Source organism: Dorea sp. AM58-8, assembly GCF_003464045.1.
Classification (GTDB): Bacteria; Bacillota; Clostridia; order Lachnospirales; family Lachnospiraceae; genus Claveliimonas; species Claveliimonas ammoniilytica.
Genome location: NZ_QSDM01000003.1, coordinates 1 through 115,343, shown reverse-complemented (window position 1 = coordinate 115,343; position 115,343 = coordinate 1). Strand labels below are relative to the sequence as shown.

Annotated in this window: 104 protein-coding genes, 7 pseudogenes and 1 riboswitch (1 of these 112 running past the window's edge); of the genes and pseudogenes, 94 read left to right on the top strand and 17 right to left on the bottom strand. The window is 44.7% G+C overall.

The window, feature by feature from the left end:
- From era to DXA18_RS03780, 8 genes are all read left to right on the top strand, one after another.
- Positions 1 to 623, top strand: the 3' portion of a protein-coding gene (gene era / locus DXA18_RS03810; protein ID WP_118382752.1) for a GTPase Era. It extends 274 nt beyond the left edge of the window; only the last 623 of its 897 coding nucleotides appear in the window; its start codon lies beyond the left edge, outside the window; its stop codon occupies positions 621 to 623.
- 53 nt (positions 624 to 676) lie between these two features.
- Positions 677 to 874: a hypothetical protein gene (locus DXA18_RS15510; RefSeq protein WP_147345566.1), complete on the top strand. Its 198-nt coding sequence runs from the start codon at positions 677 to 679 to the stop codon at positions 872 to 874.
- Positions 816 to 1,556, top strand: coding sequence for a DNA repair protein RecO (gene recO / locus DXA18_RS03805; RefSeq protein WP_118382751.1), 741 nt, complete (start codon positions 816 to 818; stop codon positions 1,554 to 1,556). The genes DXA18_RS15510 and recO overlap by 59 nt, the downstream gene beginning before the upstream one ends.
- A gap of 78 nt (positions 1,557 to 1,634) precedes the next feature.
- Complete coding sequence (locus DXA18_RS03800; protein ID WP_118382750.1) at positions 1,635 to 3,035, top strand: glycine--tRNA ligase; 1,401 nt, start codon at positions 1,635 to 1,637, stop codon at positions 3,033 to 3,035.
- Positions 3,036 to 3,091: 56 nt separating this feature from the next.
- On the top strand, positions 3,092 to 4,243 hold the full coding sequence (locus tag DXA18_RS03795) for an aminotransferase class V-fold PLP-dependent enzyme (RefSeq protein ID WP_118382749.1): 1,152 nt from the start codon (positions 3,092 to 3,094) through the stop codon (positions 4,241 to 4,243).
- 107 nt (positions 4,244 to 4,350) lie between these two features.
- Complete coding sequence (locus DXA18_RS03790) at positions 4,351 to 5,625, top strand: double-cubane-cluster-containing anaerobic reductase (RefSeq protein WP_118382748.1); 1,275 nt, start codon at positions 4,351 to 4,353, stop codon at positions 5,623 to 5,625.
- Between the two features lie 15 nt (positions 5,626 to 5,640).
- Positions 5,641 to 5,901 carry a DUF3343 domain-containing protein gene (locus DXA18_RS03785; protein ID WP_118382747.1) on the top strand — a complete coding sequence of 87 codons (261 nt, stop codon included), beginning with the start codon at positions 5,641 to 5,643 and terminating at the stop codon, positions 5,899 to 5,901.
- A 41-nt stretch (positions 5,902 to 5,942) separates the two neighbouring features.
- On the top strand, positions 5,943 to 6,713 hold the full coding sequence (locus tag DXA18_RS03780; protein ID WP_118382746.1) for an acyl-CoA dehydratase activase: 771 nt from the start codon (positions 5,943 to 5,945) through the stop codon (positions 6,711 to 6,713).
- A gap of 65 nt (positions 6,714 to 6,778) precedes the next feature.
- Here DXA18_RS03780 and DXA18_RS03775 read toward each other — a convergent pair whose 3' ends face one another.
- Complete coding sequence (locus tag DXA18_RS03775; protein WP_118382745.1) at positions 6,779 to 7,012, bottom strand: polya polymerase; 234 nt, start codon at positions 7,010 to 7,012, stop codon at positions 6,779 to 6,781.
- A 330-nt stretch (positions 7,013 to 7,342) separates the two neighbouring features.
- Between DXA18_RS03775 and DXA18_RS03770 the strand changes: the two genes are divergently transcribed.
- The 59 genes and pseudogenes from DXA18_RS03770 to sdaAA all read left to right on the top strand — a co-directional run bounded on the left by DXA18_RS03770 (position 7,343) and on the right by sdaAA (position 71,543).
- Positions 7,343 to 8,260 carry a beta-ketoacyl-ACP synthase III gene (locus DXA18_RS03770; RefSeq protein WP_118382833.1) on the top strand — a complete coding sequence of 306 codons (918 nt, stop codon included), beginning with the start codon at positions 7,343 to 7,345 and terminating at the stop codon, positions 8,258 to 8,260.
- Positions 8,261 to 8,350: 90 nt separating this feature from the next.
- Positions 8,351 to 8,569: an acyl carrier protein gene (gene acpP / locus DXA18_RS03765; protein WP_118382744.1), complete on the top strand. Its 219-nt coding sequence runs from the start codon at positions 8,351 to 8,353 to the stop codon at positions 8,567 to 8,569.
- A gap of 12 nt (positions 8,570 to 8,581) precedes the next feature.
- Complete coding sequence (gene fabK / locus DXA18_RS03760; protein WP_118382743.1) at positions 8,582 to 9,520, top strand: enoyl-[acyl-carrier-protein] reductase FabK; 939 nt, start codon at positions 8,582 to 8,584, stop codon at positions 9,518 to 9,520.
- Positions 9,513 to 10,442: an ACP S-malonyltransferase gene (gene fabD, locus DXA18_RS03755; RefSeq protein ID WP_118382742.1), complete on the top strand. Its 930-nt coding sequence runs from the start codon at positions 9,513 to 9,515 to the stop codon at positions 10,440 to 10,442. Before fabK ends, fabD begins: the two co-directional genes overlap by 8 nt.
- A complete protein-coding gene (fabG, locus tag DXA18_RS03750) occupies positions 10,427 to 11,164 on the top strand; it encodes a 3-oxoacyl-[acyl-carrier-protein] reductase (protein ID WP_118382741.1) in 738 nt (245 codons plus the stop codon). Before fabD ends, fabG begins: the two co-directional genes overlap by 16 nt.
- Before the next feature lie 14 nt (positions 11,165 to 11,178).
- A pseudogene (gene fabF, locus DXA18_RS03745) lies at positions 11,179 to 12,416 on the top strand (beta-ketoacyl-ACP synthase II).
- Positions 12,417 to 12,427: 11 nt separating this feature from the next.
- A complete protein-coding gene (gene accB / locus DXA18_RS03740) occupies positions 12,428 to 12,865 on the top strand; it encodes an acetyl-CoA carboxylase biotin carboxyl carrier protein (protein WP_118382740.1) in 438 nt (145 codons plus the stop codon).
- A 16-nt stretch (positions 12,866 to 12,881) separates the two neighbouring features.
- Positions 12,882 to 13,322, top strand: coding sequence for a 3-hydroxyacyl-ACP dehydratase FabZ (fabZ, locus tag DXA18_RS03735; protein ID WP_118382739.1), 441 nt, complete (start codon positions 12,882 to 12,884; stop codon positions 13,320 to 13,322).
- Positions 13,315 to 14,664, top strand: coding sequence for an acetyl-CoA carboxylase biotin carboxylase subunit (locus tag DXA18_RS03730; RefSeq protein WP_118382738.1), 1,350 nt, complete (start codon positions 13,315 to 13,317; stop codon positions 14,662 to 14,664). The genes fabZ and DXA18_RS03730 overlap by 8 nt, the downstream gene beginning before the upstream one ends.
- Positions 14,661 to 16,358 (top strand): acetyl-CoA carboxylase carboxyltransferase subunit alpha, encoded by a 1,698-nt coding sequence (locus tag DXA18_RS03725; protein WP_118382737.1) that lies wholly within the window; start codon positions 14,661 to 14,663, stop codon positions 16,356 to 16,358. The genes DXA18_RS03730 and DXA18_RS03725 overlap by 4 nt, the downstream gene beginning before the upstream one ends.
- Before the next feature lie 72 nt (positions 16,359 to 16,430).
- Positions 16,431 to 16,868 (top strand): MarR family winged helix-turn-helix transcriptional regulator, encoded by a 438-nt coding sequence (locus DXA18_RS03720; protein WP_118382736.1) that lies wholly within the window; start codon positions 16,431 to 16,433, stop codon positions 16,866 to 16,868.
- A gap of 162 nt (positions 16,869 to 17,030) precedes the next feature.
- On the top strand, positions 17,031 to 17,513 hold the full coding sequence (locus DXA18_RS03715; RefSeq protein WP_118382735.1) for a hypothetical protein: 483 nt from the start codon (positions 17,031 to 17,033) through the stop codon (positions 17,511 to 17,513).
- Positions 17,514 to 17,614: 101 nt separating this feature from the next.
- A complete protein-coding gene (locus DXA18_RS03710) occupies positions 17,615 to 18,679 on the top strand; it encodes a cobalt-precorrin 5A hydrolase (protein ID WP_118382734.1) in 1,065 nt (354 codons plus the stop codon).
- Between the two features lie 481 nt (positions 18,680 to 19,160).
- On the top strand, positions 19,161 to 19,955 hold the full coding sequence (gene cobK / locus DXA18_RS03705) for a precorrin-6A reductase (protein ID WP_118382733.1): 795 nt from the start codon (positions 19,161 to 19,163) through the stop codon (positions 19,953 to 19,955).
- Positions 19,956 to 19,957: 2 nt separating this feature from the next.
- A complete protein-coding gene (gene cbiD / locus DXA18_RS03700; RefSeq protein WP_118382732.1) occupies positions 19,958 to 21,118 on the top strand; it encodes a cobalt-precorrin-5B (C(1))-methyltransferase CbiD in 1,161 nt (386 codons plus the stop codon).
- Positions 21,118 to 21,822, top strand: coding sequence for a precorrin-2 C(20)-methyltransferase (gene cobI / locus DXA18_RS03695; protein WP_118382731.1), 705 nt, complete (start codon positions 21,118 to 21,120; stop codon positions 21,820 to 21,822). Before cbiD ends, cobI begins: the two co-directional genes overlap by 1 nt.
- Positions 21,819 to 23,321 (top strand): precorrin-4 C(11)-methyltransferase, encoded by a 1,503-nt coding sequence (gene cobM, locus DXA18_RS03690; protein WP_118382730.1) that lies wholly within the window; start codon positions 21,819 to 21,821, stop codon positions 23,319 to 23,321. The genes cobI and cobM overlap by 4 nt, the downstream gene beginning before the upstream one ends.
- On the top strand, positions 23,314 to 24,549 hold the full coding sequence (cbiT, locus tag DXA18_RS03685) for a precorrin-6Y C5,15-methyltransferase (decarboxylating) subunit CbiT (RefSeq protein ID WP_118382729.1): 1,236 nt from the start codon (positions 23,314 to 23,316) through the stop codon (positions 24,547 to 24,549). Before cobM ends, cbiT begins: the two co-directional genes overlap by 8 nt.
- Positions 24,546 to 25,946: a cobyrinate a,c-diamide synthase gene (locus DXA18_RS16010; RefSeq protein WP_243007017.1), complete on the top strand. Its 1,401-nt coding sequence runs from the start codon at positions 24,546 to 24,548 to the stop codon at positions 25,944 to 25,946. Before cbiT ends, DXA18_RS16010 begins: the two co-directional genes overlap by 4 nt.
- A gap of 12 nt (positions 25,947 to 25,958) precedes the next feature.
- Positions 25,959 to 27,014, top strand: coding sequence for a nicotinate-nucleotide--dimethylbenzimidazole phosphoribosyltransferase (gene cobT, locus DXA18_RS16005; protein WP_243007016.1), 1,056 nt, complete (start codon positions 25,959 to 25,961; stop codon positions 27,012 to 27,014).
- A gap of 14 nt (positions 27,015 to 27,028) precedes the next feature.
- Complete coding sequence (locus DXA18_RS03675) at positions 27,029 to 27,790, top strand: adenosylcobinamide-GDP ribazoletransferase (RefSeq protein WP_118382728.1); 762 nt, start codon at positions 27,029 to 27,031, stop codon at positions 27,788 to 27,790.
- A gap of 3 nt (positions 27,791 to 27,793) precedes the next feature.
- Entirely contained in the window at positions 27,794 to 28,414 is a 621-nt protein-coding gene (locus DXA18_RS03670) for a histidine phosphatase family protein (RefSeq protein ID WP_118382727.1), read from the top strand.
- The gene (gene cbiB, locus DXA18_RS03665) at positions 28,411 to 29,373 is read left to right on the top strand and encodes an adenosylcobinamide-phosphate synthase CbiB (protein ID WP_118382726.1); all 963 of its coding nucleotides are present in this window, start codon (positions 28,411 to 28,413) and stop codon (positions 29,371 to 29,373) included. Before DXA18_RS03670 ends, cbiB begins: the two co-directional genes overlap by 4 nt.
- 27 nt (positions 29,374 to 29,400) lie before the next feature.
- Positions 29,401 to 30,465: a pyridoxal phosphate-dependent aminotransferase gene (locus DXA18_RS03660; protein WP_118382725.1), complete on the top strand. Its 1,065-nt coding sequence runs from the start codon at positions 29,401 to 29,403 to the stop codon at positions 30,463 to 30,465.
- An 11-nt stretch (positions 30,466 to 30,476) separates the two neighbouring features.
- A complete protein-coding gene (locus DXA18_RS03655; protein ID WP_118382724.1) occupies positions 30,477 to 31,979 on the top strand; it encodes a cobyric acid synthase in 1,503 nt (500 codons plus the stop codon).
- Positions 31,979 to 32,509: a bifunctional adenosylcobinamide kinase/adenosylcobinamide-phosphate guanylyltransferase gene (locus DXA18_RS03650; RefSeq protein ID WP_118382723.1), complete on the top strand. Its 531-nt coding sequence runs from the start codon at positions 31,979 to 31,981 to the stop codon at positions 32,507 to 32,509. The genes DXA18_RS03655 and DXA18_RS03650 overlap by 1 nt, the downstream gene beginning before the upstream one ends.
- The gene (locus DXA18_RS03645) at positions 32,506 to 32,886 is read left to right on the top strand and encodes a bifunctional adenosylcobinamide kinase/adenosylcobinamide-phosphate guanylyltransferase (protein ID WP_118382722.1); all 381 of its coding nucleotides are present in this window, start codon (positions 32,506 to 32,508) and stop codon (positions 32,884 to 32,886) included. The genes DXA18_RS03650 and DXA18_RS03645 overlap by 4 nt, the downstream gene beginning before the upstream one ends.
- Before the next feature lie 5 nt (positions 32,887 to 32,891).
- Positions 32,892 to 33,545 (top strand): precorrin-8X methylmutase, encoded by a 654-nt coding sequence (locus tag DXA18_RS03640; RefSeq protein ID WP_330424390.1) that lies wholly within the window; start codon positions 32,892 to 32,894, stop codon positions 33,543 to 33,545.
- Positions 33,546 to 33,547: 2 nt separating this feature from the next.
- Entirely contained in the window at positions 33,548 to 34,168 is a 621-nt protein-coding gene (locus DXA18_RS03635) for a TetR/AcrR family transcriptional regulator (protein ID WP_118382721.1), read from the top strand.
- Between the two features lie 177 nt (positions 34,169 to 34,345).
- A complete protein-coding gene (locus DXA18_RS03630) occupies positions 34,346 to 36,103 on the top strand; it encodes an ABC transporter ATP-binding protein (protein WP_118382720.1) in 1,758 nt (585 codons plus the stop codon).
- 1 nt (position 36,104) lies between these two features.
- Positions 36,105 to 37,837: pseudogene (locus DXA18_RS03625) on the top strand (ABC transporter ATP-binding protein).
- A 236-nt stretch (positions 37,838 to 38,073) separates the two neighbouring features.
- On the top strand, positions 38,074 to 39,117 hold the full coding sequence (locus DXA18_RS03620; RefSeq protein ID WP_158567083.1) for a helix-turn-helix domain-containing protein: 1,044 nt from the start codon (positions 38,074 to 38,076) through the stop codon (positions 39,115 to 39,117).
- Between the two features lie 310 nt (positions 39,118 to 39,427).
- A complete protein-coding gene (locus DXA18_RS03615; RefSeq protein WP_118382718.1) occupies positions 39,428 to 40,816 on the top strand; it encodes an aminopeptidase in 1,389 nt (462 codons plus the stop codon).
- A 168-nt stretch (positions 40,817 to 40,984) separates the two neighbouring features.
- On the top strand, positions 40,985 to 41,677 hold the full coding sequence (locus DXA18_RS03610) for an HAD family hydrolase (RefSeq protein WP_118382717.1): 693 nt from the start codon (positions 40,985 to 40,987) through the stop codon (positions 41,675 to 41,677).
- Between the two features lie 291 nt (positions 41,678 to 41,968).
- A complete protein-coding gene (locus DXA18_RS03605) occupies positions 41,969 to 42,787 on the top strand; it encodes a hypothetical protein (RefSeq protein WP_330424388.1) in 819 nt (272 codons plus the stop codon).
- 109 nt (positions 42,788 to 42,896) lie between these two features.
- Positions 42,897 to 43,113, top strand: a riboswitch (cobalamin riboswitch).
- 165 nt (positions 43,114 to 43,278) lie between these two features.
- Positions 43,279 to 46,149, top strand: coding sequence for a hypothetical protein (locus tag DXA18_RS03600; protein WP_118382715.1), 2,871 nt, complete (start codon positions 43,279 to 43,281; stop codon positions 46,147 to 46,149).
- Positions 46,150 to 47,349 (top strand): ABC transporter substrate-binding protein, encoded by a 1,200-nt coding sequence (locus DXA18_RS03595; protein WP_118382714.1) that lies wholly within the window; start codon positions 46,150 to 46,152, stop codon positions 47,347 to 47,349.
- 10 nt (positions 47,350 to 47,359) lie between these two features.
- A complete protein-coding gene (locus tag DXA18_RS03590) occupies positions 47,360 to 48,421 on the top strand; it encodes a FecCD family ABC transporter permease (protein ID WP_118382713.1) in 1,062 nt (353 codons plus the stop codon).
- 4 nt (positions 48,422 to 48,425) lie between these two features.
- Positions 48,426 to 49,532 carry an ABC transporter ATP-binding protein gene (locus DXA18_RS03585; protein ID WP_118382712.1) on the top strand — a complete coding sequence of 369 codons (1,107 nt, stop codon included), beginning with the start codon at positions 48,426 to 48,428 and terminating at the stop codon, positions 49,530 to 49,532.
- A 107-nt stretch (positions 49,533 to 49,639) separates the two neighbouring features.
- Positions 49,640 to 52,273, top strand: coding sequence for a pyruvate, phosphate dikinase (gene ppdK, locus DXA18_RS03580; RefSeq protein WP_118382711.1), 2,634 nt, complete (start codon positions 49,640 to 49,642; stop codon positions 52,271 to 52,273).
- A gap of 110 nt (positions 52,274 to 52,383) precedes the next feature.
- A complete protein-coding gene (locus DXA18_RS16305) occupies positions 52,384 to 52,509 on the top strand; it encodes a hypothetical protein (protein WP_278337057.1) in 126 nt (41 codons plus the stop codon).
- Between the two features lie 257 nt (positions 52,510 to 52,766).
- Positions 52,767 to 53,528, top strand: coding sequence for a nucleotide-binding protein (locus DXA18_RS03575; protein ID WP_118382710.1), 762 nt, complete (start codon positions 52,767 to 52,769; stop codon positions 53,526 to 53,528).
- Positions 53,525 to 54,805, top strand: a complete 1,281-nt coding sequence (locus DXA18_RS03570; protein ID WP_118382709.1) for a nitrogenase component 1 — start codon at positions 53,525 to 53,527, stop codon at positions 54,803 to 54,805. Before DXA18_RS03575 ends, DXA18_RS03570 begins: the two co-directional genes overlap by 4 nt.
- A 4-nt stretch (positions 54,806 to 54,809) precedes the next feature.
- A complete protein-coding gene (locus DXA18_RS03565) occupies positions 54,810 to 55,847 on the top strand; it encodes a nitrogenase component 1 (protein ID WP_118382708.1) in 1,038 nt (345 codons plus the stop codon).
- A 19-nt stretch (positions 55,848 to 55,866) separates the two neighbouring features.
- Positions 55,867 to 58,206: a carbamoyltransferase HypF gene (gene hypF / locus DXA18_RS03560; RefSeq protein ID WP_118382707.1), complete on the top strand. Its 2,340-nt coding sequence runs from the start codon at positions 55,867 to 55,869 to the stop codon at positions 58,204 to 58,206.
- Between the two features lie 39 nt (positions 58,207 to 58,245).
- Entirely contained in the window at positions 58,246 to 58,455 is a 210-nt protein-coding gene (locus tag DXA18_RS03555) for a HypC/HybG/HupF family hydrogenase formation chaperone (RefSeq protein WP_118382706.1), read from the top strand.
- Entirely contained in the window at positions 58,455 to 59,510 is a 1,056-nt protein-coding gene (gene hypD, locus DXA18_RS03550; RefSeq protein WP_118382705.1) for a hydrogenase formation protein HypD, read from the top strand. The genes DXA18_RS03555 and hypD overlap by 1 nt, the downstream gene beginning before the upstream one ends.
- 17 nt (positions 59,511 to 59,527) lie before the next feature.
- Positions 59,528 to 60,535, top strand: coding sequence for a hydrogenase expression/formation protein HypE (gene hypE, locus DXA18_RS03545; RefSeq protein WP_118382704.1), 1,008 nt, complete (start codon positions 59,528 to 59,530; stop codon positions 60,533 to 60,535).
- 168 nt (positions 60,536 to 60,703) lie between these two features.
- Positions 60,704 to 60,979 (top strand): TM1266 family iron-only hydrogenase system putative regulator, encoded by a 276-nt coding sequence (locus DXA18_RS03540; protein ID WP_118382703.1) that lies wholly within the window; start codon positions 60,704 to 60,706, stop codon positions 60,977 to 60,979.
- Positions 60,976 to 61,737, top strand: coding sequence for a nitrogenase iron protein NifH (locus DXA18_RS03535; protein ID WP_118382702.1), 762 nt, complete (start codon positions 60,976 to 60,978; stop codon positions 61,735 to 61,737). The genes DXA18_RS03540 and DXA18_RS03535 overlap by 4 nt, the downstream gene beginning before the upstream one ends.
- Entirely contained in the window at positions 61,738 to 63,075 is a 1,338-nt protein-coding gene (locus tag DXA18_RS03530; protein WP_118382701.1) for a nitrogenase component 1, read from the top strand.
- Entirely contained in the window at positions 63,072 to 64,178 is a 1,107-nt protein-coding gene (locus DXA18_RS03525; RefSeq protein WP_118382700.1) for a nitrogenase component 1, read from the top strand. Before DXA18_RS03530 ends, DXA18_RS03525 begins: the two co-directional genes overlap by 4 nt.
- Before the next feature lie 329 nt (positions 64,179 to 64,507).
- Positions 64,508 to 65,884: a Na+/H+ antiporter NhaC family protein gene (locus DXA18_RS03520; RefSeq protein ID WP_158567082.1), complete on the top strand. Its 1,377-nt coding sequence runs from the start codon at positions 64,508 to 64,510 to the stop codon at positions 65,882 to 65,884.
- Between the two features lie 2 nt (positions 65,885 to 65,886).
- Positions 65,887 to 67,053 (top strand): annotated as a pseudogene (locus DXA18_RS03515) (MalY/PatB family protein).
- A 112-nt stretch (positions 67,054 to 67,165) separates the two neighbouring features.
- Positions 67,166 to 67,294, top strand: a pseudogene (locus DXA18_RS17290) (type II toxin-antitoxin system HicB family antitoxin); the annotation flags it as partial.
- A 139-nt stretch (positions 67,295 to 67,433) separates the two neighbouring features.
- The gene (locus tag DXA18_RS03510; RefSeq protein ID WP_118382698.1) at positions 67,434 to 68,504 is read left to right on the top strand and encodes a coiled-coil domain-containing protein; all 1,071 of its coding nucleotides are present in this window, start codon (positions 67,434 to 67,436) and stop codon (positions 68,502 to 68,504) included.
- 139 nt (positions 68,505 to 68,643) lie between these two features.
- A complete protein-coding gene (locus tag DXA18_RS03505; protein WP_118382831.1) occupies positions 68,644 to 69,978 on the top strand; it encodes an MATE family efflux transporter in 1,335 nt (444 codons plus the stop codon).
- A gap of 14 nt (positions 69,979 to 69,992) precedes the next feature.
- Complete coding sequence (gene sdaAB, locus DXA18_RS03500) at positions 69,993 to 70,661, top strand: L-serine ammonia-lyase, iron-sulfur-dependent subunit beta (protein WP_118382697.1); 669 nt, start codon at positions 69,993 to 69,995, stop codon at positions 70,659 to 70,661.
- A complete protein-coding gene (sdaAA, locus tag DXA18_RS03495) occupies positions 70,662 to 71,543 on the top strand; it encodes an L-serine ammonia-lyase, iron-sulfur-dependent, subunit alpha (protein ID WP_118382696.1) in 882 nt (293 codons plus the stop codon).
- Between the two features lie 38 nt (positions 71,544 to 71,581).
- Here sdaAA and DXA18_RS03490 read toward each other — a convergent pair whose 3' ends face one another.
- Positions 71,582 to 71,950 (bottom strand): metal-dependent transcriptional regulator, encoded by a 369-nt coding sequence (locus DXA18_RS03490; RefSeq protein ID WP_118382695.1) that lies wholly within the window; start codon positions 71,948 to 71,950, stop codon positions 71,582 to 71,584.
- Positions 71,951 to 72,179: 229 nt separating this feature from the next.
- Between DXA18_RS03490 and DXA18_RS03485 the strand changes: the two genes are divergently transcribed.
- The 5 genes from DXA18_RS03485 to DXA18_RS03465 all read left to right on the top strand — a co-directional run bounded on the left by DXA18_RS03485 (position 72,180) and on the right by DXA18_RS03465 (position 75,356).
- Entirely contained in the window at positions 72,180 to 72,392 is a 213-nt protein-coding gene (locus DXA18_RS03485; RefSeq protein WP_118382694.1) for a FeoA family protein, read from the top strand.
- 23 nt (positions 72,393 to 72,415) lie between these two features.
- Positions 72,416 to 72,637 (top strand): FeoA family protein, encoded by a 222-nt coding sequence (locus tag DXA18_RS03480; RefSeq protein ID WP_118382693.1) that lies wholly within the window; start codon positions 72,416 to 72,418, stop codon positions 72,635 to 72,637.
- Positions 72,638 to 72,709: 72 nt separating this feature from the next.
- Positions 72,710 to 74,890, top strand: coding sequence for a ferrous iron transport protein B (feoB, locus tag DXA18_RS03475; protein WP_118382692.1), 2,181 nt, complete (start codon positions 72,710 to 72,712; stop codon positions 74,888 to 74,890).
- Positions 74,891 to 74,919: 29 nt separating this feature from the next.
- A complete protein-coding gene (locus DXA18_RS03470) occupies positions 74,920 to 75,096 on the top strand; it encodes a FeoB-associated Cys-rich membrane protein (protein ID WP_199665535.1) in 177 nt (58 codons plus the stop codon).
- Between the two features lie 11 nt (positions 75,097 to 75,107).
- Positions 75,108 to 75,356, top strand: a complete 249-nt coding sequence (locus tag DXA18_RS03465; RefSeq protein ID WP_118382690.1) for a transcriptional repressor — start codon at positions 75,108 to 75,110, stop codon at positions 75,354 to 75,356.
- A gap of 112 nt (positions 75,357 to 75,468) precedes the next feature.
- Here the strand turns inward: DXA18_RS03465 and DXA18_RS03460 are convergent, their stop codons facing one another.
- The 3 genes from DXA18_RS03460 to DXA18_RS03450 are packed head-to-tail and all read right to left on the bottom strand — an operon-like array spanning position 75,469 to position 78,083.
- Positions 75,469 to 75,984, bottom strand: a complete 516-nt coding sequence (locus tag DXA18_RS03460) for a DUF4364 family protein (RefSeq protein ID WP_118382689.1) — start codon at positions 75,982 to 75,984, stop codon at positions 75,469 to 75,471.
- Entirely contained in the window at positions 75,959 to 76,933 is a 975-nt protein-coding gene (locus DXA18_RS03455; RefSeq protein ID WP_118382688.1) for a TIGR01212 family radical SAM protein, read from the bottom strand. The genes DXA18_RS03460 and DXA18_RS03455 overlap by 26 nt, the downstream gene beginning before the upstream one ends.
- A 1-nt stretch (position 76,934) precedes the next feature.
- Positions 76,935 to 78,083: an NAD(P)-dependent malic enzyme gene (locus tag DXA18_RS03450; protein WP_118382687.1), complete on the bottom strand. Its 1,149-nt coding sequence runs from the start codon at positions 78,081 to 78,083 to the stop codon at positions 76,935 to 76,937.
- A 305-nt stretch (positions 78,084 to 78,388) separates the two neighbouring features.
- Between DXA18_RS03450 and rho the strand changes: the two genes are divergently transcribed.
- The 17 genes and pseudogenes from rho to DXA18_RS03380 all read left to right on the top strand — a co-directional run bounded on the left by rho (position 78,389) and on the right by DXA18_RS03380 (position 93,429).
- Positions 78,389 to 79,714 (top strand): transcription termination factor Rho, encoded by a 1,326-nt coding sequence (gene rho, locus DXA18_RS03445; RefSeq protein ID WP_118382686.1) that lies wholly within the window; start codon positions 78,389 to 78,391, stop codon positions 79,712 to 79,714.
- Between the two features lie 95 nt (positions 79,715 to 79,809).
- Complete coding sequence (rpmE, locus tag DXA18_RS03440) at positions 79,810 to 80,010, top strand: 50S ribosomal protein L31 (RefSeq protein ID WP_118382685.1); 201 nt, start codon at positions 79,810 to 79,812, stop codon at positions 80,008 to 80,010.
- Between the two features lie 66 nt (positions 80,011 to 80,076).
- Positions 80,077 to 81,015 carry a DUF1385 domain-containing protein gene (locus tag DXA18_RS03435; RefSeq protein WP_118382684.1) on the top strand — a complete coding sequence of 313 codons (939 nt, stop codon included), beginning with the start codon at positions 80,077 to 80,079 and terminating at the stop codon, positions 81,013 to 81,015.
- The gene (gene prmC / locus DXA18_RS03430; RefSeq protein WP_118382683.1) at positions 80,978 to 81,847 is read left to right on the top strand and encodes a peptide chain release factor N(5)-glutamine methyltransferase; all 870 of its coding nucleotides are present in this window, start codon (positions 80,978 to 80,980) and stop codon (positions 81,845 to 81,847) included. Before DXA18_RS03435 ends, prmC begins: the two co-directional genes overlap by 38 nt.
- Positions 81,848 to 81,890: 43 nt before the next feature.
- Positions 81,891 to 82,964: a peptide chain release factor 1 gene (prfA, locus tag DXA18_RS03425; RefSeq protein WP_118382682.1), complete on the top strand. Its 1,074-nt coding sequence runs from the start codon at positions 81,891 to 81,893 to the stop codon at positions 82,962 to 82,964.
- Positions 82,965 to 83,223: 259 nt separating this feature from the next.
- Entirely contained in the window at positions 83,224 to 84,561 is a 1,338-nt protein-coding gene (locus DXA18_RS03420; protein WP_243007015.1) for an MBOAT family O-acyltransferase, read from the top strand.
- A gap of 15 nt (positions 84,562 to 84,576) precedes the next feature.
- Entirely contained in the window at positions 84,577 to 85,923 is a 1,347-nt protein-coding gene (locus DXA18_RS03415) for a DHHW family protein (protein ID WP_118382680.1), read from the top strand.
- 39 nt (positions 85,924 to 85,962) lie between these two features.
- The gene (locus tag DXA18_RS15995) at positions 85,963 to 86,193 is read left to right on the top strand and encodes a hypothetical protein (RefSeq protein WP_243007014.1); all 231 of its coding nucleotides are present in this window, start codon (positions 85,963 to 85,965) and stop codon (positions 86,191 to 86,193) included.
- 47 nt (positions 86,194 to 86,240) lie between these two features.
- Positions 86,241 to 87,953: a bifunctional metallophosphatase/5'-nucleotidase gene (locus DXA18_RS03410; protein ID WP_243007013.1), complete on the top strand. Its 1,713-nt coding sequence runs from the start codon at positions 86,241 to 86,243 to the stop codon at positions 87,951 to 87,953.
- Positions 87,954 to 87,986: 33 nt separating this feature from the next.
- A complete protein-coding gene (locus DXA18_RS03405) occupies positions 87,987 to 88,922 on the top strand; it encodes a DUF2156 domain-containing protein (RefSeq protein ID WP_118382679.1) in 936 nt (311 codons plus the stop codon).
- Positions 88,919 to 90,106: a pyridoxal phosphate-dependent aminotransferase gene (locus tag DXA18_RS03400; protein WP_118382678.1), complete on the top strand. Its 1,188-nt coding sequence runs from the start codon at positions 88,919 to 88,921 to the stop codon at positions 90,104 to 90,106. Before DXA18_RS03405 ends, DXA18_RS03400 begins: the two co-directional genes overlap by 4 nt.
- A 3-nt stretch (positions 90,107 to 90,109) precedes the next feature.
- Positions 90,110 to 91,168: a histidinol-phosphate transaminase gene (hisC, locus tag DXA18_RS03395; RefSeq protein WP_118382677.1), complete on the top strand. Its 1,059-nt coding sequence runs from the start codon at positions 90,110 to 90,112 to the stop codon at positions 91,166 to 91,168.
- Positions 91,169 to 91,170: 2 nt separating this feature from the next.
- Positions 91,171 to 91,683 carry a COG2426 family protein gene (locus DXA18_RS03390; RefSeq protein ID WP_118382676.1) on the top strand — a complete coding sequence of 171 codons (513 nt, stop codon included), beginning with the start codon at positions 91,171 to 91,173 and terminating at the stop codon, positions 91,681 to 91,683.
- 4 nt (positions 91,684 to 91,687) lie between these two features.
- Entirely contained in the window at positions 91,688 to 91,816 is a 129-nt protein-coding gene (locus tag DXA18_RS16615) for a hypothetical protein (RefSeq protein ID WP_330424386.1), read from the top strand.
- A gap of 53 nt (positions 91,817 to 91,869) precedes the next feature.
- Positions 91,870 to 92,760 (top strand): annotated as a pseudogene (locus tag DXA18_RS03385) (MATE family efflux transporter); the annotation flags it as partial.
- Complete coding sequence (locus DXA18_RS16610; protein WP_330424385.1) at positions 92,709 to 93,044, top strand: hypothetical protein; 336 nt, start codon at positions 92,709 to 92,711, stop codon at positions 93,042 to 93,044. The pseudogene DXA18_RS03385 and the gene DXA18_RS16610, both read left to right, overlap by 52 nt.
- Before the next feature lie 133 nt (positions 93,045 to 93,177).
- Complete coding sequence (locus DXA18_RS03380) at positions 93,178 to 93,429, top strand: hypothetical protein (protein WP_118382675.1); 252 nt, start codon at positions 93,178 to 93,180, stop codon at positions 93,427 to 93,429.
- Between the two features lie 72 nt (positions 93,430 to 93,501).
- Here DXA18_RS03380 and DXA18_RS03375 read toward each other — a convergent pair whose 3' ends face one another.
- The 9 genes and pseudogenes from DXA18_RS03375 to DXA18_RS15505 form a co-directional block, all read right to left on the bottom strand.
- Positions 93,502 to 93,777 (bottom strand): HPr family phosphocarrier protein, encoded by a 276-nt coding sequence (locus DXA18_RS03375; protein WP_118382674.1) that lies wholly within the window; start codon positions 93,775 to 93,777, stop codon positions 93,502 to 93,504.
- A gap of 22 nt (positions 93,778 to 93,799) precedes the next feature.
- Positions 93,800 to 94,750 (bottom strand): sugar-binding transcriptional regulator, encoded by a 951-nt coding sequence (locus DXA18_RS03370; RefSeq protein ID WP_118382673.1) that lies wholly within the window; start codon positions 94,748 to 94,750, stop codon positions 93,800 to 93,802.
- A 12-nt stretch (positions 94,751 to 94,762) separates the two neighbouring features.
- Positions 94,763 to 95,826, bottom strand: a pseudogene (gene ispG, locus DXA18_RS03365) (flavodoxin-dependent (E)-4-hydroxy-3-methylbut-2-enyl-diphosphate synthase).
- Between the two features lie 259 nt (positions 95,827 to 96,085).
- Positions 96,086 to 96,775, bottom strand: a complete 690-nt coding sequence (locus tag DXA18_RS03360) for an MgtC/SapB family protein (RefSeq protein WP_118382672.1) — start codon at positions 96,773 to 96,775, stop codon at positions 96,086 to 96,088.
- A gap of 14 nt (positions 96,776 to 96,789) precedes the next feature.
- Positions 96,790 to 97,551: an MBL fold metallo-hydrolase gene (locus tag DXA18_RS03355; protein WP_118382671.1), complete on the bottom strand. Its 762-nt coding sequence runs from the start codon at positions 97,549 to 97,551 to the stop codon at positions 96,790 to 96,792.
- A complete protein-coding gene (locus DXA18_RS03350; RefSeq protein ID WP_118382670.1) occupies positions 97,544 to 98,614 on the bottom strand; it encodes an ABC transporter ATP-binding protein in 1,071 nt (356 codons plus the stop codon). Before DXA18_RS03350 ends, DXA18_RS03355 begins: the two co-directional genes overlap by 8 nt.
- Positions 98,615 to 98,636: 22 nt before the next feature.
- The gene (locus DXA18_RS03345; RefSeq protein ID WP_118382669.1) at positions 98,637 to 100,337 is read right to left on the bottom strand and encodes an ABC transporter permease; all 1,701 of its coding nucleotides are present in this window, start codon (positions 100,335 to 100,337) and stop codon (positions 98,637 to 98,639) included.
- A 162-nt stretch (positions 100,338 to 100,499) separates the two neighbouring features.
- Entirely contained in the window at positions 100,500 to 101,234 is a 735-nt protein-coding gene (locus DXA18_RS03340) for an extracellular solute-binding protein (RefSeq protein WP_158567081.1), read from the bottom strand.
- Positions 101,207 to 101,566 (bottom strand): hypothetical protein, encoded by a 360-nt coding sequence (locus DXA18_RS15505; protein ID WP_147345565.1) that lies wholly within the window; start codon positions 101,564 to 101,566, stop codon positions 101,207 to 101,209. The genes DXA18_RS03340 and DXA18_RS15505 overlap by 28 nt, the downstream gene beginning before the upstream one ends.
- A 217-nt stretch (positions 101,567 to 101,783) precedes the next feature.
- Between DXA18_RS15505 and DXA18_RS03335 the strand changes: the two genes are divergently transcribed.
- The 4 genes and pseudogenes from DXA18_RS03335 to DXA18_RS17285 all read left to right on the top strand — a co-directional run.
- Entirely contained in the window at positions 101,784 to 102,683 is a 900-nt protein-coding gene (locus DXA18_RS03335; protein ID WP_118382667.1) for a PHP domain-containing protein, read from the top strand.
- A gap of 210 nt (positions 102,684 to 102,893) precedes the next feature.
- Positions 102,894 to 107,417: a glutamate synthase large subunit gene (gltB, locus tag DXA18_RS03330; protein ID WP_118382666.1), complete on the top strand. Its 4,524-nt coding sequence runs from the start codon at positions 102,894 to 102,896 to the stop codon at positions 107,415 to 107,417.
- A 12-nt stretch (positions 107,418 to 107,429) separates the two neighbouring features.
- On the top strand, positions 107,430 to 108,935 hold the full coding sequence (locus DXA18_RS03325; protein ID WP_118382665.1) for a glutamate synthase subunit beta: 1,506 nt from the start codon (positions 107,430 to 107,432) through the stop codon (positions 108,933 to 108,935).
- 12 nt (positions 108,936 to 108,947) lie between these two features.
- A pseudogene (locus DXA18_RS17285) lies at positions 108,948 to 110,414 on the top strand (ammonium transporter); the annotation flags it as partial.
- Positions 110,415 to 110,505: 91 nt separating this feature from the next.
- On the opposite strand, the gene DXA18_RS03315 reads toward DXA18_RS17285, so the two are convergent.
- The 3 genes from DXA18_RS03315 to DXA18_RS03305 form a co-directional block, all read right to left on the bottom strand.
- A complete protein-coding gene (locus DXA18_RS03315; RefSeq protein WP_118382664.1) occupies positions 110,506 to 112,764 on the bottom strand; it encodes an ATP-binding cassette domain-containing protein in 2,259 nt (752 codons plus the stop codon).
- Positions 112,765 to 112,891: 127 nt separating this feature from the next.
- Positions 112,892 to 113,422 carry an ECF transporter S component gene (locus DXA18_RS03310; protein ID WP_118382663.1) on the bottom strand — a complete coding sequence of 177 codons (531 nt, stop codon included), beginning with the start codon at positions 113,420 to 113,422 and terminating at the stop codon, positions 112,892 to 112,894.
- Positions 113,423 to 113,526: 104 nt separating this feature from the next.
- Positions 113,527 to 114,621 (bottom strand): DUF2974 domain-containing protein, encoded by a 1,095-nt coding sequence (locus tag DXA18_RS03305; protein WP_118382662.1) that lies wholly within the window; start codon positions 114,619 to 114,621, stop codon positions 113,527 to 113,529.
- Positions 114,622 to 115,151: 530 nt separating this feature from the next.
- On the opposite strand from DXA18_RS03305, the gene DXA18_RS15770 reads away from it, so the two are divergent.
- Positions 115,152 to 115,343: transposase (locus DXA18_RS15770; RefSeq protein ID WP_199665539.1), on the top strand; the 192-nt coding region annotated here is incomplete at its 3' end.

The following is a 115,343-nucleotide window of genomic DNA, read 5'->3' as shown; positions in this document are numbered from 1 at the left end:
GGTTAGTTGAGCCGACAACGTTTATCGGAGCCGGTGAAAAGCATATTGCAGATCAGCTGAAAAAAGTAACAACACCTGTCATTCTTGTTATTAATAAGGTAGATTCTGTGAAGAAAGAGGAAGTGCTGGCTTCTATTGCAGCATATCAGGACATTTATGATTTCGCGGCAATCGTGCCGGTATCGGCCAGAAGTGGGGAGAATACCAAAGAACTTCTGAAGGTAGTATATCAGTATCTGCCGTATGGACCTCAGTTTTACGATGAGGATACGATTACTGATCAGCCGGAGCGTCAGATCGTGGCAGAGCTGATCCGTGAGAAGGCATTACACTGCCTGAATGAAGAGATCCCTCATGGTATCGCAGTTGTGATCGACAGCATGAAGAAAAAAGGTAAAGTGATGCATATTGATGCCACGATCATCTGTGAACGTGATTCACATAAGGGTATCATTATTGGAAAACAAGGAAGTATGTTGAAAAAGATCGGAAGTACTGCGCGGTATGAGATTGAGAAAATGCTGGATATGCAGGCAAATCTGAAGCTTTGGGTCAAGGTAAAGAAGGACTGGAGAGACAGTGATTTCCTTGTGAAAAATTTTGGATACCGGGAAGATGAATAAAACGCCCCTTCCATAGGAGAACCTAATCCTATAACACAGGATGAGGTGATTGCATGGAAGAAACATACTGGAATAAATTTATGGCATCGGGTAAGGTTGATGATTATCTGGAATATAAGGGAATCCAAATCTGTCATTCGGTCATGGAGCATTATGGCAGATCATCAGATGCCGGGACAGAGGTAAGGCGAAGTGAATCAGATAACGGTTATGGGAATGGTGCTATCTGCTGTTCCGATCGGCGAGTATGATAAGCGGGTTGTCATACTCACCAGAGAAAGAGGCAAGATCAGCGCGTTTGCCAGAGGGGCGAGGAAGCCTGGCAATGCACTGAGTGGAGTGATCAACCCGTTTTCATTTGGTGAATTTACAGTCTATGAGGGGCGGACATCATATACACTGGTGTCGGCCTCTATTTCCAATTATTTTGCAGAGTTACGAGAAGATATCGAGGGTGCTTATTATGGCTTTTATTTTGTAGAGATTGCATCCTATTACTGCCGAGAAGCTAATGATGAGAGAGAAATGTTAAAGCTTCTGTATCAGACAATGCGGGCACTTATCAATGAGAAGATTCCAAAACGTCTGATCCGGTATATCTACGAGTTGAAGGCAATCTGCATTAACGGCGAGGCACCGCAGGTATTCCAATGTGTGGTGTGCGGAGATAAAGAGCGTCCAGGGAAGTTCAGTACGCTGAAGGGCGGCAAAGTATGTACCCACTGCATCCGGGATGTTTATGACGGTCTGGAACTTGACCCATCTACCTGGTATACGCTGCAGTACATAGAGAGTGCAAAGGTAGAACATCTGTATAATTTTACTGTATCGGATCTGGTGCTCAGAGAACTTGCGATGGTCATGGGAAGATACATGGATGTGTATGTAGACCATCAGTTTAAATCACTGGAAATATTAAAGCTGATGACTTGAAAACTCTGTATACAGACGGTATAATATGCGATAAGGGTGCATTTTGGCATCGAATAACAAAAGGAAAGAGGATTAATAATGGCAGAGAAGACAATGGATAAGATTGTGGCACTGGCGAAGTCAAGAGGATTCGTATATCCGGGTTCTGAGATCTACGGCGGCCTTGCCAATACATGGGACTATGGTAATCTTGGAGTAGAGCTTAAGAATAATGTAAAGAAAGCCTGGTGGCAGAAGTTTGTACAGGAGTCTCCATATAATGTAGGCGTAGATTGTGCGATTCTGATGAACCCGCAGACATGGATTGCCAGCGGACATCTGGGGGGATTCAGTGACCCATTGATGGACTGTAAAGAATGTCACGAGCGTTTCCGTGCAGATAAAATCATCGAGGATTATGCGCATGAGAACGGCATCGACATTGGAGACAGTATTGATGGATGGAGCCATGAGAAGATGCAGGAGTTCATCGCAGAGAACAATATTCCATGTCCGACCTGCGGTAAGCATAATTTTACAGAAATCCGTGAGTTTAACCTGATGTTCAAGACATTCCAGGGTGTAACAGAGGATGCTAAAAACGTGGTATACCTTCGTCCGGAGACCGCACAGGGCATTTTCGTTAACTTTAAGAATGTACAGCGTACATCCAGAAAGAAGATTCCGTTTGGTATCTGCCAGATCGGTAAGTCTTTCCGTAACGAGATCACACCGGGTAACTTTACATTCCGTACCAGAGAGTTCGAACAGATGGAGATGGAATTCTTCTGTGAGCCGGATACGGATCTGGAATGGTTTGCATACTGGAAGCAGTATTGTCTGGACTGGCTGAGCAAGCTGGGACTTAAGGATGACGAAGTACGTTACCGTGACCATGATCAGGAAGAGCTGTCATTCTACAGTAAGGCAACTACCGATATCGAGTTCCTGTTCCCATTTGGATGGGGCGAGCTGTGGGGTATTGCTGACCGTACAGATTATGACCTTTCCCGTCATATGGAGGTATCTAAGCAGGATCTGACATACTTCGATGACGAGAAGAAAGAAAAATATATTCCATACGTTATCGAGCCGTCGCTGGGAGCTGACCGTATGGTACTTGCATTCCTGTGCAGTGCATACGATGAGGAGAACATTGGTACAGAGGAAAAACCGGATGTCAGAACTGTGCTTCATTTCCATCCGGCACTTGCACCGGTTAAGATCGGTGTCCTTCCACTGTCTAAGAAGTTGTCTGAGGGTGCACAGAAGGTGTATGCTCAGTTAGCTAAGAAGTATAACTGTGAGTACGATGAGCGTGGTAACATTGGTAAGAGATACCGCCGTCAGGATGAGATCGGTACACCATTCTGCGTAACATACGATTTCGATTCTGAGGAAGACGGAGCAGTAACTGTAAGAGACAGAGATACCATGGAGCAGGAAAGAGTGAAGATCGAAGATCTGATTGCATATTTCGAGAAGAAGTTTGAGTGGTAAGTCGAGCTGGGCGTTCGACGTACGTCTGCAAGCATGTAAGTGATTCAGGAGAGTATATGAATCAAATTTATTTTGACAATGGCAGTACGTCATGGCCAAAGGCACCTGGTGTGCCGGAAGCCATGGCGGATTTGTTAGCTCACGGTGCATTTAATATTAACCGTGGCAATTATGAAGGCGCATACGAGATCGAAGGCGTCGTGCTGGATACAAGAGAACAGCTGACGCGTCTTTTTCATGTGAAGAATTCTAAGGGAGTAGTGTTTACACCGAGTGTGACCTATTCCCTCAATCTGTTTATAAAAGGCTTTTTGAAGCCCGGAGATCATGTGATCGTGACGGGGCTGGAGCATAATGCAGTGATGCGCCCGCTGGAACAGATGAAGGCTGTGGGTGTGGACTATGACATTGCACAGACGGACAGAGACGGCAATCTGGATCTTGAACATTTAAAATCACTGATTGGAGACAGCACCAGAGCGGTATTGGTAACCCATGCGTCCAATGTGTGTGGAACCGTAGTTCCGATTGAAGAAATTGGTAAGATCTGTCAGGAACATGATCTGATCTTTGCAGTGGATACTGCACAGACTGCAGGAACGCTGGATATCGATATGGAGAATTGCGGGATTGATTTCCTGGCGTTTACCGGTCACAAGGGACTGCTTGGGCCACAGGGAATCGGTGGATTTCTGATATCAGAGAGACTGGATCGAGATATGAAGCCGTTGATTGCAGGAGGTACCGGAAGCCAGTCAGATTCTCTGCTGATGCCGGAGAATCTGCCGGATAAGTATGAGAGCGGTACGATGAACCTTCCGGGGATCATAGGATTGCATACGGCGCTGTCTTATTTAGAAGAACAGGGAATCGAACGCATACATGACCGTAAGATGTCGCTAACCGGATATTTTCTCGAGCGAGTGTCGGAGAATTCTAAGATACGGATTGTAGGTCGAAAAGATCTGGAACACAGAGTGGCAGTAGTGTCATTGGATTTTCAGACGGTGGATAATGCAGTAGCTGCCTTTGAACTGGAGCAGGCAGCAGGGATTATGACCAGAGTAGGACTGCACTGTGCGCCTGTGGCACACCGGTCGCTTGGCACTTTTCCGCAGGGAACCGTACGGTTTGCATTCAGTGCATCGAATACAGAAGAAGAGATAGATATTTGTATAGAAGAAATAAATAAAATTGCCTACATATAGATGAAAACTATAACAAAAAGCCTTGTTATTATTGTGAATAATTGATAAAAATGTTACGATAAAAACAGATTAATTGTTCAAATGCGATAACAAGGAGGAAAAGAATTATGGCAGATAATCAGAAAATGTGGGAAGAACTGGGGATGAATCTGGAGCTGCATGATCAGTTGTGTCAGGTGCTTCCACAGGCGGTTGGAGATGTATTTCTCTCTCAGGAGAACCGTCCGGACGGAATGGACTATTATGATATGGTAGTTGCAGATATTCACGGTATCCGCCCATCAGAGCTGATTGAACATCAGAAAAAAGGCGGCAAGGTATTTGGCACATTCTGTGTATACGTACCGGATGAAGTGATCTTCGCAGCAGATGCAATTGCGACCGGACTCTGCGGCGGCTCTCAGTTCTGGGTACCGGGAGGCGAGAAGGTGCTTCCGAATAATACCTGTCCGCTGATCAAAGCATCTGTAGGAGCAAGACTTGACCGTACCTGTCCATTTTTCCGGATCGCGGATATGTATATCGGAGAGACTACCTGTGATGGTAAAAAGAAGGCATGGGAGATTTTGTCTGAGGACGTACCGGTACATGTAATGGATCTTCCGCAGATGAAACGTGCCAAGGATGTAAAGGCATGGGCAGAAGAGATTAAAGAGCTGATGCATGTGGTAGAAGAATTTACCGGTAACAAAGTGACAGCAGAGAAGTTAGCAGAAAGTATCAAACTGATTAATAATAAGAGAAAAGCGTTGGACAGACTGTATGCCTGTCGTAAGAATGAGAAGCTTCCAATCAGCGGTACGGATGCATTGGTTATTTCTCAGATTGCATTTTATGATGATCCGGCAAGATTTGCACAGATGACGAATAAACTGTGTGATGAGTTGGAGCAGCGAATCAAAGACGGTGTCAGTGTAGTGCCGGAAGGAACCAAGAGAATCATGCTGACAGGAACACCGCTTGCAATTCCGAACTGGAAGCTTCATAATATTGTTGAGACCAGCGGAGCAGTGGTTGTCTGTGAAGAGATGTGCACAGGTACCCGTTACTTTGAGCGTTTTGTAGACGAGAGTGGTACTACGATCGACGAGCAGATCAATGCAATTGCAGAGCGGTATATGGGCATTAACTGTGCATGCTTTACACCAAATCATGGAAGAATTGATGATATCCTCCGTCTGGCAAAAGAATACAAAGTAGACGGAATCATTGATGTGAATCTGAAGTTCTGTAACCTTTACGACACCGAAGGATATTTCGTAGAGCGTGCGATGAAGGAAGCAGGTATTCCGGTACTGGGAATCGAGACCGATTACACGGACAGCGATGCTCAGCAGCTTCGTACCAGAATCAGTGCATTTGTGGAGATGCTTAATAACTAAGGAGATATGGGATAGATGTCAGAGATTCAGCATTATATTCTGTTTCCTAATCATGACAATGCAATGCGGTTATACCGCGAATTAAAAAAGCTGGGGGTTCGGGCAGTGATTGCTCCTACCCCCAGAAGTGCGAGTAAATGCTGCGGCGTGTCGTTGATGGTGGAAAAGGACGATCTGGATACGATATGGGAGACTGCAGAACAGAAGGAGATTGAGATTCTGAAAGTGGCAGAGGTGAAAAAGGACTTTAATCCACACCGCGACCGTTACTGTTAAAGATCGTAAAACGAAATAAAAGAAATCAGAGGGAAGACAAGATGTATTATGTAGGAATTGATATTGGATCTACTGCGTCCAAGACAGCAGTACGAGGAGATAAGGAATTAATGTTTGTGCTGCCGACAGGATGGAGCAGTAAGGAGACAACCGGAGTGATCCGTGAGAGGCTTCTGGAGGAAGGAATCGATGTGGAATCTGACGATGTGAAAGTTGTGGCAACAGGATATGGAAGAGTTGCAGTAGACTTTGCAGATTATGTGATCACAGAGATTACCTGTCATGCCAGAGGCGGCAGAGAGATGGCAGGAGATGACTGCTCGATCATCGATGTCGGTGGACAGGATACAAAGGTGATACTGGTATCAGGCGGCATGGTACAGGATTTTCTGATGAATGATAAATGCTCGGCAGGAACCGGTAAATTCCTGGAGATTATGGCGAATCGCCTGGGTGTAACTCTGCAGGAGTTGTTTGATATGGCAGATACTGGAGATGTGTTATCGATCAGTTCACTCTGCACTGTATTTGCAGAATCAGAAGTGATCAATTATATCGGTGAAGGTAAGAAACGGGAAGATATCGCAGCCGGTGTGGTAGATTCTGTAGCAGCGAAGGTATCACAGCTTGCAGGCAGAAAGAATCTGGCAGATAAGGTGATCCTTACCGGAGGTTTGAGCAACAGCGAATACTTTACCAGGATCTTATCAGAGAAGCTTGGTAAGAAAGTAGAGATGACCGAGAACGGACGGTATGCCGGAGCAATCGGAGCAGCGTTGCTGGCAGAAGAGAAAAGTAAGAGAAGAAGATAGCAATATAAAAAGGCGGTCGAAGATTCGAGGGTACTCGAACTTCGACCGCCTTTTTATATATGAGTTTAGGCAATGTACTTGGTATCTATTGCGTAAGCTAACAGTTTTGAGATATCTTCGCGATTATGGAGGGCTAACTGAAGCTCTGAGAAATGGCCATCAATAGAAAGGATATTTTGTGTGAGTTTGGATTTTAAGTCAATACGTGAGCCATCTTTCTTTACTAATTCTACTTTGTCTTTGCATTCATTTACTACGTTAAAAAATTCTTCTGAGTTATCGATATTAAAAAGTTTCATACTTTTCAAACTCCTTCCTTTGTTAAACATTTATCATCTTTTCTTTTGCTGATTTTATTTTAACTGAAATACAGAAAATATCAATGCATTTAATGTATGAATTATACAAAACCAAATGAAAAAAATTGTGCAATATTACAAATACGATTAAGGATGTCAAAGCTATAGATAAAAAAGACGATTCTTTGTGTAAAAAATAACAATAGAATAGCATTTCTGCCTTTCAAAAAAAGTACTTGCCAAATCTTTTTTATTATGATATTGTTTGAAGGTCAAAATATTTTAAAACAAAATAATATGAAAACAAAGGTAAATAAAGAGGCGGATATGATGATAGGAAAGATATGTGGCACAGGATCCGGTATTCCAGTAAAAATCATGGATAATGATGATCTGTCGAATATGGTGGATACGAATGATGCGTGGATCCGTGAGCGTACCGGCGTAGAGAAACGCCATATCGCAGAGTCAGAATCCACAGTGTCTATGGCAGTGGAAGCAGGCAGACAGGCGCTTGCACAGACAGGAATACGACCGGAAGAGTTGGATATGATAGTGGTGTCAACGATGTCACCGGATGCAGTGCTTCCTTGTACAGCCTGCGAAGTGCAAAAGGCTATCGGCGCAGAGGGTGCGGTCTGTTTTGATTTGCAGGCAGCATGTACAGGATTTATATTTGCGTATAATACAGCGCAGGCGTACATTCAGAGTAATATGTGCAGAACAGTATTATTGATCGGGAGTGAGAGATTGTCCAGGCTGGTAGACTGGACCGACAGAGGAACCTGTATTTTATTTGGTGACGGTGCCGGAGCAGCAGTTTTGAAGGCAGCAGAAGGAAGAGCTTATCTTCCGGTTTCTCATTCTGATGGAAAAAAGGGAGAGGCTCTGACATGTGACAGATACATTCATATGGATGGAAGAGCAGTGTTTCAGTTTGCGGTAACCAGAGTGCCGGAGGTGATTCGTGAAGTACTCACAAAAAATGAGCTGCTCATGGATGATATTGATTATTTTGTTCTGCATCAGGCAAATCGGAGAATTGTGGAAGCAGTGGCAAAAAGATTGAGGCAGCCAATTGAGAAATTTCCGATGAATCTTCAAGAATATGGAAATACATCTTCTGCAAGTATTCCGATTCTTCTGGATGAAATGAATCGGTCAGGAAAGCTGAAAAAAGGTCAGAAGCTTGTAGTGGCAGGATTTGGGGCAGGTCTTTCATGGGGCGCATCCATTGTAGAATGGTAAAAATGATTGAAAGGTAATTACCGGTAAGGAGCCGGATTACATAGATACAGAAAACTTAGAAATGAACAAATATGAAGGAGAATAAGAATTATGTTAGAAAGAGTAAAAGAAATCGTAGCAGATACACTGGGAACAGAAGCAGAGAAGTTGACTGAGGCGACTTCATTCAAGGCTGATCTGGATGCAGATTCACTGGATTTATTTGAAATGGTAATGGCACTGGAAGAGGAATTTGGTAAGGAAATCCCAACGGAGGATCTGGAGAAGATTGCAACGATTGGAGATGTAGTTGCTTATCTTGAGAAATAGGAGCTGGGTGATATGAAGACAGAGATTACAGAACTTTTAGGAATTCGTTATCCGATTATCCAGGGAGGCATGGCCTGGGTGGCAGATTATCATCTGGCGGCTGCCGTGTCTAATGCAGGAGGTCTTGGATTGATCGGAAGCGGAGGCGCACCGGCAGAATGGGTCAGAGAGCAGGTGCGAGAAGCAAAGAAACTGACAGATCAGCCATTTGGTGTCAATCTGATGCTGATGAATCCGGAAGCCGATCAGATCGCGAAAGTACTGGTAGAAGAAGGCGTGGCAGTTGTAACGACAGGTGCCGGAAGTCCGGAAAAATATATGAGCATGTGGAAAGAAGCCGGTATGAAGGTAATTCCGGTAGTGGCAAGCGTGGCGTTGGCAAAGAGAATGGAACGCTGTGGTGCGGATGCTCTTGTAGCAGAAGGAACGGAAGCCGGGGGACATATTGGAGAACTGACTACGATGGTACTGGTTCCGCAAATTGTTGATGCAGTATCTGTACCGGTAATCGCAGCTGGTGGAATTGCGGATGGCAGAGGAATTGCAGCAGCCTTTATGCTGGGAGCAAGAGGAGTGCAGATGGGCACACAGTTTGTGGTAACAAAAGAATGTAATGTTCATGAGAATTATAAACAGGCATTGATTAAGGCAAGAGATATTGATTCTCGTGTGACGGGGAGAACCACCGGGCATCCGGTCCGTGTCCTTCGCAATGCAATGGTAAAAGAGTACCTGAAGAAGGAACAGGCTGGAGTTCCATTTGAAGAACTGGAACAGCTGACACTCGGCGCACTGCGCAAGGCAGTAGTGGATGGAGATGTAACTAATGGAAGTGTTATGGCAGGTCAGTGTGCGTCGATGGCTCATGAGATAATGACTTGTAAAGAATTGATCACAAAGCTGACTTGCGAGACAGATAAGTTGATCGGAGGCTCAGGGTTCTATGAGTAAGATTGCATTTATCTATCCGGGACAGGGAGCGCAGAAAGCTGGCATGGGAAAGGATTTCTATGAAAACAGTCCGCTTGCCAGAGATGTCTATGACCGGGCATCGGAATGTCTCAAACTGGATATGAGGGCATTATGTTTTGAGGAAAATGACTTGCTGGATCAGACGGAATATACGCAGGCAGCTATGGTGACAACCTGTCTTGCAATGACTGCGGTATTGAATGAACAGGGAGCAGAAGCGGACGTGACAGCAGGATTGAGTCTGGGAGAATACTGTGCCATTGCAGAGGCAGGTGCAATGGATCTGTTGGATGCGATCCGCCTGGTCCGAGTACGCGGACAACTGATGCAGCATACAGTTCCGACAGGAGAAGGCGCGATGGCAGCAGTGCTTGGAATGGATGCAGATCAGATTGATGCCGTGATTGAACCAATTGCGAATGTAACGGTAGCTAATTATAATTGCCCGGGGCAGATTGTAATCACAGGAGGAACAGCAGGCATCGAACAGGCATCCAAGGCATTGAAAGAGGCCGGTGCAAAGCGGGTAGTTCCACTGAATGTCAGTGGACCGTTTCATTCACCGATGCTTCGGAGTGCAGGGGAAAAGCTTGGCAAAGAGCTGTTGACAGTACAGCTTGGTGAGTTGAAGATCCCATATGTAACGAATGTGACGGCAGAGTATGTGACAGACAGCAGCAAGATCCGGGAGCTTCTTACCAGACAGGTATATTCGCCGGTGCGCTGGGAGCAGAGCATCCGGAAAATGATCGCACAGGGCGTGGATACGTTTGTGGAAATCGGACCAGGCAGAACCTTAACCGGATTTTTACGTAAAATCGATCGGAATGTGACGGTATATCAGGTAAATACCTGGGAAGATTCAAAGCAAATTATGGAGGAGTTATGGAAGAAAAAGTAGCGGTGGTAACAGGTGCATCCAGAGGAATCGGAAGAGCAATTGCAATGGAACTTGCAGAAAAAGGATACAAGGTGATTTTAAATTACTGTGGCTCTAAGGTTCGTGCAGAGCAGGCGGCAGAAGAAATCTGTGCAGCAGGCGGACAGGCAAAAGCCGTACAGTGTGATGTATCAGATTACATAGCATGCGAGACATTTATCAGCAATATTATCAAAGAAGAAGGACGGATAGATGTATTGGTTAATAATGCCGGAATCACCAGAGATGGACTTCTTATGAAGATGTCGGAGGAAGATTTCGATGCGGTGATCAATACGAATCTGAAGGGATGCTTTCACTGTATGCGATTTGTTTCCAGACAGATGTTAAAGCAGAGAAGCGGGAGAATCATTAATTTGTCTTCTGTATCCGGAGTGGCAGGTAATGCAGGGCAGGCAAATTATGCAGCATCTAAAGCCGGTGTGATCGGGCTTACCAAAACCGCTGCAAAAGAGCTGGCAAGCCGTGGAATCACAGTGAATGCGATCGCACCGGGATTCATCAATACAGAGATGACAGAGGTATTATCAGATGCAGTAAAAGAAGGAGCCAGAGGGCAGATTCCATTGGGACATTTTGGAAGACCGGAAGATGTGGCAAAGGCAGCAGCATTTCTGGCATCGGAAGATGCGGCCTATATCACAGGCCAGGTGATTCATGTTGATGGCGGCATGGTCATGTAGAGAAGGAGAAGAGTATGAAAAGACGGGTAGTTGTAACAGGACTGGGGGCAGTCACCCCGATCGGAAATACAGTGGATGAATTCTGGACAGGAGTTCGTACTGGTAAGACAGGAATCGGTCCAATTACCAGATTTGATGCGGAAGGATATAAAGCACAGCTTGCAGCAGAAGTAAAAGATTTTAATGCCAGGGAGCGTATGGATGTAAAAGCAGCCAGAAGAATGGAATTGTTTTCGCAGTATGCAGTGGCAGCTGCATTAGAAGCAAAAGAAGATGCAGCAATTGATATGGAACAGGAAGATGTGTTCCGTGTAGGTGTGATGATCGGATCAGGAGTTGGCAGTCTTGCAACAGTGGAACTGGCCCATGAGAAAATTGTGGAAAAAGGTCCGGGAAGAGTCTCTCCAATGATGATTCCATTGATGATATCCAATATGGCAGCAGGAAATGTATCCATTCAGCTTGGTGCCAGAGGAAAATGTACGAATGTAGTAACAGCCTGCGCATCAGGTACACATTGTATCGGAGACGCTTTTCGGGCAATTCAGTATGGAGATGCGGATGTGATATTTGCAGGCGGTACGGAAAGCGCAATCTGTCCGACCGGAGTGGCTGGATTCTCAGCATTGACGGCGCTCAGCACCAGTACAGATCCTATGCGCGCATCGATTCCGTTTGATAAAGACAGGGATGGATTTGTGCTTGGAGAAGGTGCTGGAGTGGTAGTTTTGGAAGAATTGGAGCACGCGAAAAAGCGTGGCGCAAGAATCTATGCAGAGCTTGGCGGATATGGAGCGACTGGGGATGCCTATCATATCACTTCTCCGATTCCGGATGGAGCGGCGCAGCAAAGGCTATGCTTCTGGCAATGGAAGAAGCAGGTGTGACACCGGAACAGGTGGATTATATCAATGCACATGGCACCAGTACCCATCACAATGATCTGTTTGAGACAAAGGCGATTCATGAGGCGTTTGGAAGTGCGGCTGCGCATGTGGCTGTGAACTCAACGAAATCAATGATCGGTCATCTGTTAGGTGCAGCCGGCGGTGTAGAGTTTATTGTCTGTGTGAAATCAATTCAGGAAGGATTTATCCATCAGACGGTAGGAACAAAAGAGACAGATGAGGAATGTGATCTGAATTATGTACTGGGTTCACCGTTGGAGCAGGAAGTTAATGTTGCAATGTCCAATTCTCTTGGATTTGGAGGACATAATGCAACTGTACTGGTAAGAAAATACAAGGGATAGAGGTGACAGTAATGGAACTGAAACAGATACTACAGCTGATCGATGCAGTATCCGGATCCAGCCTGGACAAATTTGAATATGAAGAAAACGGTTCGAAGTTGTCTTTGGAAAAAGGAAAAGAGCCGGTCATTATGACGCAGGTGGCAGAAAATGAGGAAATGTCACAGGTGTTGAAACCGTCGGCTGAAATACAGAAAGAAGAGAAAGAGTCAACCGGACAGATTGTGAAATCACCACTGGTAGGAACCTTTTATGCAGCACCGGCAGAAGATGCAGATCCGTTTGTGAAAACCGGGGATAAGATAAAACAGGGACAGGTACTTGCTATTGTAGAAGCTATGAAATTGATGAATGACATCGAAAGTGAGTACGAAGGTGAAATTGCAGAGATCTATGTTGAAAATGGACAGAGCGTAGAGTATGGTCAGCCATTATTTCGGATTATATAGATACAGGAGGACTGAGATGAGACATCTGGGAATCAAGGAAATTGAAAAAATTATTCCACACAGACATCCATTTCTGTTGGTGGATTATATTGAAGATTATGAGCCGGGAGAATATGCGGTTGGATATAAATGTGTATCCTTCAGAGAAGAATTCTTTCAGGGACATTTTCCACAGGAACCGGTAATGCCGGGCGTGCTGACCGTGGAGGCATTAGCGCAGACCGGAGCAGTAGCTATTCTTTCAAAAGAGGAAAATAAAGGAAAAATTGCCTATTTTGGCGGGATTCAGAAATGTCGCTTTAAAGGAAAAGTCGTACCGGGGGATAAAGTGCGTCTGGAGACCAGGATTATCAGACAGAAAGGACCATTGGGAGTCGGTGAAGCGGTGGCAAGTGTAGACGGCAAAGTTGTTGTCAGTGCAGAACTTACTTTTGTGGTTGGCCAGAATAATGATTAAGAAGGTATTGATTGCCAATCGCGGCGAAATTGCGGTACGGATTATTCGCGCATGCAGAGAGATGGGAATTGAAACCGTAGCGGTGTATTCAGAAGCAGATCGGGAAGCGTTACATACACAGCTTGCGGATGAGGCAGTCTGTATCGGTCCGGCATCATCCGCAGAGAGTTATCTGAATATGGAGCGGATTATCAGCGCAACAATCATTTCCGGGGCAGATGCAGTGCATCCCGGTTTTGGATTTCTGTCAGAGAACAGTCAGTTTGCCAGGTTATGTGAGCAGTGTCAGATCACATTTATCGGTCCTGACGCAGATACAATCGAGAGGCTGGGCAATAAATCACAGGCAAGAAATACGATGATCCAGGCAGGTGTTCCGGTTATTCCAGGAAGTAAAGAAGCACTATATGAACCGGAAGAAGCGGTTCCTGTTGCTGCAGAGGTAGGATATCCGGTGATCGTGAAGGCGGCTCTTGGCGGCGGTGGAAAAGGTATGCGTGTGGCGGCAGATGAAACAGAGCTTCGACATGCATTTTGTACAGCGCAGAAAGAAGCAGTAGCTGCATTTGGAGATGGAACGATGTACCTGGAACATTTTGTACAGCGGCCTAGACATATCGAATTCCAGATACTGGCGGATAAATACGGTCATGTCATACATCTTGGAGAACGGGACTGTTCGCTTCAGAGAAACCATCAAAAGCTGGTGGAGGAATCCCCGTCGCCGGCTCTCTCAGAAGCCCTTCGTGAGCAGATGGGAAAGGCTGCGGTGACAGCAGCCAGAGTTTCCGGGTATGAAAATGCAGGAACCATTGAATTTCTGCTGGAGCCGGATGGAAAATTTTATTTTATGGAAATGAATACGAGAATTCAGGTAGAACATCCGGTAACAGAGTGGGTAACGGGTATTGACCTTGTGAAAGAGCAGATTCGGATTGCGTCAGGTGAGCAGCTTGGTTATACACAGGAAGAAATTCATCTGAGCGGACATGCAATTGAATGTCGGATCAATGCAGAGAATCCAAAGAAAAACTTTCGGCCATCACCAGGAAAAATACATGATATCTATCTGCCTGGTGGAAAAGGAGTCCGCATTGATTCTGCCATCTACAGCGGATACGAAGTGCCTCCGTATTATGATTCCATGATCGCTAAGATTATTGTACATGCCCGGAATCGTCAGGAGGCCGTGGCGAAAATGCAGAGTGCACTAGGTGAGATTATCATTGAGGGGATTGATACCAATGTAGATTATCAGTATGAACTGATTGGACATCCCAGGTTTGCGTCAGGCGATACCGATATTGAATTTATAGACAGGCTCAGTGAGGAAGAATCATGAAACTGAAAAATATGTTTAAGAAGACCAGAAGAAATGATACGGCGCTGCGTGGGTATGACAGGCAACCGGAAGTCCCGGACGGACTGCTTCGTAAGTGTAACGTCTGCAAGGAGGCTATTTTTACGGATGAAGTACAGAATAATGACTGTATCTGTCCAAAGTGCGGTAATTATTTCCGGATACCGGCGTATCAGCGTGTCGAGATGATTGCTGATGAGGGGAGTTTCGAAGAATGGGGTGAAGATCTTGTGGGAAATAATCCTCTGCATTATGCCGGATATACAGAAAAGCAGAAGATGCTGCAGGAAAAAACTGGATTGAAAGAGGCGGTAATTACAGGTAAAGCACAGATTGGTGGAATAGAAACAGTACTCGGTGTCTGTGATGGACGTTTTATGATGGCCAGTATGGGACAGGCTGTAGGTGAAAAAATTACCCGTGCGTTTGAACGGGCAGAAGAAGAACAGCTTCCGGTGATTCTCTTTACATGTTCCGGTGGTGCCAGAATGCAAGAGGGGATTCTTTCGCTTATGCAGATGGCAAAGACGTCAGCAGCAATTAAAAAGCACAGTGATGCAGGACTATTATATGTTGCAGTTCTGACCAATCCAACTACAGGAGGTGTGACAGCAAGCTTTGCTATGGAAGGTGATATTACGCTTGCAGAGCCGGGAGCATTGGTTGGATTTGCAGGTCCGAGGGTGATTGAACAGACAATCCATCAGAAATTACCGGAGGGATTTCAAAGGTCAGAATTTCTGCAGACGCATGGATTTGTAGATGCGGTTGTAGAAAGAAAAGATATAAAAAAATATCTATATAACGTATTAAGATTACATGTTAATAGGAAATGTGAAAAAGTAGTCATAGATAGTAACTTAGACACAGTACACCAGAAGAATGTGGACAGAGAGAAAACAGCTTGGGAACGTGTGCAGATTTCCAGGGCAAAAGACCGCCCTTCCGGAAGTGATTATATTCATGCACTTTTTACGGATTTTACAGAACAACGGGGTGACCGTTGCTATGGAGATGACAGAGCCATCATTGGAGGTGTTGCCAGATTCCATGGAATTCCGGTAACTGTGATCGCACAGGAAAAGGGTCGTACAACGAAAGAAAACATTGAACATAATTTTGGAATGCCATCACCGGAAGGATATCGCAAGGCACTTCGCCTGATGAAACAGGCAGAAAAGTTTCAACGGCCAGTAATCTGTTTTGTGGATACACCGGGAGCATTTTGTGGTTTGGAAGCGGAAGAGAGAGGACAGGGGGAAGCTATTGCACGCAATTTGTATGAGATGTCTGCGCTCAAAGTACCAATCCTGTCAATTGTTATTGGTGAAGGAGGAAGCGGTGGCGCACTGGCATTAGCTGTAGCAGATGAAGTGTGGATGTTAGAGAATTCTATATATTCCATCCTGTCTCCGGAAGGATTTGCGTCGATTCTCTGGAAGGATAGTAAACGTGCTGAAGAAGCGGCGGGAGTGATGAAACTTACAGCGGCAGATTTAATGAATCTGGGTGTGGTTGAACAGATCATAGAGGAACCGGAAATGTTAAATATAAATACATTTTCCGAGGTGACGAATGTGATGGAACAAAAAATATATAGATTTCTGGAAGAAAAACAGAAGAAAACAGGCATTAAATTAGTGGAAGAGCGGTATGAACGTTTTCGCAGAATGTAGGATTTTTGCACTGGCATATTTACATATTTCGTGCTAAAATAGTCATAGAAAAAAAGGAAGAGGAGTACGGATTTGGATACATACAAGGCAATTAACGATATTCTGGTTCATCTGTTTAATGAAATATGGGAACTGGAAGAGAAGGCGATTATTACAGAAGAGTACAAAGATATCACTAATAATGATATGCACATTATCGAAGCAATTGGGTTGGGTGAAGGTAATAATATGTCTACAATTGCAAAAAAGCTCAATATTACCGTTGGTTCGCTGACAACTTCTATGAATAGCCTTGTGAAGAAGAAGTATACAGAGCGTATTCGGAGTGAGGAAGATCGGAGAGTGGTGTATATCCGTCTGACGGAAAAGGGGATAAAAGCATACCATCATCACGAAGAATTTCATAAAAAGATGACAGACGCAGTGGTAGAGGCACTGGATCAGGAAGAAGTACCTGTGTTGGTGAAGACATTGAACAGTCTGGCAGAGTTTTTCAGAAGTTACAGATGATAAATAGGCCCTCATGTTTTGCAAAAGTGGCATAGCATGAGGGCTTTACTATATCTTTATGATTTACAATCAATGCATCGAGGATTGTCAGATATAGTGCAGTATGATAAGATAATAATGAGAGTAAATTTTATTGATTTTCAAATCTAAAGGAGAAGCAATATGGAAGAGAATAAAGACTATCAAAGCAGCATGGAGTATAGCTATGGAGGGGGGAATGCAACTGTCCAGGCTCCAGTAAAGGAAAATGTCTTTCTGGGTGCAGTGGGTGCCCTGGCAGGAACATTGATCGGAGTTATTTGTATTGTGATCACAGGACAGCTTGGTTACGTTTCGGCACTGTGCGGTGTGGTTATGGGAGTATGTGCCTTGCGCGGCTATCAGATGCTTGGAAAAACAGTGAGTAAAAAGGGAATTATTATTACTCTTATCATTATGATTGTCATGATATATGTCAGCAATTGGATTACTTATGCAATTGCGGTTGCAGATGTATATGACGTGGATTTTTTCACTGCATTTCAGGCAACACCAGAAATTATCAGAGTTGGAGATGTCGCATCAGCATATTATAAAGATCTTGCGATGTTGTATCTGTTTACAGCTTTAGGAGCATTTTCGACAATTAAAAAATGTTTCAAGTAAGCATGAAATATTGAAGTTTGTTTAGGATCGAGCAGGTGTCAGCCTGCTCGATTTTATGTTATACTGTGTTGGAAAATATTTATCTATGGAGATGATTGCTGATGCTTCGGATCTTAAGTTTTACAAAAACAGGAATAGAATTAAATGAAAAGTTATGTAAGAAACTAAATAATGACTCTTGTGCAGGTTATGCGCCAAAACGCATATTGGATAGAAAGGAAGAATTGACTTATCTGCCGGAGAATATACCGGAATGGATTCAGGAGTATTGGGGTGTGGATGATTTCTTGTTCATCGGAGCAGCCGGTATTGCGGTTCGAATGATTGCGCCGAGTGTGAAGGATAAATATACAGATTCTGCGGTACTTGTGATGGATGAGAAAGCACAGCATATTATTCCATTATTGTCCGGACATATGGGCGGAGCCATTCCTCTGGCAGAGCAGATTGCAGACATTACGGGAGCCATTCCGGTGATCACGACAGCTACTGATGTACAGCGGAAGTTCGCCGTAGATGCCTTTGCGAGAGACCACTATCTGAAGATTGCAGACAGGGAGAAAGCGAGGCTGATTTCTGTTGCCGTATTGGAAGGCGAATCTGTAGGAATTTATGTTGAAGATGGTTATCCTCTTCTAAAGCAGAAAGCCATAAAAGAAACGGAGCAGTATACTGAATTAAAATGGTGTGATAGTAAAGACATGCTGAATGAATATGAGTATGGAGTATGTATATCCACAGATACTAAGGATAGTTCAAAGAGAATTCTGGTATTACAGATCGGTAATGTTGTAGCAGGTGTGGGATGCAGAAAAGGAACTGCCATGCAGATCCTGGAACAGGGCATATCTGAGACGATTGCACGGCATGGAATTGATCAGAGGCAGCTGGAAGCCATTGTAAGCATTGACCTGAAAGCAGAAGAAAGAGGGTTGAATGAACTTTCTGAGAAGTGGAAGGTTCCGTTTATCACGTACACTTCAGAGCAGCTTAAGAGTACCGGAGAGGCAAGCAGCAGCTCAGAATTTGTGCAGCAGGTTACCGGAGTGGATAATGTATGCGAACGGGCAGTAAAGTACTATCTGAAGGATGAAAAAGATGGAAAGATTATCCAGGAGAAACTGCGCTTAGATAGGATGACAGTTTCTCTTGGAATGCGGTATTAACTTGTTCATGAGGCTTATATCTCAGTTGATAAGTACAGTGATTGTTGAACTTGTTGAAAAATCAAATGAAAATTACAGGACGTTTACAGTCTGAGTTTTGTCTATGCGCTGGATCGCGTTAGTTATGATTTCTTCTGCGCGTTCACTGTTGCCAGTTTGTAACAGGGCGCGAATGGATTCCAGAAGAATACAAAGTTCCTGATTAGTCAAATTATCACTCACTTTCCATACCACCTTTCTTATAATGTATACAATACGAATCTATAACTATTTGTAATTACATCATAGCAAAAGGAAAAATAAATGTAAAGATATAAGCCTTAGGAAATAGTTAATGAAAATATAAATTACATAAATGATATACTTTTGAAATACATATGTCAATATGCTTTTTGTGAGAGTTGCGCATTTTTAATGGAAATGATAAAATCGTGACAGAATATACATAGACATACAGATGATATAACAGGGTGGAGTGTACATGAAGATTTTAGTATTTGCGGGTACAACGGAAGGAAGAAGAATTGCGGAGTACCTGAATGATACCGTAGCGGACAGCTATGTCAGCGTGGCAACTGAATATGGCGGCAGATTGTTGGAGGAGTATCAGCATCTTCATCTGCTTACCGGACGGATGGATGAGGATGAGATCACAGCATTTCTGAGTGAGAAAAAGATTGATCTGGTGATAGATGCAACGCATCCATTTGCTGTTCTTGTAACCGGTAACATTAAGCGAGCGTGTGAGCGGGCGGAGGTACGGTATCTTCGTTGTCTGAGGGAAGAGGAACATTTGGCAGAGGAGATAGACCCAATCGGTGATACAGGCTGCACTGTGGTCTGGGTGGACTCTGTAAAACAAGCGACAGAGTATCTTAATAACACCAAAGGAAATATATTTATTTCTACTGGAAGCAAAGAACTGGGATTATATACGGAACTGGATGATTATAAAGAGCGTTGTTATGTGAGAGTATTATCAGTCTGGGAATCGGTGAAGAAGAGTATGGAACTTGGATTTGACGGAAAGCATCTGATTGCTATGCAGGGACCGTTTTCCAAAGAATTGAATGTCGCAATGCTCAGGCAGACAGAAGCAGATTATTTTGTAACAAAAGAATCTGGCAAGACCGGAGGATTTGAAGAAAAATATGAAGCGGCTATGGAGACAGGGACTGTACTTGTTGTTGTGGGAAGGCCGGAAGAAGAAGGCTTCGGTGTGGAAGAGGTGTGTCAGAAGATTGCAGGACAGCTTGCGGATGAGCAGGAGGGATAGAGATGGCTAATACATCAATAGTCTGGAAGAATCAGACAAAACTTCGAACCGGATACACAACGGGGAGTTGTGCTGCAGCAGCAGCAAAGGCAGCTACTCATATGCTGGTGTCTGGAGAAGTGGTTGGAGAAGTATCGTTAGTGACGCCTGCTGGTATCCGCCTATATCTGGAAGTGGAAGATATTGTGAAAGAAAATAATTATGTCAGTTGCGCTATCCGTAAAGACAGCGGAGATGATCCGGATGTGACGAACGGTATACTGGTGTATGCCAGGGTGACATTTGCACAAGACGATGTAGTAAAAAGTAAAGTGATATTAGAAGCCGGTGAAGGTATCGGTCGTGTGACGCAGAAAGGGCTGGAGCAGAGTATTGGAGATCCTGCGATTAATCTGGTGCCACGCAGGATGATCCGTGAGGCAGTAGAAGAAGAACTTCAGAAAGCCGGGATTGACCGTGGAGTCCGGGTGATGATATGGGTGCCGGACGGCGCGGAGATTGCGAAGAAGACATTTAATCCGAAGCTTGGTATTGAGGGTGGTATTTCAATTCTGGGGACAACCGGAATCGTGGAACCTATGAGCGAGAAAGCTCTGACGGATACGATTTTTGTAGAAATGAAGGTGCGCAGAGAGAATGGCATGGATTATTGTTATGTAGTGCCGGGCAATTATGGATCAGATTTTCTGCATGATACGTTGGGGTATCAGGAAGATGCTGCAGTAAAATGCAGTAATTATGTAGGAGAAGTGATTGATGATGCGGTACGGCTTCAGATGAAAGGAATTCTGCTGGTAGGCCATATTGGCAAATTCATCAAGTTGGCTGCCGGGATCATGAATACACATTCCAGACAGGCAGATGGGCGTATGGAGATTCTTGCAGCGCATGCTGCAATGGCAGGAGGCTCCAGAGAACTGATCCGTCAGTTGATGGAATGTATTACCACCACGGCGGCATTGGAATTGTTGGAAAAAGAAGGTATACTAAAAGAAGTCATGTCTACAGTGATGATTAAGATAGAGGAACATCTGAAGCACCGGGCAGGAGACGGACTGGAGATTGGTGCAGTCATGTTTTCCAAAGAAATGGGAATTCTTGGCAAGACTTCTGATGCAGACAGACTTGCGCAGAAGATTCAGAGCAGAAAGAAGAATGTATAATGGATAAAGGTATATTATACGGCGTAGGAGTCGGACCGGGGGATCCGGAACTGCTGACCATAAAAGCTTTAAAGGTGATAAAGGAGTGTGATGCAATTGCACTTCCAGTGTCTGGTACAGAAGATAAAACACAGATTACAGCATATCAGATTGTGTGGGAAATATATCCAGAGATTAACAAGAAAAGAATTATATTTCTTTCTATGCCGATGACAAAAGATAAGAAAGCATTACAGCAGGTGCATGCAGAAGGTGCAGAGCAGGTGTGCAGGAAATTAGACAAAGGAGAGAATGTTGCATTTCTTACATTGGGAGATGTAAGTATTTATTCAACGTTCCTGTACATACAGAAACTGGTGGAAGCATCTGGTTATGAGACGCGTGTGATACCGGGAGTACCGTCATTTTGCGCAGCGGCGGCAGTGCTTAAGACGGGGCTTGGAGAAATGGGTGATTCAATTCATATCTTGCCGGGTTCTTATGATATCAGCGAAGGAATGGAACTTTCAGGTACAAAGATTCTGATGAAGTCGGGAAGTAAGATTGGTCAGGTGAAAGAAGAATTGAAGAAGTATGACGGTCAGATACAGATGGTTACAAACTGTGGAATGAAAGAGGAACAGATATATCATTCGCTGGAAGAGATCCCGGAACAGGCGGGATATTATTCATTGATTATTGCAAAAGAAGGAGAAAAACGATGATTTGGTTTGTAGGGGCAGGACCTGGAGCAGAAGATCTGATTACCGTCCGGGGACAGAGATTATTAATGGAAGCAGACCTGGTGATCTATGCAGGATCGCTGGTGAATCCAGAATTATTAAAGTGCTGCAAAGAAAGCTGTGAAATCCGCAACAGTGCATTTATGACATTGGAGCAGGTGATTGATGCAATGGTACAGGCTGAGGAAGATGGTAAAAAAGTCGTACGTCTGCATACAGGAGATCCTTCTTTATATGGAGCGATTCGCGAACAGATGGATCTGTTGGATGAAAAACAGATTACGTATCAGGTGTGTCCGGGAGTCAGTTCCTTTAGCGGAGCGGCAGCAGCATTACAGGCAGAATATACCCTGCCAGACGTATCCCAGTCGGTGGTTATCACCAGAATGGCGGGACGTACACCGGTTCCGGAGAAGGAATCTGTGAGAAGCTTTGCAGAACATGGAGCAACCATGGTGCTGTTTTTAAGTACCGGATTGATCGGAAAGCTTACGGAAGAATTACTTGCCGGAGGATATACGGAAGACACCCCGGCAGCGATCGTATATAAAGCGACCTGGCCGGAAGAGAAAGTGTTCCGCTGTACGGTCGGGACGCTGAAGCAGACTGCGGATAAGAATCAGATTACCAGAACGGCATTGATCGTGGTGGGGAATGTATTGGATTGTGAATATCGGAGAAGTGATCTGTATCATCCGGAGTTTTCTACAGGATATCGGAGTGCACATGCGAAAAAAGAGGTATCAGGACATAAGCGGATCTATGTGATCGGTATGGGACCGGGGAATCGGAACAGCATGACCTATGAGGCAGCAGAGGTGATCGAGCGGTGTCAGGTGATTGCGGGCTATACAGTCTATGCAGACTTGTTAAAAAAAGAGTATCCGGGCAAAGAATATCTGACAACGCCGATGCGTCAGGAGACACAGAGATGTCAGCTTGCATTTGAAGAGGCTGCAAAAGGAAAAGACGTGGCAATGGTATGCAGTGGGGATGCCGGGGTATATGGCATGGCTGGTCTGATGTATCAGATCGGTCAGGAATACCCGAATGTCGAGATAGAGGTGGTTCCTGGCGTGACAGCGGCATTGTCCGGTGGTGCAGTACTTGGTGCGCCATTGATGCATGACTTTGCTGTGATCAGTCTGAGTGATCTGCTGACTCCTTGGGAGAAGATTGAGAAGCGTCTGCTTATGGCATCGAAGGCGGATCTTGTAATCTGTCTCTATAATCCGTCTAGCAGAAAGCGTGCGGATTATCTGCAGAAAGCATGTGATCTGATGATGCAGTATAAAGTACCGGAGACTGTGTGTGGAATTGTACGCAATATCGGACGTGACGGAGAGTCTGCTGAGATTATGAGTTTGGCAGAACTTAGAAATAAAAAAGTTGACATGTTCACGACTGTATATATTGGAAACCAGGAAACAATAGAATTAAATGGGAAAATGGTAACACCAAGAGGATATCGCAATGTGTGATAAAATATGCGAAAGCGGATGTAGTGCAGTACTTATCGGCGCCGGGATGGGAAATGAAAATATGCTGACTCTGGACGCAAGAACCCAGATCGAGCAGGCAGATGCCTGTATCGGAGCGGTGCGTCTTCTGGAAGTATGCCCGAAAGAGAAACCGAAGTTTGCAGAGTATCGATCTGTGGAAATTATAAAGATTATAAAAGGACACCCGGAATATAGCAGATGGGCGATTGTCTTGTCTGGTGATGTGGGATTCTACAGTGGTGCGAAGGCATTGACGCAGGCATGTAAGGAGGCTGAGATTCCGGTCGATATCGTACCAGGGATCGCATCAGTTGTCTATCTGGCAGCGAAGCTTGGTGTATCCTGGGAAGATGCAGCTCTTCGCAGTATCCATGGCAGGAATCAGAATATTATCTATGCCATCGATCATCATACGAAGACATTTCTTCTGCTGGACAGGAAAAGCGGAACGGAGTTTTGTGAACAGATCCGGGAATATGGTATAGAAGATCTGATCTGTCATATAGGTGTCCGTCTGTCATATGGGGATGAAACGATACGAACGATATCTGCCGGAGAACTGACGCCGGAAGATCTGGGAGAGCTTTCTACCATGTTGATTGAGAATCCGCATCCTGCGGAATCCGTATCGGCTCACTTGCCGGATGATGCATTTATCCGCAGTCAGGAAGGACATGTGGTGCCGATGACAAAGGCAGAAGTCCGGGCAGTCAGTATGGCCAAGCTTGGACTTACCAGAGAGGCAGTTTTTTATGATATTGGCGCCGGCACAGGTTCTGTATCAATTGAGGCGGCACTTCATGGGGAGCAGGTGCAGGTGTATGCGATTGAACAGCGAGAAGATGCGTGTGATCTAATCCGGGCAAACAGACGAAAGTTTCGGGCGGCACAGGTTCAGGTAATCCATGGAAGTGCGCCGGAGGCAATGGAAGGACTTCCGGCACCTACACATGCATTTATTGGTGGAAGCACAGGACATCTCCATGACATTATCCGTATGTTGAAGGAGAAGAATCCGGAAGTAACCTTAGTGATCAATGCGATATCTTTAGAAACAGTAGAAGAAGTGATGTGTGCAGTCAGATCAGGATTGCTGACAGATCCGGAGATTGTTCAGATGAACGTGGCTGCGTCCAGAGTATTGGGAAGATATCATATGATGACCGGACAGAATCCGGTGTATATTATTACGGAGAGAAAACAATGACAAAGCGACCGGGAATCCTGCTGGCAGCTCCATCCAGTGGCAGCGGCAAGACAATTGCTGCCTGTGGACTGATGGCTGCATTCAGGCAGATGGGGAAAAATATCCGGGCATGCAAATGCGGACCGGATTATATCGATCCGATGTTTCATCGGACAGTGCTTGGGATAGAATCTGAAAATCTGGATCTGTTTTTCAGCAGTAAAGAAGAGCTGCGGGAGATCTACCAGAATCATGGAAATGGTGCTGATCTGGTTGTGACGGAAGGCGTTATGGGGTATTATGATGGTATTTCATTTGGAAGTATGAATGGCAGTGCATGGGATATTGCCGGGGTACTGGAGCTTCCGGTCATATTGGTTGTTCCATGCCGTGGGATGGCATCTTCTGTACTGGCACTGTTGAAAGGATTTCTGGAATATCAGAAGGACAGCCATATCAGAGGCATTATCCTGAACCGTATTTCGCCGATGCTTTATCCGCGGATGAAAGAGATGCTGGATCATGGACTTGTGGATATGGGACATCCGGAGGTGAAGATCCTTGGGTATCTTCCAGAGAAAGAATGCTTTCGATTGGAGAGCAGACATCTGGGACTTGTAACACCGCAGGAGCTGACTGGATTAAAAAGTCAGCTTCAGGAAGCGGGAATGACAATCGCAGAGACAGTCGATTTGCCAGAGATTCTGAAAATTGCAGAACAGGCAGAGTGCCTGGAAGAAGAGAATCTGATAAAAAAAGAAGTGAATGGAAAGCAGAAGGTGCGCGTGGCTGTTGCCAGAGACGAAGCATTTTGCTTTTACTATAAAGAGAATATGAAATTACTGGAACAGGCAGGATGTGAACTGGTGCCGTTCAGTCCTTTGAAGGATATGACACTGCCGGAAGGCTGTTGTGGATTGATTCTCGGGGGCGGTTATCCTGAACTATACGGTGGCAGACTGGAGGAAAATGAAGGCTTGCGCAGGGAAATACGGGAGAAGATCGCAGACGGCATGCCATGTCTTGCAGAATGTGGTGGGTTTCAGTATTTGCAGGATGGACTGACGGATGCGGAAGGATACAGTTATCGTATGGCAGGAGTTATTCCGTCAGAGAGCAGTAATCAGGGGAGGCTTGTGCGTTTCGGATATGCAACTATTGAGGCAGAACAGGATGGCGCATTTTTAAAGAAAGGTGAACAGATACGGGTGCATGAATTTCATCACTGGGACAGTACAGATAATGGAGATAGCTGTCTGGCAGTGAAGCCGGATGGGAAGAGAAGATGGCAGTGTATACACATGAAAGGGAATCTGATGGCAGGCTATCCACACCTCTATTACCGTTCGCACCCAGAACTGGTGGAACGATATGTGAAAGCCTGCGCAGAATATTCCGAAAAAGGAACCAGACGATAAAGGAAGTTAACTATGACATTAGAAGAATTACAAGAAGAGATACAGCCGGCTGATCAGAATGTGATCAGACTGTCGAAGGAACGATGGATGAAGGTTGGGAAACCACTGTTCAGCCTGGGTAAGCTGGAACAGCAGATTACCCGGATTGCCGGGATAAAACGGATTGCATGCTATGAAATTAAGAAGAAAGCATTGGTTGTCATGTGCGCCGATAATGGTGTGGTGGCAGAAGGCGTGACACAGACCGGGCAGGAGGTTACGGCAATTGTGGCAGAGAATTTCAGCCGTCATGAGACCAGTGCCTGTCTGATGGCAGAGGTGGCTGGCGTGGACATTTATCCGGTAGATATCGGTATGATCACGGATGTAAAGAATGTAACCAGAAAAAATGAAAAGACTGCATATGGAACGAAGAACTTTGTAAAAGAGCCTGCTATGACACGAGAACAGCTCTGGCAGGCAATCGAGACCGGCATTCGTATCGCCGGAGAGAAGAAGCAGGAGGGATATGATATTCTGCTGACAGGCGAGATGGGGATTGGCAATACAACGACTAGCAGTGCAGTGGCATCAGTACTTCTGAACCGTGATCCGGCAGTGATGACCGGGAAGGGAGCTGGCCTGGATGATGATGGTCTTAAGCGTAAGATTCATGTAATCGAGGATGCAATCGGACGATATAATCTCCGGCAATCGGATGTGCTTACGGTGATGGCATCGGTTGGCGGATATGATATCGCAGGACTCTGCGGACTTTGTATTGGTGGAGCACTTTATCATATACCGGTCGTGCTGGATGGATTTATATCCGGTGTGGCAGCTCTTTGTGCAGTCCGTTTGATTCCAGCTGTGGCGGATTATCTGATTCCATCGCATGTATCCAAAGAGCCGGCAGCTCATTATGTACTAGATGAACTCGGACTGTCACCGCTCATCACCTGTGATATGTGTCTTGGAGAAGGAAGCGGTGCAGTTGCTGTGATTCCCCTGTTGGAGATGGGATTGAAAGTCTACGGAGATATGGGGACATTTGAGGATATAAAGGTAGAGCAGTATAAGGTATTGTAATTCAGGAGAAATATATGAGTATTATAAATTCATTTTTTATCGCATTATCGATGTATTCTAGAATACCGGTTCCGAGAGTGGACTGGGAAAAAGAAAATATGCGATATGCCATGTGCTTTTTTCCCATGATTGGAGTTGTCATCGGAGCAGTTATGTATCTGGCAGGATGGCTGCTGGATAAGGCGACTGTGGGTGGTCTGTTCCGCGGTGTGGTATTTACCTTGATTCCGATTATAATCACCGGAGGCATTCATATGGATGGTTTCATGGATACCATGGATGCGCTCGGATCCTGGGGAGACCGGAAAAAGAAGCTGGAGATTCTGAAGGATTCTCATGCGGGTGCATTTGCTATATTGGGCATGGGCTGTTATCTGATGTGGAGTGTGGCAGTATGGAGTGAACTTCCGGCAGAAGTGCTGGGAGTGTGCGGTGTGAGTTTTGTCCTTTCCAGAGCGCTCAGTGGGTTCAGCGTAGTTACATTTCCGGCGGCGAGAAATAGTGGGCTGTTGAAGACGTTTCAGGACAGAGCGCAGAAAAAAGTTGTCAGGATTACGATGTGTCTGTATGTGGCGGCAGCAGTGATCATGATGGCAGTGATGGACGCACGGGCAATGACAGGAGCTGTCACTGGCGCAATGATCGCATTTCTATATTATGCAATGGTGAGCCGGAAGCAGTTTGGCGGTGTGACAGGAGATCTTGCAGGATTTTTTCTGGAGACGGCAGAGCTTGCAATGTTTACCGGAATTTTAGTGACCTGCATTGGGAGGTAACAGATGGAGATTATATGGGTACGGCATTTTATGACGCCAGGCAACCGTAAGAAACAATATATAGGAAGTACGGATGAACCACTGGATGAGGAAATGATTCCGCAGGATCTGAAAGACTATCCGCAGATTGATGCACTGACCGTCAGCCCGATGCTCCGATGCAGGCAGACAGCAGAAAGGATCTGGCCGAGTATGCCTTTTGAGATAGAACCGCTGATGCGAGAATTGGATTTTGGCGAATATGAGCGAAAGACATATGAAGAACTGAAGAACGAGCCAGTATATCAGGCTTGGCTTGATTCCGGTGGCGCAGGTGCATTTCCTGGTGGAGAAGACCGGACAGATTTTCAGAAGCGCTGTGTACAGGGAGCAGAGAATATGATCAGCAGACTGATCGCGGAAGACTGTAAACGTGCAGGTGTGGTAGTGCACGGTGGGACAATTATGGCAGTGTTGTCTGCATTTGATCCTGAGAAAAGACCGTTTTACCACTGGCAGGTATTTAACGGCAATGGATATATAACTGATATTGATCCGGAAGAGTGGAAAAAGGGCGTACATCGTTTTTATAATGTCCGGATCCTACATGAGACAGATATAACAGATGGAGAAAAATTACGATGAAGATATTATGTGTCTGCCTGATCGGCATGATACTGGACTGGATATTTGGAGATCCGGTATGGCTGTATCATCCGGTGCGGATTATTGGCAAATGGATATCATTTCTGGAAAAGATACTTCGGAAGTTTGCCGGAGATCAGGAGGGGAATGAGAAGAAACTGTTGATCGCAGGAGGAATATTGTGGATACTTGTGATCCTGGCATCAGCAGCAGTGCCGATGGGGATTTTATATCTGGCAGAGAAGATCAGCCCATGTGCAGCATTTGTGCTGGAGTGCTTCTGGTGCTATCAGCTACTGGCAGCAAGATCACTCGGAAAAGAAAGTAAAAAAGTATATAAGAAATTAATGCAGGATGATTTATCAGGAGCAAGGTTGGCAGTATCGATGATCGTCGGCAGAGATACGGAGCAGCTGACAGTGGAAGGCGTGACGAAGGCGGCGGTGGAAACGGTGGCTGAGAATACCAATGATGGGGTGATCGCACCATTAATCTATATGCTGATCGGCGGTCCGATACTTGGATTTGTATATAAGGCAGTCAATACCATGGATTCTATGTTAGGATATAAGAATGAAAAATATTTGTATTTTGGCAGAGTGGCGGCGAAAATGGATGATGTGGCGGGATTTATTCCGGCAAGAATTTCAGCACTTCTTATGATTCTGGCATCCTGTCTGCTTGGGATGGATGGAAAGAATGCATTGTGGATCTGGAAGAGGGATCGAAGAAAACACGCAAGTCCGAATGCAGCGCAGACGGAAGCTGTATGTGCAGGTGCGTTGCAGGTGCAGCTTGCAGGGGATGCCTGGTATTTTGGGAAAAAACATGAGAAAGATACAATCGGGGATCCAATCCGGAACATTGAGCCAAAGGATATCCTGCGGTCGGAGAAATTAATGATTGGAACAGAAGTGCTGACATTTCTGCTCTTCGGTGGCATCCGGCTGTTTTTCTAAAGAGTATTTTGACAATAGAGGTATGACATGAAATATACACACGGAGGAGACATCTACACAACTGAATACCGGCTGGATTTTTCAGCAAATATCTGTCCGTTCGGAGCCAATGAAGCAGTTCGTCAGGCGGCAATTCGTGGGATGGAAAAGGTGACCGCTTATCCAGACAGTCAGTGTAGGAGGTTGCGGCAGAAGCTGGCAGAGACACTGAAGATTCCGGTTGAGTGGATAATTGCGGGAAATGGTGCAGCAGATGTGTTATTTTCTCTGGTGCTGGCAGAAAAGCCGGAAAAGGGAATGATCCTTGCACCGGCATTTCAGGAATATGAACAGTCGCTTCGCAGTGCAGGCAGTCAGGTGATTGTGTGGGAACGGAATCCGGAACAGGAATTCAGGCTGGATGAAGAGTTTTTGGTGTGTCTGGAGAAGGAATTAAAAGAAGGGCTTGGAATAGTTTTCTTCTGTATGCCGGATAATCCGTCCGGTGTACTAATTTCAAAAGATATTCTGCTGCAATCGCTGGAACTGTGTGAGAAGTATTATGCGCGTATGGTTGTGGATGAAAGCTTCTGGGAATTTGCGTTTGACCAGGAAGCGGAGACGATGCTGCCATATATCGGGCAGTTTCAATCACTCTTTTTACTTCGTTCGTTTACAAAAATGTATGGCATTCCGGGACTCAGGCTTGGTTATGGACTATGTTCGGATACAGATCTCCTGGAACGCATGGAAGAAGTCAGACAGCCGTGGGGCGTATCGATCCCGGCGCAGGAAGCAGGAATCGCAGCACTGGATGAAACGGACTGGTGCAGACAGGTAAGAAGTTATGTGACAGAACAGAGAATGTGGCTTGCCGGAGAACTGGAAAGCATGGGATGTAAGGTATATCCGTCGTCAGCCAACTATCTGTTATTCTATCTGGATCAGGAGCTGATGGAACCATTGAAAAGAAAGGGTATCCTGATCCGGAATTGCAGTAATTACCGGGGACTTACAAAAGGTTATTATCGGATCGCAGTAAAGACAGAGGAAGAGAACAGACAGCTGATCGATGCGATACGTGATGTGATAGATAACACGGATTTGAGATAGGAGGATGACAGATGGCAAAGCCGATTATGATACAGGGAACCATGTCAAATGCCGGGAAAAGTGTGCTGACGGGAGGACTTCTGCGGGTGCTTGCGCAGGACGGTGTAAAGGCAGCTCCGTTCAAATCCCAGAATATGGCATTGAATTCATACATTACAGAAGACGGTCTGGAAATGGGAAGGGCGCAGGTAATGCAGGCAGAGGCGGCAGGTATTGAACCAATTGCGGCAATGAATCCAATCCTGTTGAAGCCGACCAATGATACAGGCTCTCAGGTGATCATCAATGGAAAAGTGGAAGGAACTATGTCGGCCATGGAATATTACCGGAGAAAGACAGAGTATATTCCAGTGATCATGGAAGCATATGAAAAGCTGTCGAAGCAGTATGATATAATCGTAGTGGAAGGTGCAGGAAGCCCGGCGGAGATTAATCTGAAGACCAATGATATTGTGAATATGGGGTTGGCGAAAATGATCGACGCACCGGTGCTTTTGACCGGAGATATCGACAGAGGAGGTGTGTTTGCGCAGATTGTTGGAACCATTGTGCTGTTAGAGGAGGAAGAAAGGCGACGCATCAAGGGAACTATTATCAATAAATTCCGTGGAGATAAGGAAATCTTACGACCGGGACTGGATATGCTGGTAGAGCGAACTCATGTGCCGGTCTGTGGGGTAGTGCCGTACTTCTATCTGGATATTGACGATGAGGACAGCTTGTCTGAGCGTTTTGCAGGAAAGCAGGGAAATGGACCGATTGATATTGCGGTTATCCGTTTTCCGAGGATTTCGAATTTTACAGATCTGGCCGCGCTTGAATGCAGAGAAGAAGTATCGCTTCGTTATATCAGTCAGTCATCAGATTTTGGCGAACCGGATCTGGTGATCCTTCCGGGAACTAAGAATACGATCGCAGATCTTCTGTGGATGCGACAGAATGGATTAGAAGGAAAGATACTCCGCCATGCATCGGCAGGTGGTCTGGTATTTGGCATCTGTGGTGGATATCAGATGCTGGGAGCTGAAGTGTGTGATCCTGACGGAGTAGAGGCTGGTGCTGGCAAATGTGTGCGAGGTATGGAACTTCTGCCTGCAAGAACAGTCTTTGAACCGGAAAAGCATCGGACACAGATAACCGGTCATTTTGGTATTGTACAAGGAATATTTGCGGAACTTACGGATGTGCCGTTTACCGGATATGAGATTCATATGGGTCAAACAGAAAAACTGGGAGACACGAGAGATCTTTTGCATCTGGACAATGGAACTGTGGACGGTATGCAGCATGGTAATGTGTATGGATGTTATATTCATGGTATTTTTGATCAGGCTGAGGTGGTAACAGCAGTTCTTAAGACGATTCTTCGGCGGAAAGGTCTAGATGCAGATCAGGTGAAGAATATTGATCGAAAACAGTATAAAGAAGAACAGTACGATAAGTTGGCAGATATTATCCGGGAGAATCTGGATATGAAGATGGTCTATGAGATCATAGAACGTGGAGGAAAGTAATGCTGCATGTAGTAACCGGAGGCAGCGGAAGCGGGAAATCCGCTTATGCGGAAACAGAACTCCTACGCCTTGCGAAACAAAATAATTGCAAAAAATATTATATTGCTACTATGGAGCCCTTTGGGAACGAGACGCTTAAGAAGATTGCACGTCATCGGGAAATGCGCAAGGATAAAGGTTTTGATACGTTGGAACGTTATGTGGATCTGAAAGGAACGGCAGAAATGTTGACAGACCGTCCGGCGGTTCTGCTGGAGTGCATGTCGAATCTGACGGCAAATGAGATTTATCGCCCGGATGGAGCAGGAGAGCAGACCGCGGACAGCATCGTGGACGGTGTGGAGGAACTCTGTAGCAGATGTGAACATGTGGTGATTGTTACCAATGAAGTGTGTTCGGAGTGTACCAGAGATTCAGCGGATATGATCCGGTATAAGAAGATTCTCTCGGAAGTGAACCGCAGGCTTGCGCAGAAAGCAGATTGGGTAACGGAAGTGGTCTATGGAATACCAGTGGAGGTAAAACGATGAAGATGATAATCGGTGGAGCTTATCAGGGGCAGCTTGCATGGGCGAAAGCACATTTTCCAGAGATTGTAGATGAAGATTGGATCGATGGAAAAGAATGTAAAGAAACAGATATATTTACATGCAAAGGTATCTGTAACTTCCACGAATATATACGAAATGTAAAAGAAGAACAGAGAGCAACACTTGCAGACAAGCTGATTCATCAGAATCCGGGGATTGTTCTGGTCAGTGATGAGATTGGATATGGGTTGGTGCCGATTGATGCAGCCGATCGCTGTTACAGAGAACAGGTAGGGAGGATCTGTACGGAGCTGGCTGCCTTTTCAGATGAAGTGGTGCGTGTGGTCATGGGAATTGGTACAAAGATTAAGGGGTAACGAAGATGAAGATGATGAAAGAGATTGAACTGGAACAGGTGCTTCCGCAGGAGATTGAGAAGAGGAGTTTCGAAATTATCACAGAAGAACTGGGAGACGTGAAGCTGGTGCCGGGAACCGAACCTGTGGTAAAGCGCTGCATTCATACCAGTGCAGATTTTGATTATGCGAAGAATCTTGTATTTTCAGATGGCGTGATTGAGCATGCATTGAAGGTATTAGGAAGTGGGGCAACGATTGTTACAGATACACAGATGGCAATGGCAGGTGTTAATAAAAAAAAGCTTGCAACACTTGGCTGTCAGATCCGATGCTTTATGTCGGATCCGGATGTGGCAGAAGAGGCAAAGAGGAGGGGTGTAACCCGCGCGGTAGTCAGCATGGAGCATGCGGCAAAGCTTCCGGGACCATTGATTTTTGCGATCGGTAATGCGCCGACAGCTCTGGTACATCTGTATGAACTTGTGAAGTCCGGGGCAGTGAAGCCGGAACTTATCATCGGTGTGCCGGTAGGATTTGTGAACGTTGTTCCGTCTAAGGAACTGATACTGACATTAGAAGATGTGCCGTATATCGTGGCAAGAGGAAGAAAAGGCGGAAGTAATATCGCAGCCTGTATCTGTAATGCATTGCTGTATATGATGCCGGGAGGACGATAGGTTTGAAGCAGGATGCAAAACATAACACATTAGAACAAATTCATATAGCGGCAAAAAAGGAATTTCTGGAAAAAGGATTTAAGACAGCTTCGCTTCGGAATATTGTGAAAATGGCCGGAGTTACGACCGGTGCATTTTATGGATATTACAAGAGTAAGGAAGAATTGTTTGGAGCGCTGGTAGATGAGCAATATCATTATGTGATGGAACATTTCTGTCAGGCGCAGGATGAATTTGCGGAGCTTCCGGCAGAGGAACAGCCGGATCATGTGGGAGAGATATCCGTGGACTGTATGCTTGACGTGTTGCTCTATGCACAGAATTATCCGGAGGAATTTCAGCTTCTTTTGTGCTGCGCGGAAGGAACAAGATATGCGGGAATGATTGATGAAATGGTGGAAATTGAGGTAGAAGCGACACATCGCTATCAGGAGAGCCTTGACAGTGTGGGCAGACCGTCGCCGGAGATTGATTCTATGCTGGAACATATGCTGGCAACTGGAATGTTTAACACCTATTTTGAAATGTTTATTCATCAGATGCCACTTGATCAGGCGAAGATATATCTGAAAACTATGCACGAATTTTATACAGCTGGCTGGATAAAAATACTAAAACAGTAAGTTAAAACTAACAAAAATGCTTGACAAAAAAGGAATTTCTGGAGTATCTTTATAACAGTGTTATATATGACGACTGCGCCGCATGCAGTCTTTTCTTAAAATCGATAGTTAGTTGCAACTAATTATTGATAAGGAGAAAAATAGCATAGTTTAAAGAAGAGGAAAAGAGGTTTTAAGATGAAGAAACAAAGTTCCTTAGCAAGGCTCTTTGCGTATGCAGGCAATTACAAATACCTGACAATTCTGTCATGGATACTGTCTGTGATCAGTGCATGGATTGCGCTCGTACCATTCTATTACATTTGGAAAATCATCAGAGAAGTGCTGAATGCAGCACCGGAGTACAGCCAGGTAGAGCATTTATCCAGCTATGGGTGGTCTGCTGTGCTTTCAGCATTATTATCTATGGTAATCTATATTGGTGCTTTGATGTGCTCTCATATTGCAGCGTTTCGCGTGCAGACAAATATGGGATCAGAAATGATGCATCATATTGTGACATTGCCATTAGGCTTTATGGATAGTGAAGGAAGCGGAAAAATCCGTAAAACGGTAAATGAATGCAGTGCAGCAACGGAAGCATATCTGGCTCATCAGCTTCCGGATCAGGCAGGGGCCTATGCTACACCGGTGGGACTGCTGGTGTTGCTGCTGGTATTTGACTGGCGGCTTGGATTGTTAAGTCTTATTCCTGTAGGTCTTGCATTTCTTATCATGGGAAGCATGATGGGGAAGAAGATGGAACAGAAGATGAAGGAGTATCAGAATGCACTGGAGGAAATGTCCAGCGAAGCTGTGGAATACGTGCGTGGTATTCCTGTCGTTAAGACGTTTGGGCAGTCTGTGTTTTCGTTTAAACGCTTCCGTACATCCATTGAAAAATATGAAAAATGGACGATTGCATATACAGAGGATCTGAGGATACCGATGGTTGCCTATACAACAATCATCAATGCGGTATTTACCATATTGATCGCGGCTGCATTTTTCTTTACAGCAAGTAATACATTTCTTTTAAATCTATTGTTTTACATTATTATCACACCGATCATTACAGTGACACTGAATAAGATCATGTTCTCCAGTGAGAATAAAATGATCGTGGCAGATGCACTGGCACGTGTGGATGGAATCATGGATCGTAGACCGCTGGAAGAGAGTGGACGGGAAGAGCAGCCAAAAGATCATTCGATTATCTTTGAACGTGTATCTTTCCGATATGAAGACGCTGCGAAAGATGCATTGCATCAGATCAATCTCAAAATCGGAGAGGGAGAACATGTGGCATTTATAGGACCGTCCGGCGGAGGGAAGACTACGCTGGCAAGCCTGATCGCAAGGTTCTTTGATGTGACGGAAGGCGCAGTGAAGATCGGCGGTGTGGATGTCAGAGATATTCCGTCAAAGGAGCTGCTGGAGCAGGTTTCATTTGTGTTTCAGGATAGTAAACTGTTGAAAATGTCTATTTATGATAATGTGCGTATGGGTAAGAAAGATGCTTCCAGAGAAGAAGTGATGGAAGCATTAAAGAATGCCCAGTGTGAAGATATTATAGAAAAACTTCCGGATGGTATGGATACGATTATTGGAACAAAAGGTATCTATGTATCCGGTGGTGAGGCACAGCGTCTGTCCATTGCACGGGCAATGCTTAAGAATGCACCGATTCTGATCCTCGATGAGGCGACAGCATTTGCAGATCCTGATAATGAGACAAAAGTACAGGAAGCGTTCAGCAGACTTTCTAAGGGCAAGACGGTTGTCATGATTGCCCACAGATTGTCTTCTGTAACCAATGCCGATCGTATCTTTGTATTAAAAGATGGTGAGATCGAAGAATCAGGTACTCATGAAAGTCTGGAAAAAGCAAATGGATTATATGCTCACATGTGGGAAAAATATAATCAGTCTGTATGCTGGAAGGTAGGTGTGTAATATGACATTAAAAGAGAAATTACAACACAGATATGCGCTTTCAGAAAAAGGTGCGCAGGATATGATCCGTGCATTTATTTCTGTAACGATCTCAGATATTGTTCTGATGTTGCCGGTAGGAATGTTATATATGCTGGTGAAATACTATATGGCAGATGATCTGAACGGCAGAGAAGGTTTCTTTGCAATTGGATGTATTGCGTGTCTGATCCTGATTGCTGTGACAACTTATATTCAGTATAATGCAACATTCTTAAATACTTACATAGAAAGTGGAGTGCGAAGAACTACATTGGCAGAAAAGCTTAGAAAGATACCATTATCTTTTTTTGGAAAGAAAGATCTGTCAGACCTTACCAGTGCGATTATGGCAGACTGTGCCACCATGGAGACAGCATCTTCACATTGGATTCCGGAACTGATCGGTGCGTGTATTTCTACAGTATTAGTGGCTGTGAGCCTTTTCTTTTTGAACTGGAGAATGGCAATCGCAGCTCTTTGGGTACTTCCGGTTTCATTTCTGATCGTGCTCTGTTCCGGTAGAGTACAGAAGAATATGGCAGCCAAACAGATGACTCTGAAGATGGCGTGTGCAGACGGGATTCAGGAGTGTCTGGAAACCGTACGTGATCTGCGCGCCAATAATTCAGAAGACGAGTATCTGAAAGGACTTGATGATAAAATCCATGCAGTGGAAAAGCATGCGATTTTTTCAGAATTAACTACAGCGGTATTTGTGGCAGGTGCACAGATGATCCTGAAGTTTGGTATTGCAACAACTGCTTTGTTGGGGGGTATGCTTCTGGCAAAAGGTGATATTGATGTGCTGACTTTCTTTATGTTTCTGCTGCTGGTATCCAGATTGTATGATCCGATGCAGATCTCATTACAGAATCTGGCAGCGATTATTGCAACTGATGTCCAGTGTGAACGTCTGGATGAGATATTGTCTCATAAAGTACAGAAAGGAAAAACCGAACTTACGAATAAAGGCTATGATATTGAATTTTCGCATGTGGGATTTGCTTATGACAGCGGAGAAACGGTGTTAAAAGATGTTTCATTTACAGCGAAACAGGGTGAGGTTACAGCTTTGATCGGCCTTCCGGTGGTGGAAAGACAACGGTATCCAGACTGGCATCCAGATTCTGGGACGCACAGAAAGGACGGATTACAGTTGGAGGTATGGATATACAGAATGTGGATCCGGAGACGCTGATGTCTCTGTATTCCATTGTCTTTCAGAATGTAACATTATTTAATAATTCGATTATGGAAAATATCCGAATCGGCAGACAGGATGCAACCGATGAAGAAGTTATTGCAGCTGCAAAGCTGGCACATTGTGATGAGTTCGCAGAAAAAATGCCGAATGGCTGGAATACGATGATCGGTGAAAACGGCTCCGAATTGTCTGGCGGTGAGCGGCAGAGAATTTCGATCGCCAGAGCATTCCTGAAGGATGCACCGATCATTCTGCTGGATGAAGCAACAGCATCACTGGATGTGGATAATGAGACGGTTATTCAGGAATCACTTTCAAAACTGATCAGGAATAAGACCGTTATGATTATTGCGCATCGCATGCGTACGGTAGCCGAGGCGGATAAGATTGTTGTATTAAAAGATGGCGTAGTGGCAGAGCTTGGTATGCCGAAAGAACTGGAAGAGAAAGGCGGCATCTATCAGCATATGGCAGCAGCACAGATGCAGGCGGCAGGCTGGCAGCTGTAAACGAAATAGTGACTTAATAATGAGTTGTTAAGACAGAGCGTGGCTTAAGACAGAGTCATGGTCTGTCTTTTTATATAGCGTTGACAAGCAAAAATATATGGCTGTAACAGGCAGAAATACGTGGCTGCAACTGTCAGTTGACAAATTGTATGGTATACTTTATGGTAAGCAAAAGAGGAAAGTGCTATGCTGTGTTTACAATAAATGAAACGTATGTTTCGGTCAGGAGGATGGGTATGATCTTAGCAGATAAAATCATATTATTACGAAAAAGAAAAGGATGGTCACAGGAGGAACTTGCAGAACAGCTCGGTGTGACGAGACAGTCTGTATCAAAATGGGAAGGAGCACAGTCAGTACCGGATATTCAGAAAATTATACAAATGAGTGAGATATTTGGAGTTACGACAGACTATCTGTTAAAAGATGAGATAGAAGATACAAAGACAGAAGATAAAGAGGTCATTAATAGAAAAGAATCAGAAGATAATCCGGAAGAACTGCGGGTACTTACAATGAATGAGGCATCAGAATATCTCAGACTCCGCAGGGAAGCGGCACCGAAGATGGCCGGTGCCACATTGTTATGCGTACTGTCTCCGATAGCACTTCTTATGCTCAGTGCACTCAGTGAACGCCCTGAGTTCTCTTTGTCGGAAAATATGGCTGCCGGAATCGGACTGTGCGTGCTGTTGCTTCTGGTTACGATTGCGGTGGTAGAGTTTATGTCCTGTTATCATAAAGTGAAACAGTATGATTATCTGGAAAATGAAGCAATTCAATTGGAAATTGGAGTGTCAGAGATGATAAAGAAACAGAAAGAAGAGTTTCGGCTGGCGTACAATCGTATGAATATCACAGGGGTGGTGCTGTGCATCTTGTCAGTATTGCCGTTATTCATGTCAGTTTGCGTGGAGGGACCGGATATCCTATATGTTGGCATGGTAAGTCTGCTATTGATCATTGTCGGCTTAGGATGCTATGCATTTGTTTATGCAGGTACGATACAGAATGCCATGGATAAACTGCTGGAAGAGGGAGATTATTCACGAAAAAGTAAGGAAGAGAAAAGCGTGCGCGGAACGGTCAGCGTTGTATACTGGCTGATAGTAACAGCAATTTTTCTTTATTATACATTTGAACCGCAGGGAAATGGCCAGCCACAGTATAGCTGGTTTATTTGGGCAGTCGCAGGTGTACTCTACGGTGCTTTGATGACGGTGTGGACCCTCGTGGAGAAACGAAATAATATAGAAAACTCCAGTAGAGGAATTCTGTGATTTTATCTCAGTCGAGAAGACTCCCACCTCTTCAGGTAATGAGTAATAGCAAATTTGTCTCAGTGGGAGTCCAATCTCCGACTGAGATAAACGCTCCGCGAGGATGCGCAGTGATTCTGATAGGAATATGTCAGCTTCGCTGACCAGAATCACGCGCCAAGTCTCATGGACGTTCGACTTGAATGTCAGAATAACAGGGAAATGATATGGCATCTAAGATAGGGATGTGTTATACTAAGAATTACGCAGAAAGGACAGACTATATAAGCAAATGTCTGATCCAATAGTATAATTTAGGAGGTAGTGAAAAATGGAGAGAGCAAATGTATGGTCCTCATATAATCAGGATCAGATTGCTGAGTTAGAAGCTACAAATGCATTGTATAAACATTGCCTGGACGAAGGTAAGACAGAGCGTGAATGTGTGAAAGTCGCAGTTCGTATGGCAAAGGAAAAAGGATATCAGGATATCCGTGATCTGATTAAGAACCAGACACCTGTAAAGGCAGGAGATAAGATCTATGCAGTATGCATGGACAAGAGTGTATCTCTGTTCCAGATTGGTAAGAAGCCACTGGAAGAAGGTATGAATATTCTGGGAGCACACATCGATTCACCACGTATTGATGTAAAGCAGAATCCATTATATGAAAGTGAAGAATTTGCATATCTGGATACGCACTATTATGGTGGAATTAAGAAATATCAGTGGTTGACAATGCCGCTCGCAATTCATGGTGTGGTTGCTAAGACGAACGGAGAAGTCGTAGACGTATGCATCGGTGAGAGCGAGGAAGATCCGGTATTTGCAGTAACAGACCTGTTGCCACATCTGGCTGCCAAGCAGATGGAGCAGAAAGCCAATGCGATCATCGAAGGCGAGAAACTTGACGTGATCATTGGTAATCGTCCGCTCGAAGGAGTATCGGAAGATGAGAAAGAAGCAGTAAAGAAGAATATGCTTGCTATTCTGGAAGAGCGTTATGGAATGACAGAAGAAGATTTTGTTTCAGCAGAGTTAGAGATCGTTCCGGCTGGAAAGTCCAGAGACATGGGATTTGACAGAAGTATGGTAATGGGATACGGACAGGACGACAGAGTATGTGGATTTACATCTCTCTTTGCTATGCTGGATGTTGAAGCAGGAGACAGAACAACATGTTGTATCTTAGTAGATAAAGAAGAAATCGGAAGCGTTGGTGCAACAGGTATGCATTCAAGATTCTTCGAAAATGCAGTAGCAGAGATTCTTGCATTAATGGGTGAGACTGCTGATATTAAAGTAAGAAGAGCACTGCAGAACTCTAAGATGCTTTCTTCAGATGTAAGCGCAGCTTACGATCCGATGTTTGCAGAAGCCTTTGAGAAGAGAAGTTCAGCATTTTTCGGAAAAGGACTTGTATTCAATAAGTTCACAGGAAGCCGCGGAAAGAGCGGATCCAACGATGCCAATGCAGAATATCTTGCACAGATCCGCAAGGCATTAGATACGGATGGAGTAGCATACCAGTTTGCAGAGCTTGGTAAAGTTGATGTCGGTGGCGGTGGAACCATCGCATACATCATGGCAAACTACGGAATGGAAGTCATCGACAGCGGTGTAGCTATTCTGTGCATGCATGCTCCATGGGAAATCGCAAGCAAAGCCGATATCTACGAAGCATATAAAGGATATAAGGCATTTTTGAAAAATATGTAATACCAGGGTATAAAAGACAAGCCGTTCATGCTCGCATGAAACGGCTTGTCCTTTATACCCGCCAAAACATGAGGAAGAAGCCCGACAGGGCGGAATCCGAATGTTTTGAGGATTGAGAGAGCGCGAAGCGCGGAGCAATCCGAGGTGTTACATAGAAGAGGAGTACATATGATAAAAGCTGTAATTTTTGATATTGATAATACGTTATATAGCTACGAACACAGTCATGAATACGGCATGAGATCATTAGCGGCTTATTGCAATCGCGTGTTTGGAGTATCGGAAGAAGAAACAGAAGAATGTTATAAAAGAGCTAACAAGATCATGATGGGCAGAATTGGCAGTGAGACAGCAGCCATGCACAATCGTCTGATGCGGATGCAGTGTATGTTGGAATTGTGGGACAAGCCATTATTTCCGCATACGGTGAATATGTATGACAGGTACTGGAATGCATCAATCGAGCATTCATTGATTTCGCCAGGAATCACCTGGTTTATGCAGAAATTGAAAGAACGTGGTATTCGTATTGGGATTGGAACGGATATGACTGCACATATTCAATACCGACGACTGGAATTTTTAAATCTTTCGCCATATATTGATTTTATTGTTACCAGTGAAGAAGCAGGAGTGGAGAAACCAACACCGCATCTGTTTGAATTATGTGTTGAAAAAGCAGGAGTACCTGTAGGTGAATGTGCATTTATCGGAGATAATCTTACAAAAGATGTAAAGGGCGCCTGGGATAACGGATTAAAAGGAATTTGGTATACGAAATGGATAGAACAGCAGGAAGAAACAGAATACCCGGTGATTCAGTCATTTGATGAGGTAGATGTAGAAGAGTTTTTGAAATAGAAAGAATGGTATATGTGATATGAAGTTCCTTTTGCGGTAATTAATAACTACAAAAAGGGACTTTTTTAAATGGGTTTATGTGACTTTTGTGGTAGGGCTAGGACATATAAAAAGGGTAAATGATACACAGTGGATATATACAAAAATGATAAATTTAAATAAACATAAAAACATATTGAAAAAGTTATGTTGATATGGTATGGTGGATAAACAAGAAAAAAGATTGAGAGAATATTCCGGAAGACAACTTGAAAAGAATCTTATTTGATGATAACATGGAGGCGAATGAGGATGACACAGGGAACAGCAGGAAGACTAGAAGAAAGACATGATAGGTATATTGAATTGATTAAACAATTCACGATTATGAACGATATATTTATGAGGAATGTCCTGAAAGAAAAAGCGTGCACAGAGTTTATCCTTCAGATTATTACAGAGAATATAGGATTACGCATTGTAGAGCAAGTGTTGCAGATGGATTATGCCAATCTACATGGAAGAGCTGCGAGACTGGACTGTGTGGCGTTAGATACTGCGAATAAGGTTTATAATCTGGAGATCCAACAGGAGAATGAAGGTGCTTTACCAAAGCGTCCGAGGTATCATGCAAGTCTTCTGGATGTAAATATTTTAGAACCGGGGACAGAGTTTCAGAATCTCCCATGTACTACTGTAATATTTATTACAAAGAATGATGTGCTTGGTGGGGGCTTGCCGATTTATCACATTAGTAGGACAGTACGGGAAGTGGAAGCGGATTTTGGTGATGAGTTAGATATTATCTATGTCAATGGATCCAATCATGACGATACGGAACTTGGAAGACTGATACATGATCTGAATTGCAGAGAAGCAATGGATATGTACAGCAAGGTTCTTGCGGCACGGGTACATATGTTGAAAGAGACGAAAGAAGGGGTGGAGATTATGTGTGAAGAATTACAGGAATTATACGATGAAGGAGTAAAAGAAGGTGAAGTTCTTAAGGCTAAGCGTTCAGCATTGCTGCTGTCTCAAAAAGGGACAGCTCTTTCGGATATTGCGGAAGTATTGGAAGTAGGCATAGATATAGTACAAGAGTGGTTGTCTGAAGTCGTATACGAATAAAACAGGATCAAATGCATGAAAGGATAGTACTTAATAAGAAAAGAAATGAGTCTGGAAGACGGCTGGTGAGTTGTTGACTTGCCGATCGTCAGATGCTATATTAACTAGGTAATTTTATAAAACGTTCGGTGCTGTTTAGCATGGCTGCGGAATATGCTTCTTTAAGCAGACTATGCCGGAACAGATAAAAGGGAAACAGGTGAGATGCCTGTACGAACTCGTCACTGTGAGTAAATGGCTATGGCTGGAATGCCACTGGGTAACTGGGAAGGCAGACATAGAGATACTTTACAAGTCAGGAAACCTGCCGGTCGTTGGTGCGGGGAATGCAGATTCCAGATCACGAGTAATTGATTGTACCGAAATGATCATGAATTCAAGGCTTCCTGTATTTCAGGTCAGGAAGGTTTGATTTTTGTAGAATTCTTTATTCTGATTATTTCCCCAGATAACAAAGACAACATGATATTGCAGAAGGAATGAGGAGAAAAATGAAGAGATATCATAAGCGTTTTCTTGCTCTTTGCTTGAGTGCGTCTATGCTTGTATCGCCGCTCAGCTATACGAGAGCTTATGCGTCGGAAGAAACAAGTATTACGGAAAACAGCAGTCAGAATGAAACTGTAGCAGAGTCAGAAAACAAATCAGAGAGTCAGAGTCCAGCAGCAGAAGAAGCTGGCAACGCGTCGAGTCAGGAAAAGGAAAATGCGTCAAACAATAATAGCAACACAGCAGGCGCAGAAAAATCCGGCAGTGTAGCTGTTCAGCAGGAAAGTCAGCAAACAGCAGAGACAGGACAGGTGCAGAGTGAAGCATCAGATGGAGAGAATGTTGTAGTACAGACAGCAAATGCACCAACTGTAACGAGTAATACTGTTCAGGTAGTAAAAGAAGATGGAAATGTATTTGCAATGTTCAAAATTACCACTTCAACGGTTAAGAAAAATGGAGAACTGTATGATGTGTCATTTACTACAAGCAGCAACAGTTATGATAAGATTTATCTGGGCTCCAAAAACGATGAAGCAAAAGAACCTGTAATTAGTAGAAGTGCAGATGGAACCAATACATTTACATTTAAAGTAGATGCATCTAAAGTTGGAAAAGTGCAGTCTGTAGTACTGGGAAAGCCAGATGGAAGCTGGTATACCAAGGCTGATCTGTGGATTTATATTCCGGAGGAAACAGTGACGGAACCGGGAACGAATCCAACACCGGAGCCAGAACCGACTCCGAGACCAGAACCAACTCCGACTACCCCGGAAGATGGAAGCTATAACAACATAGGCGTAACATCCAGTGCGTCCATGTTTAAAGTTGTAGATTGTAAGCTAGTGGTAAAAGATGGAAAACTGACAGCGGTACTTACTTTAAGTGGAACTGGGTATGGATATTTATATAAGGGAACAAAAGAAGAAGCAGCAGCTGCAGATAAGAGCACATGGATTCCATTCGTGGAAGATGTAAATGGAAAGTATACTTATAGCCTGCCATTAAATTCTCTTGCAGAAAACAAAGTAAAGGTAGCAGCTTATTCTACAAAATATGCAAGATGGTATGACCGTGAATTAACATTTGATTTTTCTGACATGGACAGAATATATCCGACAGCAGCGGATGGCACATACTCTATTGAAGTGGAAACTGGCGCGGCTATGTTTAAAGTAGTTGATTGTAAGCTGACAGTTAAGAATGGCTTGATGTCAGCGGTAATTACTTTGAGTGGTACAGGATATGATTATCTTTATATGGGAACGGGAGCAGATGCTGAGAAAGCAGATCGTAAATCATGGGTTCCATATGTGGTAGATGCAAATGGCAAGTATACCTATACCATTCCGGTAGAGGCGTTGGATAAGGAAATTGCAGTAGCCTCTCATTCTATTAAAAAGAATCAGTGGTATGCTCGTACTCTTACATTTAAATATGACACGTTACAGAAGATAAGTGATGACAGCAATACAAATCCATCCAACCCATCTACTCCGTCTAAGCCGTCGGATAATAATGGTAATTCTGGTGCATCAAAGCCAAATGACGGCAAAGCGGACAATGAATCCAAGTGGGAGGCAGATACCAGTGGATCTACATCTGCTGTCAACAGTTCTACTACATTAGTTGATGGCGTATATACGCCAGACAGATTTAGCTGGTCAGGTGGAACCGGTAAGGTAAAGATCAGCTGTAATAAGGTTACGATTACGAATGGGCAGGCATTTGCAACGCTGGTATTTGACAGCGATCATTACCAGTATGTAAAGACAAATGGAAAGACTTACTATACAACCAAAGGCGGTGGAATGGCAACGGTTGTAATTCCGGTAGCTCTGAACGAGAATAATACGATTCTGGCTATGACAGATAAAATGTCCGTGGCACATGAGATTGCTTATACGATTTTTATATATCTGGCGGCTGCTGGCAATGGAAAAGGTACAGGGACTCTTCAAAATAAGACGTTGGATGACAAAGCACCTGAGATTATGGGACTGAATTATGAGTCTGAGACGAAACTGGAGCATGCAGAGTATTTTAAAATTTATCATTATGATAAGGGTATTACACTCCTGGAAGTAGATGTGACAAAAGACACCATCCGAGATCCGAAAAAGAAAGACTCTGATAATAAAGATACTGATACAAACAAAGCTACAGATACGAACGAAGATTCGAATAAGTCAGAAGAGACTTCGAAGGATCAGACATCGGAAGCGGCGGATTCTGCGGAAGGCGGCGAGGCTGTAGTCGGTGAAGCGGAACAGGCAGCAGAACTTTATAAAGGAAATGTCATCAAATATCTTCTTGTACCGGAGAATACTGTGATTCCTGTAGGACTCAGTGAGGATATGATCGTAGTACAGATGCCAACAGACCAAGCGTATGTATCCGATAATGAGATACTTAAGCAGATGGAAGAGATGGACCTGCTAGATCAGGTGGCAGCAGTCGGTATGAAAAAAAAGAACTGTGAAGTCTCTGATATTGCGGATAAGATGTCAAAGAAAAAAGACGAAAAACAGGCAGAAGTTATCTACGGTGGTAAAGAGAGAGACCCGAAGTATCGAGACCTGGTAAAACAGGAAGTAAATCTCGCTCTGGTATCCAGTGATCTGCTTCCGGCAGAGGATAAGACCACGAAGAAGGGCAAGACCATTACGGAAGAAGACCAGATTGAGCAGTGGGAGAAGATTACTGAAAAGTATGCACTTCTTGGAATCCCGATGATCGTGGATCGTTCGGAAGATGAAAAGGATGATCTGGCAAAAGCAGAATGGATCAAGGTGTATGGTGTGATCTTCGGATGCGAGGATCAGGCAAATGCTCTGTATAACAAAGCCGTACAGCAGGCAGGAGAAAAGTAAATGAAGAAAAAGTTATTATATCAGGTGTTTGCGGTAATAATGATGGCGACATTTTTGGTAACAGGATGTGGTCAGAGCGGAAATGACAGTAAAGCTAGTAAAAGCAGTCAGCGAAGCGAGGCAAAAGCTTCTGATAAAGAGAAAGTGGATGCTCCGGAGATTCCGGAGCTGACTTTCGAAAGGGCAATGGATCTGACTTATGCAAAAGAATTTGATGTGTATTATTATAAGGATGGATATAAGCTGATTGATGTACATGAGGACAGACAGTATCTTATTGTTCCAGAGGGCAAGGAAGCACCGGAAGGATTGGATGAGGATATTGTGGTGATCAAACAGCCGGTACAGAACATCTACATGGCAGCAACGGCAACCATGTCGCTTTTTGACAGACTGGATGCATTGGATACTATCAGTTTTTCCGGACTGGAAGCTTCGGGCTGGTATGTGGAGAATGCTAAAGAAGCAATGGAGTCAGGAGATATTACCTATGCTGGTAAATATAGCGAGCCGGATTATGAGAAGATCGTAGACGGAGATTGTAATCTGGCAATTGAGTCTACCATGATCCTGCATACACCAAAGGTACAGGAGATGATCGAAGAACTTGGGATTCCGGTATTTGTGGACTATTCCAGTTATGAAGCACATCCGCTTGGCAGAACAGAGTGGATCAAGCTGTATGGCGCAATGCTGAATAAAGAAGATCTGGCAGAATCATTTTTTGAAGATCAGGCGAAAGTAATCGAAGAACTGAAAGATTTCAAAAATACAGAGAAGACAGTTGCATACTTCTATATGAATTCTGATGGTTCTGTCGTGGTACGTAAGTCAGATGACTACATTCCGTCAATGATCGAGATTGCAGGCGGCAGATACATTTTCACAGACCTGAAGAATGCAGACAGCAATGCACCTTCTGTAAAGCTGACGATGGAAGAATTCTATGCGACAGCAGTAGATACGGATTATCTGATCTATAATGGAACCATTGACGGGCAGGTCAGCAGTATTGCGGATCTGGAGTCCAAGAGTGATCTCTTTGCGGAGTTCAAGGCTGTCAAAGACGGAAATGTATGGTATACTGGAAAAAATCTGTATCAGGCAACAGATACAGTTGGAGAACTGATCGGAGACATTCATCATATGCTGACGGATGGAGATGCGAGTCAGATGACATTTCTTGAGAAAATGAATTAGGTGAGGTACTATGCAGAAAGAACAGAAGCAGACAGAGAGCGTAAGCTTTCACAGTGAGAATTTCAAAAGGCGTTCCAGATATACAGTGGTATTTCTGGGGCTTCTGGCAGCATTTTTCGCGATTATTGTGTTGAATATTAACACGGGAAATGTACATATTTCTGTACCGAAGATATTGAGAATATTATTCATGAGAGATGGGGATGCCGTAGAGTACAGTATTATCTGGAAAATACGGTTGCCTCGCATTCTTATGGCAGCGATACTGGGCGGAGCATTGTCTCTGTCCGGTTTCTTATTACAGACCTTTTTCTCGAATCCTATAGCGGGACCGTTTGTGCTGGGTATTTCTTCAGGAGCCAAGATGGTAGTTGCGTTGGCAATGATTATATTTCTGAAACATATCGGACATTTTTCGTCAGGGGTGCTTGTGCTGGCGGCATTTATCGGATCTTTGTTATCGACCGGATTTATTTTACTGATGTCGCGAAAGATCCAGTATATGGCATCACTTTTGGTAGGTGGTATCATGATCGGATATATCTGCTCGGCGATTACTGATTTTGTAGTGACATTTGCAGACGATTCCGATATTATCAATCTTCACGGCTGGTCATTGGGAAGCTTTTCGGGTTCCAGCTGGAGCAATATCAGGGTGGCAGCAGTCATTGTAGCTGTGGCGGCTGTATGGACATTTTTACTTTCCAAGCCTATTGGAGCTTACCAGCTGGGAGAGCATTATGCACAGAGTATGGGTGTTAATATTCAATTGTTCCGTATATTGATTATTTTGTTGTCCAGTATATTGTCTGCATGCGTGACAGCATTTGCGGGGCCGATTTCATTTGTAGGAATCGCGGTTCCATTCCTGACCAGAAAGGCATTTGGGACATCGAAACCTATTGTAATCATACCGGGTACATTTTTTGCGGGAGCTGTATTCTGCATGAGCTGTGACCTGATCGCGAGAATGGCACTGGCACCGGTGGAACTGAATATCAGTACGGTGACATCCATTGTGGGTGCGCCGATTGTCATCTATATGATGGTGAAACGTGAGAAAGGACGATAGAGATATGGCTGAGTATTATTTGCAGACCAAAGACCTGGCCGTGGGTTATCAGGGAAAGGCACTGATCCATGATATTAATTTTGGCATCTGTAAGGGCGAGATCGTAACATTGATAGGACCAAATGGTTCCGGGAAGTCTACAATCCTTAAAAGTATTACCAGGCAGCTCAGACTGGTAGGCGGTAAGGTGTTTTTTGATGATACGTCTCTGATGAACATTTCTTATAAAGAGTTGTCGTCCAGGATGGCAGTGGTATTAACAGAACGAATCCGGACAGAGCTTATGACCTGTCACGATATTGTGGCAACAGGACGGTATCCGTATACCGGAAGACTCGGTATCCTGAGCGCAGAGGATGAACGGATCGTAGATGAAGCAATGGCAGCAGTTCACGCACAGGAGATCGGCAATCGGGATTTTAATGCGATCAGCGATGGGCAGAAGCAGCGAATTATGCTGGCGAGGGCCATCTGTCAGGAGCCGGAGATCATTGTGCTGGACGAACCGACTTCATATCTGGATATCCGGTATAAGCTGGAACTTCTTGATATTCTGAAACGTATGGCAAAGGAAAAGGGAATTACGGTGCTCATGTCTCTGCACGAGATTGATCTGGCTCAGAAATGTGCGGACAGGATCGTCTGTGTGCGCGGGGAAGAGATTATGGCGTATGGAACGCCGGAAGAGGTGTTTTACGAAGAGACCATAGAAAAACTATATGATCTGGACAATGGTTCCTATAATCCATTGTCCGGCAGTCTGGAACTTAAGAAGACAGAAGGAGAGCCGGAAGTCTTTGTCATTTCTTCCGGTGGCAATGGAACACCGATCTATCGGAAGCTTCAGCGGGAAGGCAGACCATTTGCAGCAGGTATATTGTATACCAATGATGTGGATTATCAGGCGGCAAGAGTACTGGCATCGAAAATTATTACAGAAGAACCATTTGAAGAGATCAGCGACAATACATATAAAAATGCAGAAAATATGATTGATCAATGCCAAATTGTCGTGGATGCCGGAGTACATATAGGAAGCTGTAACCACAGAATGAGAAATCTATTGCAGTATGCACAAGAAAAAGGAAAACTAAAACGGGATTATTTATAAAAAACTGCCAATTTATGACATTCAAATACTTGACGTATATGGTCAAAACCATTAAAATTATAAGAGCGACTTGACATGCAAATTATTATTTAGGAGGTCATTTAAAAATGGCAAGAAAATGGGTTTATTTGTTTAGTGAAGGTAACGCAAGCATGCGTGAGCTGCTTGGTGGTAAGGGAGCTAACCTGGCTGAGATGACAAGCCTCGGACTTCCGGTACCGCAGGGATTTACTATCACTACTGAAGCTTGTACTCAGTACTACGAAGATGGCAGAGAGATCAATGAAGAGATCCAGGCACAGATCAATGAGTACATTGTTAAAATGGAAGAGATTACAGGTAAGAAGTTTGGCGACAGCGAGAATCCGCTTCTCGTATCTGTTCGTTCAGGAGCAAGAGCTTCTATGCCTGGTATGATGGATACAATCCTGAACCTTGGATTGAATGAGACAGTTGTTGAGACAATTGCAAAACAGTCTGGTAATCCGCGTTGGGCTTGGGACTGCTACAGAAGATTTATTCAGATGTATTCTGACGTAGTTATGGAAGTAGGCAAGAAGTACTTCGAAGAGCTGATCGACAAGATGAAAGCTGACAGAGGAGTTAAGCAGGATGTAGATCTGACTGCTGACGATCTGAAAGAGCTGGCTAATCAGTTCAAAGATGAATACAAAGAGAAGATTGGTGCTGACTTCCCGGATGAGCCGAAGGAACAGCTGATGGGAGCTATCAAAGCTGTATTCCGTTCATGGGACAATCCGCGTGCGAATGTATACCGTCGTGACAACGATATCCCATATTCTTGGGGAACAGCTGTTAACGTACAGTCTATGGCATTCGGTAACATGGGTGATGACTGTGGTACAGGTGTTGCATTTACACGTGACCCTGCTACAGGAGAGAACGGACTGTTCGGTGAGTTCCTGACCAATGCACAGGGCGAGGACGTAGTTGCCGGTGTTCGTACACCAATGCACATTTCTGAGATGGAAGACAAGTTCCCGGAAGCATTCGTAGAATTCAAGAAAGTATGCGAGACTCTGGAGAACCACTATAGAGACATGCAGGATATGGAGTTTACTGTAGAGCACGGTAAGCTGTACATGCTTCAGACACGTAACGGTAAGAGAACTGCTCAGGCAGCTCTGAAGATCGCTTGTGATCTGGTAGATGAAGGCATGAGAACAGAAGAAGAAGCAGTTGCTATGATCGATCCACGTAACCTGGATACACTGCTTCATCCACAGTTTGATGCTGCAGCACTGAAAGCTGCTACACCGATGGGTAAAGGTCTTGGAGCTTCTCCGGGAGCAGCCTGCGGTAAGATCGTATTCACAGCTGATGATGCTGTAGAATGGGCAGCTAAGGGAGAAAAGGTTGTTCTGGTTCGTCTGGAGACATCTCCGGAAGATATCACAGGTATGAAGTCTGCGCAGGGTATCCTGACAGTTCGTGGTGGTATGACATCTCACGCAGCCGTAGTTGCCCGTGGTATGGGTACATGCTGTGTATCTGGTTGTGGCGACATCGCAATGGATGAAGAGAATAAGAAGTTTACATTAGCAGGAAAAGAATTCCACGAAGGAGATGCAATCTCTATTGATGGTACTACAGGTAACATCTATGACGGAATCATTCCTACTGTTGATGCTCAGATTGCCGGTGAGTTCGGAAGAATCATGGCTTGGGCTGACAAATACAGAACTATGAAAGTTCGTACTAACGCAGATACACCTGCAGATGCTAAGAAAGCACGTGAGCTTGGTGCAGAAGGTATCGGACTTTGCCGTACAGAGCATATGTTCTTCGAGGAAGACAGAATTGCTGCATTCCGTGAGATGATCTGTGCTGATACTGTAGAAGAAAGAGAAGCTGCACTGGAGAAGATCCTGCCATACCAGCAGGGAGACTTCGAGGCTCTGTATGAAGCACTGGAAGGTAATCCGGTAACTATCCGTTTCCTGGATCCACCGCTTCATGAGTTCGTTCCTACAGAGGAAGAAGATATTAAGAAACTGGCAGAAGCGCAGGGCAAGACTGTAGAAGAGATCAAGACTATTATCGACAGTCTGCATGAGTTCAACCCAATGATGGGACATCGTGGATGCCGTCTTGCAGTTACTTATCCAGAGATTGCCAAGATGCAGACAAAGGCTGTTATCCGTGCAGCTATCAATGTTAAGAAGGCTCATCCGGATTGGGATCTTGTACCAGAGATTATGATTCCGTTGATCGGTGATGTAAAAGAGCTGAAATATGTTAAGAAGTTTGTAGTAGAGACAGCAGATGCTGAGATCGCAGCAGCAGGCGCAGATCTTAAGTACGAAGTTGGTACTATGATCGAGATCCCAAGAGCTGCTCTGACAGCTGATGAGATCGCTGAGGAAGCTGACTTCTTCTGCTTCGGTACGAATGACCTTACACAGATGGCATTCGGCTTCTCTCGTGATGATGCCGGTAAGTTCCTTGATGCTTACTATGATGCTAAGATCTACGAGAACGATCCATTCGCTAAGCTCGACCAGAATGGTGTCGGCAAGCTGATGGAGACTGCTATTAAGTTAGGTAAGCCGGTTAATCCAAAGCTTCACATCGGTATCTGTGGAGAGCACGGTGGAGATCCAAGTTCAGTAGAATTCTGCAACAAGATCGGACTGGACTATGTATCTTGCTCACCATTCCGTGTACCGATTGCTCGACTGGCAGCAGCTCAGGCAGCTATTGCTCAGAAGAATGCATAATTTGTGTGGCAGCAAATGTAAATTCACGTAAGTTTGCGTGAATTGTCCAAACATAAATTAAGACTCCTGGAACTTTGGAGAGTAAACTCTGAAGTTCCAAGAGTCTTTTTTTGGGTATATCAGCAGCCTGCAAGGATAAAGTAATCCGCGATATCTGCGGGGAAGCTTACGGTGAACTTGACCCGATGAACCATGTCGACTTAAAGTATTTTCTACCGAAGGTTCACATTGACTAACTTGCATGACAACTGGTAAAATAATTATTAGATTACTGCATCTGATTCATGCATCTGCAGAGCATTTGGTGAAGAAGATAGGGCAGCAATTAATGAGAATGATTTAAGACAAACGAATAAGACAACTCTGACGGCAAGGATGATCCGAGCAGGAATAGTTACGAGATAAGAATTTACAGAACCATTTTTCTGACAGATTGCCGGAAAGATGGTTCTTTTTCTGTTTGTTAATTATATGCCGATTTCAGGAGGAAAGTATGTTAAAGGTAGCAATTTACGGAAAGGGCGGTATCGGAAAGTCCACAGTGACTTCTAATCTGGCAGCCGCTTTTGCAAACATGGGAAAACGTGTCATTCAGATCGGATGTGATCCGAAGGCGGATTCTACGATCAATCTGCTTGGCGGCGAGCCGCTTCGTCCGGTGATGAATTATATGAGAGAGGAAGATGAGGAACCGGATGAGCTGGCACAGATTTCAAAGGAAGGTTATGGAGGAATCCTCTGTATCGAGACCGGCGGACCGACACCGGGACTTGGCTGTGCAGGCCGAGGCATTATTGCGACATTCCAGCTTCTGGAAGATATGGAATTGTTCGAACACTATAAGCCGGATGTGGTGTTGTATGACGTATTGGGCGATGTGGTCTGTGGTGGTTTTGCGGCACCGATCCGTGAGGGATATGCAGAGAAGGTTCTGATCGTTACGTCCGGAGAAAAAATGGCGCTGTACGCTGCCAATAATATTTCCAGTGCAGTGCGCAATTTTGAGGATCGCAGCTATGCCCGTGTATTCGGTATCGTGCTGAATCATCGAAATGTGGAAAATGAGACGGAAAAGGTGCAGGCATTTTCTGAAAAAATCGGTGTGCCGATCGTAGGAGAAGTGCCGCGGAGTGATGAAATCATCCGTTGGGAAGATCAGGGGAAAACAGTGGTCGAGGGTGATCCGGATTCTGAGATCAGCAGATGTTTCTTTGATCTGGCGGAATTATTACTGAAAGAAGAGGATAATGCATGAGACAGGAAGCATATTTTTGTACAGTAGAAGAACTGAACAGTCGTGGAAAGGATAATATTCCGCAGCAGCTTATTTCCCATACGCATTTGATCTACAGTTCGCCGGCGACGCTGGCATTTAACTCACCGGGCGCGGAAGGATTCGGTGTCAAGCGTGCGGGACTGGCGGTTCCGGATTCCATCATGCTGATCGTGGCGCCGGGATGCTGCGGACGTAATACATCGGTTTTGAGCTCCATGCGGGCTTATCACGATCGGTTTTATTATCTGCTGATGGACGAGACAGATATCGTTACAGGACGTCATTTGAAAAAAATTCCAAAGGCAGTGGCAGAAATCTGTGAGGGACTGGAGAAAAAACCGTCCGTTGTAATGATCTGCATTACCTGTGTGGATGCGTTGCTTGGAACGGATATGGAGCGTGTCTGCCGCAAGGCGGAGGAAGCCGCTGGACTTCCGGTAAAACCGTGTTATATGTATGCGCTGACGAGAGAAGGACGGAAGCCTCCGATGGTGCACGTGCGCCAGTCTATTTATTCTTTGCTTGAGCCGAGAAAGAAAAAAGGAAATGTGGTGAATTTATTAGGATATTTTTCTCCGCTGGTGGATGACTGTGAGCTGTACGATCTGCTTCATGGTGCTGGCGTAAAGACAATTCATGAGATTTCCAGATGCAGGGATTATGAAGAATATCAGACGATGTCTGAGGCGAATTTTAATCTGGTGCTTCATCCGGAAGCAAGATTTGCGGCAGAGGATTTTCATGATCGGTTGAAGATTCCATATATTGAGCTGCGAAGACTGTATCAGATTGATAAAATTGCCAGTCAGTATCGTGCATTTGGCGCAGCGCTGGGTGTGGAATTTGATGATGAGGAATCACGGAAAGCGGCAGAAGCCGCGGTGGCAAAATTTAAAGAACTTCATCCGGGTGCATCTTTTGCAGTTGGTGAGTGGATGAACGGAGATTCTTTTGAGCTGGCGCTTGCTCTTGTGCGTTACGGTTTCCGAGTGCCGGAGATTTACGGAACGTTATCCGGTGAGAATTTTATCTATATAAAACAGCTGGCGGTACTGAGCCCGGAGACGAAAGTATTTTCCAATCTGGAACCGACGATGCTGTATTATGACGGGACGGATTCCGGGGTAAATCTGACCATCGGAAAAGATGCCGGTTATTATCATAAAAACTGTCCAAACGTGCTCTGGAACGGGGAACGGCAGCCGTACGGTTATGCCGGCGTCCGCAGACTGTTTGAGGCACTGGCGGAGGTATAGAGCAATGAGAGGACTGAGAAAATATCTGACACCTTTTGCACCGGATCAGTCCGGCGCGGTGTCTGTGTTATATGAATTTGGCGGGATCATCGTAATCTGTGATGCCGGTGGCTGTACCGGAAATATCTGTGGATTTGATGAGCCGCGCTGGTTTGAGAGCAAAAGTGCACTGTTCAGTGCAGGGCTTCGCGATATGGATGCAATCCTCGGACGGGATGACCGTCTGGTGGCAAAACTTGCGGATGCGGTGACAAAACTGGATGCAAAATTTGCGGCGATCATTGGAACACCGGTTCCGGCTGTCATCGGAACGGATTACCATGCGTTGAAGCGTATGACGGAGAAAAAAGTGGATCTGCCGATCTTGACAGTAGACACCGATGGAATGGAGTTGTATGACAAAGGCGAGGAAAAAACCTGGCGAGAGTTATTCCGCGTGTTTGCCGGTGAAAAAGAAGACGTGATTCCGGGAAATATCGGAATCCTTGGCATGACACCGCAGGATATCAGTGATCTGCGGGCGGCAGACCGAATCCGGGAGCATTTTGCGGCAGAAGGGAAACATGCTATCTGCTATGGCATGGGAAACGGATTGGATGATGTGAAATCTGTATCTAACGTGGAAAAACATATCGTAGTGGCACCGGCAGCACTGGAAGCTGCAAAATATCTGGAGAGAACTTTCGGAACGCCGTATGAGATTGCTTATCCGCTGGTGGATGAACTGGTTTCCGACATGGATTACAGCGGGAAAAAAGTGCTGGTTGTGCAGCAGCAGGTGATCGGAAATGCAATTCGGGAGGAAATTTTGAAAAAAGCGCCGGATGCGCAGGTGAAGGTGGCAAGCTGGTTTATGATGAAGCCGGAGCTTCGGCAGGATGGAGATCTGCATCTGCGTGATGAGGATGATTATATGGAGCTTGTGGAAAGCGGTGATTTTGATGTGATCTATGCGGATCACTGCATGGAACGGATGACACCGAAATTTGCCGGGATATTCGTGGATACCGTGCATTTTGCGGTGTCGGGACGATTGAAATAAGATCAGGAGAAAATGGAGTATGAGCGAGGTTACGAAGCGGATCAGGGTATACGGTATCGTTCAGGGTGTCGGCTTTCGACCGACGGTGAGCCGCCATGCTGTTTTAAATGGGATTCGTGGAAATGTCTGTAATAAGGGACCATATGTAGAGATTTACGCACAGGGTTCCGAGGCGCAGGTCGATGGATTTCTCAAAGACCTTGAGGAATGTCCACCGAAGCGTGCGGCTATTTTGAAAATAAATACAGAAGATATTCCTGCAGGGAATGCGCCGCAGTTTGGGACATTTGATATTATCGAGAGTGAGAAAACGAAGGGTGAGATATTTGTTTCTCCGGATATTGCGATCTGTGACGAGTGCAAAGAGGAAATGTACAATCCAAAGGATCGGCGGTATCTGCATCCGTTTATTAACTGTACCTGCTGCGGACCGCGGATGACGATTCTGGATTCGCTGCCGTATGACAGGGAGCGCACCAGTATGAAAGAGTTTCCGATGTGTCCGGATTGTGCGGAGGAATATAACGATCCGGAGACAAGGCGTTACGATGCGCAGCCGGTGTGTTGCAATGCGTGCGGACCAGAAGTGTATCTGATCGGAAGAGCCGAACGGGGCAGAGATGCTGTCACGTATACAAGGCAGGTGATCCATGATGGCGGAATTGTGGCGATCAAAGGTATCGGCGGCTTTCATCTGTGCTGTGATGCGACAAATGAAGAGGCGGTGAGCCGTCTGCGGATGTTAAAGCATCGACCGGCAAAACCATTTGCGGTTATGGCGAAAGATGAAACTGTAGTGAAACGGGAATGCATCGTGACACCGGAGCAGGAGCAGATTCTGACCGGGCATCAGAAACCGATCCTGTTATTAGACAGACGGTCTACCGGAAAACAGACAGAGAAACTGGCCCCATCTGTGGCACCGGGAAATCCCAAAATTGGCGTGATGCTTCCGTATGCACCGGTTCAGTTATTGTTGTTTCAGTATGATGATGGAATTGAAATGCCGGATCTGCTGGTGATGACAAGCGGCAATACTTCCGGTGCGCCGATCTGCCGGGATGATGAGGAAGCGACCACAGAGTTATCACATTTGTGTGATGCCATTCTTTCTCATAATCGAAAAATACGAATCCGAGCTGATGATACAGTGATGGATTTTTATAAAAAGGAGCCGTATATGATCCGCAGATCCAGAGGTTATGCCCCGCTGCCATTTATGACATCAACAGACTGGAAAGGGCAGGTACTTGCAGTTGGCGGGGAGCTGAAAAATACATTTTGCATCGGTGTGGACAGCCGTTTTTATCCGTCACCATATGTGGGAGATCTGGAAGACCTGCGGACGGTAAAAGCCTTGCAGGAGACGATTCATCGGTTTCAAACACTGTTGGAAGTAGAACCGCAGGTGGTCGTCTGTGATCTGCATCCGAAGTATAACTCCACGGTTGTAGCAGAAAGTCTTAGCTATCCGGTGATTCAGGTGCAACATCATTATGCGCATGTGCTATCCTGTATGACGGAAAATGACTGTCATGAGCCGGTCATCGGAGTGTCATTTGACGGAACCGGATACGGAACAGACGGAACCATCTGGGGCGGCGAGATTCTGCTGGCAGATTATCAGGATTTTACGAGATTTGGAAGTATTACACCGTTTTTACAGATTGGCGGAGATGCATCTGCAAAAGAAGGATGGCGTATTGCCGTGTCGATGATCTACGGATATACAAAAAACCGGGAAAAAGCATGGGAGATCATTGAAAAACTGGGACTTTGCAGTGAACAGGAAAGCAAGGTGCAGTTTACCATGGCAGACCGGAAGATCAATGCGGTGATGTCGACCAGCGCAGGACGGCTGTTTGATGCGGTCAGCGCGATTCTTGGAATCCGGCGGCAGTCAAGCTTTGAGGGCGAAGCGTCTACAGCATTGCAATTCGCGGCGGAAGCATTTGAACAGAAAAATGAATCGGTGAAAAATGAAACTTGGAGTAAGATGCAGTCTGTGATATTAGAATCAGAGGGACGGTGTATATTAAATACAGAAGGACTGGTGCAATTGATAGTAGAAACAAAACTGCAAGGTGCTGGCAGCGGAGCATTGGCGTATCTGTTTCACCAGACACTGGCGGAACAGATTGTGGCAGTCTGCATGGAAGCCCGTAAGAGTTCTGGCAGGAATAAAGTTGCTTTGAGTGGCGGCGTATTCCAGAACCGATTACTGCTTCGTTTGACAGAAGAACGATTGGGGCAGGAAGGATTTGAAGTGTTGCGTCATCATATGATCCCTCCGAATGACGGGGGAATTGCAATCGGACAGGCGGCTTATGGAATGAACCGATTACAAAAAGAGATTTAGCATTTGACATAGATTAAGCATTTTTAGGAGGAAAGATAAATGTGTGTAGGTTTATCAGCGAAAGTAGTAAAGATCAGTAATGGCACAGCGGTGATTGATGCCGGTGGTGCCAAAAGAGAGGTTTCGTCTCAGTTGCTGGAAGATCTGGAACCGGGAGATTACGTTATGGTTCACGCCGGTGTGGCAATTGCAAAGATTACGGATGATGATGACAGCGAGACAGATCAGCTTATGGAGGAATTTCTGTAATGGGGGATACAAACAGCGAAGATAAAAAGAAAACCGCAAGAGAAATTATTGAAAATTATAATGGACCGAAGGTGCGGATCATGGAAGTATGTGGCACCCATACCCATGAGATATTCCGTCTGGGAATCCGTAAATTGCTGCCGGGGCAGGTGGAATTGATCTCGGGTCCTGGATGTCCGGTCTGTGTAACACCAGTCAGTTTTATTGATGAGGCGATTTATCTGGCTCTGGAAAAAGGTGTGACCATCTGTACGTTTGGAGATCTGGTGCGCGTGCCGGGGACAAAAATGAGCCTTGCGGGAGCCAGAGAACAGGGCGCAAAAATCCGCATCGTATATTCTCCGGCAGATGCTGAAAAATATGCGAAGGAGCATCCAGACGAGCAGGTGACATTTTTGTCGGTTGGATTTGAGACAACGACACCGGCGGGGTGTCTGTCTGTGAAAGCGGCAAAAGAAGATGGACTGGATAATTATTCTTTATTAGTTGCGAATAAAACCATGCCACAGGCTTACGAGGCATTAAAGGGCAGCGCGGATGTATTTTTATATCCGGGACATGTCAATGCCATCACAGGAACACGTTTGTGCGAAGCACTGACAGAGGAAGGTGTCAGCGGTGTTGTGGCAGGATTTACCGCAAGGGAACTGATGACAGCACTGGCAGTTGCACTGGTGAAATTCCAGGAAGGGAAGCCGTTTTTTGTAAACTGTTATCCGCGTGTGGTAACACAGGATGGAAGCAAAGAAGCGCAGGAACTGGTAGATGCGATGATGGAAGCATGTGATTCTGAATGGCGCGGTTTGGGTATGATCCCTGCGTCCGGTCTGCAGTTGAGACCAGAGTGGAAGAACTTTGATGCCCGTATCAAATATCAGATGCCGAAGATGGAAGGAAAGCCGAATCCGGCCTGTCGGTGTGGCGATGTATTGCAAGGCAAATGCAAACCGTCCGATTGCAAAGTATTCGGAAAAGGCTGTACACCGCAGCATCCGATCGGAGCCTGTATGGTATCCGGTGAGGGAGCATGTTCTGCATATTATCAGTATTCATAAGAAAGAAGGAAAACAGCATGGAAAATAAAACAGTAACGATGGCACATGGTGCCGGGGGAAAACAGACTTCCGAATTGATTGATCAGGTATTTAAGGCACATTTTGCAAACGCAGATCTGACAGCTGATGATGCGGCAGTATTGACTCCGCCGGCCGGAAGAATGGCAGTGTCCACAGATGGATTTATCGTGTCACCTGCATTTTTCCCTGGAGGAAATATCGGCAAATTGTCAATCTGCGGAACTGTAAATGACCTTGCCTGCATGGGTGCAAAACCGTTGTATCTGACCTGCGCATTTGTCATCGAAGAAGGATTCCCGATGGAAAAGTTGGAAGAGATTGCATCGGCTATGGAGAAAACGGCAAAAGAGGCTGGTGTACATATTGTATCCGGAGATACCAAGGTTGCCGGAAAAGGACAGGTGGACGGTGTATTTATTACTACCACGGGAATCGGCGAGATCCAGGATGGGGTAACGGTTGGCGGAGAGCTTGCAAAACCGGGCGATGCAATCATTGTGACTGGTGATATCGGACGTCACGGATGCACTATTTTATTAGAAAGAGAAGATTTTGGAATTGAAGCGGATGTAACCAGTGACTGTGCACCGCTGTGGGGAACCGTAAAAGCGGTGATGGATACCACACACAATCTGCATGTGATCCGTGATGCGACAAGAGGCGGTGTCGGAACGGTTTTATATGAGATTGCAGGGCAGAGCAACGTGGGAATCCGTCTGAATGCTGCAGCAGTTCCGGTACAACCAGAGGTAAAGGGAGTCTGTGGTATGCTCGGACTGGAACCGTTATATCTGGCATGCGAAGGAAGACTTGTGATCATGGCTCCGAAGGAAGAGGCGGAAGATATTGTAGAAGCATTACGCAAATGTCCGTATTCCGCAGACGCAGCTATTATTGGAGAAGTCATTGCAGACGAACCGGGCAGAGTCGTAATGGAGACAGAGATTGGCACACAGGCACTGCTTCCACAGCCGGGCGGAGAACTGCTGCCAAGGATCTGCTAATGTATGAGTGGAGCTGAATCAATATATCAGCTGGGAGTCAATCCCTCAGCTGATATAGCCTCCGGCAGGATTGCAGAGGCGCGCAGTAGAAGTATGTCATGCAATTGCATGACGCGCACCTCGCAGCAAGAATGCGAGGTATTCTTGAAATGAAAAAGGAGACCGAATATGGATAACAGAGTGGCAGTTATTTCAATCATTGTAGAACGGGAAGACGCCATTGAAGAACTGAACAACCTGCTTCACGAAGCGCGTCAGTACATTATCGGAAGAATGGGTATCCCATATCGCTTAAAGGGAATCAGCATTATCAGCATTGCTATTGATGCACCGCAGGATAAGATCAGTGCGCTTTCTGGAAAAATCGGACATTTGAAAGGAATATCAGCGAAGACGGCATATTCCAATGTTATAACTCCGGCAGAAGGGGGAACAGACGATTGATCAGGATAGCAGTATATGGAAAAGGTGGAATCGGTAAATCTACGACCGTTTCCAATGTGGCAGCAGCTTTGGCAGAGACAGGGCTTAAGGTGATGCAGATTGGCTGTGATCCGAAAGCAGATTCTACGATATTGCTCCGTCATGGGGAAGCAGTTCCGGCAGTGCTTGATCTGTATAATGAGAAAAAACAGGCGTTGCAGCTGGAGGATATGATCCGCATCGGATATAACGGTGTCATTTGCGTGGAGGCCGGCGGACCGACACCGGGACTTGGCTGTGCCGGCCGCGGGATCATCACGGCACTGGAAAAGTTAAAAGAACTGGGCGCATATAATGTGTATAAGCCGGATGTGGTTATATATGACGTACTCGGTGATGTGGTTTGCGGTGGCTTTTCCATGCCGATGCGGAATGGTTACGCTGATAAAGTATTTATCATTACGTCCGGAGAAAATATGGCAATTCACGCAGCTGCAAATATCGCAATGGCAGTGGATAATTTTAAAAACCGTGGATATGCGGAGCTTGGCGGATTCATTTTAAACCGCAGAGATGTTCCGAGAGAAGAAGAGAAAGTGGAAGAACTGGCAGAAGATTTCCGTACATCTGTCATTGGCACGTTGTCCCACAGTGAGCAGGTGCCAATGTCTGAGGAACAGAAAAAGACATTAATGGAATGCTATCCGGACAGTGATATGGCGGAGGAGTACCGTACTCTTGCAAAACAGATGTATGCCATTTGCAAGGAGGATGTATAGATGTTGCAGCGAGCAGGGAAAAAAATAGATTCAAAAGAGGCTGTGTTAAAAATCAAAGACGCATCATATCCGGCGCCATTTGCTTCGGAACTGGAATATAATTCTCCGGTGCATGGTAACTGGAACATCGTACACACCGGAATGCAGATACCGGAATCTATTCAGATCTATGTCTGTGCAGACAATTGTATGCGTGGTGTTGTGCTGACAGCGGCGGAGATGAATGCGGCAGATCGTTTTTCATTTGTTATTCTGGAAGAGCAGGATCTGTTGAACAGTAATCTGGAGGATATTACCGTTGAGGGTGTGACGGATGTGTTGAACAAACGTGGAGATCATCCAAAAGCGGTGCTGCTGTTTACGGTATGTCTGCATCATTTTGTGGGAAGCAATCTGGATTATATCTACAGTGAATTGGAGCATCGTTTCCCGGATATCTGCTTTATTCGCTGTTATATGGATCCGATCATGCAAAAGCATGGGCTAACGCCGGATCAGAAGCTACGGAAAGCCATGTATGATCCATTGCCGGAGGGGGAGCCGGATGAAAGGGCAGTATCCGTATTGGGTAGTGACTTTGCATTGAATGAGAGCAGTGATATCAAGCGTTTATTAAAACGATATGGCTATACTGTGCGGGAACTTCCGACGTGCGACACGTGGCAGGATCTATTGGATATGAACAAAGGCAAGGTATTTCTCAACATTTATCCGGCTGGCAAATACGGAATGGAGACACAGGCGCGCAGGCTGAATCGGGAGCATCTGTATCTGCCGGGAAGTTTCGATTATGAAGAGATCGGGCAGCAGTTAAAGCAGCTTACGGATGCATTGGGACTTCCGGAACTGACAGAAGCGGAACTGACACGCGAGCAGAAATCCTGTGAATCTGCGCTGGCAGCAGCAAAGGATCTGCTCGGAGATATGCCGGTTGCACTGGATTATCTGTATCATCCGAGACCTCTTGGGCTGGCAAAACTGCTTCTGACACATGGATTTAACGTCAAAGCGGTGTATCTGGACGGTATCAGCCCGGAGGAAAAAGACGCATTTGACTGGCTGCAGGAGTGCGCACCGGAACTGGAACTGATCGCAACGATCCAGGTGAAAATGCGGATGTTGTCAAGAGGCGGAGAAAAGGAAGTGCTTGCCATCGGACAGAAGGCAGCGTATTTTAGCAGAAGCCGTCATTTTGTTAATCTGGTGCAGGGAGAAGGTCTGTATGGATTTGATGGTATCCGCAGGACAGCAGAACTGATGATGGAAGCATACCGTGAAGAAAAAGATACGGAACAACTTGTAGTACAAAAGGGATGGGGGTGCGAGTGCTGCCTATGAGACAATCATATCGAATTATACCGATTTATACAGCAGATGTGTCCGGCGTGTGTTCCGCACTGTATGAACTGGGCGGAATGATCGTGATGCACGATCCGTCCGGATGTAACTCTACTTATAATACTCATGACGAGATCCGCTGGTACGATCAGGACAGCCTGATCTTTATTTCGGGATTGACAGAAATCGATGCGATCCTGGGAAATGACCGGAAATTCATTGATGATATCGAACATGCAGCCAGGGAACTGCATCCCAAATTCATCGCACTGGCAGGTTCACCGATCCCATTTATGAACGGTACGGATTTTCCGGCAATTGCAAGAGTCATTGAGGCGGAAACCGGGATTCCGGCATTTTCTGTGCCGACGAATGGCATGCATGACTATGTGTATGGTGCAGGCATTGCACTGGAAGAAATTGCAAAGCGGTTTGTTGGAATGCCCGATAGCAAGAAAGACGGTTCTTCCCGCAGTGTTAACCTGTTAGGCGTGACACCACTGGATTTTGGACCGCAGGAAAATGTTGAATTATTAAAAGCTAATCTGGAGCAGTACGGATGGAAGGTTATCTCGACGTGGGCAATGGGAGATGAACTTGAGACGCTGCAGCAATCTGCGGAAGCGGATGTGAACCTGGTGGTATCAGCCGTGGGACTGCGCGCAGCGAAAGTGCTTCGGGAAAAATTCGGAATGCCATATGTAATCGGAACACCGAATCAATGGATGGTAGAAGAAATCTCAAATGCACTGGACAAGGCAGTTGTCAGACAGCCAGAGCAGCCGACGGTATATTTGCAGAACCGCATGCAGCAGGATGCAGACATTACACTGATCGGTGAACCTGTTACGATGGGATCTTTAGCAGCGGGTATCGAGAAAAAGTATGGATGTGCAGTTCGCGTCTTGTGTCCATTAAAAGAATGTGAAGCATTACTTGGTGGAAAAGACAAAGTATTGCTTGGAGAAGAAGCAATGGAAGAGGCATTGAAAGATGCAAAGATTATTGTGGCAGATCCGCTGTATCGCCCGATCTGTCCAAAGAACAGCAGCTTTTATGAACTTCCGCATGTGGCATTTTCCGGAAGGATATATATCAGATGAGAGATTAACGAACCTCTTGATTGCAGTGCTGTTCGTAATTGGAATTTATTTCTTCCGCAAAGCGGCAGTATTAGAATAGAAAATAAATAGTTATAAGTATTCTTAAATTGTGTTTTAAAAACTTTGATGCTATACTGACTGCATTGAATATAAGGTGTTAGCGAATCTCCTGCTATCGGCATACCGGGAAAGCCGAGCTTTGGAAAAAGTGTAAGGAAGATTCGTTAACGCCTTTTCTGTTGTTCTGAACAGTTATATCAACAGGGCAGCAGTTCATTTGGCCAGATGAAATAGTAACAAATAATTGTATAAAATGAATGGAGATTGCTATGGAAAAGAAAAAAGCATCCCTTGCTCTTTCGTCCCTGGCAATCGTATTGATTGTCGCATTTATTGCGGTAGGGATTGGCGTATTTAATGTAAATATTGCGATACTGTTGTTTTTATGCTGGATGATTATGTGGCCATTTGCAGCGCATCTGGGTTACAGCTTCTCAGAAATGGAAGGCTTTGCATATGAGATGGCACAGAAATGTATTGCTCCGGCAGCGATCATCCTTGCGGTTGGCATGATGATCGCGTCATTTATGGCTGCCGGAACGGTTCCGACCATCTTAGTAGCCGGATTGAAACTGATTACTCCTAAATTCTTCCTTGCACTTACATTCGTCATGTGCTGTATCATGTCAGTAATCATGGGAACCTCATGGGGAACCCTTGGAACGGTAGGTATTGCGATGATGGGTGTTGGCGCTGGACTTGGCGTGAATCCTGCAATTACAGCAGGTGCGGTAGTCAGCGGCGCATGGTTTGGTGATAAGATGTCACCGATGTCAGACAGCACAATCATGTGTTCTACGATTACAGAGACTTACATTATGGATCATATCAAAGCCATGATGCAGACTACAATTCCTGCAGCAGTTGTATCGTTAGTTATTTATCTGGGAATCGGTATCGGTATTTCCGGAAATAGCTATGATGCAAGTACTGTCGACAGCATTATGAATGGATTAAAGGGAATGTTTCACATCAATTTGATTCCGGTTATTCCTATTGTAGTTGTAATTGTGATGATTCTGATGAAAAAGGGAACCATCGTGTCTATGATGTCAGGAACCGTGGTTGCGATTCTGATCGCAGTGTTCTATCAGGGCTATTCTGTAGCTGATATGGGAACATTTTTATATAGCGGATTTACCTGTGATACTAAGAATGAAATCCTTATCAGCCTGCTGAACCGTGGCGGAATGACCAGTATGCTGAGTCTGCTTGCAGTATTCGTAGGAGGACTTGGACTTGGTGGAATCCTGGATAAGACAGGAATGCTGGAACCTATTTTCCATTACATTACGGAGAAATACAAATCACCAAGAGGTATTATGCTGATGGCATGGTGTGCAACACTGCTGTGTATTCTGGTTATTGCGGATAATAACTTTGCTTTTGTCATGGTTGCAACCTTATTTGGAAGTGCATTCCAGAAATACAATCTGAAGAGCCAGAACTTATCCAGAATCCTGGAGGATGTAGGTACGCTTGGTAGTGCATTGGTACCATGGAATGTAGGCGCACAGTTTGCAGCAGGAGTATTAGGCGTATCGACACTGGCTTATATGCCGTATGCATTCCTGAACTGGATGACACCGATTCTTTCACTGGCATTTATCATTTTGCAGGTAAAGATAAAGAAGATTGAGGAATAAGAATGAAATATAATTTTGATGAAACAGGGGATCACAGGCAGGATGGATCGATCCGATGGGAACAGCCGGAAGGCAGAGACGATATCATTGGAATGGGAACCGCAGATATGGATTTTACCTGTGCACCGTGTATACGGAAAGTACTGCAGCCAATCTGCGAGGAGAATACATATAATTACCGATTCAAGCCGGAGAGTTATTTTCAGTCTGTGATACGATGGTTTCGAGAAAACTATCAGTTAGATGTGAAGAAAGACTGGATGAGCAATGTGCCGGGAACGATCGGAGCGGTTCGTCTGGTTATGGAGAAATTCAGTGAAAAAGGCGATTATGTATTGATGCATACGCCTTACTTCACTCCGCTCAGAAGCGCGATAGAGGCATCCGGAAGAAAGTTTCTGGGAAATGCTATGAAGCTTCAGGGTGGAAGATATGAGATTGATTTTGATGATTTTGAGAAAAAGATCAAGGAGTACAAGCCTTCGATATTTCTGCTTGTGAATCCGCAGAATCCGACTGGGCGTGTATTTACACAGGATGAGCTGAAAATAATGGTAGATATCTGTGCGGCAAATCAGGTGCGGATTATATCCGATGAAGTACATTTTCTGATTACGTATGAAGATTATAAGCACATTCCGATTCTTGCTGTATCAGAGAAAGCCAGAGAGATTGCGATTCAGGTATTCAGCTTCAGTAAAGGCTTTAACATCATGAGCCTTCCGCATGGAATTGTGTTTATTGCAAATGAGAAAATGTAGAAGGAATGGATGGATTATCTGATTCCATATAGTTTTGCATATGCATCCAATTCTTATGCGATTGCAGCAGTAACAGCAGTGACTGGTGGAGAAGCGGATGACTGGCTAGAGCAGGTAACCGCATACCTGACTGCCAACAGAGATTACTTTATCGAAGAAGTGAGACGAAGAAAACTGCCGATCACACCATTAAAGCCGGAAGCCAGTTTCCTGTTTTGGATTGATTGTAGAGAATCTGGTATTGATCCGGAGAAAGTAGATGAAGTATTCATGGAGCAGGCAGGAATTCAGCTGAATAATGGTCTGGAACATGGCGAAGAAGGACGTGGATTTGTCCGCATGAATTTTGCAGTGACCAGAGCAACACTGGATGCTGCTCTGGATAGAATAGAAAAAATATTTTTATAGATTCTTATTGGTTCTGCTCCTGGTAAGCAGCAGAGCCATAATGCCGGATGCAGAAGAAGCCCTTCGGTATCGGAACTGAAGAATCCATCGATATGGATCAGAGCAGACATGACATTGTTCGAGGGCAGTGAAAAAGACTCTTAGCATTCCAGAATGGATGAATGAAGCTGCAATCAAAGCGGGAGTGAATTTCTCACAGGTGTTGCAGGAAGCGCTGATGGCAAAATTAAATATTCAATAGTTTGGAGAATAGAATCATATATAAGGCTTAAATATTCCTTAACATTTGACCTCTGAATTCTATGGGGTTGTTCTTTTTGAGAAAATGCTATATAATACCTAAGTGTTAACCCCAAAACATTCAGGAAAGGATTATATTTATGAGAATGCATAAAAAACGAATCGCACGGTACGGAACAGCCCTTATCTGTGCATTCGGTGTCGCACTGTCATCTATGCCGGTGCATGCAGAGGACATTGAGAGCCTTGAGAATAAGACCAGTAATCTGCAGGATCAACTGGACGGGATTAATCAGGATATGGTTGAGATCAGTGATAAGATCGCTGAGACCGAGGCACAGATTGAAGAGTCGAACAATGAAGTGTTCCGACTGGAAGCATCACTTCAGATTTCGCGTAACAATGAAGAGAAGCAATATGAAAATATGAAGTCCCGTATTAAGTACATGTACGAGAATGGTTCGGAGAGTATGATCTCTATGCTATTCAGTGCAGACAGCATGGCAGATTTACTGAATAAAGCAGATTTTGTTCAGAATGTTACCGAGTATGACAGAGATATGCTGGAGAATTTGGTAGAAGTACGTGAAGGTATCGAGACACAGGAAGATGATCTGAAGAAGCAACAGCAGGAGCTGGCAGATCTGAAGGAACAGCTGAACAGCGAACAGGCTGAATTGCAGGCGAAGGCTGATGCCACATCGACAGATCTTGCTACATTTAATGCACAGCTTCAGGCAGCACGTGATGCTAAGGCAAAGGAAGAGGAAGCAGCGAAGCAAAAAGCAGCAGAAGCTTCGAAAAACACAACGACTTCTTCTAATAAGAATAACAGTTCGTCAGGAAGTACGAACTCCGGAAGCAATAGTTCTTCTAATAATTCTGGAAATAATAGTTCCAACAATAATTCCGGAACTAATCATGGTAACTATGTGATCCCATCAGGTGGCTTGACCCCGTCTAAGGGACGTATCTGGTTTAACGGACATTCTGAGACCTATTATTCACAGAAAGTACTTCCGGGAGGTGGACTGGCGATTCCTGGACGCCATATTGCGAGCGATGGTACGATTCGCGACAAGGATAATTACATCGTAGTTGCAAGTGATGATTATCCGAAAGGCACAGTTGTTCAGACTTCATTAGGAGCCGGCAAAGTGTATGACAGCGGAAGTGGAAAAGGTAATATTGACCTGTATACTGATTGGTAAGATCAGACACAGCGCCCTGTTTTCGGACAGGGCGTATCTTTTATTGTAAAATACTGGTATGATAGACAGAGAAGGGAATTATTGATAAAGGATTCTGAGGGAGTGAGTCAGATTGAAGAAGAATAAATATGAAATAGATATGTGCAATGGCACGATTATGGATAAGTTAATCTCGTTTTCAGTACCGCTTATGGTGTCAGGAATTTTGCAGTTACTGTTTAATGCAGTAGATATTATCGTGGTAGGAAGGTTCAGTGGAAGTTGGGCATTGGCGGCGGTTGGTTCTACAACGGCGCTGATCAATGTATTTACGAATCTGTTTATCGGCGTGTCGTTGGGAGCCAATGTACTTGCGGCCAGATTCTATGCTGCCGGAAGAGACCAGGAGATGTCTGAGACAGTACATACAGCGATCACATTTGCCCTGATCAGCGGTGTTGTAATGGCTTTCGTGGGATTAATCTGTTCCAGATATGCACTGGAGATCATGGGAACGCCGGATGATGTCATTGAGCAGGCAGCATTATATATGAAGATATATTTTATGGGGATGCCATTTTTTATGTTGTACAATTATGGTGCGGCGATACTGAGAGCGGTAGGAGATACAAAGCGTCCATTGATGTTTCTTGTTATATCCGGAGTGATCAATGCAATACTGAATCTGATCCTGGTTATTGCATTTCATCTGGATGTGGCGGGAGTGGCGATTGCTACAGCCATTTCCCAGATGATTTCCTGTATTTTAATCCTGCGCTGTCTGTACAAGACGGAGAGTAGTTATCAGCTTAGATTTTCTAAATTGACGATCAGAGGTGTGTATTTGAGGCAGATCTTTCAGGTGGGCATTCCGGCCGGCATCCAGAGTATGGTCATCAATCTGTCCAATGCGTTGCTGCAGTCATCAGTAAATTCATTTGGCTCTGTAGCAATGGCAGGTTATACAGCTGCAAACAATATTCTTGGCTTCTTATATATGTCTGCTAATGCAGTGACACAGGCATGTATGAGTTTTACCAGTCAGAATTATGGTGCAGGGAAGCCGAAGCGGATGGATCGCGTACTGATTGACTGTATGATATTGTCCTGCGGGATACTGTTAGTATTAGGAATATGTGCATATATGTTTGGTCCGGAGATTCTGCGGATCTACACATCAGAGGCAGATGTAATAAAAAATGGCATGGCAATATTCTCATGTACCACAATTACGTATTTCCTGTGCGGAATCATGGATCTGTTTCCGGGAGCACTGCGTGGAATGGGATATTCAACAGTACCGATGATATTGTCGGTGCTTGGTACAGTAGGAACCAGAATCGTGTGGATCTTTATGATCTTTCCATCACACAGAGCATTGGATCTGTTGTTCATTTCTTATCCGGCATCCTGGTTTATCACAATTGTTATGCAGGTGATCTGTTACTGGTTTGTACGTAAGAAAGTGAAAATGAAATTTGTGGCACGGGCATGAGAAAGGAGAACGGTATGAATATATTTGAGATCATAGGACCGGTGATGGTTGGACCGTCCAGTTCACATACAGCTGGTGCAGTGCGTATTGGATTTGTGGCGCGTAATCTTCTGGGAGAAGAAGTAAAAGAAGCGGAGATACTGTTATATGGATCGTTTTTGGCTACCGGAAGAGGACATGGTACAGACCGTGCACTGGTAGGCGGTCTGATGGGGATGAAGCCAGATGATTACCGAATCCCGAATAGTATAGAAATTGCAAAAGAGCGGGGAATCAAACTGAGCTTTGGAGAGGCAATCCTAAAAGAAGGACATCCGAATTCCGCACTTCTTCGCCTGAAAGGAGAATCCGGTAAGAAGCTGGAGATTATCGGAGAGTCTCTTGGAGGTGGGAGAATCAATATCGCACAGATTGATGGTATCGAGACGAATTTCTCAGGAGAGAATCCGACGCTGATCGTACACAATCTAGATCAGCCGGGGCATGTATCAGAAGTGACGGCGATGCTTGCGCACAAGTCGGTCAATATTGCTACGATGCAGCTATATCGCTCTGGCAAAGGCGGGCGGGCAGTTATGGTAGTAGAATGTGATCAGGAGATTCCGGAAGAAGGCATACGTTGGCTGGAGAGAGTAGAAGGCATCCTGAAAGTAACTTATCTGAAGAAAGCGGAGGACGAGTAAATGGCAGAATATCACAGTATCAGAGAATTGCTGGAGATATGTGAATGTGGAAATCAAAAGATCTGGGAAGCTGTAATGGAACAGGAAGCGGCTGAAAGCGGATTGACGGAAGAACAGGTATTTCAGAAGATGGAGCGCATGTATGAAGCAATGCGTCTGGCAGATGAGAATTATGATGCAGAATTGCGATCCGGCAGTGGTGCAGCCGGTGGAGACGGTGAGAAGATGCGTGCATATAATGCCAGTGGGAAGAATCTCTGTAGTCCGTATACCAGTCTGGCGATGGAAAAGGCACTTAAGATGGCAGAGTCCAATGCCTGTATGAAACGGATCGTGGCAGCACCGACAGCGGGATCCTGTGGAGTGATTCCTGCGGTAGTGCTTAGCTATGAGGAATGTGAGCATGTATCGAAAGAAGAAATCGTGCAGGCACTCTTGGTGACAGCGGGGATCGGGAAAGTAATCGCAGAGAATGCATCAATTGCGGGAGCGTCTGGCGGTTGTCAGGCGGAGATTGGTTCGGCAAGTGCCATGGCAGCAGGAGCACTGGCTTATCTGCAGGGCGGTGATAATGAGCAGATCGTACAGGCGGCGACATTTTCTCTGAAGAATATGCTGGGACTTGCCTGTGATCCGGTGGGTGGACTGGTAGAAGTCCCGTGCATTAAGCGGAATGTGGCAGGTGTGATGAATGCAGTAGCAGGAGCACAGCTTGCTATGGCTGGTATCCGCAGCGCGATTACACCGGATGATACGATTGACAGTATGCGGCGGATCGGTAATGATCTTCCGGTTTGTCTGAAGGAGACCAGTACAGGTGGACTTGCGGTAACGGAGTCAGCGAAAAGAATTTTAGAAAAGATTAGTAAAAAGAATTTATAGAGAAAATAAAAAGAAGGCAACTGATAACGCAAAAGTTATCAGTTGTCTTCTTTAATGTGCTTCTTCAGTGCTGCGAAACTCTCTGCGCTGATTACATGTTCGATACGGCAGGCATCTTCAGCGGCAATTTCAGCATTGACACCAAGCTTGGTCAGCCATGCGGAAATGACCTGATGACGTTCATAGATGCGTTCTGCAACTTCTTTACCTTCCGGAGTAAGTGTGATGTATCCTTCCGGCGATACGACGATGTGACCACTCTGGCGGAGCTTTTTCATAGCAACACTTACGCTTGATTTCTTGAAATCCAGTTCGGTAGCAATATCTACAGAGCGAACAACCGGACACCGTTCGCTGAGGACCAGGATGGTTTCAAGATAATTTTCAGCGGATTCATTCTTAATCATTTATCATACCTCGTTTGCTAGTATCTTATTATCTTATTAATATACCATATTTAAATGAAAAGGGCAAATATGTAGAAAAAATCCAATTAAAAATGAGATATTTCGTCAGTTAGTTAAAACTAAGAAATATACTTGACATCTAATATATGTTAGTGTATACTAACGATGAAAATCATAGATGATAAGAAATATCATCTTTAATCTAACGCATTAAGAAAAGAGGTCGATTATGATGCCACTTACTATGGCAAATGTAGGTGAACCAGTAACAATTAAGAGGATTGGCGGAAAAGAAGAGACCAGGAAGTTTCTGGAAAGTCTGGGCTTCACGGTTGGTGGAACTGTCACAGTAGTATCAGACGTTCAGGGAAGCGTTATTGTTAATGTGAGAGATTCCAGAGTTGCGGTCGGTAAAGATATTGCAATGAAGGTTATGGTTTAGGAAGGTAAGAAAGGAAGAAGGAAATGAAGACTTTAAAAAATGTAGCCTGTGGTCAGACAGTAAAAGTAACCAAACTGACAGGTGACGGTCCGGTTAAGAGAAGAATCATGGACATGGGAATCACCAAAGGTGTAGATGTATTTGTAAGAAAAGTAGCGCCTCTGGGAGACCCGATCGAAGTCACTGTTCGTGGATACGAGCTTTCCATCAGAAAAGCAGATGCTGAAATGATCTGTGTAGATTAATTTTTTACCCAATAGTTAGTAAGAACTTACTTTGGGAAGAAATGACAAACTAATAGGAAAAGGAGAAATGAAATGTCAGTAAAAATTGCACTTGCGGGTAATCCGAATAGTGGTAAGACAACATTGTTTAACGCACTGACAGGTTCCAATCAGTTTGTAGGAAACTGGCCTGGCGTTACAGTAGAGAAAAAAGAGGGTAAATTAAAAGGACACAAAGACGTTGTGATCATGGACCTTCCGGGTATCTATTCCCTGTCTCCATACACATTGGAGGAAGTGGTTGCCAGAAATTACCTGATCGGCGAGAGACCGGATGCGATCATCAATATCGTAGACGGAACCAATATTGAGCGTAACCTGTATCTGACCACACAGATTATGGAGCTTGGTATTCCGGTAATTATGGCAGTTAACATGGCTGATCTTCTGGAAAAAAATGGTGATAAGATTCACTTGAATAAACTTTCAGAAAAACTTGGCTGTGAAGTGGTATCTATTTCCGCACTGAAGGGAACTGGAATTAAAGAAGCAGCTGAAAAAGCAGTGAAGCTGGCTAATGCCAGAAAAGTGATCGAGCCTGCGCACGAGTTCAGTGCCAAGGCAGAAGAGATCATCAGTGCAGTAGAAAACCGTCTGACTGGTATTGTTCCGGCAGAACAGGAGAGATTCTTCGCTATCAAACTTCTTGAGAAGGACGATAAGATTGCATCTCAGATGAAGAGTGCACCGGATGTATCTGCTGAGATCAAAGAGATGGAAGATGCGTTTGATGATGATACAGAAAGCATTATCACAAATGAAAGATATGTATATATTTCATCTATCATCGGTGACTGCGTAACTAAGAACAGAGCCAAAGAAATGTCGACATCTGATAAGATTGACCGTATCGTGACCAATAGATGGTTAGCGCTTCCAATCTTTGCAGTAATCATGTGGATCGTTTATTATGTATCTGTAACAACTGTAGGTGCTGTCCTGACAGACTGGACCAATGATACACTGTTTGGAGAATGGATCATTCCGGCGGCACAGTCTTTCTTCGAAGGAATCGGCTGCGCAGACTGGTTAACAGGACTGATCGTTGATGGTATTATCTCTGGTGTAGGTGCCGTACTTGGATTCGTACCACAGATGCTGGTACTGTTCTTCTTCCTGGCAATCCTGGAGTCCTGCGGATACATGGCTCGTGTAGCGTTTATCATGGACCGTATCTTCCGTAAATTCGGACTGTCCGGTAAATCATTTATCCCGATGCTGATCGGAACCGGTTGTGGTGTTCCTGGAGTTATGGCTTCCCGTACCATCGAGAATGATCGTGACCGTAAGATGACAATCATGACTACAACATTTATCCCTTGTGGAGCGAAGCTTCCTATCATTGCCCTGATCGCAGGAGCAATCTTCAATGGAGCTTCATGGGTAGCACCGAGTGCTTACTTTGTAGGTATCGCAGCTATCATCTGCTCAGGTATTATCCTGAAGAAGACTAAGATGTTCGCGGGAGATCCGGCACCATTCGTTATGGAGCTGCCTGCATACCATATGCCAACCATCGGTAATGTACTGAGAAGTATGTGGGAACGTGGATGGTCATTCATCAAAAAAGCTGGTACAATTATTACATTATCAACAATCGTTGTTTGGTTCCTGCTGAACTTCGGTTGGGTAAACGGACATTTTGGAATGCTGAACTTCGACGGACTTGAAGGAGCAGCAATGGAAGCAGCTCAGGCTGAGTGTATCCTTGCTAAGATCGGTAACCTGATCGCATGGATCTTTACACCGCTGGGATGGGGCAACTGGAAGATGGCTGTTGCAGCTATTACAGGACTTGTAGCAAAAGAGAACGTAGTAGGAACATTCGGACAGCTCTTTGGTTTTGCAGAAGTAGCAGAAGATGGTACAGAGATTTGGGGACAGCTCGCAGGAAGTATGACTGTAGCAGCAGGCTACTCATTCCTGGTATTTAACCTCCTGTGTGCACCTTGTTTCGCAGCAATGGGAGCTATCAAGAGAGAGATGAACAATGCAAAATGGTTCTGGTTCGCAATCGGATATCAGTGTGGTCTTGCATACATTGTTTCACTTTGCATTTACCAGATTGGTACACTTGCTATGGGTGGTGGATTTGGACTTGGAACGATCGTGGCATTCATTCTGATCCTTGGATTTGTTTATCTGCTGTTCAGACCATACAAAGAAAGTAAGACATTAAATGTAAATGTAAGAAGCGTGGCAGGCGCTAAATAATTCTCCTGCCTGTTAAGGGAGGAATTGTCATGGGAACAATTGTGGTATTGGCGGTTTTGCTGGTGATCGTATATTTCGCGGCAAGAAGCGTGATTCGTGATAAAAAGAACGGAAAATGCAGTGGGGGATGCGCTGGATGCAGTGGATGCGCCGGCAGCTGTTCATCCGAACATACGACATCAATAAACCAGACAAAGAAGAAATAAGAGGTCTCGATATGAATGAACAGAAAGAACTGATCATTGCAAGGCTCAGGGAAAAAGGATGCCGTATCACAAAGCAGCGACTGGAACTTCTGGATGTTATACTTAATAATCAGTGCTCCAGCTGCAAGGAGATCCACTATCTTGCCTCTAAGGTAGACAGCGGGATTGGAATTGCAACCGTGTATCGGATGGTCAATGAACTGGAAGATATCGGTGTGATCAGTCGTAAGATTGTGTATGACCGGGCAATGGCAGTATAACAGTAAGAGAAACATATAAGAACATACAAAGGGGCTGTCGGGAAATAGATAGTTCCAAAGGAGGGAGGGTATGACTCGTTATGAGTCATACCCTCCCTTGTAAAATGAATGACTATCCAAGAAGCTTTGCCATAATAGTGGCGTAGAGCTCCTGGTTCTTTTTCTGCCAGTTGTCGGTTACAGCCTGTGCTTCGGCTTCGGAAGGCACTGTAATCGTAAGATCGATCAACGGCAGTGCGTTCTCGGTTACCTGACAGTGTACCGAATATTCCTGATTGGTATTGCGGTAGTAATCTGCTTTGACAGAACTTTCATTCTTTAAATCATATTTCTTTTCTTTCAGATATTCATTAACATCTTTTTGAATATCCTGTGAAATGTTGTTTTTAAAATAATCAATCGTAGAGGAACCGTCTTCTGTCAGATGATACAAGGTACGGTTATGTGTGGATTCATCCCGGATCAGTCCGGCATCCATCAGTTCCGACAGAGCTTGCTGCAGCTTAAAGTAAGTAGTATAGCCTTTGTCCAGCACGAATTCTGATATCTGCGATGTGGACAGCGGGAAATCTACACGATCCAGCATATATAATACGATTAGCTTATACAGTGTAAGTGGTTGTGCCATTGGTATAACTCCTTCCCTGCCAGATGTTCTGGGTTTTTAGATAGGCATTTAGCCGATTTAGCGTGTCGCGCTTACGCGTGGTCCATTGCGGCTCGATCAAGAGCTTAGATGGACCGTCGCCGGTTAACCGGTGGATCACAATGTCTGGTCTCAGATGGCTGATACAGTCACCTAAGAGTGCCAGATATTCATCCATAGTCATAACCGGAAATGGATGCTCGCGGTAATAATCCGCAAGATCCGTGCCCTCCAGTATGTGGAGGAGCTGTAATTTGATGCCCTGGATATCCAGTGTATTTAGATATTGAACGGTCTCAAGCATCTGGTCGAAAGTCTCACCCGGAAGTCCGAGGATTACATGGACGATAACAGAGATTCCAATCCTGCGCAGATTCTCTACGGCTTCCAGAAACACCGAAAGCTCGTATCCCCGCCTGATGAATGTAGCAGAATCCGGATGGATGGTCTGCAATCCAAGTTCGACCCAGACTGGTTTGATCTGAGACAGTTCCTGCAAAAGTTCTAATACTTCCGGTCCGAGGCAGTCCGGTCTGGTAGCGATGGATAAGATTTCTACATCCGGCGCATTGATTGCTTCGGTAAAAACCTGGCGCAGTCGTTCGACAGGCGCGTAGGTGTTCGTAAATGCCTGAAAATAAGCAATGTATCCATCTGCGTGGAATTTGTTTCGGATGATTTCTTTACCCTGAATAAGCTGTTCGGTGACAGACAACGAACGGTCGGCTGCAAAGTCACCGGAACCTTTGGCACTGCAGAAGATGCAGCCGCGTGTCCCCAGCGTACCGTCTCTGGTGGGACAGGTCATGCCGGCATCCAGTGCGATCTTATAGAGCTTGTGCCCGTAAGTCTGTTTCAGGTAGTAATCCAGAGAATAAAAGCGTTTTTCGCCCCAGCGGACTGGCTGGGGCGTTCTGTTTTCTTTCTGCATATTATATCAGCTCTTTGACAGCTTTGCTCACGACATCAGCAATGATAGGATCCAGTGCATCCGGTACGATGTGTGTCTCAGTCAGTTCGTCGTCCGGTACCAGACTTGCGATTGCTTCCGCGCAGGCAAGCTTCATTTCTTCTGTGATCTTAGTAGCATGTCCTTCCAGTGCACCACGGAAAATGCCAGGAAATGCCATAACGTTGTTAATCTGGTTCGGGAAATCGCTTCGTCCCGTACCAACAACTTTGGCTCCGGCTTCTTTTGCAAGATCCGGCATGATCTCCGGAACGGGATTCGCCATGGCAAAGAGGATAGCGTCGTGGTTCATAGAAGCGACCATTTCTTTGGTGACAATATTTGGAGCAGATACACCAACAAAAATGTCAGCACCTTTTAATGCGTCGGCAAGAGTTCCCTGTCTGCCTTCCAGATTGGTTACTTTCACCATTTCCTTCTGCATCCAGTTCAGATTCGGTGAGGATTCATTTAACATACCATTAATGTCACACATGGTGACATGCTTGAAACCATAACGGAGCAGAAGCTTAGTAATGGCAACTCCGGCAGAACCGGCACCATTTACAACGACCTGTGCAGTCTCTTTGTCTTTGCCTGCAACTTTCATAGCGTTAATAATGCCTGCGAGGACGATGATGGCAGTACCGTGCTGATCATCGTGGAATACCGGAATATCCAGGAGTTCTTTCAGCCGTTCCTCAATTTCAAAACAGCGTGGAGCACTGATATCTTCCAGGTTGATGCCACCAAATGCAGGTGCGATATTTACTACAGTACGGATGATTTCTTCTGTATCCTGTGTATCCAGACAGATTGGTACAGCATTAATACCACCAAGTTCTTTGAAGAGGACAGCCTTACCTTCCATAACAGGCATACCTGCCAGAGCACCGATGTTACCGAGTCCCAGTACGGCACTTCCGTCAGAGACAACGGCAATTGTATTTGCTTTCATTGTATAAGTGTAGGCTGCCGTTGGATCCTTGGCAATAACCTTACAAGGTTCTGCTACACCTGGAGTATATGCGATAGCCAGATCTTCCCTTGTTCTGACGTGAGATTTGGCAGTGGTTTCAATCTTACCATTCCATTTCTTGTGCATCTGTAATGCAAGTTCATTTGCTGTCATATTGATTCACCTTTTCTTTATCTTCGTTAATGTTAGAATACAATGTCTTCGGAGTGTTCCGACGACATTAAATATCATAACATCCTTAACAGTTCAAGTCAAATTGGAAGAGCTATCAGAGTGGACAAAAAAGGTTTGCAAAAATATCAGAATCGTGTATAATAAGATACATAAATTCAACAGCCAGTTCGGCTGCATTCCCTATGCTAATGAGTGTGAATTAAAATTGAAGATTAATGAAGATTAATAACGGTGGTTAATAAGTTAATAATCAGAAAAGAACTCAGAAAGGAAACGAAGATTATATGATGAGAGAAAAGTATGAATCGCTTCCTCTGGCTACATTAAAAGAGCTTGCCAAAGCACGCGATATATCCGGTATATCAGGCATGAAGAAGGCACAGCTTATAGAACGTATGCTGGAAGAAGATATTCGCGATAAAGAGCGTTCTGCTAATACCGGAGACCGGGACAAGCAGGAGATTCACGATATAGATAAGTTGGACAGCGGTGAGACGGCCAGCGGTATTCTGGAAGTAATGACGGAAGGCTTTGGATTCATCCGTTGTGAAAACTATCTGCCGGGAGAGAATGATGTATATGTATCGCCTTCACAGATCCGCAGATTTAATCTGAAGACGGGAGATATCCTGGAAGGTAATACGAGAATTAAGACACAGCAGGAGAAATTCAGTGCATTGTTGTATTTATCTAAAGTTAACGGTATTCATCCTGCAATTGCTGCCAAGAGACCAAACTTTGAAGATCTTACACCAATTTTTCCAAATAAGAGATTATCTCTTGAGACGGGAAAGACCAGCACTGCCATGCGTATCATGGATCTTATGTCTCCAATTGGTAAGGGTCAGCGAGGTATGATCGTATCGCCACCGAAAGCCGGTAAGACAACGCTTTTAAAACAGGTGGCATTGTCTGTGCGAAAGAATAATCCGGAAGTGCATATGCTGATTCTTCTGATTGATGAACGCCCGGAGGAAGTAACCGATATTAAGGAGGCAATTGAAGGAGCAAATGTGGAAGTAATCTATTCCACATTTGATGAATTGCCGGAGCATCACAAGCGGGTATCCGAGATGGTGATTGAGCGTGCTAAGAGACTGGTAGAGCATGGTAAAGATGTTATGATTCTTCTGGATAGTATCACCAGACTTGCAAGAGCTTATAACCTGACGGTAGCACCGTCCGGAAGAACGCTGTCCGGCGGTCTTGATCCGGCAGCACTTCATATGCCGAAGCGATTCTTCGGTGCAGCAAGAAATATGCGCGAAGGCGGAAGCCTGACCATTCTTGCAACAGCACTGGTAGATACGGGAAGCCGTATGGATGATGTGGTATATGAGGAATTTAAGGGAACCGGTAATATGGAGCTGGTGCTTGACAGAAAGCTTTCTGAGAAGCGTATGTTCCCGGCAATCGATATTCCGAAGTCCGGAACCAGAAGAGAGGATCTGCTGTTGTCTCCGGAAGAGCTGGAAGCGGTAGATCATATGCGCAAGGCACTCAATGGAATGCGCTCTGACGAGGCAGTAGAGAATATCTTAAATATGTTCTCGAGAACCAGAAGTAATAAAGAATTAATTCAAATGGTAAAAAAGACAAAATTAATCTAGACAATGTAAAAGTTTTATGATACAATAAATAAGCTGTTTATGAAACGAAATAAAGTGCATTAAGCACGACGATAATAAAGAAGAGGTGAAACGAAATGAAAGAAGGAATACATCCAGCATATCATCAGGCAACTGTAACTTGTAACTGTGGTAACACTTTTGTAACAGGATCTACAAGCGAAGATATCCACGTAGAAATCTGCTCTAAGTGCCACCCATTCTACACAGGACAGCAGAAAGCAACACAGGCTCGTGGTCGTGTAGACAAGTTCAACAAGAAATACGGATTAAAATAATCCAAGAAGGTAACGGGTTGAGATTTTACGGAATCTCAACCTTTTCTATTATCAGGAGGACAATATATGAAATCTTCAGGTATCGGCGGACAGGCTGTGATGGAAGGCATCATGATGAAGAATAAGGATGACTATGCAGTGGCAGTGCGGAAGCCGGATGGAGAGATTGTGGTGGATAAGCAGACATACCGCAGCATTGTTGGGAATCATAAGGCTCTGACTAGAATCCCATTTGTCAGAGGTGTGTTTAATTTTATCGACTCGATGATCATCGGTATGAAGACCTTGATGTTTTCAGCCTCCTTTTTTGAGGATGAGGAAGAAAAGAAGCCGATGACAGAGGCAGAACAGAAGAAGAAAGAAAAACAGGAAAGTGCGTTGATGACCGGGACAGTGATCGTGTCAATTGTATTTGCGGTTGCGATTTTTATGGTGTTACCGTACCTGTTGTCCGGACTTTTGAAACGATGGATTCCCTCTTATGGAGTTCGTACTGTAATCGAGGGTCTGGTGCGTATCGGCATTTTTATTTTGTATATACTGCTGATTTCCCACATGGAAGATATTCAGCGTACCTTTATGTACCACGGCGCAGAGCACAAATGTATTAACTGTATTGAACACGGATTGCCATTGACAATGGAAAATGTCAGAATCAGTTCCAGACAGCATAAGCGCTGTGGAACCAGTTTCCTGTTCTTTGTATTAATTATCAGTATCTGTCTCCTTTGTATTGTGAGGGTAGAATCAGCACTGATGCGTGTGGTGGTTCGTATCGCATTACTTCCGGTTATCGCAGGTATTTCCTATGAGATTCTGCGACTCGCTGGTAACAGTGACAATCCACTGATCAATCTGCTTAGTAAGCCAGGACTTGCAATCCAGAAGCTTACGACAAAAGAACCGGATGACAGTATGATTGAGGTAGCTATTCAGGCAGTGGAAGCGGTATTTGACTGGAGAACTTATGAAGCAGAAAACTTTAACACTGAAACAATTATATAAGGTAGGAACAGTAAAACTGGCTGAGGAAGGGATTGAAGAATTTTCGCTGGATGCATGGTATCTGCTGGAGTATGTCACAGGTGTCAGTAAGGCAATGTATTTTGCAGAGCCAGAGCGTGCTGTGTCTGAAGAAAATGCGGACAGGTATATAGATTGTATCAGACGGCGCGCAGCGCATATTCCATTGCAGCATATTACGGGTGAACAGGAATTCATGGGGTATCCGTTCTGTGTGAATGAACATGTGCTGATTCCGAGACAGGATACGGAGATTCTGGTGGAAGAAGCAATCCAGGTTATGCGTCCGAAGATGAAGGTCCTTGATATGTGTACTGGATCCGGATGTATTGTTCTCAGCATTCTGAAAATGTGCAGAGAGAAATACTATATGACGGATCTTCAGGGGATCGGCGCAGATGTGTCAGAAGAAGCCTTGAAAGTGGCCAGAGAGAACGGCAGGCGGTTGGGAGTCCCGGTGACATGGATACAGAGTGATCTTTTTGCGAAGATACCGGAAGAGGAGAAGTATGACGTGATCGTGTCTAATCCACCGTATATTGAGACAGCTGTGATCGACACACTGCAGGAGGAAGTACGGCTTCATGATCCGTACATTGCACTGGATGGGAAAGAAGACGGTCTGTATTTCTATCGCAGGATCATTTCCGAAGCAGGTAAATATTTAAAAACGCAGGGGAAACTTATGTTTGAGATTGGCTGTGATCAGGCAGAGGCAGTTGAAGAACTTATGAAAAATGCCGGTTATGAACAGATAACCGTAAAAAAAGACCTGGCAGGACTTGACCGGGTAGTGTATGGAACGTTACAATAAAATAATGTCAGGTGAGTAAGATCACCGATCAGGAGGTAAAAAGATGTTTGATAAATTAGAAGATATCGTGCTTCGCCTGGAGGAAGTTTTGAATCAGCTTCAGGAGCCGGATGTAGCGAATGACCAGAACCGTTTTCGCAAGCTTATGAAAGAGCAGGCAGAACTGACTCCGATCGTTGAAGCATATAAGGAATATAAAGCGTGCAAGCAGAATATTGAAGACAGTCTGGAGCTTTTGAATGAAGAGTCCGATGAAGAGATGCGTGAGCTTGCAAAAGAAGAATTAAATGAATCGAAAGCGAGAGTAGAGGAACTTGAGAATGAACTGAAGATTCTGCTTCTTCCTAAGGATCCTAATGATGATAAGAACGTTATCGTGGAGATCCGTGCAGGTGCAGGTGGAGATGAGGCGGCATTGTTTGCGGCAGAGATCTACCGTATGTATGTACACTATGCAGAGAGCCGCAGATGGAAGGTAGAACTGGTTGAGTGCGAAGAGATCGGTATCGGTGGTATGAAGAATGTGACCTTTATGATTGACGGTCAGGGTGCATATTCCGTTATGAAATATGAATCCGGTGTACACCGTGTACAGCGTGTGCCTGAGACAGAGTCCGGCGGACGTATTCATACATCTACAATCACAGTAGCAGTAATGCCTGAGGCAGAGGATGTAGATGTACAGATTGATGAGAAGGACATTCGTATTGATGTCATGCGTGCATCCGGTAATGGTGGACAGTGTGTCAATACCACAGACTCAGCAGTACGACTGACTCATTATCCTACGGGAATTGTAATCTATAGCCAGACAGAGAAGTCACAGCTGCAGAATAAAGAAAAGGCATTTGCATTACTGCGTGCCAAGTTATACGATCTGGAATGTCAGAAGCAGCACGATGCAGAGGCTGAGGCAAGAAAGAGCCAGATCGGTACCGGAGACCGTTCTGAGAAGATTCGTACTTATAACTTCCCGCAGGGAAGAGTGACAGATCATCGTATTGGTCTGACCTTATATAAGCTTGATAAGATCATGAATGGAGATATCCAGGAGATTCTGGACGCATGTATCGCAGCAGATCAGGCAGCTAAGATAGCTTCTATGAATGAAGATTAATAAAATGAAGAATAAGTAACAGGATGAATCAGAGTTAACCGTGGTTCGTCCTGTTCTTTTTGCGTTCGATTTGATTGACAGCGTCACGGGAGTTCTATATAATTTATAAGTGGCATAGTGTCGAAAAAAGAAAAGTTATTAGTTATTGTGGAGTGAAAGTTTAATGGTTTTTTCGAGTTTGTTTTTTGTGTTTTTCTTTTTGACCCTGAATCTGCTGATATATAATTTGGTAGACGGGATTGAAAAGAAGAACATAGTCATGCTGGTGTTTTCCCTGATTTTCTATTCATGGGCAGGACCGAAATATTTAATCCTTCTTCTGGGAATGGTATTTATATCCTGGTTTACTGCGATTATGATTGAGGGGAGTCGGAAGAAGAGTGTGAAAAGGAAGTATCTGACGCTCGCCTGTGTGCTGTTGATCGGACTTCTTGGTATATTTAAATATCTGAATTTCTTCACCGGAATTACAAGTTCGCTGATCGGACTTCCATCGGAGGCAACAAAGATTGTATTGCCGGTAGGTATTTCTTTCTATACATTCCAGCTTTTATCTTATGTGGTGGATGTATATAGAGGAGAAGTGGCTGCTCAGCGTAAGTACTGGCATTTACTGTTATATGCAGCATTGTTCCATCAGTGTATTGCGGGACCGATTGTAAGATATCAGTTGGTGGCAGATGAGATCGATCACCGTAAGGTTCGGGTAGATGAGTTTAGCAAAGGTATCATGCGATTTATGGTCGGACTTGCAAAAAAAGCAATCCTGGCGAATAGTTGTGCATCTGTAGCAGATGCGCTGTTTCCATCAGGACATAAGGCGATTGTTGCCATTCCGGCAGGCGGGCTTTGGATTGGATTGTTGTTCTATATGCTTCAGATCTATCTGGATTTCTCGGCATATTCTGATATGGCGATTGGTATGGGCTGGATGATAGGTTTCCATTATAATGAAAACTTTAATTATCCATATATAGCTACATCAATTAAGGATTTCTGGAATCGCTGGCATATTTCTCTGAGTACATTTTTCAGAGATTACGTGTATATCCCACTGGGAGGTAATCGTAAAGGAGCCAGAAGAAGAACAATAAACTTATTGGTAGTGTGGGCACTTACCGGATTCTGGCATGGAGCAAGCTGGAATTATATCTTATGGGGACTGTATTTCTTTGTATTTATCTGTATTGAGAATAAAGGCTGGCTTGATAAGCTAAAAAAGCTACCGGGTGGGGTAAGACACTTATATGCAATGCTTGTAGTGTACTTTGGATGGGCACTGTTCCGTCAGGAGTCAATTGCTGATCTTGGAACTTCTCTAAAAGGCATGTTTGGACTGAACGGCAATGGATTTATGGATATGGCGACATCTATCCAGATTAAAAATAATATATTTCTGCTGATCTTCTGCATTATAGCATCTACACCGTTGATCAAGTATATTGGCAGATTCTTCAGAGGTCTGGTTAACAGAGTCTGCAGAATCCCGTATCCGGTGTATGTATATGAAATGATTGCACCGATTGCATTGCTGATTCTGTCATTTATGGCGTTGATAGGGAACAGCTACAATCCATTCTTATATTTCCAGTTTTAGAGGAGCAGCAATAAGATGAATGATTCAAGTTACAAGTTAAAGAAAAAGAGAGAGCATAACAGATTTCAAAAATACACGATCCGAATATTTCTGATCACATTAATGGTGATCGGACTTCTGGGGTTAATGATACCGTTGCGGCCAAGGGAGTCGGCGATTGAGAAGCGTACACTTACCAAATTTCCGAAGCCTACGGTAAAGACGGTCATGAATGGTGAATTTACAGACCAGATCAGTACCTGGTATGCGGACAGCTTTCCGTTCCGTGAAGAGTTCATGGCATTGAATTCCAAATTTGAGAGACTGTATGGAATGAGTGCTGAAGAGATTCATGGCGGTACTGTTGTGTCGGATGAGATTCCTGTAGATGGGAAAATGGAATCTACATTAAGCAAAGACGACAAGAAATCCAGCAAGAAGTCCAAGACAGATGATGAGGATGAAGGAAGAAATGATAAAGCGGAACTTCATGTAGAACCGGAACAGGCAGGTACGGTATACATCGCAGACGACCGTGCATTTGAGTTATATGGATTTGATGCGCAGGGTGCAACTAACTACAGCGCGATGTTGAATGAAGTGGCAAAGGAGCTGAAAGGTACTTCTACAGTATATGATATTCTGGCACCGACCAGTATTGCTGTAATGCTGGATGATGAGATGCAGAAGAAAGTGGGATCCAGCAGTCAGGAAGAGGCTTTCCAATACATAGAAGATAATCTGGATAAGAAGGTTAAGTTCGTGCCAGTGCTGGATACATTAAAGAAGCATAACAGTGAGTATCTGTATTTTAAGACAGATCATCACTGGACAGCAGATGCAGCGTATTATGCTTACAAGCAGCTGATGAAAGAAAAGGGAGAAAAGGCATCTCCGTTGAAAGATTACACGAAGGAGGAGTTCACAGGATTCTTGGGAAGCTTCTATTCTTCAAGTAACCAGTCAGAAGTTCTGGCTAATAATCCGGATACTGTCACAGCATATGTGCCAAAGGTTAATGAACTGACCTACACAGATTATAATGGACAGGAACAGCAGGGCGAGGTTGTTGCGGATGCCAATGTGTATAGTCAGGAGAATAAGTACCTGTGCTTTATCGCCGGCGATGAACCATTTGAGAAGATCGAGAATCCGAATATTAAGGATGATTCATCCTGCGTGGTAATCAAAGAATCCTATGCGAATGCATTTGTCCCATTCCTGGTAAACAGTTATCATGATGTATATGTCGTGGATTACAGATATTACGGTGGTGGATTGACGGATTTTGTGAAAGAAAACAAGATTCAGGATGTGATCTTTCTGAATAATGCACATGCGATTAATACAAAGGCTGTAAATCTGATGTACAGCATCTGGTAGTATCACAGTGGTATAAATAATTAATTGAGGAGAATAATGATGAGAAGACGAATTAAATCAGCCATGCTGATGATTATAATGGTATGTACTCTGTGTGTGAATTCTGTCGTGGCGGAGGCGGAGTCTGCGACAGATTCTGGCGACAGGGTGACTATATTATTTACACATGATATTCATTCCAGACTGGATGAATACAAGGCAAGCCAGGCAGACGGGGAGACTGAGATGATAGGTGGATTTGCCAGAATAAAACAGAGATTGACAGAGTAAAAGAGGAAGATCCGGCAGCATTTGTATTTGATGCCGGAGATTTTTCTATGGGTACGCTCTATCAGACGATATATGAGACAGATGCGGCAGAGCTTACCATGCTTGGCAAGATTGGTGTGGAAGCAACTACTTTTGGCAATCATGAATTTGACTACCGTGCAGAGGGACTTTCCAATATGTTCCACAGTGCGTTACGTAATGCAGAAGAAGATGCCGAGCTTACATTGCCACAGTTCCTGATTGCGAATATCGATTGGAAAAAGAATAAATCCGATGATAATAAACTGATTCAGACAGCACTGGAAGATTATGGCAGTAAAGAATATACGGTGATTGAGCATGATGGTGTGCAGATTGGCGTGTTTGGTGTACTGGGAGAAGATGCAGCAGCCTGTGCGCCAGAGAGCGGTCTGGAATTTGACGATATTGTAGAGACTTCTAAACGTGTAGTAAAAGAACTGCAGAAGAAAGATGTAGATATGATTGTCTGTCTGTCTCACAGTGGAACCAATGAAGATGAAGATAAGTCTGAGGACGAGATTCTTGCGGAGAAAGTACCAGAGATTGATGTGATCATCAGCGGACATACACATACTACATTGGAACAGCCGATCATTCATGGCAATACGGTGATCGCATCAGCAGGATGCTATGGAGCAAATCTTGGTGAGATGAGCCTTGTACCGGATGGTGATGGCAGATGGACATTGGAAGAATATAAGTTAAAAGCAATGGATGGCACGGTAGAGAAGGATGCGGATATTGAAGCAGAACTTGCACAGTACCGCAGTGTGATTGATGAAGAATATCTGTCCAGATTTGGATATACAATGAATCAGGTATTGGCAGAAAATGACGTGGCATTTGATTCAGTAGATGATATGTATGCAGAACACAGAGAGGCGGGACTTGGTAATCTGATATCTGACTCTTATATCTATGCAGTGAAGCAGGCAGAAGGTGAAGATTACGAGCCGGTGGATCTGGCAGTTGTAGCGACAGGTGTAATTCGTGATTCCTTCCCAAAGGGAGAAATTACGGTATCGGACGCATTTAATGTAAGCGCTCTTGGTATCGGAGCAGACCGTATTACAGGATATCCGCTGGTTAGTGTATATTTGACCGGAGCAGAACTTAAGACGGTAGCAGAGGTGGATGCTTCGGTGTCTTCGCTGATGAGTGCCGCACAGCTTTATCCAAGCGGTATGGCGTGGACATTTAACCCGCACCGCATGATTCTGAATAAAGTGACGGATGTGTATATGACGACTGATCAGGTAGGCAAGGAAGAGCCTTTAACACAGGAGAAGCTTGAAAATATTCAGGATGATAAGTTGTACCGTGTGGTATCGGGACTTTATTCTGCGCAGATGCTTGGTGCAGTAGAAGGACAGTCTAAGGGCATCCTTAAGATCACACCGAAGAATGCAGACGGAGAGCCAATCACAGATTTTGAAAAGTATATTATCCATGATCAGAATGGCGCGGAAGTAAAAGAATGGTACGCACTGGCAAGCTATCTTGAATCCTTCTCTGAAAACGATGAGGGCGTATCTGTAGTACCTGAACGTTATGAGAAGACAGAGAACCGCAAGGTTATCGATGATAGCCGGAATCCAATCGAGTTACTGAAACACCCGAATAAGATCGCATTGGTGATTTATGCTGTTATTCTGGTACTGATCCTGTTGATTGTATTGGTTGTCCGGATATGCTATACTAAAATCCGTGCAAGAAAAAATAAGAAAGAGAATAAGTAAAAAAAGCAATATAAGAATATAAGAAGGTAAGTTATGATAGAGATAGACTTTAAGAAGATAGAACTGGAAGATAAAGATCTCATCACACATTATTTCAAGCATCATACCAGCAGAAGCTGTGAGCGTACATTTGTGAATGTATATTTATGGGCGCGATTTTATCATGTGAAGTTTGCTGAGGTAGAACATACATTGGTATTCCGTACGGAGGATGAGGATGGATTCTCTTTTGCATACCCGGCGGGAGAACCGGAGAATGTTAAGAAAGCGCTGGATGTGTTGATGGTATATAGCAAGGAGCGGGGAGTTCCGTTCCTCATGTATACTGTGACACCGGATAATTTTGAATATCTGGAGAAATGGTATCCGGGAAGATTTGAGATTGAATATGTGGAAGGTGATGCAGATTATGTATATGAATCTGAGAAACTGGCCACACTTTCCGGCAAGAAGCTTCACAGCAAACGTAACCATGTTAATAAGTTTAAAATCGTATATGCAGACCGCTGGTCTTATGAACCGATCAGTGAGGATAATCTGGAAGAATGTGTACAGACAGGTTTGAAATGGCGTAATGAAAATGGCTGTGAAGAGGATGAAGAGAAGAATGCAGAGCTTTGTGTGACGCTGAATTCCCTGCGACTCTTTAAAGAATTAGATCTGGTAGGCGGCGCATTAAGAGTGGATGGCAAGATCATAGCATTTACCATCGGAGAGCCGCTTTCTGAAGATACATTTGTTGTGCACATTGAGAAGGCGCTGGGAGAGATCGAAGGCGCTTACACGATGATCAATCAGCAGTTTGTACAGCATGCCTGTATGGATTATAAATACGTGAATCGCGAAGAAGATACAGGTTCCGAAGGACTCAGAAAAGCGAAACGATCTTACCGTCCGGCATTCATGGTAGAAAAGGGATGGGTAAGAGAAAAGACACAAGATGATCAGACACGGGAGGTAGAAGAATGATAGCAGAGAAAATGAAAGGCCTGGTAGCGAACAGTTCCGCTATTCGTGCCATGTTTGAAGAAGGTAACCGTCTGGCAGGTATTTACGGTGCTGAGAATGTATTTGATTTCAGCCTGGGCAATCCAAATGTACCGGCTCCGGAGGCTGTAAAGAAGGCAATCGAAGATCTGGTTGAGAATGAGGATCCGTTGGTACTTCATGGATACACCAACAGCAACAGTGGTTACGCAGATGTCCGCGAAGCGGTAGCAAAGTCTCTGAACGAACGTTTTGGTACAGCATTTGAGGGAAAGAACATTATCATGACCGTAGGTGCAGCAGGAGGCCTGAATGTTATCCTGAAGACGATCATCAATGCAGGAGATGAGGTGCTGACATTTGCCCCATATTTCGGTGAATACAGAGCCTATGTCAATAACTTTGACGGTGTACTGGTAGAGGTATCTCCGAATACCGTAGATTTTCAGCCGAAGTTGGATGAATTCGAGCAGAAGATCACACCGAAGACAAAAGCAGTTATTGTGAATACACCGAACAATCCGACCGGTGTGGTATATTCCGAAGAGACCATTAAAAAGATGGCAGCTATTATGGAAGCAAAGCAGAAAGAGTACGGAACAGAGATTTTCCTTATTTCTGATGAGCCTTACCGTGAACTGGTATACGATGGAGCAGAGGTACCATATCTAACCAAGTATTATGATAATACGATCGTAGGGTATTCTTACAGCAAATCCCTGTCATTGCCGGGTGAACGTATCGGATATCTGGTAATTCCGGATGAAGTGGCAGACAGCGAAGATATGCTTTCAGCAGCGAACGTAGCAAACCGGATCCTTGGATTCGTAAATGCACCGACCTTACAGCAGAAGATCGTAAAGGCGTGCCTGAATGAAAAGACGGATATTTCCTACTATGACAGAAACAGAGAAGCACTGTACAATGGCTTGAAAGAGTGTGGATTCGACTGCATTAAGCCGGAAGGAGCATTCTATCTGTTTGTGAAGTCGCCGGTTGAGAATGAAAAGGAATTCTGCGAAGCAGGTAAGAAATACAACATTCTGATGGTTCCGGGAAGTTCTTTTGCATGCCCAGGTTATGTAAGACTGGCATATTGTGTATCTTATGAGACGATTGTAAATTCACTTCCGAAATTTGCTGAACTTGCGAAGGAGTACTTTTAGAATATGAAAGCATTTGAGAAGAATATACGAAAGGTAGAGCCGTACGTGCCGGGCGAGCAGCCTGGCCGTAGGGTGATCAAATTGAATACCAATGAGAATCCGTATCCGCCGGCACCAGGCGTGCAGAAGGCAATGGAACAGATCAGTCCGGATAAGCTCCGGATGTATCCGGATCCGACAGCCAGTGTGCTGGTAGACAGCCTGGCAGAGTATTATGGCGTGAATAAAGATCAGGTATTTGTTGGCGTGGGATCAGATGATGTACTGTCGATGTGTTTCCTGACGTTTTTTAATTCCGAGAAACCAATCCTGTTTCCGGACATTACCTATTCTTTCTACAAGGTGTGGGCAGATCTTTACCGGATTCCGTATATCTGTCCGAAGCTTATGGATGATTTCCGCATTCGCAAGGAAGACTATTATCAGGAGAATGGCGGCGTCATATTCCCGAATCCGAATGCACCGACCGGAATCTATGAGGGTCTTGAGTTTGTAGAAGATATCATTGCGCACAATCAGGATGTGATCGTGATTGTAGATGAGGCATATATTGACTTTGCGGGAAAGTCTGCACTGGAACTGATCGATAAGTACGAGAATCTGATCGTGGTACAGACCTTTTCCAAATCCCGCTCTATGGCAGGAATGCGTATTGGATATGCCATCAGTAATCCGACGCTGATCAAATATCTGAATGATGCCAAATATTCATTTAATTCCTATACTATGAATCAGGCGGCGCTGGTATGTGGCGCGGAAGCTGTGAAGGATAAGGTATATTTTGAGGAGACCGTTCAGAAGATCGTAGAGACGAGAGCATGGTCTGTGGAACAGTTCAAAGAACTGGGATTTAAATGCCTGGATTCGCAGGCAAACTTCATATTTGTGATGCATCCGGAATATGATGCGAAAGAGATGTTTGAGGCATTGAAGAAAGAAGACATCTATGTAAGATTCTGGGGCAGTGAGCGCATTGAACAGTATATGCGTGTGACTGTGGGCACCAGAGAAGAGATGGAAGCGTTGTTTGCTTTCCTGAGAAGATATATTAAAGGAGAATAATTATGACAGAGACACTTGTGCAGGGGATTATCCATGCATTGAGCGGTACATTGAGCAAAGAGGCAATTGTATTCGTGATCTCAATGATCCCGATTCTGGAGCTTCGAGGAGCACTTCTGGTGGCAGGACCTGTGCTTGGTGTACCGGTAGCAAAGGCAATTCCGCTTTGTGTAATCGGTAATATCGTTCCGGTGCCATTTATCCTGCTTCTGATCACACCAATCTTTACTTGGCTGAAAGGCACGAAGACCTTTAAACCGATGGTACACAGACTGGAAGCACGTGCCATGAGTAAGAGTGATCAGATTGAGAAATATGAGTTCTGGGGGCTGGTACTCTTTGTGGGAATTCCGCTTCCAGGTACAGGAGCGTGGACAGGATCGCTGATCGCAGCACTTCTGGGTGTGAAGTTCCGCAAAGCATTTCCGGCGGTTGTGCTTGGAATCTGTATGGCGACAGTGATTATGTGGTTTATTTCATATGTAATTTTAGGCGGTGTACATTTACTGGGGTAATCAAATGAAAAAGAAGAAAGATACAATTGATCTGACCAAGGGATCAGTTGCGAAGGGGATCGTTGCATTTACGATTCCTTTAATTTTCGGACAACTATTACAACAATTATATAATATGGCAGATGCTGGGTAGTCGGTAACTTTGCGGACAATACGGCATTTGCAGCGGTAAGCACATCGGGAAGCCTCGTCTTTCTGGTGGTAGGAATGTTTAATGGTATTGCTATCGGAGGAGGAGTGGTGATATCCCGCTATGTGGGAGCTGAGGATGAGAAAAATATCGAGAGATCGATCCATACCAATATCCTGTTCGGTATCATTGCATCGGTGTTGATGACAGCGATCGGGCTGATTTTTGCTCCGCAGATTCTGAATATGATGGATGTGCCGGAGAATGTGCTACCACAGTCACTGACCTATTTTAAGATTTATTTTGCAGGCAGTGCAACGATCATCATGTATAACATTTTCATGTCCATTATGCGGGCACTTGGAGACAGTGTGCGGCCGATGTATTATCTGGCGATCTGTTCTGCTGTGAATGTGGTGCTGGATCTGATCTTTGTGGCAGTCTTTCACTGGGGCGTGGCAGGAGCGGCTATCGCAACGGTGATCGCACAGGGCTTAAGTGCTGTACTCTGTATATTAAGGATGAGGAAGAATCAGGGATGCACAAGGGTCAGTATTAAGAAGCTGAAATATCATGCGCATATCATGGGACATGTGATTCGTCAGGGACTTCCGGCTGGTATCCAGAATTCAGTTATCAGCATTGGTAATCTGGTAGTACAGACCAATATCAATTCCTTTGGAGAATATGCCATGTCGGGCGCAGGATCACATTCAAAAGTGGAAGGCTTTGTGTTTATCCCGATCATGGCGATGTCTTTAACGATGTCTACGTTCATCAGCCAGAATCTGGGTGCAAAGGAGTACGAACGCGCAAAGAAAGGAGCAATCTTTGGTATCGTAAGCTGTGCCGTAGTTGCTGCGATGATTGGCATTATGGAATACATCTATGCGCCATGGCTGGTAGGATCTTTGCCAAGGCACCGAAAGCGGCTGAATTTGGCGTGATACAGGAGCGTACAGTGTGTCTGTTCTATTTTCTGCTTGCGTTCTCACACAGCGCGACAGGCGTGTTGAGAGGCTGCGGCAAGTCTGTGATACCTATGGCAACGATGCTTGGTTTCTGGTGCGGGTTCCGTATTGTGTATGTGACCATTGCAATACGTATTGTTCCGGTATTTAAGACTATCTGTTGGGCCTATCCGATCACATGGTCACTGAGCAGTCTGGTATTTCTGCTGTTCTTGTTAAAGACGGACTGGACGCACAGTTATGAGAAGATTACAGCGTGATAGAAGGATTAACATTTGCATGCCTAATTTAACTTAAACTTAACAGAGTGATACATGGAGATTTAACTATGGATTGTTATACTACCCTCAGAAAGCGAAAAGAGATAACTCGCAGAAAGAGGGTAGTTTTATTATGAGAAAACTATGGAAATTACTGGCAGCAAATTGTGGGGAAAAATATATAGCAGCATTGTTCCGCGGAGTGTTTACTTTTATCTGTATGGCAGTTGTGGCACTGCCTGTAATGATGTTTGGACTCAGTGCTTCCTGGGATTTATCAGAATGTCTGTGGTCAGCATTTCTGACAGGAGGTTATGCGGGTGTAGCCGGATACCTGATTTCAATTTTTTATGAATTGAATCATGTGAAGCGAGAAGCAGAGTAAGAAGAGAATATGGGATAAAGAAAGATCACACAATGAGGGTGCATTGTGTGATCTTATATGTCTTTAAGAATATTATTCTGCCTGATCTAATGTCTTAAGGCATTCTATAAGGGCTTCAACCGCTTCTTTCTCGTCCGGTCCGTCAGCGGAAAGGACGATTTCGTCGTTCTGCGCAAGACACAGTGCAAGGACGAATACGACGGATTTGGCATTTGCTTTTTTCATGGGATCATCCGCGCGTTCTACGAATACATGAGAAGAAAACTGACTGGCTGTGTGGGTAAATACGCTGGCTGCACGGCCATGAATTCCTAATGGGTTAACGACTTTCGCTTTCTTTGTATACATATCATTGCCCTCCAATATTCAATTAATCATTTAATCTGGTCAGTGCCTCTCCGCACTGAGCATCCGTAACTAATACGTTAATATAGCCTCCCTTTATAGCACCACGTATGGCTTCGGCCTTTCGTACACCGTTGGCAATACCGATGGCATAAGGGACTTTTTTTAATTTATTCAGATTCACACCGACGATCTGTTTATTATACGGGAAGCGATCAGTTCGACCTTCTTTATCGAAGAGATGCATGCAGATATCTCCACATACCTGGTCTTTGATGGCTTGCTGTTTCATTTCGTCCGAATAGTATCCACTTCGAAAAGCAGAAGAGGTGTTGTCTGCTGTACCGATACCGACCAGAGCTACATTCAAATGATCATAAGCGTTCATGATCTGTCTGATGCTGTCTTCTTTCATAAGAGTGCGTTTGGTCTGTACATGAGAGACAACTGCAGGGACATACAGATGCTGTCCTTCCCCGCAGAAGGCTTTTGACAGGTGGTCTACGACGTGATTCGCATCCAGTGTGTAATCTATATTACCGGTCCCACCTAGAAGCGGGATAAATGTGAGATTCTGAAACTGTCTGGGAGCATATGGTGCAATATAACGGATTGTTGTACCCATGCCTACGCCGATGATATCATTGTCTTTCAATATGGACTTCAGATAACCTGCTGCGGCTTTTCCCAGAACATCTTTTTGCTGATTGGTGGTGCTTACAGTGTCTGCAATAATGACTTCCTGCAGATGGTACGTCTTTTCCAGCTTCTGTTCCAGTTCAGAATAACGCCTTTCCTGTGGATCGGAGATCGTGATTTCTACGATTCGCTTTAATTTGGCACTTTTTAGAAGTCTGGCAACGGTAGGTCTGGAGATGTCCATAATCTTAGCAATGTCACTCTGACTCATATCACGATTGTAATAGAGATCGCATACACGCAGCATCATACGCTCGTTATCAACAATTTTTCTCATAAATATATTTCGCTAGATCCTTTCTTCCTCCCAGTGGTCCAGCTCATCTTTGAGGGCAGCTAACAGCTGATCTTCCGGCATCTTTCGGAGTATCTTGCCTTTTTTAAACAGAAGTCCTTCACCGCATCCGCCGGCTACGCCGAGATCTGCTTCTCTGGCTTCTCCGGGACCGTTGACTACACAACCCATAACGGCAACTCTGAGATCCAGATCATACTGAGCTACCAGCTTTTCTACCTGGTTGGCAAGTGTGATCAGATCGATCTGTGTACGTCCGCAGGTCGGGCAGGAGATGACCTCAATACCGGCCTTTCTGAGTCCTAAGGCAGCCAGGATCTTCTTGGCTGTATTGATCTCTTCGACACGTTCTCCGGTCAGGGATACACGAACCGTATTACCGATGCCCTGATACAGGATAGCACCCAGTCCGACGCTGGACTTAATAATGCCTCCACCCAGAGGACCTGATTCAGTGATTCCTACATGGAGAGGATAATCTGTTTTCTGTACCATCAGCTCGTAAGCTCTGATGCACATCATGACATCCGATGACTTGATGCTGACGATGATATCTTTTAATCCGTATTGTTCTACAATGTGGATCTTGTCAAGGGCACTTTCTACCAGTCCCTCAGCAGTTACGCCGCCGTATTTTTGAACCAGGTGCTTTTCCAGAGATCCGCTGTTGACACCGATACGGATCGGTACATGATATTCAATCGCTTTCTCTACGACTGCTGGATACGTTCCGGTGCTCCGATATTGCCGGGATTGATTCGGATCTTATCTGCTCCATTCTCGATTGCTGCGATAGCAAGTCGATAATCAAAGTGGATATCTGCCACAAGAGGAATATTAATTTGTTTCTTGATTTCCGAAATAGCTCTGGCTGCTTCCATATCCGGTACAGCGCAGCGGATGATTTCGCATCCGGCAGCAGCAAGTTCATTGATCTGCTTTACCGTTGCGGCTACATCCTGCGTTCTGGTATTTGTCATAGACTGAATGGAAATAGGAGCGTCACCACCGACTGGGACATTGCCCACCATTACCTGTCTTGTTTTGTTTCTATACATAGCTTTTTCCTCCAATAACAGCCTGTAAATCCTCGTGTTTCTTCTATAATATATCTGTCATTTGTTATCTGTGCTTTTTGAATATGCGCAAAAACATACAGTTTCTATTATAGTACAACATAGGATGCTTGTAAATGGAAAACCTTGTTACTTTTTCGGGTGATTCCAACGGAAAAGCTGTGAAAACTGACAAACACAGGGCATTTCATTTGCGGAAATAAAATGGTATTTTATTTGTAAAGTTCAGGTTGCGGTATGATCAGAGTTCTTCGAATTTAACCACTGGCATATGAAATGCTAACTCGTCTAACAGGTGGGAAGCGTCAAAATTACGCCCGACCAGAAGAGAGAGGCGAACCTCCAGATGCCCTTTGGAAGCACCCTGTGGTGCGTCGTTGATGGTAATATTTGCGACTTTGATACCGCATAGCTTTATGGTTTTGAGAAGGCATGGGATATCATCGGACTTCTCAATTTCAATCAGGAGTTCCATTCCTACCAGAGTAGAAGTGTGGCCTTCTACTTTGTGCAGCACGCTCAATACGATCAGCATGGTCACAGTGGCGAGAAATCCGCCTTCGAAGTATCCGCAGCCGAATGCAAGACCGACACATGCCATGGTCCATAGTCCGGCGGCTGTAGTAAGACCGGTTACACGTTTGCCGTTGGCAAGGATCGTGCCGGCACCGAGAAAACCAATGCCGTTGATAACCTGTGCGCCAAGTCTTGCAGGATCAGCATTGGGATTGATCATAGTAACCAGATACTGATCGACACACATGACAATACATGCGCCGAGTGCTACCAGAATATGCGTACGAAATCCGGCGGCTCTTCCTTCCAGACCACGTTCATAACCGATCAGGCCTGCGGAAATACAGGTGAACAGGACGCGCAGTGCAATGGACAGGAATGAAAAGTCCCGGATAGGGTCAAATAGTTTCAGCATCAGCTTGCCTCCTGTCAGATGATAAATTCTGAACGGATATCCGGAGTGTAGATCTCGCCGTTGTATGCGGAACCTGCGCGGATCCGCATGAATGGGATATCGCCGTCACTTGGCAGATGGTAGAGACACAGCTCTTTGACATTGCCGTTGGCAGCGGTCTGACCAGCTTCGATATCGGTCATGTGACCGGCACCGATGGTGTGTCTGGTTCCCATGGAAATGGTTGCTTCACAGATCAGAAGGTCAGCACCTTTGATGAAATCTGTGTGTGACGGATCATATGTGGTATCCGTATAATATACGATCGTTTTACCATTTTTCTCAATGCGGAATGCATAGCATTCGATCGTATGATTGACTTTCTTGACGGTAATGTCTGCGCCTGCCATATGTATCTTCATGCCGTCTTCCAGTATGTGGGTATCGCAGAATGGATATTGTACTGCATCCCACATGGTTTCCGGAGTCTTTGGCGCATAGACCTGTGGCTTGTTGGAACGAAGACCTACACGCAATGCATAGTTGATAGCGTAATACAGGCATCCGACATCTCCCATGTGGTCATAATGAAGATGGGAGAGGAGTACTCCCTGGAACTGATCGGTCAGATTGGCGTGCTCAAAATATTTGGATAACACACCGCCGCCACAGTCTAACAGGAACTTACCTTCGCTTGTAGTGACAAGTACGCCGCAGGTTGCACCGCCCGGTTGTGGAAATGCGCCCCACCAGCCTAAGATATTGATCTTAAATGTAAAATTATTAAAATTACTCATCTAACCACACCGCCTTTTTGATGTCTACTGCGATATCAGCACCTTCCGGCTGGATGAAGCTGACATCAGTCAGAAGACGGAACATTTCGCATCCAGGAGCTTCCAGGTAATATTCAATCTGACTGCCCTGATACAGAGCGCGTCGGATATGTGCTTTTAATGGAGAAGCTTCATTTGGTGCCATATGATGCGCACGTACGGCTACAAAGCCCTGCTCATTTTTAGAATCTACATATGGTACTTTCAACGGATAACATCCGGCTACCATGATGTCCATCATGCCATCGCTGTCACGGACAGCATCCGCCTTTTTCGTGGCTGGCAGAATGTTGGCAGATCCGATGAAACGTGCCACAAATGTATTGACTGGTTCTTCGTAGAGTTCATAAGGAGAAGCAAACTGTTCCAGAACTCCCTTTCTCACGACTGCTACACGGTCTGACATGGTCATAGCCTCAATCTGATCATGTGTTACGTTGATAATGGTAATGTGCTGGGTGCGCTGGATCTCTTTGATTTCACCGCGCATTTCTTCGCGGAGTGCAGCGTCCAGATTGGAGAGTGGCTCATCTAAAAGCAGAAGCTTTGGCTTCATGACCAGTGCGCGGGCAAGGGCGACACGTTGCTGCTGTCCGCCGGACAGCTCGTGAGCCATACGGTTTTCTAACCCTTCCAGGTGTACGACCTTCAATACACGCATAACCTCACTCTTGATTTCGTCTTTGCTGACCTTGCGAAGTTTTAGCGGATATGCTACATTATCAAATACTTTCATATGTGGCCATACAGCATATGACTGGAATACCATGCCGATATTACGCTTCTCAGGAGCAATCGGGGCTATGCGGTTCTCAACATCAACCAACAGTTTATCGTCCAGATAGATCTGTCCACCGGTAGGCTCGATGAATCCCGCAATCATGCGGAGAATTGTCGTTTTACCACAACCGGATGGTCCTACGATGGTCAGAAGCTGACTGTCCTCAACTTCGATATTTACTTTGTTAACAACGGTATGGTCCCCATAGGACTTTGTAAGATTACGGATAGATAATTTTCCCATTATTCAATACCTCCTTTTTGTATCAGTCTTTATCAGTCTGGCTGTTAACCAGAAGATTGATAAAGACAACCAGAATAATCAGTATAATAGCAATTGCTGCAGTTAAAAGAATACGTCCTTCTTCTTTGGCGGAGAATACAATAGTTCCGATGGTCTCATTACCTACTGACCACAGCAGGCTTGAAAGTGACAGCTCGGAGATGGTAGGTGCTACTACCAGGAAGAAAGAACTGATCAAACTGCTCTTTAATAAAGGAAGCATGACATCCTTAAATGCCCGGAGCTGTGATGCTCCGGAGATCCGGGCAGCTTCTTCCAGAGAGGTGTCTACCTGACTGATGGCACCGGATATATTGTTGTAGCCCAGATTCATAAACCTGGCAATATAAGCAATCAATAAGATCCAGATTGTGTTATAAAGTCTCACGCCTGCAATAGGCTGTGAAAACGCAAGGATCATGGACAGTGCAATGATGACACCAGGTACTGCATAAGGAAGTACAACGGTCATCTGCATGAATTTCACGCCCTTTACACCACGGACACCGCCGCGAATGCTGATATAAGCAATGATCATAGTAACGATTGTGATCACAAGACTGGAGGTAACAGACAGGAACAGACTGTTCTTAAATGCTCTTGCCACATTCTGGATCTGCAGCATTTGTGTAAAGTTCTGGAATGTCATGTTCTCCGGACCGAATGGAAGACCGTAAGTCTTGGTCAGAGATGTGATCAGCGTTGCAAGGATTGGTGCACAGGTTGTGAACAGGAAGAAGATTACCAGGATTGCAAAGAGGATCCAACGAGGTCCCTTGTTCAACTTGGTAGGTTCTACCGCTGCACTTTTACCGCTTACAACAACGAACTTATTAGTTGCAAGGACTCTGTTGTATACCCACAGACCGACCAGTCCAAAGAGGGATAAGAACAGAGAATATGCGGATGCAACCTGAAGGTTGTTTGCGATCGTTGAGTTGTTGATCATGTAATATATCTGAGTGGTCATCAGGTGGATCTGATTCGGGGCACCTAATACAGAGGATACACCGAAGTCCGCCAGAATGAACATAAATGTCAATAACATGGCACCCATAATAGAAGGGGTGATCAGTGGAAGCGTAATGTCACGCAGGGTGCGCCATGGAGAGGCACCGGAGATACGTGCTGCTTCTTCAACAGAGGCGGAGATACGCTTCATGGTAGGTAATACTACGATAAAAGACACCGCATAACGGTACATGGACATGATAAAGATCATGCCGCCCAGACTGTAGATATTCATTGGAGCCTGCTCAAATCCGAAAGTGTTCATTAAAAATTTGTTGAAATATCCTACCGGCCCCAAAAGAAATGTCCATGCGATCGCCCCGATAAAAGGAGGGATAAAGTAAGGAATCGATAGGAGTCTTTTCCAGTATTTTACGCCGGGAACATTGGTGCGAACAACTACCCATGATAAAAATACACCGATGATGGTGGAAAATATAGTGGCAGGAATTACTACGATAAATGAGTTTTTCATACTCCGCAGAATACCTGGATCTGAGAATACGGTAACATAGTTATCAAGGCCATATCCGTCACCTACCTTCAAACTGTTCAGTATCAGACGGATAGAAGGATAGATAACAGACAGTGCAAGAAAAGCTACGACTACCCACCAGATGATCGTAGGCGCGAGAGAACCGCGCGAAGAATTGGAGCCGTTTTTCTTAAACATGGTATCACGTCCTTTCTTAAAAATATTGGTTAAATAATGCTTTTGTCCATTTATGAGCAAGCTCGTGTGGGTGAAAAACCTTAGACCTTGGCATTATATAAAAACAGCAGGAACCGGCAAAAGCGCGGCTCCTGCTGTCGAAGTTACTTCTATAGCGGTGTGCTATTGTGCTCCGAAAATGCTTGTGAACTTTTCAAGCATAGAGCCTGAGTTCTCTCTCATGTAGTTAACGTCCATCGGTAATACTTTGATATCATCAATGGTCGGTACTTCTGTTCCTTCAGCAGCTTCGCTGATCATTGGAACATAGCCCTGCTGTACAAACAGCTTCTGAGTCTCGATGTCGAACATATAGTTAACAAATGCTTCAGCAGCAGCTTTGTCGTCATCAGACATGTTGTCCATCAGACAGAGTGGCGTAGGAATCAGTACAGATCCAGATTCCGGATATACGTAATCGATCGGAGAACCTTCGTTCTTGGAATTACGTGGCAGGTAGTCAACAATAACAGCACCTTTGTACTCGCCGGATGCTACCTTAGTGAGGAGGGTACCGTTGGACTGCTCCATCTTGACATCGTTGTCAGCAAGCTTCTGATACCAGTCCCATCCAACTGTGGATTCGTTGTCCGGTTCTACATGAACAGAAAGTGTTGTCATAGCTCCACCGGAGTATGCAGGATTTGCAATTGCAAGAGATCCTTTGTAGTCATCAGTTGTAACATCGTCCCAATCCTTAGGAGCTTTGTCAATCTGTGTGGTGTTGTAAGCCAGTACAGAGTAGATCGCGCGTACTTCATGACCCATACCGTCATTGTACTTATAAGTATCCGGAAGATCCTTCGCACTCTCAGGAGAGTAGTGGTAGATCAGACCCTGATCGTCCAGGTCATACATATAACCCAGGTCTGCAAACCACAGAACATTGGCATCTGTGCCACCGGCGTCCAGCTCGTAGATAGCTTAGTCTTAACATCACCGGTACCGGAACGATACAGTTCGTATGTAACGCCAGGATTCTTAGATACGAAATCATCTAACATCTCAGTAACCAGATCCTGAGGCTCTGATGTGTAAATAACCAGGTGTCCTTTCAATTCGTCATTTGTCGCTTCGTCGCTGCTTTCTTTTTTGTCGGTGTCAGCAGATTTGTCATCACTGCCGGATGCACAGCCGATCAGTCCGAGTGTCAGCATCAAACATACTAAAAGTGACAGAAATTTTTTCATAGTGAACCTCCTCTCAGTCCGCTCTTAAAAAGTTGATGTTTGCAAATGTAAAAAACCCGTTGCAAATTTATTGATTACATTTTTACAATAACATGAAAGATGCTTTCTGTAAAGAGTAAAACGTGTAAAAATGAGTTAAATGTAAGTAAAATGAGAAGTGCTTGCAAAACGTCTGGAAACAGGATAGACTAGGAGATGAAAGGGGTGGTGGAACACTATGAAGATAGTAGATCTGCATGCACACACAACCGCGTCGGATGGCTCATATACGCCGACAGAGCTTGTTGGATACGCAAAGAAAAAGGGACTTAGCGCGATTGCGATTACAGACCATGACACCATAGCCGGAGTGGAGGAGGCTTCTATAGAAGGCAGGAAGCTGGGGATTCGGGTAATCCCAGGAGCGGAGCTCAGTACTCGCATGGACGACTGTGATGTACACATGACCTCTCTTTTTATCAATTGTAAAAATGAACAACTAATTAAGCGGCTGGATGATATGGCTGCGAGCCGTCAGGAACGCAATTATAAGATGGTAGATAAGCTTCATGAGGCAGGCTTTCAGATAGACAGAAGTGATCTGGATGCACTTGGAGAGGGGAAAATCTTGGCGAGAGGGCATATTGCCCAGATTCTGATTGCAAGAGGATATGCCACAGAACTCAAAGAAGCACTGCGCAAGTATCTGTCCAAGGGCACGCCGGGATATGTACAAAAGGAAGTCCTGTCACCGGAAGAGTGTATTCAATTAGTCCATGATGCGGGAGGACTGATCTTTGTAGCACATCTGCATCAGATCGATCCGCAGGATCCGGAACACTGTAAGAATGTGGCGAGACGTCTGATACGCATGGGAGCGGACGGACTGGAGACCCAGTACTGTGAGTTTGATGATGAATGGCGTCAGGCAACAGAGCAGATTGCGCAGGAATGCGGATGCCTGAGGTCTGGTGGAAGTGATTTCCATGGAGCTATGAAGAAGGGTCTGGATCTCGCCTGTGGATATGGTGATCTGCAAGTTCCATATACATTTCTGGAGGCCATGGATGCGGAATTAGCACGAAGACAAAATGAAAGACAGGTAATTAAAACTTGCAAAAACCAAACAAAATGTTAAAAACAATCAAGAAAAATGAATTGATACATTTTATCTAATTCATTTCATAAAACTAAAAATGGCGAAACAGGATTGACCTGAGCAGATGTTTCCTATATAATGAATCCCAATCGAACATGTGCATCACAAAGGCGTGCTGTAGATACTGCAAAGAGCAGTGTCTCAGTGCGCCTTTTTGTATCTGGATAAATCAGAAAGGGGAATGCTTATATGAGTGGATTTGCAAGTAAAGGTCTGTACAGACCGCAATTTGAACATGATAACTGCGGAATCGGCGCGATCGTCAATATCAAAGGAGAAAAATCTCACAAAACCGTTGAGAATGCGCTGGAGATCGTTGAGAATCTGGAGCACAGAGCCGGTAAGGATGCAGAAGGCAAGACCGGAGATGGTGTTGGTATTCTGTCACAGGTTTCACACCGTTTCTTCTCAAAGGTCTGTAAACCGTTAGGAATCCGTCTGGACGGAGAACGGGATTACGGTGTGGGTATGTTTTTCTTCCCACAGGATGAGCTGAAGCGAAATCAGGCAAAGAAGATTTTTGAAGTCATTACCGAAAAAGAAGGCCTGGAATTCCTGGGATGGAGAAAAGTGCCGATCCGTTCCGAAGTGCTTGGCAAGAAAGCACTGGAATGTATGCCGTGCATTGAACAGGCATTTATCCGCCGTCCATCTCAGATTGCCAGGGGTCTGGATTTCGACCGTCGTCTGTATGTGGTAAGAAAGGTATTTGAGCAGAGTAATGATACCTATGTATGCTCTCTGTCCAGCCGTACTATCGTATACAAAGGTATGTTCTTAGTCGGACAGCTTCGTCTGTTCTTTGAAGATCTGCAGGATCCGGATTTTGAATCCGCGATTGCAATTGTGCATTCCCGTTTTAGTACGAATACCAATCCAAGCTGGGAGCGTGCACATCCGAACCGCTTTATTGTACATAATGGTGAGATCAATACGATCCGGGGCAATGTGGATAAGATGCGTGCAAGGGAAGAGACGATGGAATCACCATATCTGAAAGGCGAGATGCTGAAGGTACTGCCTGCCATCGATAATACAGGTTCAGATTCTGCAATGTTGGATAATACATTGGAATTCATGGTAATGAATGGTATGGAACTGCCACTTGCAGTGATGATCTCTATTCCGGAACCATGGGCAAATAACCGCAGTATGCCACAGAATCAGAAAGACTTTTATCAGTATTATGCGACGATGATGGAGCCATGGGATGGACCGGCATCCATCCTGTTTTCAGATGGAGACTGTATGGGAGCAGTGCTTGACCGTAATGGTCTGCGTCCATCACGTTACTATATTATGGATGATGACACATTGATTCTGTCATCAGAAGTAGGCGTACTTCCATTAGATCCGGCACGTATTGTGGTAAAAGAACGTCTGCATCCTGGTAAAATGCTGTTAGTGGATACGGTAAAAGGCCGCGTGATCGATGATCAGGAACTGAAGAATATGTATGCCGACAGAGAACCATATGGTGAATGGTTGGATGGAGCACTGATCGAATTAAAGGATCTGAAGATTCCGAATGAATCAGTCCAGACCTATACAAAAGAAGAGTGCAAGCGTCTGCAGAAAGCATTTGGTTACACCTATGAAGATGTACGGACAACAATCCTGCCTATGGCAGTAAAAGGTGGAGAAGGCATTTCTTCCATGGGTATTGATGTGCCGCTGGCGGTATTGTCTGATAAGAGACAGCCGTTATTTGGTTATTTTAAGCAGTTGTTCGCACAGGTAACCAATCCGCCAATCGATGCGATACGTGAGAAAGTGGTAACCTCTACTACCGTATATCTTGGAAAAGATGGTAACCTGCTGGAAGAAAAAGCAGAGAACTGCAGGATGCTTAAGGTGAATAATCCAATTCTTACAGATACGGATCTCCTGAAGATTAAGACAATGAAGCAGGATGGCTATCAGGTAGCTGTGATTCCGACTACTTATTATAAAAACTCAAATCTGGAAACCATGATGGATTATCTGTTTGTACAGGTAGATAAGGCAATTAATGAAGGAGCGAACATTTTAATCCTGTCTGACAGAGGAGTGGATGAATTTCATGTGGCAATTCCGTCACTGCTTGCAGTATCCGGGGTACAGCAGCATCTGGTAAGAACCAAGAAACGTACTGCGGTAGGAATCATTATTGAAACTGGTGAACCGAAGGCTGTACATGAATTCGCGACCCTTCTCGGTTACGGAGCCTGTGCGGTGAACCCATATCTGGCATACGCGAGCATTCATCAGCTGATTGAGGATGATATGCTTCAGAAGGATTACTATGCGGCAGTAGAGGCATACAGTAACGGTATACTGGCGGGGATTGTTAAGATTGCATCTAAGATGGGTATTTCTACCATTCAGTCTTATCAGGGTGCCAAGATATTTGAAGCATTGGGTTTGAAACAGTCCTTTATTGATAAATATTTTACCGATACAGTTAGCCGTGTTGGCGGTATTGGTATCGAGGAGATTGCAGAAGATTATGCAAAAATGCATGCGGAAGCCTTTGATCTGTTGGGCTATGATTCTGATATGACGCTGGACAGCATAGGTCAGCACAAGAGTAAAAGCCAGGGCGAGCAGCATCTGTATAATCCTAAGACAATCCATCTGCTGCAGCAGTCTACACAGACAGGCAATTATGAACTGTTCCGGGAATATACGGAACTGGTCAATGAAGAGGGTGCCGGAATTAATCTGCGAGGACAGTTTGAATTTAACTTCCCGGAGAAAGGCGTGCCAATCGAAGAAGTAGAATCTGTAGACGAGATCGTGACAAGATTTAAGACAGGAGCCATGTCCTATGGATCTATCTCAAAGGAAGCTCATGAGACGATGGCACTTGCCATGAACAGTCTGCATGGTAAATCCAACAGTGGTGAAGGTGGAGAAGAAATCGAACGACTGGATTCTGACCGCTGTTCTGCCATCAAACAGATCGCATCCGGACGTTTTGGTGTCACCAGCCGTTATCTGGTAAGTGCAAAAGAAATCCAGATCAAAATGGCGCAGGGAGCAAAACCAGGTGAAGGTGGACATCTGCCAGCCGGAAAGGTCTATCCTTGGATTGCTAAGACCAGACATTCAACCCCTGGTGTAGGTCTGATCTCACCGCCGCCGCATCATGATATTTATTCGATTGAAGATCTGGCACAGCTGATCTATGATTGTAAGAATGCGAACAAGGACGCACGTATTTCGGTCAAATTAGTATCTGAGGCGGGAGTCGGAACAATTGCTGCAGGTGTAGCAAAGGCAGGAGCAGGACTGATCCTTATCTCCGGATATGACGGCGGTACAGGAGCGGCACCGGGAAGTTCAATCCATAATGCGGGACTTCCGTGGGAGCTCGGACTTGCGGAGACGCATCAGACACTGCTACAGAACGGACTGCGTGATCGTGTACGCATCGAGACAGACGGTAAATTAATGAGTGGTCGTGATGTGGCAATCGCAGCAATCCTTGGAGCAGAGGAATTCGGTTTCGCCACGGCACCATTGGTAACTATGGGATGTGTGATGATGAGAGTCTGCAATCTGGATACCTGCCCGGTTGGTATCGCAACCCAGAATCCGGAACTTCGTAAACGTTTCCGTGGAAAGCCGGAATATGTTGTGAACTTTATGCGGTTTATTGCACAGAATTTAAGAGAATATATGGCAAAACTCGGTGTGCATACGATTGATGAACTGGTAGGAAGAACAGATCTGCTGCGTGTAAAAGAGCATCCGAAGTCCAGACATGCGTCTACACTGGATCTGTCCGGTATTCTGAGACAGGACTATGCAGGGTCAGCAGAACAGACCTTTAACCCGGCAAAGAAGTTTGACTTTGAACTGGAGAAGACACTGGATGAGAAGGTGCTGTTGAAAGAACTTGGCAAGGCACTGGAGAAGAAGCAGAAGAAGAGTATCCATGTAAAGGTATCCAATGTAAACCGTACCTTTGGTACAATCTTTGGTTCGGAGATTACCAGACATTATCCGGAAGGACTGCCGGAGGATCATTTTGTGATCCACTGTGAAGGTGCCGGAGGACAGAGCTTTGGTGCATTTATCCCGAAGGGTCTGACACTGGAACTGACCGGTGACAGCAATGACTATTTCGGAAAAGGTCTGTCCGGTGGTAAGCTTGTGGTATTCCCACCGAAGGAAGTTACCTATCGCCACAATGAAAATATGATCATCGGTAATGTAGCACTTTATGGTGCAACAGATGGTAAGGCATTTATCAACGGACTCGCCGGCGAACGTTTTTGTGTCCGTAATTCGGGTGCAATGGCAGTCGCAGAAGGTGTCGGAGATCACGGCTGTGAATACATGACCGGTGGACGTGTCGCAATCCTTGGACCTGTCGGCAAGAACTTCGCAGCAGGTATGAGTGGCGGTATCGCGTATGTGCTGGATCAAGATAATACGCTTTACCGTAAGATTAATAAAGGTATGGTAAATATGGTGCATGTCACTTCTAAATATGACATTCTGGAACTGCAGGGCATGATCGAAGAACATGTGAAGCATACAGGTTCCGAGATCGGACAGGAGATATTAGATCATTTTGAAGAATATCTGCCGAAATTTAAAAAGGTCATCCCGTTTGACCATGAGAAGATGCAGACCTTCGTGCTTCAGATGGAAGAGAAAGGTCTAAGCAGCGAACAGGCAAAGATCGAAGCATTTTATGCGATCAAGAACGGAAAGGAATAGGAGGGGTGAACCATGGGAAAAGCAACAGGATTTTTAGATTATGAGAGACAGGATAAAAAGGCAGAAGCACCAAAGGAAAGAATCAGCCATTTCCGGGAGTTCCATAAGCCATTGACGGAAGAAGAACAGAAAAAACAGGGAGCCCGATGTATGGATTGTGGAGTACCGTTTTGCCAGGCGGGTATGATGATCGCCGGAATGGCAAGCGGATGTCCGTTAAATAATCTGGTGCCGGAATGGAATGATCTGGTCTATCATGGCAACTGGCAGCTTGCCTATGACCGACTTCATAAGACGAATAACTTTCCGGAATTTACGTCCAGAGTCTGCCCGGCACTTTGTGAGAAGGCATGTACCTGCAATCTAAATGGAGATCCGGTGGCAACGCGTTCTAATGAATATTCAATCATAGAACGGGCGTATGCTGAAGGATATGCTGCTCCGAAGCCGCCAAAGACGCGTACCGGCAAGAAAGTGGCTGTCATAGGTTCCGGTCCGTCCGGACTTGCGGCAGCAGATCAGCTGAATAAGCGGGGACATTTGGTCACCGTATATGAAAGAGAAGATAAAGCAGGCGGTCTGCTGCGCTATGGGATTCCGAATATGAAGCTGGAGAAGCATATCATCGATCGGAAGATTGCAGTCATGGAGCAGGAAGGCGTAACCTTTGTCTATAACTGTAATGTGGGAAAGGATAAGAAAGCGGCAGAGCTTTTGAAGGAATACGACCGTGTTATCCTTGCCTGCGGAGCCAAGAATCCACGTGACATCAAAGTACCGGGAAGAGATGCGAAAGGGATCTATTTTGCTGTAGATTTCCTGACTTCCACTACGAAGGCACTCTGGGCAGATCCGGAAAAGGGAAAAGAGGCAAAAGCATCTTTATTGAAAGCAGGGAGCTGTATTTCTGCCAAAGGCAAGAGAGTTATGATCATCGGAGGCGGTGATACGGGAAATGACTGTTGTGGTACTGCGATGCGTCATGGAGCCAAATCTGTCCTTCAACTGGAAATGATGCCGAAAGCACCGGAAGAACGTCTGCCATCCAATCCATGGCCGGAGTGGCCTAAGATTCTGAAGACGGATTATGGTCAGGAAGAAGTGGCAGCAGTATTTGGTAAGGATCCTCGTGTCTATCAGACTACGGTAAAGGAGTTTATCAAGGATAAAAACGGCAATGTATGCAAGGCTGTTCTGGTGAAACTGGAAAGCAAAGTGGACGAGAAGAGTGGGCGCAGAATGATGGCTGAAGTAGCAGGCAGTGAATATGAAGTGGCAGTAGATCTGGTGCTGATCGCAGCAGGATTCTTAGGCTGTGAGGAGTATGTTACCAAAGCATTCGGCGTAGAGCGAAATGCCCGCACGAATGTACAGACGGAGCCGGGGGCATATGCGACAAGTGTAAAAAATGTCTACACGGCAGGTGATATGCACCGTGGACAGTCTCTGGTTGTATGGGCAATTCGTGAAGGAAGAGATGCTGCCAGAGCAGTAGATTACAGTTTACTTGGCTATTAATTAGCGCCTTTTTTTGACTGGTCCAATTTCGTGTTTAACTTAGTGTTCTGTGCGACCACAGCAACTATCGTGTCCGGAGCTATGGCAGAGCGAACCAAATTCTTATCCTACTGTATTCATTCAGCAGTAATCTCAGCATTCATCTATCCGGTGGAAGCACACTGGATCTGGGGAGGTGGCTGGCTTGCACAGATGGGATTTCATGATTTTGCAGGTTCCTGTGCAATCCATATGGTCGGTGGTATTTCAGCTCTTATTGGAGCAAAAATGCTTGGATCTAGAATTGGTAAATTCACGAAAGATAAAAAGGGAAACATTACAAAGGTCAATGCATTTCCGGGACACAATTTGGCACTTGGAGCACTCGGAGTATTTATCCTGTGGCTTGGCTGGTACGGATTCAACGGAGCAGCAGCTACATCGGTAGAACAACTGGGGTCCATTTTCCTGACAACAACAGTAGCTCCAGCAGTAGCAACTGTTGTATGTATGATCTTTACATGGATTAAATATGGTAAGCCGGATGTGTCCATGAGTCTAAACGCATCACTTGCCGGTCTGGTAGCGATCACAGCACCATGTGATGTAACTGATTGTTTTGGAGCAATCATAATCGGAGCTGTCGCAGGTCTGCTGGTAGTATTTGGTGTATGGCTTCTGGATTATGTACTTCGTATTGATGATCCGGTTGGAGCCGTTGCAGTTCATTGTATGAACGGTATCTGGGGTACAATTGCAACAGGACTTTTTGCAACAACATCGGCGCCTGGTAACGATACACTGACAGGACTGTTTTACGGTGGAGGCTTTACACTTCTTGGAAAACAGCTTCTGGGAATGTTTTCAGTTATCGCATGGACGGTAGTAACTATCACGATTACATTTATGATTATCAAAGCAACTGTAGGACTTCGTGTCAGTGAGGAAGAGGAGATTGAAGGTCTGGATTCCTGTGAACATGGTCTGGCATCTGCATATGCAGGCTTCAGTCTGATGGACGTATCAGGATCTATGATCATGGAAGAAAATGAAAATACACAGCTTGGCGTATCAGAATATGAAGCAGCATCCGAAGTACAGAAGAATGCAGCCGTTAAGGTGGTACGTCAGCCGGCAATGGATACAGGTATGTATAAGGTTGTTATTCTGGCGAAGCTGTCACGTTATGATAAATTGAGAAAGGCGATGAATGCAGTTGGTGTTACCGGAATGACTGTAACACAGGTTATGGGATGCGGTATCCAGAAAGGAAGCGGCGAGCGTTATCGTGGAGCAGAAGTAGATGCAACACTTCTTCCAAAGGTAAAAGTTGAAGTAGTTATTGGTAATCTTCCGGTAGATACTGTTGTAGAGGCGGCCAGAGAGGCACTGTACACAGGTCATATCGGAGATGGCAAGATATTCGTATACAGTGTAGATAAGATTATTAAGATCCGTACAGGAGAAGAAGATCTGGCTGCACTTAAGGACGTAGAATAGATATTCTTATATCTTTTCTAATTGCATATTATAAAGAAATTGGAATCTGTGAATGCAGGTTCCAATTTCTTTTATAAAAGTATAACAGAATTTACAAACTGTCTTTTAAATATTCACGTGTCACACTGCGGGAAGATTCTAACATTTCTTCTGGTGTTCCTGCAAAGAGAAGTTTGCCGCCTGCCAGACCACCTTCAGGTCCAAGCTCTACAATATAGTCAGCATCCTTTATAATATCAAGACTGTGTTCGATAATAAACAGCGTATTGCCCTGATCCGTCATCTTATTGAAGAGTTCCATAAGCCGTCTGATATCATCCAGATGCAGTCCGTCTGTCGGTTCATCCAGAATGAATATCTGTCCCCGCTCATCCAGCTTGCTCGCCAGCTTGATACGCTGCAGTTCTCCGCCGGAAAGAGTTGACATTGACTGATTCAGATGCAGATATCCAAGACCAACCTGTGCCAGTGTATCCAGTTTGCTTACAAAATTGACATTTTCAAAAAATTTGATTGCCTGACGTACTGTCATATCCATAACTTCAGCAATGTTTTTTCCTTTATATTGATATTTAAGCACTTCCTCAGAATATCTGGTTCCATGGCATACCTCACAAACCGTCTCGATAGAATCCATATATGCCATTTCTGATATAATTACACCTTTTCCCTGACATGCAGGGCAGGCGCCTTTGGAATTGAAGCTGAAATATGCCTTTGCAACATGATTTGCCTTTGCAAACAGGGTTCTGATCTCATCTGCAATATCCAGATATGTAGCCGGAGTTGACCTTAAATTGATTCCTATATCCTTCTGTCGGATTGAAATAACCTCGCCTGGATATTGGCTGGTAAAATATTCCATCAGTGAACTTTTCCCGGAGCCGGCCACACCGGCAATGACTGTCATAACGCCAAGCGGAAGTTTCACATTTACATTTTTCAGATTATGAAGATTTGCATGTTTAACTTGATACCAGTCTGTCGGCTTTCTGTATTCCATTTTTATCGGAGTTTTTGCTCGCAACATACGTCCTGTCACTGTATCTGACTCCAGGAGCCCCTTATAATTGCCCTGGTACATAATCTGCCCGCCATTGATACCTGCTTCCGGTCCCATATCCACAATATGATCCGCCAGTGCAATAACTTCTCGGTGATGTTCCACAATCATAACAGTATTGCCGTGTTCTTTTAATTTTATCAGAGAATTTTTAAGCTTTTGGATATCTCTCGCATGTAATCCTACACTTGGCTCATCCAGTACATACATCATATCTGTAAGTGGTGAATTGATATACCTGGCAATTTTAATTCGTTGTGCTTCGCCGCCTGAAAGTGTATCAGTTCCCCGGCTAAGCGAAAGGTACCCTAGTCCAATCTCTGTCAGTGCGTTCATCCGTTTCAAAATTTCAGTTTTGATATCGCGTGCCAGCGGATCATCAATTTGACGTATAAATTTTGCTGCATCAGGAATTGGCATATCGGAAACTTCACAGATATTTTTGCCATTGATCAGGCAACTGCGGATTTTGGCATTCAGTCTGGTTCCGTTGCAGTCCGGACAGGTAAATGTGTGAACGATACGATCCAGTTCCTTTTTGTGAAGCTGACCTTCCTTGGATCGGATGATACTGCGGTACATACGTGGATAAATACCTTCATATTTCGCAGTTTTTGGCCAGTTGGCCGGTGGATTTTTAAGACGGATCTGTGGAGAATAGAGAAACAGATCCATCTCTTCTTTTGAATAATCCTTTATTTTTTTGTTCAGATCAAACAAGCCGCTGTGAGCATATCGTTTCCATCTCCAGGCACCTGTTGTAAATGCCGGCCATTTGATAACACCTTCATCATTTAAACATTTATCAAAATCTACTAACTTGTGGATATCCAACTCTGTTACGACGCCAAGACCTTCACAGCGTTCACATTTTCCACTGGGATGATTGAATGAAAAACTATCCGAATATCCGACAAAAGGTTTTCCGACACGTGAAAAAAGCAGACGCAGCAAGGCATAAATGTCGGTATAAGTGCCGACTGTAGACCGTGAATTTGCTACCGGCTTTTTCTGATCGATCACAATAGTGACCGGAAGATTTTCCATGCGCTCTACTTCCGGACGACCATATTTCGGCAAAAACTGCTGCACAAAACTTGGAAATGTTACATTCAGTTCTCTTCTTGATTCTGCCGCGATCGTATCAAGACAAAGGGAAGACTTACCCGATCCGGATACACCGGTAAAGACGGTAATCTTTTTCTTTGGAATTTTTAATGAGACATGTTTCAGGTTATTTTCTGTTGCATTGACAATATTTATAAAATTCTGTTCGTTGTTGTCCATTTACCTGCTCCTTTTGATCAGTATAGCTTAAAAGAAGCACACGTCACAGATGAATATTCATACTGCAATCGTGTGCTTCCTTATTATACACTTATTTTATATCTGCGTTAAGATACTTTAAACAAAACTACTGTGCCTTTGCCGGCGAAGCCATCTGATTGATATCAGGAATGGCAATCAGGATTGGATACAGGATGATAGAAATTACCAGTCCACCAACACCCTGAATAATGTTAGCCGGAATACTTGCTGCTGCAGATGCGCCGTACAGGAAATATTCACAAACGAAGTATCCACCGGCTACCAGCACGATATCAATTACGCCGCCAATCAGAACAGCGATGTACTTTTTCTTCTTATCTGTAGCCATTTTCTGGTAAACAAGTCCTGCAAACAGTGCGATCAGCCCTTTTACTGCGAATGTAATCGGAACATATACAAAATATCCACCAAGCAGGTCAGCCATAGCTGATCCGATACCGGCTGCAAGAAGTCCCCATACAGGTCCAAGTACTACACCAGAGAGGATTACAATTGCATCACCTGGGTGAATATATCCGTTTGTTCCGGGAGTAGGGATACGGATTGACATTGTAGCCACACAAGCCAATGCGGCAAATAAAGCTGTCATTATGATTTTCTTCAAGTTTGTATTCATAGTCTCTTCCTTCTTTCATGTTCTTATCTTTTTGTTAGACCATACTTTACTACTTGAGTGGATTGTGATAAAGAGCCAATTATTATAAAAATGACCAGTCCAGTTTACTTTTTGCGAAAACGGTCTGGAATCGTTTTCAGACTGATGGTAAACAGATCGCGGATTGTGCGCTGAAGAAATTCTCTGCTTTCTGGATCAAGAGCCCTTGCTGCCTGCATCAGGATCTGAAGATTGGCAGACCAGTTCTGCACCAGTTCTTCGGTAGAGAATACATCGGTAGAATTAAGAAGTTTAAACAGCGTATCTACAAAACGTTCCCTGTCTGTCGGTGACAGTCCAAGGATCCAGGTATTCAGCGTCTCATCCATATGTCTGGCTCCGGAATTCAGGTGATCCGCATAGGCAAAGTCGTTTCCATTCACCACCCAACTGGCGGGATCGTGCTGAAACAGAGAAAATGCCCGGCTTTTTACAACTTTATAATCTTCCTGTGTTTCAAAGAGCATGCCGACCAGTGAAGATTGCGGCACTGTTTTGTGGATCCGATCTTTCATTTGTTCATATTCCGGCAGTTCGAAGAAAGATTTTAAGAATCCAGGTCCGTCATGGGAATAGACGTCAAGGATCCGTCTGCGGATTGACGGGTCGGATTTTACCGCAGAATATACCGCCAGATTACCACCTTTGGAATGCCCGCCAAGATATAGCATACCGGGGAAATGACTGGCAGCTTCGTGAAGATAGCGGATGGCTTCCAGCTGTCCGGCAATCGGATCCTGAAAAGCCATGTTAAAATCTTCTTTCCAGCCGATGATGCTGGAATCAGTACCGCGAAAAGCAATATATGACGTATCTGGAGTCAGTCGGAACGTGACTGCTGCGAACTGTTTTTCCGTTGCGGCATCGTATTTCTGTGTATAGCCACAGATCAAGGTATCGCGGAATCTTGGACTGCATGCCAGTGCGATCAACAGTTCCAGACAGCTTTTGCCGTTCCAGATACCATGGAACATCTGTTCAAAGTATTCTGCTTTCAAAAGATCTGCAAAGTGAATGCCGTTCCAGTCTCCTTCAGGCAGTATTTCTTTTGGGAAAAATGTATATGCGATGGAGGAGAGCACCAGACTGTCCACCTGACAGAATGGGCGTTCATCAAAGGTATCTAAGGATGTTCTGGTGTAACCAAGTATACTTTTCATAAGATATCCCTCCGTTTCATTCTTAGCGTATGTAACATTTTACTTTTCAATTATTATAGCATGGATTAAAATGTTGTTAAGATGAAAGAAAGAATCCGGGATAAAATCGGATATTGTAGAAAATAAATGATATGAGTACAGATAGAACAGAGTATGGTATTTATTCACAGATCGCATCCGGTGAAGGAATCCGTGCCAGAGATATAGCAAAGGAACTGCATATTGACCGTAAAACGGTGAACCATTATCTTTATCGATCGCCCTACATGCGGGATCTTTGCTACCAGGACAAGGACTACAGATGGCATGCGTTAATCCGTCAGGGACGTCCTCATCTTGGACTTGTGGATTACAGCGGATATTATGGAACGGTAAAAGAATTTCTGGAGCTTACTGAAGATGAATGGTTTGAAATGCTGCTTGCGGGATGTAAAAGGATCGGACGGAATCTCAATGACACCAGAGGCTTGTTTCATTCGTTTCGGGATGCCAGAGAAGTCATGTGTAGTTTATTTGCGGATCTGGATACTATGGGAGCAGACAAAGAAGAATATGAAACATGGAAATCTAAAAACAGACACAAATACCTATTACAATATCACATTATTTTTGTCTGCAAATATAGAAAGAAATTACTGGTTTCGAGGCAGATATCAGATGATATAAAACAGTTTTCGTATGAGATATGTCAGAGACACAGTGTGATAATAAGATATATGGAA

Excerpts from the sequence above, each read along its gene's own strand:
- DXA18_RS15510 (WP_147345566.1), top strand. The coding sequence starts at position 677 with ATGGAAGAAACATACTGGAATAAATTTATGGCATCGGGTAAGGTTGAT.
- DXA18_RS03800 (WP_118382750.1), top strand. The coding sequence starts at position 1,635 with ATGGCAGAGAAGACAATGGATAAGATTGTGGCACTGGCGAAGTCAAGA.
- DXA18_RS03795 (WP_118382749.1), top strand. The coding sequence starts at position 3,092 with ATGAATCAAATTTATTTTGACAATGGCAGTACGTCATGGCCAAAGGCA.
- DXA18_RS03790 (WP_118382748.1), top strand. The coding sequence starts at position 4,351 with ATGGCAGATAATCAGAAAATGTGGGAAGAACTGGGGATGAATCTGGAG.
- DXA18_RS03785 (WP_118382747.1), top strand. The coding sequence starts at position 5,641 with ATGTCAGAGATTCAGCATTATATTCTGTTTCCTAATCATGACAATGCA.
- DXA18_RS03780 (WP_118382746.1), top strand. The coding sequence starts at position 5,943 with ATGTATTATGTAGGAATTGATATTGGATCTACTGCGTCCAAGACAGCA.
- DXA18_RS03775 (WP_118382745.1), bottom strand. The coding sequence starts at position 7,012 with ATGAAACTTTTTAATATCGATAACTCAGAAGAATTTTTTAACGTAGTA.
- DXA18_RS03770 (WP_118382833.1), top strand. The coding sequence starts at position 7,343 with ATGATAGGAAAGATATGTGGCACAGGATCCGGTATTCCAGTAAAAATC.
- acpP (WP_118382744.1), top strand. The coding sequence starts at position 8,351 with ATGTTAGAAAGAGTAAAAGAAATCGTAGCAGATACACTGGGAACAGAA.
- fabK (WP_118382743.1), top strand. The coding sequence starts at position 8,582 with ATGAAGACAGAGATTACAGAACTTTTAGGAATTCGTTATCCGATTATC.
- fabD (WP_118382742.1), top strand. The coding sequence starts at position 9,513 with ATGAGTAAGATTGCATTTATCTATCCGGGACAGGGAGCGCAGAAAGCT.
- fabG (WP_118382741.1), top strand. The coding sequence starts at position 10,427 with ATGGAAGAAAAAGTAGCGGTGGTAACAGGTGCATCCAGAGGAATCGGA.
- accB (WP_118382740.1), top strand. The coding sequence starts at position 12,428 with ATGGAACTGAAACAGATACTACAGCTGATCGATGCAGTATCCGGATCC.
- fabZ (WP_118382739.1), top strand. The coding sequence starts at position 12,882 with ATGAGACATCTGGGAATCAAGGAAATTGAAAAAATTATTCCACACAGA.
- DXA18_RS03730 (WP_118382738.1), top strand. The coding sequence starts at position 13,315 with ATGATTAAGAAGGTATTGATTGCCAATCGCGGCGAAATTGCGGTACGG.
- DXA18_RS03725 (WP_118382737.1), top strand. The coding sequence starts at position 14,661 with ATGAAACTGAAAAATATGTTTAAGAAGACCAGAAGAAATGATACGGCG.
- DXA18_RS03715 (WP_118382735.1), top strand. The coding sequence starts at position 17,031 with ATGGAAGAGAATAAAGACTATCAAAGCAGCATGGAGTATAGCTATGGA.
- DXA18_RS03710 (WP_118382734.1), top strand. The coding sequence starts at position 17,615 with ATGCTTCGGATCTTAAGTTTTACAAAAACAGGAATAGAATTAAATGAA.
- cobK (WP_118382733.1), top strand. The coding sequence starts at position 19,161 with ATGAAGATTTTAGTATTTGCGGGTACAACGGAAGGAAGAAGAATTGCG.
- cbiD (WP_118382732.1), top strand. The coding sequence starts at position 19,958 with ATGGCTAATACATCAATAGTCTGGAAGAATCAGACAAAACTTCGAACC.
- cobI (WP_118382731.1), top strand. The coding sequence starts at position 21,118 with ATGGATAAAGGTATATTATACGGCGTAGGAGTCGGACCGGGGGATCCG.
- cobM (WP_118382730.1), top strand. The coding sequence starts at position 21,819 with ATGATTTGGTTTGTAGGGGCAGGACCTGGAGCAGAAGATCTGATTACC.
- cbiT (WP_118382729.1), top strand. The coding sequence starts at position 23,314 with ATGTGTGATAAAATATGCGAAAGCGGATGTAGTGCAGTACTTATCGGC.
- DXA18_RS16010 (WP_243007017.1), top strand. The coding sequence starts at position 24,546 with ATGACAAAGCGACCGGGAATCCTGCTGGCAGCTCCATCCAGTGGCAGC.
- cobT (WP_243007016.1), top strand. The coding sequence starts at position 25,959 with ATGACATTAGAAGAATTACAAGAAGAGATACAGCCGGCTGATCAGAAT.
- DXA18_RS03675 (WP_118382728.1), top strand. The coding sequence starts at position 27,029 with ATGAGTATTATAAATTCATTTTTTATCGCATTATCGATGTATTCTAGA.
- DXA18_RS03670 (WP_118382727.1), top strand. The coding sequence starts at position 27,794 with ATGGAGATTATATGGGTACGGCATTTTATGACGCCAGGCAACCGTAAG.
- cbiB (WP_118382726.1), top strand. The coding sequence starts at position 28,411 with ATGAAGATATTATGTGTCTGCCTGATCGGCATGATACTGGACTGGATA.
- DXA18_RS03660 (WP_118382725.1), top strand. The coding sequence starts at position 29,401 with ATGAAATATACACACGGAGGAGACATCTACACAACTGAATACCGGCTG.
- DXA18_RS03655 (WP_118382724.1), top strand. The coding sequence starts at position 30,477 with ATGGCAAAGCCGATTATGATACAGGGAACCATGTCAAATGCCGGGAAA.
- DXA18_RS03650 (WP_118382723.1), top strand. The coding sequence starts at position 31,979 with ATGCTGCATGTAGTAACCGGAGGCAGCGGAAGCGGGAAATCCGCTTAT.
- DXA18_RS03645 (WP_118382722.1), top strand. The coding sequence starts at position 32,506 with ATGAAGATGATAATCGGTGGAGCTTATCAGGGGCAGCTTGCATGGGCG.
- DXA18_RS03640 (WP_330424390.1), top strand. The coding sequence starts at position 32,892 with ATGAAGATGATGAAAGAGATTGAACTGGAACAGGTGCTTCCGCAGGAG.
- DXA18_RS03630 (WP_118382720.1), top strand. The coding sequence starts at position 34,346 with ATGAAGAAACAAAGTTCCTTAGCAAGGCTCTTTGCGTATGCAGGCAAT.
- DXA18_RS03620 (WP_158567083.1), top strand. The coding sequence starts at position 38,074 with ATGATCTTAGCAGATAAAATCATATTATTACGAAAAAGAAAAGGATGG.
- DXA18_RS03615 (WP_118382718.1), top strand. The coding sequence starts at position 39,428 with ATGGAGAGAGCAAATGTATGGTCCTCATATAATCAGGATCAGATTGCT.
- DXA18_RS03610 (WP_118382717.1), top strand. The coding sequence starts at position 40,985 with ATGATAAAAGCTGTAATTTTTGATATTGATAATACGTTATATAGCTAC.
- DXA18_RS03605 (WP_330424388.1), top strand. The coding sequence starts at position 41,969 with ATGACACAGGGAACAGCAGGAAGACTAGAAGAAAGACATGATAGGTAT.
- DXA18_RS03600 (WP_118382715.1), top strand. The coding sequence starts at position 43,279 with ATGAAGAGATATCATAAGCGTTTTCTTGCTCTTTGCTTGAGTGCGTCT.
- DXA18_RS03595 (WP_118382714.1), top strand. The coding sequence starts at position 46,150 with ATGAAGAAAAAGTTATTATATCAGGTGTTTGCGGTAATAATGATGGCG.
- DXA18_RS03590 (WP_118382713.1), top strand. The coding sequence starts at position 47,360 with ATGCAGAAAGAACAGAAGCAGACAGAGAGCGTAAGCTTTCACAGTGAG.
- DXA18_RS03585 (WP_118382712.1), top strand. The coding sequence starts at position 48,426 with ATGGCTGAGTATTATTTGCAGACCAAAGACCTGGCCGTGGGTTATCAG.
- ppdK (WP_118382711.1), top strand. The coding sequence starts at position 49,640 with ATGGCAAGAAAATGGGTTTATTTGTTTAGTGAAGGTAACGCAAGCATG.
- DXA18_RS03575 (WP_118382710.1), top strand. The coding sequence starts at position 52,767 with ATGTTAAAGGTAGCAATTTACGGAAAGGGCGGTATCGGAAAGTCCACA.
- DXA18_RS03570 (WP_118382709.1), top strand. The coding sequence starts at position 53,525 with ATGAGACAGGAAGCATATTTTTGTACAGTAGAAGAACTGAACAGTCGT.
- DXA18_RS03565 (WP_118382708.1), top strand. The coding sequence starts at position 54,810 with ATGAGAGGACTGAGAAAATATCTGACACCTTTTGCACCGGATCAGTCC.
- hypF (WP_118382707.1), top strand. The coding sequence starts at position 55,867 with ATGAGCGAGGTTACGAAGCGGATCAGGGTATACGGTATCGTTCAGGGT.
- DXA18_RS03555 (WP_118382706.1), top strand. The coding sequence starts at position 58,246 with ATGTGTGTAGGTTTATCAGCGAAAGTAGTAAAGATCAGTAATGGCACA.
- hypD (WP_118382705.1), top strand. The coding sequence starts at position 58,455 with ATGGGGGATACAAACAGCGAAGATAAAAAGAAAACCGCAAGAGAAATT.
- hypE (WP_118382704.1), top strand. The coding sequence starts at position 59,528 with ATGGAAAATAAAACAGTAACGATGGCACATGGTGCCGGGGGAAAACAG.
- DXA18_RS03540 (WP_118382703.1), top strand. The coding sequence starts at position 60,704 with ATGGATAACAGAGTGGCAGTTATTTCAATCATTGTAGAACGGGAAGAC.
- DXA18_RS03530 (WP_118382701.1), top strand. The coding sequence starts at position 61,738 with ATGTTGCAGCGAGCAGGGAAAAAAATAGATTCAAAAGAGGCTGTGTTA.
- DXA18_RS03525 (WP_118382700.1), top strand. The coding sequence starts at position 63,072 with ATGAGACAATCATATCGAATTATACCGATTTATACAGCAGATGTGTCC.
- DXA18_RS03520 (WP_158567082.1), top strand. The coding sequence starts at position 64,508 with ATGGAAAAGAAAAAAGCATCCCTTGCTCTTTCGTCCCTGGCAATCGTA.
- DXA18_RS03510 (WP_118382698.1), top strand. The coding sequence starts at position 67,434 with ATGAGAATGCATAAAAAACGAATCGCACGGTACGGAACAGCCCTTATC.
- DXA18_RS03505 (WP_118382831.1), top strand. The coding sequence starts at position 68,644 with ATGTGCAATGGCACGATTATGGATAAGTTAATCTCGTTTTCAGTACCG.
- sdaAB (WP_118382697.1), top strand. The coding sequence starts at position 69,993 with ATGAATATATTTGAGATCATAGGACCGGTGATGGTTGGACCGTCCAGT.
- sdaAA (WP_118382696.1), top strand. The coding sequence starts at position 70,662 with ATGGCAGAATATCACAGTATCAGAGAATTGCTGGAGATATGTGAATGT.
- DXA18_RS03490 (WP_118382695.1), bottom strand. The coding sequence starts at position 71,950 with ATGATTAAGAATGAATCCGCTGAAAATTATCTTGAAACCATCCTGGTC.
- DXA18_RS03485 (WP_118382694.1), top strand. The coding sequence starts at position 72,180 with ATGATGCCACTTACTATGGCAAATGTAGGTGAACCAGTAACAATTAAG.
- DXA18_RS03480 (WP_118382693.1), top strand. The coding sequence starts at position 72,416 with ATGAAGACTTTAAAAAATGTAGCCTGTGGTCAGACAGTAAAAGTAACC.
- feoB (WP_118382692.1), top strand. The coding sequence starts at position 72,710 with ATGTCAGTAAAAATTGCACTTGCGGGTAATCCGAATAGTGGTAAGACA.
- DXA18_RS03470 (WP_199665535.1), top strand. The coding sequence starts at position 74,920 with ATGGGAACAATTGTGGTATTGGCGGTTTTGCTGGTGATCGTATATTTC.
- DXA18_RS03465 (WP_118382690.1), top strand. The coding sequence starts at position 75,108 with ATGAATGAACAGAAAGAACTGATCATTGCAAGGCTCAGGGAAAAAGGA.
- DXA18_RS03460 (WP_118382689.1), bottom strand. The coding sequence starts at position 75,984 with ATGGCACAACCACTTACACTGTATAAGCTAATCGTATTATATATGCTG.
- DXA18_RS03455 (WP_118382688.1), bottom strand. The coding sequence starts at position 76,933 with ATGCAGAAAGAAAACAGAACGCCCCAGCCAGTCCGCTGGGGCGAAAAA.
- DXA18_RS03450 (WP_118382687.1), bottom strand. The coding sequence starts at position 78,083 with ATGACAGCAAATGAACTTGCATTACAGATGCACAAGAAATGGAATGGT.
- rho (WP_118382686.1), top strand. The coding sequence starts at position 78,389 with ATGATGAGAGAAAAGTATGAATCGCTTCCTCTGGCTACATTAAAAGAG.
- rpmE (WP_118382685.1), top strand. The coding sequence starts at position 79,810 with ATGAAAGAAGGAATACATCCAGCATATCATCAGGCAACTGTAACTTGT.
- DXA18_RS03435 (WP_118382684.1), top strand. The coding sequence starts at position 80,077 with ATGAAATCTTCAGGTATCGGCGGACAGGCTGTGATGGAAGGCATCATG.
- prmC (WP_118382683.1), top strand. The coding sequence starts at position 80,978 with ATGAAGCAGAAAACTTTAACACTGAAACAATTATATAAGGTAGGAACA.
- prfA (WP_118382682.1), top strand. The coding sequence starts at position 81,891 with ATGTTTGATAAATTAGAAGATATCGTGCTTCGCCTGGAGGAAGTTTTG.
- DXA18_RS03420 (WP_243007015.1), top strand. The coding sequence starts at position 83,224 with ATGCTGGTGTTTTCCCTGATTTTCTATTCATGGGCAGGACCGAAATAT.
- DXA18_RS03415 (WP_118382680.1), top strand. The coding sequence starts at position 84,577 with ATGAATGATTCAAGTTACAAGTTAAAGAAAAAGAGAGAGCATAACAGA.
- DXA18_RS15995 (WP_243007014.1), top strand. The coding sequence starts at position 85,963 with ATGAGAAGACGAATTAAATCAGCCATGCTGATGATTATAATGGTATGT.
- DXA18_RS03410 (WP_243007013.1), top strand. The coding sequence starts at position 86,241 with ATGGGTACGCTCTATCAGACGATATATGAGACAGATGCGGCAGAGCTT.
- DXA18_RS03405 (WP_118382679.1), top strand. The coding sequence starts at position 87,987 with ATGATAGAGATAGACTTTAAGAAGATAGAACTGGAAGATAAAGATCTC.
- DXA18_RS03400 (WP_118382678.1), top strand. The coding sequence starts at position 88,919 with ATGATAGCAGAGAAAATGAAAGGCCTGGTAGCGAACAGTTCCGCTATT.
- hisC (WP_118382677.1), top strand. The coding sequence starts at position 90,110 with ATGAAAGCATTTGAGAAGAATATACGAAAGGTAGAGCCGTACGTGCCG.
- DXA18_RS03390 (WP_118382676.1), top strand. The coding sequence starts at position 91,171 with ATGACAGAGACACTTGTGCAGGGGATTATCCATGCATTGAGCGGTACA.
- DXA18_RS16615 (WP_330424386.1), top strand. The coding sequence starts at position 91,688 with ATGAAAAAGAAGAAAGATACAATTGATCTGACCAAGGGATCAGTTGCG.
- DXA18_RS16610 (WP_330424385.1), top strand. The coding sequence starts at position 92,709 with ATGGCTGGTAGGATCTTTGCCAAGGCACCGAAAGCGGCTGAATTTGGC.
- DXA18_RS03380 (WP_118382675.1), top strand. The coding sequence starts at position 93,178 with ATGAGAAAACTATGGAAATTACTGGCAGCAAATTGTGGGGAAAAATAT.
- DXA18_RS03375 (WP_118382674.1), bottom strand. The coding sequence starts at position 93,777 with ATGTATACAAAGAAAGCGAAAGTCGTTAACCCATTAGGAATTCATGGC.
- DXA18_RS03370 (WP_118382673.1), bottom strand. The coding sequence starts at position 94,750 with ATGAGAAAAATTGTTGATAACGAGCGTATGATGCTGCGTGTATGCGAT.
- DXA18_RS03360 (WP_118382672.1), bottom strand. The coding sequence starts at position 96,775 with ATGCTGAAACTATTTGACCCTATCCGGGACTTTTCATTCCTGTCCATT.
- DXA18_RS03355 (WP_118382671.1), bottom strand. The coding sequence starts at position 97,551 with ATGAGTAATTTTAATAATTTTACATTTAAGATCAATATCTTAGGCTGG.
- DXA18_RS03350 (WP_118382670.1), bottom strand. The coding sequence starts at position 98,614 with ATGGGAAAATTATCTATCCGTAATCTTACAAAGTCCTATGGGGACCAT.
- DXA18_RS03345 (WP_118382669.1), bottom strand. The coding sequence starts at position 100,337 with ATGTTTAAGAAAAACGGCTCCAATTCTTCGCGCGGTTCTCTCGCGCCT.
- DXA18_RS03340 (WP_158567081.1), bottom strand. The coding sequence starts at position 101,234 with ATGTATGACCTGGACGATCAGGGTCTGATCTACCACTACTCTCCTGAG.
- DXA18_RS15505 (WP_147345565.1), bottom strand. The coding sequence starts at position 101,566 with ATGAAAAAATTTCTGTCACTTTTAGTATGTTTGATGCTGACACTCGGA.
- DXA18_RS03335 (WP_118382667.1), top strand. The coding sequence starts at position 101,784 with ATGAAGATAGTAGATCTGCATGCACACACAACCGCGTCGGATGGCTCA.
- gltB (WP_118382666.1), top strand. The coding sequence starts at position 102,894 with ATGAGTGGATTTGCAAGTAAAGGTCTGTACAGACCGCAATTTGAACAT.
- DXA18_RS03325 (WP_118382665.1), top strand. The coding sequence starts at position 107,430 with ATGGGAAAAGCAACAGGATTTTTAGATTATGAGAGACAGGATAAAAAG.
- DXA18_RS03315 (WP_118382664.1), bottom strand. The coding sequence starts at position 112,764 with ATGGACAACAACGAACAGAATTTTATAAATATTGTCAATGCAACAGAA.
- DXA18_RS03310 (WP_118382663.1), bottom strand. The coding sequence starts at position 113,422 with ATGAATACAAACTTGAAGAAAATCATAATGACAGCTTTATTTGCCGCA.
- DXA18_RS03305 (WP_118382662.1), bottom strand. The coding sequence starts at position 114,621 with ATGAAAAGTATACTTGGTTACACCAGAACATCCTTAGATACCTTTGAT.